The sequence below is a fragment of the Pseudomonas entomophila genome (assembly GCF_029478665.1).
GTDB lineage: Bacteria > Pseudomonadota > Gammaproteobacteria > Pseudomonadales > Pseudomonadaceae > Aquipseudomonas > Aquipseudomonas entomophila_F.
On the sequence record NZ_JARPQB010000025.1, the window covers coordinates 1 to 105935 of the forward strand.

Below are 105935 nucleotides of genomic sequence, written 5' to 3' on the forward strand. Positions count from 1 at the left end.
TCAAGTGGGGGGGCAGGTGGGGTGGGTGCTGGCAACGGAAAGTTCAGGGGCAAGGTCGAGGCTGCTACTCATTCCGGCGGCTCCTGATGCGTTTGACTGCGATGAGCGGGCGCTGGCGCACGGGCTCGCCATCTCGTCGGTGCAGGCGTTGGCATCACTGGGTTCTGGGCGCGGCGGTCGCGGTTCGGGGCGACGCTGCGGATTCTTGTGTATTTATGTTTTGTCTTGTTTGTATACAAAACACGAGCACACAAAAGCCAGTTTCATGCCATATGGAATCCAACTTTTAGTTTGCCATTACTTTGAATCTCTTGAATTGTTTTATAACTAGCTGAAATATAGAAATTATAAATTGACCGAATGAACAGTTTTTATTTTTTGAAAGTCTTTTAGTTGATCGAGTGGTCAGATTTATGGGCGCAGAGTGTGTAACCTAATGGGGCATGGATTGGAAAAAGTGCACACAAAAATGGCACCTAAGGTGACATTTGTGTGTACAAGGCGATTTGACGAGGACTCTGTAGGAGCGGCTTTAGCCGCGATCACCCGCGTAGCGGGTGCCAGACACCCTGTTGCCTGCATCGCGGCTAAAGCCGCTCCTACAGGTTCGCGCCGGTCGTGCGGCGCCTCATTCCATCGGCGGCAGGCGCCGTTTCACCGGGGTCTTCTTGATGATCGCGGTATTGGTTTCGGCCAGCACGTTGAGGCGGTCGAGGAGGGTATCCAGCTGCTCCATCGAGCGCACATGCAAGCGGGCAATGAAGCAATCCTCGCCGGTGACCTTGTCGCACTCGGTGAACTCGGGGATGGCCACGATCTGCCGCTCCACCTCCTGCAACTGCCCGGGTAGCGGACGGATGTGCACGATGGCCTGTAGCTGGTAACCGAAACTGCGAGGGTCGACTTCCACGGTGTAGCCGCGCAGCACGCCGCGCTCTTCCAGGCGGCGCAAGCGCTCGCTGACGCTGGGCGCGGACAACCCGCTGATCTGCGCCAAGGCCTTCAGCGAGCGGCGCGAGTCCTGCATCAGGGCGTTGATCAGCAGTTGGTCGATTGCGTCGGTCATGGTTACCTCGTTAGGTGATTTTCATTATTTGCCTTGATAGTAAAGGTGATGTCTGGATGACACCTTCGCTATCCGCTGGATGGCAGCCGGTGATCCTCCGCATACTGTGCCCATCGTCGACAGGAGGTGTGAGATGGACAATTCGCTGCGCCGCGGCGCCCTGGAAATGGTCGCCGCCATGCTGATCTCCGGGACCATCGGCTGGTTCGTGCTGGTGTCCGGGCTACCAGTGCTGGAAGTGGTGTTCTGGCGTTGCGTGTTCGGTGCCGGCACCTTGCTGCTGATCTGCGCGGCCATGGGTTTTCTCAAGCCCGGTGTGCTGACCCGCGCAACCTTTCTGCTGGCGGTGGCCAGCGGGGTGGCCATCGTCGGCAACTGGGTGCTGTTGTTCGCCTCCTACTCGCGGGCCTCCATCGCTATCGGTACGGCGGTGTACAACGTCCAGCCATTCTTGCTGGTGGGGCTGGCGGCGCTGTTCCTCGGCGAGAAGATCACCCTGCCCAAGCTGACCTGGCTGAGTGTGGCCTTCCTCGGCATGCTGGCCATCGTCAGTGCCCATGGCGCCGGGCAGGGTAGCGGTGGCGAGTACCTGCTGGGTATCGCCCTGGCCCTGGGCGCGGCGTTCCTGTATGCCGTGGCGGCGCTGATCATCAAGCGCCTGACCGGCACGCCACCGCACTTGATCGCCTTGGTCCAGGTGAGCACCGGTGTATTGTTGCTGGCGCCCTGGGTGAAGCTTGGCGGGCTGCCGGGTGAACTGCCGGGACTGGGAAGCCTGGTGACGCTGGGGATCGTGCACACCGGTTTGATGTACGTGTTGTTGTATAGCGCCATCCAGCGGTTGCCCACGGCACTGACCGGTGCGCTGTCGTTCATCTACCCGATCGCGGCGATCCTGGTCGACTGGGTTGCCTTCGGCCATCGCCTGGCGCCGCTGCAATGGCTGGGCGTGGCGCTGATCCTGCTGGCGGCAGCGGGCATGCAGCAGGGCTGGTGGTTCCGCTCGTTCACGGGGGCGGCGCAGCAACGGTGAAGGTCAGATGCGGCGCAAGCGGTTAGAATGCCGCTTTTGCCCAACCAAAGCCGAACATGACGCCAGCCATTGCCACCCTTGAGCAGCACCTGCTCGCCGCCCTCGATCCCGCTCCCCAGGAGACCCGTCGCCTGTTCCATGGCCGTGGCCGTTGCTGGCCGGGGCTGGAACAGATCACCGTCGACTGGCTGGATGGCGTGCTGCTGGTGGCGCTGTTCCGCGAGCCGCCCGAGGGCCAGCTGGCTGAGCTGGAGGAAATGCTCAAGGCGCTGGCGCAACGCCCGCAGTGGACAGGCCAGGCCATTCTCCTGCAGCACCGTTACCTGCCCGACAGCCCCGGCCAATGGCTGCTGGGCGAGCCCTGCCAACAGCGCGAGGTGGTCGAGGATGGGCTTACATACCTGCTCAACCTCGGCGTGCGGCAGAACAACGGCCTGTTCCTCGACATGCGTTATGGCCGTCGCTGGGTGCGCGAGCAGGCGGCGGGCAAGCGGGTGCTCAACCTGTTCGCCTACACCTGTGGTTTCTCCGTGGCGGCGATTGCCGGCGGCGCCGAGCAGGTGGTCAACCTGGACATGGCCAAGTCGGCGTTGTCCCGTGGCCGCGACAACCACAGGCTCAACGGCCATGACGCCTCGCGGGTCGCCTACCTGGGGCATGAGCTGTTCAAGTCGTGGGGCAAGGTGCGCAAATTCGGGCCGTACGACCTGATCATCATCGACCCGCCGACCTTCCAGCGCGGCAGCTTCGTGCTGACCCAGGACTACGGCAAGATCCTGCGACGGTTGCCGGAGTTGTTGAGCGAGGGCGGGACGGTGCTGGCCTGTGTCAACGACCCGGGGATCGGGCCGCAGTTCCTGATCGATGGCATGGCCGAGCAGGCGCCGGGGTTGGCGTTCGTCGAGCGGTTGGAGAATCCGCCGGAGTTTCCGGATGCCGACCCCGAGGGTGGGTTGAAGGCATTGGTGTTCCGTTCACAGGCCTGAAATGCAGTTCGCCAGCGAGCTGGCTCCTACAGGGTGTTGCGCAATCCGTAGGGGCCAGCTTGCTGGCGAAGGCGTTTACTTGTTGGTGTAGATCTGGTCGAACACGCCACCGTCGTTGAAGTGGGTCTTCTGCACGGTGCGCCAGTCACCGAAGGTTTTCTCCACCGACAGGAAGTCGACTTTCGGGAAGCGGTCGGTGTACTTGGCCAGCACGGTGGCGTCACGTGGGCGCAGGTAGTTGTTGGCGGCGATTTCCTGGGCCTCCGGCGACCACAGGTACTTCAGGTATTCCTCGGCCACGGCCTGGGTGCCTTTTTTCGCCACCACCTTGTCGACCACGCTCACCGGCGGCTCGGCTTCGGCCGACACGCTGGGGTAGATCACTTCGAACTGGTCGCGGCCGAACTCGCGGGCGATCATCTCGGCTTCGTTCTCGAAGGTCACCAGCACGTCGCCGATCTGGTTGGTCATGAAGGTGGTGGTGGCGGCGCGGCCGCCAGTGTCCAGCACCGGCGCCTGCTTGAACAGCTTGCCGACGAAGTCGCGGGCCTTGCTTTCGTCACCGCCCTGCTTGAGCACGTAGCCCCAGGCCGAGAGGTAGGTGTAGCGGCCGTTACCCGAGGTCTTGGGGTTGGGCACGATCACCTGCACGCCGTCCTTGAGCAGGTCGGGCCAGTCCTTCAGCGCCTTGGGGTTGCCCTTGCGCACGATGAACACGGTGGCCGAGGTGAACGGCGCGCTGTTGTTCGGCAGGCGGGTCACCCAGTTGTCCGGCACCAGCTTGCCGTTGTCGGCCAGGGCGTTGATGTCGGTGGCCATGTTCATGGTGATCACGTCGGCCGGCAGGCCATCGATCACTGCGCGCGCCTGCTTGCTCGAGCCGCCGAAGGACATCTGCAGATTGACCTTCTCGTTGTGCTCTTTTTCCCAGTGCTTCTGGAACGCCGGGTTGTAGTCCTTGTAGAAGTCGCGCATCACATCGTAGGAGACGTTGAGCAGGGTGGGGGCGGCCTGGGCGAGGTTGCCCAGGGCCAGGCCCGCGGCGAGCAGCGAGGCGCTGAAAAGTTTTTTCACTGGGGCATTCCTTGTTCTGGTTCAAAGGGTTGGCGATTTGCCAGCGACTATAACGGGTGGCTTTGCGCGGGTTAAAGAACAAAACGGTCTTTGGTTATGTCGTTGTCAGCGCTGGCCCTGTCGCGGCTGAAGCCGCTCCTACACATTTGTGCAGAACCTGTAGGAGCGGCTTCAGCCGCGATGGCGTCAGCACCGTCACCTTCACTGCTTGGGGAACAACGCATTGCCACACCGCGAACAGAACGCCGCGCCATGCTCATGGTGATGCTTGGCGCATGTCGGGCAGTCGTGCTGCAGCTGTTCGCCGCGCAGGGCATTGGCCAGTTCGGCGGTAAAGATGCCGGTCGGCACCGCAATGATCGAATAACCGGTGATCATCACCAGCGACGACAGCACCTGCCCCAGCGGCGTCTTCGGCACGATATCGCCAAAGCCCACGGTGGTCAGGGTGACGATCGCCCAGTAGATGCCCTTGGGGATACTGGTGAAGCCATGCTCCGGCCCTTCGATCACATACATCAGCGTGCCGAACACGGTGACCAGGGTCGACACACTGACCAGGAACACGATGATCTTCTGCTTGCTGCCCTGCAGCGCCGCCAGCAGGTAATGCGCCTGCTTCAGGTAGGGGCTGAGCTTGAGCACGCGGAAGATCCGCAGCATGCGGATCACTCGGATCATCAGCAGGTACTGGGCGTCGCTGTAGTACAAGGCGATGATGCCCGGCACGATCGCCAGCAGGTCGACCAGCCCATAGAAGCTGAAGGCGTAGCGCAGCGGCTTGGGCGAGCAGTACAGGCGGGTGATGTACTCGGCAAGGAAGATCGCCGTGAAGCCCCACTCGATGGCGGCCAGCAGCCCGGCGTAGTTCTGGTGCACGTCGTCGATGCTGTCGAGGATCACCGTGACCAGGCTGGCCAGGATGATCAGCAGAAGCATCTTGTCGAAGCGTCTTCCAGCGACCGTGTCGGTCTGGAAGACGATGACGTAGAGCCGCTCGCGCAGGCTCGAAGGGTTGTCCATGGGCGCGTTCCATTATGCGAATGGGCAGAGCCTAGGGGCTGTGTTTCAGCTGTGCAAGCGAGGCGCGTTGCGGCGCTGGTTGAGGTGCAGCAGGTGGTTGCCCAGGTGCATCAACCAACAGGCGGTCACGAACGGCGCGGTCAGCCCGGCGATCGGCAGCAAGCTGAACAGCGCTTGCAGCAGGAGCGCGCAGGCGATCGCCAGCAGGGTCACCCAAGGTTTCTCGCCCTGGCGGCTGAAGGCCAGCGCGGCCAGGGCCGCATTGAAGCCGTACAGGCCCAGCCAGGCGCCCTGTGCTTCACCGGCCAGCAGCGCGACGCCACCGCCGATCGCCGAGCCGATCACCGCCCAGGTGGCGGCATACGGGTTGGCGAAGTACATGCCAATGACGATCAGCAGGCCGGCCATGGGCTTGTCCAGCAGGAAGATCTGGCCCACGCCACGCAACAGGGCATACACCGGGTCGGCCTCGACATAGCCGTTGGCCGAGGGTGTCGCCATCAGCAGGGTGGCCCAACCCAGCAGCACGAAGGGCGCGGTGTAGGCGACCAGCAGCTTGCCGCCGCGCTTGCGCCATTGGTGGGTGAGCATGCTCGACAGGCCGCCGGCGGCGATGATCAGTGGCGGCAGGATCGCCGACCAGGGCAACACGGCGCTGATCAGCAGGCCGATCAGCACGCCGTTGTAGCAGTACAGCCCGGCCTGGCGGTCGGCACGGTCGTAGCCACGGCGCTGGGCGGTGAGCAGGCCGGCGAGGGCGCCGAGCAGGGCGCCGCCGACCAGGTCGGGGGCGGTCAGCAGGATGGCCAGCAGGCAGCACAGGCCGCACAACGGGTTGCGCAGCAGCAGCACCTGGCTGAAGCCGTTGAGCAGCGCCGTGGCCCAGTCGGGGCACGGGTTGACGAAATTCTTGGTGTACATGGGCAGTCGATGAAGTTGATGGGGAAGCGGTGGGCCTCTTCGGGCCTCGGTTTTCCGCAAGTTCGGTGCATCGGGAGGGCTTTGCCCTCCTTTCGCGGCACAAGGCCGCTCCTACAAGGGATCGCGGTCTCCTGTAGGAGCGGCCTTGTGCCGCGAAAGGGGCGCAGAGCGCCCCCGGCGATCTCAGACCAGCGTCTCGATCCGCAGCGTATTAGTCGAGCCCGGCTTGCCGAAAGGCACACCGGCGGTGATCAGCAGGGTGTCGCCGCGGCTGGCCATGCCTTGTGCCTGGGCGATTTCCAATGCGGTGGAGACCACCTCGTCAACCTGGCGCAGGCGGTCGTTGACTACCGAATGCACACCCCAGGTCACGCTCAGGCGACGTGCGGTGTTCAGGTTTGGCGTCAGGTTGAGGATCGGCGCCCGTGGCCGCTCGCGGGCGGCGCGCAGGGTCGAGGCCCCCGACTCGCTGTAGTTGACCAGCACCGCCACCGGCAGGATGCCGCTGATACGACGGATCGCGCAGCTGATGGCGTCGGACACGGTCGCCTCGGCCTTGGGCCGGCCGACGTCGAGCTGGGCCTGGTAGTCCGGGCCGTTCTCCACCTGGCGGATGATCTTGCTCATCATCTGCACCGCTTCCAGCGGGTAGTCGCCCGAAGCCGTTTCGGCCGACAGCATCACCGCGTCCGCGCCTTCGGCCACGGCGTTGGCCACGTCGGTGACCTCGGCGCGGGTCGGGGCCGGGGAGAAACGCATCGATTCGAGCATCTGGGTGGCCACCACCACGGGTTTGCCCAGCTGGCGGCAGGTGCCGATGATGCGCTTCTGGATCTGCGGCACGCTTTCGGCCGGCACTTCCACGCCCAGGTCGCCACGGGCGACCATGATCGCGTCGGACAGCTCGGCGATGGCTTGCAGTTGCTCGACCGCCGAGGGCTTCTCGATCTTGGCCATCAGGTAGGCACGGTCACCGATCAGTTGGCGGGCCTCGAGGATATCTTCGGGGCGCTGCACGAACGACAGGGCTACCCAGTCAACGCCCAGTTCCAGGCCGAAGGCCAGGTCGCGGCGGTCTTTCTCGGTGAGCGGGGAGAGGTCCAGCACCGCCTGGGGCACGTTGACCCCCTTGCGGTCGGACAGTTCGCCCCCCGCCAGCACTTCGGTGTCGATGGCGTCGCTGTGCTTGGCGGTCACCCGCAGGCGCAGCTTGCCGTCGTCCAGCAGCAGGTCCATGCCGGGTTCCAGCGCGGCGATGATTTCCGGGTGCGGCAGGTTGACCCGGCGGCTGTCGCCCGGGGTCTTGTCCAGGTCCAGGCGCAGGGCCTGGCCGCGTTGCAGCTGCACCTTGCCTTCGGCGAAGCGGCCGACCCGCAGTTTCGGGCCCTGCAGGTCCATGAGGATGCCCAGCGGGTAGTTGAGCTGCTGCTCGACTTCGCGGATCCACTGGTAGCGCAGGGCGTGGTCGGCGTGTTCGCCGTGGCTGAAGTTGAGGCGGAAGATGTTCACCCCGGCTTCGACCAGCTGGCGGATGTCATCGATGCCTTTGATCGCAGGCCCGAGGGTGGCGAGGATTTTGACTTTTTTATCAGGCGTCATGATTGCGGGGTCTCGAGGATCAGGATGGCGCGGAAGTCGTTGACGTTGGTGCGGGTCGGCTCGGTGACGATCAGCGCCTCGAGCGCCTCGAAGTAGCCGTAGCCGTTGTTGTTGTCCAGCTCGTCGCTGGCCGACAGGCCCAGGGCCTCGGCGCGGGCGTAGCTGGCCGGGGTCATGAAGGCGCCGGCGTTGTCTTCCGAGCCATCGATGCCGTCGGTATCGCCGGCCAGGGCATACACGCCCGGCAGGCCCTTGAGGCTTTCGGTGAGGCTGAGCAGGAACTCGGCGTTGCGCCCGCCACGGCCGTTGCCGCGCACAGTGACGGTGGTCTCGCCACCGGACAGGATCACGCAGGGCGCCTTCAGCGGCTGGCCGTGCAGGACGATCTGCCGGGCGATGCCGGCGTGCACCTTCGCCACCTCGCGGGACTCGCCTTCCAGGTCGCCGAGGATCAGCGGGCTGAAGCCGGCCTGGCGGGCTTTCACCGCGGCGGCCTCCAGCGACTGCTGGGGCTTGGCGATGAGCTGGAAGTGGCTGCGGGCGAGGGCAGGGTCGTCGGCCTTGACGGTTTCGGAGACCGGGTTGTTCAGCCAGTCGATGACCGCTTTCGGCGCTTCGATGTTGTAGCGCTTGAGGATCGCCAGGGCCTCGGCCGAAGTGCTCGGGTCGGCCACGGTGGGGCCGGAGGCGATGACGGTGGCGAGGTCGCCGGGCACATCGGAAATCGCATAGGTGTAGACCGTGGCCGGCCAGCAGGCCTTGGCCAGGCGGCCGCCCTTGATCGCCGAGAGGTGCTTGCGCACGCAGTTCATCTCGCCAATGGTGGCGCCAGACTTGAGCAGGGCCTTGTTGATCTGCTGCTTGTCGGCCAGGGTCAGGCCTTCGGCGGGCAGCGCCAGCAGCGCGGAGCCACCGCCGGAGAGCAGGAAGATGACGCGGTCGTCTTCGCTCAGGTTGCTGACCAGTGCCAGCACGCGCTTGGCCACGGCGAGGCCTGCGGCATCGGGGACCGGGTGGGCGGCTTCGACCACCTCGATCTTCTGGCAGCTGGCGCCATGGCCGTAGCGGGTGACCACCAGGCCGGAGACTTCGCCTTGCCAGCATTTCTCGACCACTTCGGCCATGGCGGCGGCGGCCTTGCCGGCGCCGATGACGATGACCCGGCCGCTGCGGTCGGCGGGCAGGCAGGGTTCCAGGACCTGGCGGGGGTGGGCGGCGGCGATGGCTGTGTCGAACAGTTCGCGCAGGAGTTCTTGTGGATCGACCGACATGGCAGGCTCCCAAAATTCTTGTTGTTTTGCAGAATCGAAAACGCCCCTGGAACTGCCTCCGTGCAGGCCGAACCAGGGGCGGGTGTTGCTCGGTGCCACCTCATGGACCTGTGGTTGCAGGTTCATCGGTGTTGGCCGCATCGCGGATGAATCCGCTCCTACAGGCCGTTCATTTTGATCGGATCAACCTGTAGGAGCGGATTCATCCGCGAAGGGCCGGTACAGGTTTACTTGTCGTCGCGGATCGAGAAGTTGGCCATGTGCTCCAGGCCCTTGATCAGCGCCGAGTGGTCCCAGTTGCCGCCACCCAGCGCCACGCAGGTGCTGAACACTTGCTGGGCGTTGGAGGTGTTGGGCAGGTTGATGCCCAGCTCCTTGGCACCCTGCAGGGCCAGGTTCAGGTCCTTCTGGTGCAGGTTGATGCGGAAGCCCGGGTCGAAGGTGCCCTTGATCATACGCTCGGCGTGCACTTCGAGGATCTTCGACGAGGCGAAGCCGCCCATCAGCGCTTCACGCACCTTGGCCGGGTCGGCGCCGTTCTTGGCGGCGAACAGCAGGGCTTCGCCGACGGCCTGGATGTTCAGGGCGACGATGATCTGGTTGGCGACCTTGGCGGTCTGGCCATCGCCGTTGCCACCGACGCGGGTGATGTTCTTGCCCATGGCTTCGAACAGCGGCAGGGCACGCTCGAAGGCTTTCGGGCAGCCACCGACCATGATGCTCAGGGTCGCGGCCTTGGCACCGACTTCGCCACCGGACACCGGTGCGTCCAGGTAGGCGGCGCCGGTGGCCTTGATCTTCTCGGCGAAGGCCTTGGTGGCAGTCGGGGAGATCGAGCTCATGTCGATCACTACCTTGTTCGGGCCGACGCCCTCGACGACACCGTTCTCACCGAACAGGACGCTTTCGACCTGCGGGGTGTCCGGCACCATGACGATGATGAATTCAGCTTCCTGGGCCACTTCCTTCGGGTTGGCCAGGGCGACGGCGCCAGCGGCGATCAGGTCGGCCGGGGCGGCGTCGTGGTGGGTGGAAACGAAGATGCTGTGACCTGCTTTTTGCAGGTTCTGGGCCATGGGCTTGCCCATGATGCCGGTGCCGAGGAAACCGATTTTAGCCATGAGAGTTCTGCCTCTTTGTATTTGTATGAACAGGCGACCTGGCCCCTGTAGGAGCGGCCTTGTGTCGCGAAAGGGGCGCGCAGAGGCCCCACGATCTCAATCACGTCGGAAGATTGTCGGGGCTGCTGCGCAGCCCTTTCGCGGCGCAAGGCCGCTCCTACAAGGGTCCTGCGTGTGCCTCAAATTGCGTTGTGCGTCTTCAACCAGCCCAGGCCGGCTTCAGTGGTGGTCTTGGGCTTGTATTCCGCGCCCACCCAGCCCTGGTAGCCGATGCGGTCCAGGTGCTCGAACAGGAAGCGGTAGTTGATCTCGCCGGTGCCCGGCTCGTGGCGGCCCGGGTTGTCGGCCAGCTGCACGTGGTTGATCAGCTTCAGGTTGGATTCCAGGGTGCGGGCCAGGTCACCTTCCATGATCTGCATGTGGTAGATGTCGTACTGCAGGAACAGGTTGTCGCTGCCCACCTCGGCCTGGATTTCCAGGGCCTGTTTCGTGGTGTTCAGGTAGAAGCCGGGGATGTCGCGGGTGTTGATCATTTCCATGACCAGGCGGATCCCGGCGGCCTTGAGCTTGTCGGCGGCGTAGCGCAGGTTGTCGACGAAGGTCTTGCGCACGGTGGCGCAGTCCAGGCCTTCGGGACGGATGCCGGCCAGGGCGTTGACCTGGGTGTTGCCCAGCACCTTGGCGTACTCGATGGCCTTGTCGACGCCGGCGCGGAACTCTTCGACGCGATCCGGGTGGCAGGTGATGCCGCGCTCACCTTTCGACCAGTCGCCCGCAGGCAGGTTGAACAGCACTTGCGTCAGGCCGTGGGCATCGAGCTGCTGCTTGATTTCGGTGGCGCTGAAATCGTACGGGAAGAGGTATTCGACACCGCTGAAGCCAGCGTCGGCGGCGGCCTTGAAGCGGGCCAGGAAGTCCTGTTCGGTGAACAGCATGGACAGGTTGGCGGCGAAGCGAGGCATAGGTCGTCTCCTTGCGTTGAAGACCCCCGCGCAAGGCGCGGGGGCGTCAGGCGATCAGTCCAGCAGCGAGATGGCGGTTGGCGCGTCGTTACCCACCAGGGCGAGGTCTTCGAACTCGTTGACCGCGTTGATCTCGGTGCCCATGGAAATGTTGGTCACGCGCTCGAGAATCACTTCGACCACCACCGGTACGCGGAACTCCTCGGCCATCTTCTGCGCCTTGAGCAGGGCAGGGGCGATGTCGGCCGGTTCGAACACGCGGAGGGCCTTGCAGCCCAGGCCCTCGACCACGGCGACGTGGTCGACACCGTAGGTGGCGGCGTCGGTAGCGTTGATGTTCTCGAAGGCCAGTTGTACACAGTAATCCATGTCGAAGCCACGCTGGGCCTGGCGGATCAGGCCGAGGTAGGCGTTGTTCACCAGCACGTGGACATACGGCAGGTTGAACTGCGCGCCCACCGCCAGCTCTTCGATCATGAACTGGAAGTCGTAGTCACCCGACAGCGCGACCACCTTGCGCTTCGGATCGGCCTTGACCACGCCCAGCGCGGCCGGGATGGTCCAGCCCAGCGGGCCGGCCTGGCCGCAGTTGATCCAGTGGCGTGGCTTGTACACGTGCAGGAACTGCGCGCCGGCGATCTGCGACAGGCCGATGGTGCTGACGTAGCAGGTGTCCTTGCCGAACACCTGGTTCATCTCTTCGTACACGCGCTGCGGCTTGACCGGCACGTTGTCGAAGTGGGTCTTGCGCTGCAGGGTGGCCTTGCGCTGCTGGCAGTCTTCCAGCCAGGCCTTGCGGCACTTGAGCTTGCCGGCGGCTTTCCACTCGCGGGCCACTTCGAGGAATACGTCCAGCGCCTTGCCGGCATCGGAAACGATACCCAGGTCGGGGGTGAACACGCGGCCGATCTGGGTCGGTTCGATGTCCACGTGCACGAACTTGCGGCCTTCGGTGTAGACGTCGACGGAGCCGGTGTGACGGTTGGCCCAGCGGTTGCCGATACCGAACACCAGGTCCGACTTGAGCAGGGTGGCGTTGCCGTAGCGGTGCGAGGTTTGCAGGCCGACCATGCCGACCATCAGTTCGTGATCGTCCGGGATGGTGCCCCAGCCCATCAGGGTCGGGATCACCGGCACGCCGGTCAGTTCGGCGAATTCGACCAGCTTGTCGCTGGCGTCGGCGTTGATGATGCCGCCACCGGCCACCAGCAATGGGCGCTCGGCGTCATTGAGCAGGGCCAGGGCTTTTTCGGCCTGCACGCGGGTGGCGGACGGCTTGTGCACCGGCAGCGGTTCGTAGGCGTCGATGTCGAATTCGATCTCGGCCATCTGCACGTCGAACGGCAGGTCGATCAGCACCGGGCCTGGGCGGCCGGTGCGCATTTCGTAGAAGGCCTTCTGGAAGGCGTAGGGCACCTGGCCTGGTTCCAGGACGGTGGTGGCCCACTTGGTGACCGGCTTGACGATGCTGGTGATGTCGACGGCCTGGAAGTCTTCCTTGTGCAGGCGCGCACGCGGCGCCTGGCCGGTGATGCAGAGGATCGGGATGGAATCGGCGGAGGCGCTGTACAGGCCGGTGACCATGTCGGTGCCGGCAGGGCCGGAGGTGCCGATGCACACACCGATATTGCCCGGGTTGGCGCGGGTGTAGCCCTCGGCCATGTGCGAGGCGCCTTCGACGTGGCGAGCGAGGACGTGATCGATGCCACCGACTTTCTTCAGGGCCGAGTACAGCGGGTTGATGGCAGCCCCTGGAATGCCGAACGCGGTATCTACACCTTCACGGCGCATGACCAGAACGGCTGCATCGATTGCTCTCATTTTGCTCATGGGTTGTGCCTCATCGATTTTGTAATTGTATACAACTTGCGTTGCGGCAGAGTGTATTCATGCTCGGCGCAAAAGGTCAATCCATTTTCGTCGGCGGGTTTGACTCACCGGTCATGCCCGATAAAGGCGGCATTTCGTCGCAGTCATCATCATTGCGCCAAAAAATTGTATACAAAGCGTGCCTTTGTTGTGTTCTATGCTGTCTATCGGTTTTCAACTGCCCCTCAGGGCTCTCACAACAAGAAGAGGACCTTTCCATGAACGCATTGACCCTGAAAGTCGCCGTTGGCGTGGTGAATGCCGCGCTGGCCGCAGGCCGCAAGATCAACGCCGCGCCGTTGACGGTGGCGGTGCTGGACGCTGGCGGGCACCTGCTGGCGTTGCAACGGGAGGACGGCGCCAGCCTGCTGAGGCCGGAAGTCGCCATCGGCAAGGCCTGGGGCGCGGTGGCCCTGGGCAAGGGTTCACGCCTGCTGGCGCTGGACTCGCAGCAGCGGCCGGCGTTCTACGCCGCGCTGAACGGATTGGGCGAGCGGCCGGTGGTGCCGGTGCCGGGCGGGGTGCTGATTCGTGATCAGGACGGCAAGGTGCTGGGGGCGGTGGGGATCAGCGGGGATACGTCGGATATCGACGAGCAGTGCGCGATCAATGCGATCGAGGAAGTGGGGCTGACGGCGGATGCCGGGGTGGCGGCTTAAGGTTCAAGGTGTCGGGGCCGCTTTGCGGCCCATTCGCGGCACAAGGCCGCTCCTACAAGAGGGTCGCGGTTTTCTGTAGGAGCGGCCTTGTGCCGCGAAAGGGCTGCAAAGCAGCCCCGCCGGATCAATCAGGCGGCCTCGGGCTCGCAGCCTTTCAACACCAGGCGGATGATGGTTTCCGCCGCTGCGTCGTAATCACTGTCGGCCAGCTTCGCCTTGCCGGTGACCACGGCGATCTGCCAGTCGAAATCGGCGTATGTTTGCGTCGCCGCCCAGATACTGAACATCAGGTGGTGCGGGTCGACATTGGCGATCTGCCCACGCTCGATCCAGCGCTGGATGCACTCGATGTTGTGCCGGGCCTGCTCGTTGAGCTGCTCGACCTGGCTGGGCGAGAGGTGCGGCGCGCCGTGCATGATCTCGCTGGCGAACACTTTCGAGGCGTGGGGCAGGTCGCGGGAGATGCGGATCTTCGAGCGAATATACGAACTCAGCACTTCTTTCGGATCACCGTCGGCGTTGAACGGCGTCGAGGCCTGCATGATCGGCGCGATGATGCTCTCGAGCACCTCGCGGTAGAGGTTTTCCTTCGACTTGAAGTAGTAGTACACGTTCGGCTTGGGCAGGCCGGCCTTGGCCGCGATATCGCTGGTCTTGGTGGCGGCGAAGCCCTTGTCGGCGAATTCTTCACTGGCCGCGCGCAGGATCAGTTCCTTGTTGCGCTCGCGAATGGTGCTCATTGTCGGGGATCTTCCTCGTGTCTGGCCGCCCTCCAAGAGGGATCGCGCATGGTAGCACCGCCCCGGACAGGCGCTCAAGGCAGCGACTTTGCGCTAGAATCCCGGCCTTTCACCCCACTGGATACAGGCAAACATGGCAGGAAGCAGTCTACTGGTACTGATCGACGATATCGCCACGGTACTGGACGATGTCTCGGTAATGACCAAGGTCGCGGCAAAGAAGACCGCGGGGGTGCTGGGCGACGACCTGGCGCTCAATGCCCAGCAGGTCACCGGCGTGCGCGCCGACCGGGAAATTCCGGTGGTCTGGGCGGTGGCCAAGGGCTCGCTGGTGAACAAGGCGATCCTGGTGCCGGCGGCGCTGCTGATCAGTGCCTTTATCCCCTGGGCGGTCATTCCCCTGCTGATGGTCGGTGGCGCCTACCTGTGCTTCGAAGGTTTCGAGAAGCTGGCGCACAAGTTCCTGCACAGCAAGGAAGAGGACGAGGCGCAGCACGAGGCGCGCAAGGAGGCCCTGGCCGACGCCAATGTCGACCTGGTGGCGTATGAGAAGAGCAAGATCAAGGGCGCGGTGCGCACTGACTTCATTCTTTCCGCCGAGATCATCGCCATTACCCTGGGCATCGTGGCCGACGCGCCATTGAGCCAGCAGATCGTCGTGCTGTCGGGCATCGCCGTCGTCATGACCATCGGTGTCTATGGCCTGGTGGGCGGTATCGTCAAGCTCGACGACCTTGGGTTGTGGATGACCCGGAAATCCTCGGGCCTGGTCCGCGCCATCGGTGGCGGCATCCTGCGCGCCGCGCCCTACATGATGAAGGGCCTGTCGGTGGTCGGTACCGCCGCCATGTTCCTGGTCGGTGGCGGCATCCTGGTGCATGGCATCGCGCCGTTGCACCATGCCATCGAGGCGTTTGCCGATGGGCGTGGTGGCGCGCTGACCGGGGCCCTGCTTAATGGTGTGGCCGGCGTGGTGGCCGGAGGCGTGGTGCTGGCAGTGGTCGCTGTGCTGGGCAAGCTGTGGCGGGTCGTGCGACCTGCTCGCTGAGGCGGGTAGAGCGGTTCGCCGGCAAGCCGGCTCCTACGAGGATTGTGCAACTCCTGTAGGAGCCGGCTTGCCGGCGAACCGCCCTTGAATCAAGCCCTCAAGGGCTGACAGCAACACCTTTCTCTTCTGGCTTCCACGCCAGCAAACCCTGACTGAACCCGTAAGCGGCGCTCTGGTAATAAGCGATCGCCCGGCGAATCAGCGGGTTGTCCTCATTCACGTTGGTCTCGCGGCTGTTGCCCAGCGCATCTTCATGCACGCGCAAGCCGCCACGTGGGCTGAGGATCGCCAGGTCCTTGCCGTCGAACAGCCCCAGGTGCTGGTAGTTGCCGATCAACACCCGTGGTGGCAACACGTCGTCACGCAGCAGGTCGCGACCGAAGAACGTCGAGGTGTAGCTCAGGTTGAGCAGGCCGAGCAGAGTGGGTGCCAGGTCGATCTGGCTGGCCAGCTTGGGGTTTTCCTGCGGCGCGATCATTTTCGGTGCGTAGATCCACAGCGGAATCTGGTAGTTGTTGACCGGCAGGTCTTCCTTGCCGGCACTGCCTGCGGTGTGGTCGGCGACAAACACGAACAGGGTGTTGTCGAACCAAGGCTTTTCTTTAGCCTGGCGCAGGAATTGGGCGATGGCGTAGTCGGTGTATTTCACCGCGCCCTCGCGCCCATCGCCCGAAGGGATGTCGATACGACCGTCGGGGTAGGTATACGGGCGGTGGTTGGAGGTGGTCATCAGTTGCAGGAAGAACGGCTTCTGCGCGGCGTGGTCGGTATCGGCCAGCTTGATCGCCTGGCGATACAAATCCTCGTCAGCCATGCCCCAGGCATTCTTGAAGCTGATTTCGCTCTCGTCGACGCTGCTCTGGTCGACGATGCGGTAGCCGTTGCCGCTGAAGAAAGCGTTCATGTTGTCGAAGTAGCCGCGCCCGCCATAGACGTACACCGCGTCATAGCCGACCGCCGTCAACTGTTGGCCCAGGCTGGCATAGCCGCTTTCGCGGCCGATGCGCTTGACGATCGAGCGGCCGGGGGTGGGCGGGATCGACAGGGTGATGGCTTCCAGGCCGCGGTCGGTGCGGGTGCCGGTGGCATAGAAGTTGTTGAAGTACAGGCTCTGGGTGCGCAGTGCATCGAGGTTGGGCGTGAGGTTTTCCGGGTGGCCGTTGCTGCCCATGTACTTGGCGCTGAAGCTCTCGATGGTCACCAGGATGATGTTTGGTTTGCGCAATTCACCGCTGGCGCTGATGTGGCGGCGGATGTCCTGGGCCTCGCGGGCCTCGAAGCGGGCATTGGCGGCGGCCAGTTCCTGGTGCATCTGCGTACCCACCGCGTCCGCGCCAAGGCTGGCGTAGAACTGGGTGTAGTCCAGTTCGTTGTTGCGGAAGGCGGCGAAGAACTGGTACGGGCCGTTGCTGGCCAGTTCGCGCTGGTAGGCGTTACCGCCCTGGCCGCGGGGGAACTGCTGGTCGATCACCAGCACCGCCATCATGCTCAAGCCCGCCAGCACGCAGAGGCCCACCAGGCGCTGGCGGCCGGTGATCGCCGGGGCGGCGAGGGCACGGCTCAGCGGCCTGCGCAGCAGCAGGGTGAGCAGCAGCGCCACTACCGCCAGGCTGCCCAGCAGCGTGGGCAGGGGATAGGACTCGCGAATGTTGTCCAGGACTTCCTTGGAGTACACCAGGTAGTCCACGGCGATGAAGTTGAAGCGCACGCCGAACTCGTCCCAGAACAGCCACTCGGCCACCGCGACGAACAGCATGAGGAACAGGCTTGCCGCCAGCGCGCCTTGTAGCAGCCAGCGGTGGGTACGGGTGCGCCACAGGGGTGTCGGGCACAGAGCCAGGTACAACCCCAGCGGGAGCGCGGCATAGATCAGGAAGCTCAGGTCATACAGCGCGCCGCTGAAGAACACCGACAGGTAGCTGCCGCTGAACTCGTCGGCATGGGCCGCCAGCAGGACCACACGGGTCAACAGGAAGATGCCGAACCAGGTCGAGCAGAGTAACAGCAGGAAACGCCAGGGGGCGGCGAGCGGGGTACGCATGAAGTTGGCCTATGTCCATATGGGGTGCAGGAAGACAAGCAGACTAACCGGCCAGTTGCAAAAAAAATGTCAAAAATATGCAAGTCGAGTATGGATATCGACTTTAATGGTGCGGACTTTTTAAGTGCGATCCGTATCGAGGAGGTCATCATGTTCGGTCAAGTTCTGACCTACGACGTTTATCATCTTGCGTTGTATCTGCTCACGGCGCTGGCCTGGGGGCTGCTGGGCATGCGTTTTCTGCTTCGCGACACGACTGCCACGGGGCTGCTCAAGTGCTGCGCGATGTTTGGGGTAGCCGTGGCGATCAAGGCGGTGATGCTGGTGCTCGATATCTGGCGAGTGCTGGAACACCATCAGGTGGAGAGGCTGTTGATGGTGTTGGGCGGGTTGTTGCCTGGTGCATTGCTGTTGATCTGGAAGACAAGTTCTACGCTAAGTAGGAAGTTTCCTATTTAGTTGTAGGTTGAATCTTACAATTTTGAAAGAAACAGCGCCTTTCCGAAAGGCGCTGTTTCGTTTCACGATCAGAAGTGAACTTTGACCAGCAAGCTCGCGGTGTTCTGGTCGGTGGTGAAACCGTCGCTGTCCTTGATGCCGTACTTGTTCTTCCAGTAGTCGTACTCGATACCCACGTACAGCTGCTTCTCACCCAGGTGCAGGGCCTTGCCCAGGTCGTACTTGATCTGCGGGTTGAAGTGCAGGTTGGCCTGGTAGGTGCCGCGACGGTTCTCGTCGTTGTCCACCACCCAGTCCATGAAGCCGTCGATCAGCACGTCGGACGAACCCACGGGGATGGTGTAGGACCAGACCGGGGTGATCTGCCAGACATTGTCGCCCGGGCGGCTGCCGTCGGTGGTGCGCTGGTAGAAGTTCAGCTGGAAGTAGTCGAAGCCCGGGATGGCCAGGTCGAAGCCAGGGCCGATCAGGTAGGACTCGGTGTCACCCTCGCCGAACTCGTAGGTCATCGCCAGCAAAACGTCCTTCACCGGGCCGAACTCGAGCTTCTGGTCGAAGATCTTGCCGAACGACAGGCGCGGGCTGATCTCGCCGTAGTAGGTGTTGGGGCCGTTGTTGGCGTCCTTCTTGCCTTGGTAGAAGATCTTGTCGACGAAGATGAAGTTGTCGCCATACTTCCACGCGTCGGCGTGCTCGAAGGTGAAGGTCTGCTGGGTCTCGGGGTTGACCTTGAAGTTCTTGCCCCACAGGTAGGTCAGGCTGTTGTTCTGCCATTGCAGCAGGTCACCGGCTTGGCTGGCGCCGCAGGCCAGCAGGCCACCGGCGAGGATCAGGCTATTGATGGTACGCATTGCGTGTGTCGCTCCCTTGATTTGGATCTGTTGTCAGCGCTCGGGCGCTGTTCTTGTCTTTTGGGTCAGCTTTTTTCGATTGGCCACAGCTGTTTGGCAAGAGCTGCGCCAACTTTTCCGCGTTGGGCACAACCATCCTGCTCGACGTCTTTCTGAACGGATGAAAAGGGTGTCTCAGGCTGGCAACACGTTGGCCAACCGCCCGAATTCATTGACTGAGCGGTCAGTAAACGCAGGCAGGATCCGTCCTGCCCTGATCGAGGGGGCGCGCAGATTACTGGCTTGCGCGCCGCACCTCAAGTGCTCCGTCCTGGAGCACTGTGCTGCAAAGTTGGGCATTTGGTCAGGTTATCAGAAGTGCACCTTGATCAGTGCACTGGCGACGCTCTGATTGCTGTCCAGGTTGCCGCGGCTGTCGATGCCGTACTTGTCCTTCCAGTAGCTGTACTCGAAGCCCACATAGAGTTGCTTGGCGCCCAGGTTCAGGGCCTTGCCCAGGTCGTACTTGACCTGTGGGTTGAAGTGCAGGTTGGCGTGGTAGGTGCCGCGGCGGGTCTGGTCGTTGTCGGTCACCCAATCCATGTAGCCGTCGATCAGGATGTCCGACCGGCCCACGGGAAGGGTGTACGACCAGCCGGGGGTGATCTGCCAGACGTTGTCGCCCGGGCGGCTGCCCTCGGTGTTGCGTACATAGAAGTTCAGGGTGAAGTAGTTGAAGCCGGGGATGTCCAGGTCGAAGCCGGGGCCGATCAGGTAGGCCTCGTTGTCGCCTTCGCCACGCTCGTAGGTCATGGCCAGCAGCACGTCCTTGATCGGGCCGAAGGCCAGTTTGCGTTCGAAGATCTTGCCGAACGACAGGCGCGGGCTGAACTCGCCGTAGTAGGTGGTGACGCCTTTGCCGGGGTCGGCCTTGCCGTTGTAGAAGATCTTGTCGACGAACAGGAAGGTGTCGCCGTACTTCCACTTGTTGGCATGCTCGAAGGTGACGGTCTGCTGGATGTCAGGGTTGATCTTGAAATCCTTGCCGTACAGGTAGGTCAGGCTTTCGCCGTGCCATTGCAGCCATTCGCCGGCGTGGGCGGGGAGGGTGGCCAGCAGGCTGCTGCCCAGCAGAACGGACGTGGTGATGCGCTTCATGTTGTGGTTCCCGGACTTATTGTTTTTGTTTGGGGCTTTTTCGGCGCGCAGGCGCCCCGGGCGGCCCATTCCGGCGGGCCGACGGTAAAACGGTTGCAGCGTGTCGGAAGTGGGGCGGCACGTGAGTGCCGCCCCGGTCACTCAATGCGGGTGACAGGCCTCGTTGTGCGCGGCGCGCTCGGCGCCACCGAGGATGTTGAACAGCAGGTTCAGCACCAGGGCGCTGAGGGTGGCCATGGCGATGCCACTGTGGGTGATGGGTTCCATCCACTGCGGCATCTGCGCGAAGAATTCCGGACGGACCACGGGGATCAGGCCGAAGCCGACGCTGACGGCGACCAGCAGCTGGTTGCGACGGTCGGAGATGTCCGCCTCCTGGAGGATCTTGATCCCGGTGGCGGTGACCATGCCGAACATGGCGATGGACGCGCCGCCCAGTACCGCAGGCGGGATCGAGGCGATCAGGAAGGCCGCCTTGGGCAGCAGGCTGAGCAGGATCAGCAGCGCGCCGGCCATCACCGTGACGTAGCGGCAGCGAACCCCGGTCATCTGCACCAGGCCAATGTTCTGGGCGAACGAGGAGTGGGTGAAGGTGTTGAAGAAGCCGGCGATGAACGACGCGCCGGCGTCGCACAGCAGGCCGCGACGCAGCATCCCAGGTGTTACTTCACGGTCGGTCACCTTGCCCAGTGCGAGGAACATGCCGGTGGACTCGACAAAGATGATCACCACCACCAGGCACATCGACAGGATCGGCGCCAGGCTGAAGGTCGGCATGCCAAAGTGCAGCGGGGTGACCACCTGCAACCACGGCGCCTCGCTCAGGCCCGACAGGTCGACCATGCCGATGGAACCGGCGAGCACATAGCCCAGGCCCATGCCCACCAGTACCGACACATTGACCCAGAAACCGCGCATGAAACGGTTGATCAGCAGGATCACCGCCAGCACCAGGCCGGCCACCATCAGGTAGATCGGCGCGCCGAAGGCCTGCGCTTCATGGCCGCCACCGGCCCAGTTGACCGCCACCGGGAACAGCGACAAGCCAATGGAGGTGATGACCGTGCCGGTCACCAGCGGCGGGAAGAAACGCACGACCTTGGACATGAACGGCGCGATCAGCATGCCGAAGAAGCCGGCTGCGATGGTCGCGCCGAAGATCCCCTGCAGACCGACACCTGGCATGCCGGCCATGGCCACCATGCTGCCGACCGCCGCGAAGCTGGCGCCCATCATGACCGGCATGCGGATGCCCACGGGGCCGATGCCGAAGGATTGGATGATGGTGGCAACGCCGGCGACCAGCAGGTCGGCGTTGATCAGGAAGGCGACTTCTTCGCGGGACAGGCCCGCCGCCTGGCCGATGATCAGGGGGACCGCGATGGCGCCACCGTACATCAGCAGAACGTGTTGCAAACCCACCAGGATCAGCTGGAACAAGGGCAGGGGCTGTCGCGGCGGCGCAACGGGGATGTGCGCCTTGCGTGACTCGGACATGCAGCACCTCGAGTTTTGTTTTTATTCTCGGATCCAAGCGCCCGATACCACGCGGCAGGTCCCCGGGTGATATCGAACGCTCGATGCTTGCTTGTTGCTTGGAGCTTGAAACAGAGGCCGGGGTTGCCGGCCTCATCGCGGCACAAGGCCGCTCCTACAGTTTGAAACAGGGTGTCGCGATCAGTTGACCCGCGCGCCAGCGGCGATCCAGTCGCCGACCAGCTTGCGTTCTTCAACGGTCATCTGGGTGATGTTGCCCAGCGGCATGATCTGGCTGGCGACAGCCTGCGCCTGGATGCGCGCGGCCTGGGCCTGGATCTGCTGCGGGGTGTCGAACATCACGCCGGCCGGGGCGGCGCTGAACAGTGGGCTGGTCGGTTTGGCCGAGTGGCACACGGTGCAGCGTTCCTGAATGACGTCGTGGATCTTGTCGAAGCTGCCGGTGGCCGCTTGGGCCGTGGCCTGGGCGGGTTGCGCGGCAGGTGCCTCGGCAGGCTTGGCGGCTTCCTCGGCGCGCAGTTCGGCAGCGGTCTTGCCACCCACGGCGGTAGCCGGCAGCGGTTGGTACTCGACCTTCGCGGCGGCTTGTTCAGGGGCGGTCGGTAGCGGCTTCGGGCCGGTCACGTAGGCCAGGCAGATCATCGCCAGGGCGCCGACAGGCAGGGTCCAGGCGTACTTGTTGCTGTCGTGGCGGGTGTTGAAGTAGTGGCGGATCAGCACCGCGGCCACCGCGATCCCGGCCAGGATCAGCCAGTTGTACTGGCTGCCGTAGGTGCTCGGGAAGTGGTTGCTGATCATGATGAACAGCACTGGCAGGGTGAAGTAGTTGTTGTGGCGCGAACGCAGCAGGCCCTTGGCCGGCAGTACCGGGTCCGGGGTCTGGTTGTTCTCGATGGCCGCCACCAGCTGGCGCTGGGCCGGCATGATGATGCGGAACACGTTACCCACCATGATGGTGCCGATGATCGCGCCGGTGTGCAGGTACGCGCCGCGGCCGCTGAACACCAGGCTGAAACCCCAGCACGCGGCGATGATCAGCACGAACAGCACGCCACCCAGCAGGGCTGGTTTCTTGCCCAGGGGCGAGTCGCAGAGGAAGTCGTAGACGAACCAGCCGGCGATCAGCGAACCGATACCGATGGCCACGCCTTCGGCACCGCTCAGGGTGCTGCCGGGTGCCAGCAGGTACAGGGCCGGATTCCAGTAGAACACCACGCACAGCAGGGCGATGCCGGACATCCAGGTGAAGTAGGCTTCCCATTTGAACCAGTGCAGGTTCTCGGGCATTTTCGGGGGCGCCAGCTTGTATTTTTCCAGGTGGTAGATGCCGCCACCGTGGATGGCCCAAAGGTCACCCGACAACCCATCGCGCGGGTTGCTTCGGTTCAGGTGGTTCTCCAGCCAGACGAAGTAGAACGATGCACCGATCCAGGCGACGCCGGTGATCATGTGAACCCAGCGAATGCTCAGGTTCAGCCATTCGTGAAGGTGTGCTTCCACAGTATTTACCTCTCGCCGGTCACCCCATCGATGACCGACCCTTTCTTATTGGTGGGGATTGAGGATCAACATCTGTTCCTCGGGGAAGTAATGCTCATCGCAGTTGTTGCCGGAACCACTGCGATCAACCACCAGGAAATCATCCCGCTTTTCGATCGTCAGCACCGGGTGGTGCCAGACGCCGCGATGGTAATTGATGCCCTGCCTGCCATTACTGCGGAAGGCTCGGACCAAGCCTGATACAGGTGCATCGCCAACGGGCGCGACCACGATCAGAAAGGGGTTGCCGAGCAGCGGGATGAAAGCCTGGCTGCCCAGCGCATGGCGTTCCAGCATGCGCACGGTCAATGGCATCTCCAGTGCGTCGGCGCGGAAGATGCTGATGATCGCCTTGTCTTCAGGCTCGGCGGTCTCGACCGTGGCGAGCTTGTGGAAGCGCATGGTCGAGCCGTTGTTGATCATGAAGTGGTCGCTGCCATCGGTTTCGATCACGTCACCGAACGGGGCGAAGGCTTCTTTGGTCAGGGGCTCGATCATCAGGGTGCGCATGCGGTTATCTCTTCTATGTTCGTTGTTCTTGAAATAGGGTGGGCCGTCTTGCCTCGGCAGGCCCTGGGTGTCAGGCACTCGGGCCAGGCCGGGCGACAACCCTCAAAGCTGCAGCAGGCGGAACAGGGCAATCAGGTTGATCTGCGCCAGGGCTTCCTTGAATTCGGCATCCTTGTCGTTGTGGATGCGCTTTTCGAAGGCGGCGAGGATCTGGTGCCGGTTGCTGCCCTTGACCGCCATGATGAACGGGAACTGGAACTTGGCCTTGTAGGCATCGTTCAGTTCGGTGAAACGGGCGAACTCTTCGGCGGTGCACTGGTGGATGCCGGCACCGGCTTGCTCATTGGTGCTCGACTCGGTCAGCTCGCCCTGGATGGCGGCCTTGCCGGCGAGGTCCGGGTGCGCGTTGATCAGTGCCAGCTGGTCCGCCTGGCTGGCGCTGAGCAGGATGTCGCTCATGCGCTGGTGCAGCGCCTCGATCTCGTCCAGCTCGGCCAGTTGCCCCAGGTCATGGGCTTTTTCGGCGACCCACGGCGAGTGCTCGTAGATGTCGGCGAAGGCCTCGACGAAGGCGGCGCGGTCCAGGGTGGAGGGCTTGAGGGTGTTGAAGGCGGTCATCAGGCGTTCTCTTTCTTGTACGGATGGGTGGCGTGCCAGTGGCGGGCGATATCCACGCGACGGGCGAACCAGACCTGCTCGTGGCTCTTGGCGTAATCGACGAAGCGCTTGAGCGCGGCCAGGCGCGCCGGGCGGCCGACCAGGCGGCAGTGCAGGCCGATCGACAGCATTTTCGGGGCGTCGGCACCTTCGGCGTAGAGCACGTCGAAGGCGTCTTTGAGGTATTGGTAGAACTGCTCGCCGCAGTTGAAGCCCTGTACCTGGGTGAAGCGCATGTCGTTGGTGTCCAGGGTGTAGGGGATCACCAGGTGCGGCTTGCCGGTCGGGTTGTTCGGTTCCCAGTAGGGCAGGTCGTCGTCGTAGGTGTCGCTGTCGTAGAGGAAGCCGCCTTCCTCCATCACCAGGCGTCGAGTGTTCGGGCCGGTACGGCCGGTGTACCAGCCCAGCGGGCGTTCGCCGGTGATCTCGGTGAGGACCCGGATGGCTTCGAGCATGTGCTCGCGCTCCTGCGCCTCGTCCATGTTCTGGTAGTCGATCCAGCGGTAGCCGTGGCTGCAGATCTCGTGGCCGGCCTGGGCCATGGCACGGATCACGTCGGGGTGGCGCTGGGCGGCCATGGCCACGGCGAAGATGGTCAGCGGCACGCCGCTGTCCTTGAACAGCTTGAGCAGGCGCCAGACGCCGGCGCGGCTGCCATATTCGTAGAGCGACTCCATGCTCATGTTGCGCTGGCCCTGGAGCGGCTGGGCGGCGACCATTTCGGAAAGGAAGGCTTCGGATTCCTTGTCGCCGTGCAGGATGTTGCGCTCGCCACCTTCTTCGTAGTTGAGCACGAAGGACAACGCAATGCGGGCATTCCCCGGCCATTGCGGATGAGGTGGGTTGTTGCCGTAACCGATCAGGTCGCGAGGGTAGTCAGCGCTCACTGCAGTCTTCCTTCTTGTACGTTAATGCGGGTGGTGGGCGGGCCGCGTCGGGATGTCGCACCACCGGATGGGCTGATTGTATACAACTTCTCAATTCTTTTGTAAGCCTGTTTTTCCGCATTTCTTCCCATTTGTCGCCTTGGAATGGCTTGCAAGAAACTTGCCCGATTGGTCAGTTAATGACAGTGGCGTCTGTACCTGGCCTGAGTTTGCGAATGGTGGGCTTTATATAAGAGGGTGGGTGCAGGAAGGTGGGCGGTCAGGCAGGATGGCTCAAAAAATTGTGTACAATTTATCGCTAAACTGTCTTAATGGCGCCATTCCCGCACACCGTTGGCCTTGCTGCCCGGTAAGTGCCGTGTATTTTTTGCCCACGCATACGACAAGAGGCGACTAGCAAATGGGACGTTTGACCACACACGTACTGGATGCCGCTCACGGCTGCCCGGGCAGTTCGATCAAGGTCGAGCTGTACCGTGTCGAAGGCCAGCAACTGGAGCTGGTGAACTCCGCCCTGACCAACAGCGATGGCCGCGTCGACGCGCCGCTGCTGCAGGGTGACGATTATCGTACCGGCGTGTACCAGCTGCAGTTCAGTGCTGGCGACTACTACCGGGCGCGCGGAGTGAAGCTGCCGGATACCGCGTTCCTCGATGTCGTCGTGCTGCGTTTTGGCATTGACCAGAACCAGGAGCACTACCACGTGCCGCTGTTGATCTCGCCGTACAGTTACTCGACCTATCGTGGAAGCTAGTTGGTCGCTAGATGAATCTTCGTAGGTCCTTGCCCGCTCTCACACTGGCGGGCTTTTTTTTGCCTGTACTTTTCCCTTTTTGCCATCGCCTTCAAGGTCTTCGACGGAGGATCGCGTATTGGCATGCAGGCGCTTGTCGTTAGCCTTGCAGTGTTCTCGAGATCGAGCGCCGCCCGCGCGGCGCTTCGCCGGCAAAGCCGGCTCCTACCGTTTGTTTCGGGCCAGTCATGCCTGTGCCAGAGGCAGTGCCCGCCTTGGTGCCTGTCTCCAGTCATGCGGGGCGGCTGCAGTGCCAGCCGATGAACCGCGTCGTACCCACAAGGCGGTCCCCGGTACTCTCCCAGACAAAAATGGCCCGAAATAAACGGTAGGAGCCGGCTTTGCCGGCGAAGCGCCGCGCGGGCGGCGCTCGATCTCAAGAGCGCTGCTACTCTCCCGACGAACACTTTGAAAGCGCCGCGCTTCACCAGAAACCGCTCCCGGGTACCCAGCGCCCTACAATCCAAGTAAAGTGCCGCCCCCGCCGTACCTGCAGAAGGATCCGAAGCCATGACCACCCCCCTAGACATCGCCGTTGTCGGCGCCACTGGCGCCGTCGGTGAAACCCTCGTGCAGATCCTTGAGGAACTGGCATTCCCGGTGGCCACCCTGCACCTGCTGGCCAGCATGGAATCGGCCGGCAGCAACGTCATGTTCGCCGGCAAGAAACTGCGGGTGCGCGAAGTGGACAGTTTCGATTTCACCCAGGTGAAACTGGTGTTCTTCGCCGCCAGCCCGGCCGTTAGCCGCAGCTTCGCGCCAAAGGCGCAAGCTGCCGGTTGCGCTGTCATCGATCTGTCGGGTGCCCTGGACGGTGCGCAGGCCGTGGTTCCCGAAGCGAATGGCGAGCGGGTGGCGGACCTGGCGCTGCCTGCGCTGATCACCAGCCCCAGCTCGGGTGCCGTGGCCCTGGCTGTGGCGTTGGCACCGCTGAAGGCGCTGCTGGATATCGAGCGGGTGCAGGTCAACGCTTGCCTGGCCGTGTCGGCGCAGGGCCGGGAGGCGGTCAGCGAACTGGCGCGCCAGACTGCCGAACTGCTTAACGCACGACCATTGGAGCCACGTTTCTTCGACCGCCAGGTCGCATTCAACGTGTTGCCGCAGGTGGGGGCGCCGGACGATCAGGGCCACACGGCTGTCGAGCGACGCCTGGTCACGGAGCTGCGCCAACTGCTGGACATGCCGCAACTGAAGATTTCCGTGACCTGCATTCAAGTCCCGGTGTTTTTCGGCGATAGCTTCAGTGTGGCGGTGCAGAGCCGTCGTCCGGTCGACCTGGACGCAGTTAATGCGGCGCTGGAGACGGCCGACGGCCTCGAACTGGTCGAGCCAGGCGATTATCCGACCCCGGTGGGTGACGCAGTGGGCCAGGACGTGGTCTATGTTGGTCGTGTACGCCGTGGCATCGATGAGGATGAGCAGCTCAACCTCTGGCTGACCACCGACAATGTGCGCAAGGGCGCGGCGCTGAACGCCGTGCAGGTGGCGCAATTGTTGATTAAACACATGGCGTAAAAGATACTGCGAGCAATTTTGTCCTACACCGCGACTGGGTTTTCGGGACCGTTCATACAAGGGAAGAGTTCATGCTTCGAATTCGCAAACTGGTTCTGGCCATCGCGGCAGCCTCGGCGCTGTCGTCCGGCGTGGCGAATGCCCTGGGGTTGGGGGAGCTGACCCTCAAGTCGGCGCAGAACCAGCCGCTGGATGCCGAGATCGAACTGCTCGATGTGCGCGACCTTACCGCCGCGGAAATGGCGCCCAGCCTGGCCTCGCCGGAAGATTTCGCCAAGGCCGGGGTGCCGCTGCCGGCCTACCTCGAAGACCTCACCTTCACGCCGGTACTGACTCCCAACGGCAAGAGTGTACTGCGAGTCACCTCGAGCAAGCCGCTGCCGGAGCCTGTGGTCAAGTTCCTGGTCCAGGTCATGTGGCCGCAGGGGCGCTTGCTGCGCGACTACAGCGTGCTGCTCGACCAGGCGCAGGCCCAGGGTAGCCAGCCAACCCAGGCCAACATCAACCCGGCCGTGAGCGCGGGTAGCTACACCACCAAGCGCCGCGACACGCTCTGGCAGATCGCCGCGCGCAACACCCATGGCGGTTCGGTCCAGCAGACCATGCTGGCGATCCAGGCGTTGAACCCCGACGCTTTCATTGGCAACAACATCAACCAGCTCAAGATCGGTCAGGTCCTGCGCCTGCCCGACCAGCAGCAGATCCAGAACATTCCCCGGCCCGAGGCCAACCGCGAAGTCGCCGAGCAGTACGCCGCCTGGCGCGAAGGGCGGCGCCTGGGGCCGCGTGCCCGCCAGCTGGATGCCACCCGTCGTGGCGAGGCTGGCGCGGCGCCCGCGCGTATCGCCCAGGGCGATAACCTGCGTCTGGTCTCCCCGGGCGGCAAGGGTGCCGCTGGTGACGCCAAGGCGATCAACGACAAGCTGGCCGTTGCCCAGGAAAGCCTCGACACCAGCCGTCGCGATAACGACGAGCTGAAGAGCCGGATGGTCGACCTGCAGAGCCAGCTGGACAAGCTGCAGCGTCTGATCCAGCTGAAGAACGACCAGTTGGCACGCCTCGAGGCGCAGGGCGCGGCGCAGCCTGAAGCACCCGCCGCCTTGCCCGGCGAGCCAGCCCCGGCCCCGGCCCAGCCGGCGGTGAACGCCCAGTTGACCCCTGCCGAGCCTGTAGTCGCCCCGGCACCTGCCGCGGTCGATACCGCGCCGGCGCCAGAGCCCGCCACCGAGGCCCCTGTCGCAGAAGAGCCAGGCATGCTCGAGCAGTTGCTGGGCAACCCGCTGTTGCTGGGGCTGGTTGCCGGTTCCGCGTTCCTGGCCCTGCTGCTGTTGCTGCTGCTCCTGGCGCGCAAGCGCAAGGCCCAGCAGGAAGCCGAGAAGCACCTGCGCATGGCCCGGGCGCTGTCCGAGGAGGGCGAGCGTGGCCCGGACCTGGACCTGCCGCCAAGCAGTTTCGAAGGGCTGGACGTTTCGGCGCCCAGCGTCACCCTGTCGCCTGCCGTCGTGGCCGCCTCGGCCGCTGCCGCCACCGCTGCGGAGAAACCGCTGCCGGTGGTCGCCGCCGAGCCGGTCCAGGATCCGCGTGCCGCGTTGTTCGCCGAGGTCGATGAAAGCATCGCCCGTGGCCGCCTCAACCATGCCGCCGATCTGCTCGAGGCTGCCGTGGCGTCCGAGCCGCAGCGCAGCGACCTGCGCCTGAAATTGATGGAAGTCTATGCCCGCCAGGGTGACCAGACCGCGTTCGCCGATCAGGAGCGCAAGCTGGCGCCCGGCGACGCCAGCCAGGCCGAGGTCGCCTCGCTCAAGGAGCGTTACCCCGGCATGCTCGGGGTTGCGGCCGTGGCCGCAGGCGCCGCTGGCGCGGCAGCCCTGGCCGCGGAGCTGGACGAGCAATATGTCCAGGAACTGCTGCAGGATCAGGAACCGGCAGCGCCCGTGGCGGAGGTCGAGCCAGAGCCGCTGGTTGAGCCGGCTTCGGAGCCTGAGCCCGCTGCGTCGCTCGAGCCCGAGTTGGAATCCGAACTGTCCCAGGCGCCCGAACAGGATGATCTTGATAGCGCCTTCGACCTGAGCCTGGGCGACGACCTGCCGGTCGACGAGCCGCTCGACCTGCCGGTGCTTGACGACACCGCCCCGCTGGAGGCCATGCTCGAGCCTGAGGCGGCGCCGGTCGCCGAGACCGATGCCGACGATGACTTCGAGGTGTTGCTGGCACAGGCGCAGGCTCAGCCGGAGCCGCAGAGCGTCGACGACCTCGCCGAATTCGACCTCGACGTCGGCGAGCCTGCTGCCCCGGCCAGCACCGAGGAAGCACCGGTGGACGTGGCGGCCGAACTCGCGGCCTTCGATGCGATTCCGGAATTCGACCCGATCTCCGAGCTGGAACTGCCGGACGACTTCGACCTGTCGCTGTCCCTGGACGACGACTCGCCGGCGGCGAAGAATTTCGCTTCGGAGCTGGATGACGTCAACGCCGAGCTCGACAAGCTGTCGCAGAACCTCGAGTCGCCGTCGCTGGAGCCGCAGTTCACTGCCGAGGACGCCGCCCAGGAGCCCGAGCCGCTGGATGACCTGGACTTCGACTTCTTCTCTGGTGCCGACGAAGTGGCCACCAAGCTCGACCTGGCCCGCGCCTACATCGACATGGGTGACCACCAGGGCGCCCGCGACATCCTCGACGAGGTGGTCAAGGATGGCGATGACAGCCAGCGCCAGGAAGCCAACGAGATGCTCTCGCGCCTGGTCTGACGGTTGCCTCGTCGCCCGTAGGCGCCGGCTTGCCGGCGAAAGGGGTCGGTCAGGTGTCGCGTTCCACCCGTAACGGCAGCCCACCCGGGCTGCCGTTGCCTTTATAATCCCGCCACTTTGTCTTACTCCACAGGTTTCAAGCGCTTGGACATCATCGACAACGCCGCCGCCGAATCGGCGGCCGAAGGCTACACTCGCATCGCCCTGGGCGTGGAATACAAGGGCTCGCGCTATCGCGGCTGGCAGCGCCAGGCCAGCGGCGTGCCCAGTGTCCAGCAGGCCCTGGAGCAGGCGCTGTCGACGGTGGCCAACGAACCGATCACGGTGGTGTGCGCAGGGCGTACCGACGCTGGCGTGCACGGTTGCGGGCAAATCGTGCATTTCGACACCCGCGCGGTGCGCGACGAGCGCGCCTGGACCCTGGGCACCAACTTCAATCTCCCCCACGACATCAGCGTGGTCTGGTCCGCGCCCATGCCGGCGCATTTCCATGCCCGCTTCAAGGCCACGGCGCGGCGCTACCGCTATGTGATCTACAACGATCCGATCCGCCCGGCGCATCTGGCTGAAGAAGTGACCTGGAACCACCGGCCACTGGATGTGGCACGCATGGCCGAGGCCGCGCAGTATTTGCTCGGCACCCACGATTTCAGCGCCTTCCGCGCCAGCCAGTGCCAGGCCAAGTCGCCGATCAAGCATATCCACCACCTGCGCGTCACTCGCCATGGCCGGATGATCGTGCTGGATGTGCGCGCCACCGCCTTCCTGCATCACATGGTGCGCAACATCGCCGGCGTGCTGATGACCATCGGTGCCGGCGAGCGGCCGGTGGAGTGGGCTCGCGAGGTGCTGGAGGGGCGAAACCGTCGCGAAGGCGGGGTGACGGCCCACCCGTACGGCCTGTACCTGGTCCAGGTGGAATACCCACAAGAGTACGCGTTGCCGCAGCGTTACATCGGCCCACACTTTCTTACCGGCTACGAGGCCCTGGCAGACTGACGGGCCAAAGGTCTTTTGGTAACATCGGGCCTTTCACCGATCACTCAAGGTTCGCCCTCCATGAGCAACGTGCGCAGCAAGATCTGCGGGATTACCCGCTTAGAGGACGCCCTGGCGGCTGTCGAGGCCGGTGCCGATGCCATCGGCTTCGTCTTCTATGCCAAGAGCCCGCGCGCGGTGGATGTGCGCCAGGCCCGGGCAATCATCTCGCAGCTGCCACCGTTCGTGACCACCGTGGGCTTGTTCGTCAATGCCAGCCGTTGCGAGCTCAACGAGATCCTCGAAGTGGTTCCGCTGGACCTGCTACAGTTCCACGGCGATGAAACCCCGGCCGACTGCGAGGGGTATCACCGCCCCTGGATCAAGGCCCTGCGCGTGCGACCCGGTGACGATCTGCAGGCCGCCTGCAAGCACTACGCCGCTGCCAGCGGCATCCTGCTGGACGCCTATGTGCCGGGTGTGCCGGGAGGAACCGGAGAGTCCTTCGACTGGTCTTTGATTCCGCGGCACCTGAGCAAACCGATCATCCTTGCAGGTGGCCTGTCGGCCGACAATGTCGCCGAGGCCATCCGCCAGGTGCGCCCGTATGCGGTGGATGTCAGTGGCGGTGTCGAGCAGCAAAAGGGCATTAAGGACGCCGCGAAGATCGACGCCTTCATGCGTGCTGTGCGGCAGGCGTGAGGGCGGATGTGACGGCTGGCCGCGCGCCATCGTCCATAGCTTTCGCAGCCCGATGCTGCCAGGCCATGAGGCCGGCCCAGGCATCGGCGTAAAAATTGGAGATGGGGCGGTGCGTGGCGAACCCAAGGCCGGCCTATCGTCGTTTCACAGCAGAATTTGAGCTCAAGGGCAGGGGTGGGGCCGGCAAGTCCAGGCCCGCCGCCCGCCGATACTGGAGAGAGAAAGCATGAGCAACTGGTTGGTAGACAAACTGATCCCTTCGATCATGCGTTCCGAGGTGAAGAAGAGCTCGGTGCCCGAAGGCCTGTGGCACAAGTGCCCGTCCTGCGAAGCCGTGCTGTACCGCCCGGAGCTGGAAAAGACCCTCGACGTCTGCCCCAAGTGCAACCACCACATGCGCATCGGCGCACGTGCGCGTATCGACATCTTCCTCGACAAGGACGGTCGCTCTGAACTGGGCGCCGACCTGGAGCCAGTCGACCGCCTGAAGTTCCGTGACGGCAAGAAGTACAAGGACCGCCTGACCGCCGCCCAGAAGCAGACCGGCGAGAAAGACGCGCTGATCTCCATGAGCGGCAACCTGATGGGCCTGCCGGTCGTGGTCAGCGCCTTCGAGTTCTCCTTCATGGGCGGCTCGATGGGCGCCATCGTCGGTGAGCGCTTCGTGCGCGCCGCCAACTACGCCCTGGAAAACCGTTGCCCGATGATCTGCTTCTCCGCCTCTGGCGGTGCGCGCATGCAGGAAGCACTGATCTCGCTGATGCAGATGGCCAAGACCTCGGCCGTGCTGGCGCGCCTGCGCGAAGAAGGCATTCCGTTCATCTCGGTGCTGACCGACCCGGTCTACGGCGGTGTTTCCGCCAGCCTGGCGATGCTCGGCGACGTGATCGTCGGTGAGCCCAAGGCGCTGATCGGCTTCGCCGGCCCGCGCGTGATCGAGCAGACCGTGCGCGAGAAACTGCCGGAAGGCTTCCAGCGCAGCGAGTTCCTGCTGGAGCACGGCGCCATCGACCTGATCATCTCCCGCGATGAGCTGCGTCCGCGCCTGGCTCGCCTGTTGGCGCAGATGACCGGCCAGCCCACGCCGGAAGCAGCCAAAGAAGTCGCTGCGGTCGCGTGATGAACCAGCGCTCCCTGGGCGACTGGCTCGCCTACCTCGAACAGTTGCACCCTTCGGCCATCGACATGGGGCTGGAGCGCTCGCAGCAGGTGTTGGCGCGCTTGGGCCTGGGCAGGCTGGCGCCTCGCGTGGCGACGGTCACCGGCACCAATGGCAAGGGTTCCACCTGCGCCTTCGTGGCTACGCTGCTGCGCGCCCAGGGGCTCAAGGTGGGGGTGTACAGCTCGCCACATCTGCTGCGCTACAACGAGCGCGTGCTCATCGACGGTGTCGAGGCCGGCGATGAGCAGTTGTGCGAAGCCTTCACCGCTGTCGAGGCGGCGCGTGGCGATATTTCCCTGACCTATTTCGAGATGGGCACCCTCGCGGCGTTCTGGCTGTTCAAGCAGTCCGAGCTGGATGCCGTGGTGCTCGAAGTCGGCCTGGGTGGCCGGCTGGATGCGGTCAACCTGGTGGATGCCGACGTTTCGCTGGTCACCAGCATCGGTGTCGATCATGCCGACTACCTGGGTGATACCCGTGAGTCGGTCGCCTTCGAAAAGGCCGGCATTTTCCGTCAGGGCAAGCCTGCCTTATGCGGTGATCTCGACCCGCCGCAACCCTTGCTCGACAAGGTGCGTGAGCTGGCCTGCCCGTTCTTCCTGAGGGGGCGTGATTTCGACCTGGCCAGCAGCGACAGCCACTGGCAGTGGCGAGGCAGCAGGCTGGACGGCTCCGTCGTCGAGCTGCGCGATCTGCCGCTGCTCGACCTGCCCATGGAAAACGCGGCGCTCGCCTTGCAGGCCTTCCTCTTCATGGATGCGCACTGGGATGAGGCGCGGGTGCGCCAGGCGTTGCTGGATACCCACATTACCGGGCGTCTCGACAGGCGAGCGTTGCACTTCGCCGGCAAGCGTGTAGAGCTGTTGCTGGATGTCGGCCATAACCCGCATGCTGCCGAGTACCTGGCGCGCCGCCTGGCGACGCGGCCGCTCAAAGGTCGGCGCCTGGCGGTGTTTGGCTTGCTTGCCGACAAGGACCTGGACGGCGTGCTTGCGCCGTTGCGTGGGCTGGTCGATGAATGGGCGGTCGCTCCGCTGGCCACTCCCCGCAGCCGTCCGGCTGCGGAACTGGCCGGCGCCTTGACGAACCTCGGTGCGCCAGTGAAGTCTTACGCCAGCGTCGATGCTGCCCTGGAGGGGCAGTGCGCCCAGGCGACGGCGGATGATCAGATCCTGCTGTTCGGTTCGTTTTTCTGCGTCGGCGAGGCCCTGGCCTGGCTCGAGCGGCAGGCCCTCGAGGATGGAGTAGATGGCAGTGCTGGATAAAGGGATGAAGCAGCGCATGGTGGGTGCGCTGGTGCTGGTGGCGCTGGCGGTGATCTTCCTGCCGATGTTGTTCACCCGTGAGGACGAGATGCGCCAGGTGCGTGTCGAGGCGCCGGAGGCGCCGGCCATGCCAAGCCTGCCCCAGGTGCAGGTCGAGCCTGTGGCGGTGCCGGAGCCGCAACCGTTGCCGGACCCAGGCGAGCAACCGCCTGTGGTGGTCAATGAGTCCACGGCGCCGGGGACTGCGCCAAGCCAGCCGATTGCGCCCGCGCCCGCCGTGCAGGCCAGTTCTGCCCCAGGTGCAGTGCAGGTCGAGCCTGTGGCGGTGCCGGAGCCGCAACCGTTGCCGGACCCAGGCGAGCAACCGCCTGTGGTGGTCAATGAGTCCACGGCGCCGGTGACTGCGCCAAGCCAGCCGATTGCGCCCGCGCCCGCCGTGCAGCCAGTTCAGCCCAAGCCGCAGACACCTGTGCCGACCCCCGCGGCGCCGAAGGTCGAGTCCCGTCCGGCGCCGGCACCTACAGTGGCGCCTGCCGCACCGGTAGCCAAGCCTGCCGCGCCATCGAAGATCGATGCCAACGGCCTGCCGGTAAGCTGGTCGATCCAGCTGGCCAGCCTGTCGAATCGGGCAGGGGCTGAAAACCTGCAGAAGACCCTTCGCAGCCAGGGCTACAACGCCTACATCCGTTCGGCGGATGGCATGAACCGGGTATTCGTCGGGCCGTTGATCGAGCGTGCCGAGGCCGAGCGCCTGCGCGATGTGATCAATCGCCAGCAAAACCTCAAGGGCATCGTGGTGCGCTTCCAGCCAGAGCGAGGTTAGCCGCTGTCGCGGGGTAACCCATTGATCTGATGCGACCTCTGTAGGAGCGGCTTTAGCCGCGATCACCCGCGCAGCGGGTGCCTGGCACCGCGCTGTCTGCTTCGCGGCTAAAGCCGCTCCTACAGAGAATGCTGCATTTTCAAGCCTGCAAAGCTGTCCCCGGAGTCAGCCCGCAGCCCTTCAAACTCCTGACATTCCGCTTACCCCCAAGCCCTTCGCTCTGGTAAAATGCGCCGCCTCAAACGTCGGCAGGCAGCACCGTGGCATTTACCTGGGTTGATTGGGCGATCATCGCGATCGTCGCCATTTCCTCACTGATCAGTCTCAAGCGCGGCTTCGTCAAGGAGGCCTTGTCCCTGCTCATCTGGATTGTCGCCGGCGCGGTGGCCTGGATGTTCGGCGGCTCGCTCTCGCAGTATCTGGAAAGCTACATCCAGACCCCCTCCGCGCGGGTCATTGCCGGCTGTGCCATTCTTTTCGTCGCCACGCTGCTGGTCGGGGCGATGCTCAACTTCCTCATCGGCGAGCTGATTCGCGTGACCGGTTTGTCCGGCACCGATCGCTTCCTCGGCATGGCCTTTGGCGCCGCGCGCGGGGGCTTGCTGGTGGTGGTGGCCGTCGGGCTGCTCAGCCTGGGGCCGGTGCAACAGGATCCGTGGTGGCAGGAATCACGCCTGATACCACAATTTCTATTGGTAGCCGACTGGTCGAAGAACCTCATACTCGGGTTTGGCGGCCAGTGGATGTCCAGTGGGGTCAGCGCACCCGTTGACCTTCCGTTCAAGGAGCAGCTGCTCGGGCCGAGCAAGCCCTGAGCGCTCTTCACTCAAGTTTCATCAAAGTAGGGGTTGCGTCGCATGTGTGGCATCGTCGGTATCGTCGGTAAGTCGAACGTCAATCAGGCGCTGTATGACGCGCTTACGGTCCTCCAGCACCGCGGCCAGGACGCTGCCGGTATCGTGACCAGCCATGACGGCCGGTTGTTCCTGCGCAAGGATAACGGCCTGGTGCGCGACGTCTTCCAGCAGCGCCACATGCAGCGCCTGGTCGGCAGCATCGGCATCGGCCACGTGCGTTACCCGACCGCCGGTAGCTCCACCTCGGCCGAGGCCCAGCCGTTCTACGTCAACTCGCCCTATGGCATCACCCTGGCGCATAACGGCAACCTGACCAACGTCGAGCAGTTGGCCAAGGAGATCTACGAGTCCGACCTGCGCCACGTCAACACCAACTCCGACTCCGAAGTGCTGCTGAACGTGTTCGCCCACGAGCTGGCCGTGCGCGGCAAGCTGCAACCGACCGAAGACGACGTGTTCGCCGCGGTCTCCCACGTGCACAGCCGTTGTGTGGGTGGTTATGCCGTGGTCGCGATGATCACCGGCTATGGCATCGTCGGCTTCCGCGACCCCAACGGCATCCGCCCGGTGGTCTTCGGCCAGCGTCACACCGACGAAGGCGTCGAGTACATGATCGCCTCCGAAAGCGTCGCCCTGGACGTGCTCGGCTTCACCCTGATCCGTGACCTGGCGCCGGGCGAAGCGGTGTACATCACCGAAGAAGGCCAGATGTTCACCAAACAGTGCGCCGAGAACCCGAAGCTTCAGCCGTGCATCTTCGAGCATGTGTACCTGGCTCGCCCGGACTCGATCATCGACGGCGTTTCGGTGTACAAGGCGCGCCTGCGCATGGGCGAAAAGCTGGCCGAGAAGATCCAGCGCGAACGCCCGGAGCATGACATCGACGTGGTCATCCCGATCCCCGACACCAGCCGCACCGCCGCACTGGAGCTGGCCAACCACCTGGGCGTCAAGTTCCGCGAAGGCTTCGTCAAGAACCGCTACATCGGCCGCACCTTCATCATGCCCGGCCAGGCCGCGCGCAAGAAATCGGTACGCCAGAAGCTCAACGCCATCGAGCTGGAATTCCGCGGCAAGAACGTGATGCTGGTGGACGACTCGATCGTGCGCGGCACCACCTGCAAGCAGATCATCCAGATGGCCCGTGAAGCCGGCGCCAAGAACGTCTACTTCTGCTCCGCGGCACCCGCGGTGCGCTACCCCAACGTCTACGGCATCGACATGCCGAGCGCTCACGAACTGATCGCCCACAACCGTACCACCGAACAGGTGGCCGAGTTGATCGGCGCCGACTGGCTGATCTATCAGGACCTGCCGGACCTGATCGAATCGGTCGGTGGCGGCAAGATCAAGATCGAGCACTTCGATTGCGCGGTGTTCAACGGTGAGTACGTCACCGGCGACATCGACGAAGCCTACCTCGATCGCATCGAGCAGGCCCGTAACGACCTGGCCAAGGTGAAGACCCAGGCCGTCAGCGCGATCATCGACCTCTACAACAACTGATTTGGGAGCGACGGCATGACCGAACAATGGGATGCCGGTCGACTGGACAGTGACCTCGAGGGTGTCGGTTTCGACACCCTGGCGGTGCGCGCCGGTCAGAACCGCACGCCGGAGGGCGAGCACAGCGAAGCGCTGTTCCTGACCTCCAGCTATGTCTTCCGCACGGCTGCCGATGCCGCTGCGCGCTTTGCCGGCGAGACGCCGGGCAACGTCTATTCGCGCTACACCAACCCAACCGTGCGCGCCTTCGAGGAGCGCCTGGCTGCGATGGAGGGGGCCGAGCAGGCCGTGGCCACCTCCACTGGCATGTCGGCGCTGCTCGCCGTGGTGATGTCGCTGTGCAGTGCCGGTGACCATGTGCTGGTGTCGCAAAGTGTATTCGGCTCGACCATCAGCCTGTTCGAGAAGTACTTCAAGCGTTTCGGTGTGCAGGTGGACTATGTGCCGCTGGCCGACCTGAACGGCTGGGAGCAGGCCATCAAGACCAACACCAAGCTGCTGGTCGTCGAGTCGCCGTCCAACCCGCTGGCCGAGCTGGTGGATATCCCGGCACTGGCTGAAATTGCCCATGCCCGTGGCGCCATGCTGGTGGTGGATAACTGCTTCAGCACCCCGGCGCTGCAACAGCCGCTCAAGCTCGGCGCCGATATCGTGTTCCACTCGGCGACCAAGTTCATCGACGGCCAGGGCCGTTGCATGGGCGGTGTGGTGGCAGGGCGCAGCGAGCAGATGAAGGAAGTGGTGGGTTTCCTGCGCACCGCTGGCCCGACCCTGAGCCCGTTCAATGCCTGGATCTTCACCAAGGGCCTGGAAACCCTCAAGCTGCGCATGCGTGCGCATTGCGAGAGTGCCCAGGCGCTGGCTGAGTGGCTGGAGCGCCAGGACGGTGTGGAGAAGGTTCATTACGCGGGCTTGCCAAGCCATCCGCAGCACGAGCTGGCCAAGCGCCAGATGAGTGGCTTCGGTGCGGTGGTCAGCTTCGAGGTCAAGGGGGGCAAGGAGGGCGCCTGGCGCGTGATCGACGCCACTCGGGTCATCTCGATCACCACCAACCTGGGTGACAGCAAGACCACCATCGCCCACCCCGCGACAACTTCCCACGGTCGCCTGACGCCGCAGGAGCGTGAAGCGGCGGGGATCCGTGACAGCCTGATCCGTGTCGCTGTCGGCCTGGAAGACCTGGCCGACCTGCAAGCGGACCTGGCACGCGGCCTGGCGGCGCTGTGATCGACTGGAAGGCTGGCGAACCCGACCATAATGGTCGGGTGGCCCTGGTGACTGGTGCCGCGCGCGGCATTGGCCTGGGCATCGCCGCCTGGCTGATCTGTGAAGGCTGGCAGGTGGTGCTCAGCGACCTGGACCGCCAGCGTGGCGCCAAGGTTGCCAAGGCGCTGGGCGACAACGCCTGGTTCATCTGCATGGATGTGGCCGACGAAGCCCAGGTCAGTGCCGGGGTTTCCGAAGTGCTGGGGCAATTTGGCCGGCTCGACGCGCTGGTCAGCAACGCGGCCATCGCCAACCCGCATAACCAGACGCTGGAAAGCCTGTCGCTGGCCCAGTGGAACCGTGTGCTGGCGGTCAACCTCAATGGTCCGATGCTGCTGGCCAAGCACTGTGCGCCTTACCTGCGTGCCCACGGCGGCGCCATCGTCAACCTGACCTCCACCCGGGCCCGGCAATCCGAGCCGGACACCGAGGCTTATGCGGCCAGCAAGGGTGGCCTGATGGCCTTGACCCATGCCCTGGCCATGAGCCTGGGGCCGGAGATTCGCGTCAATGCCGTCAGCCCGGGCTGGATCGATGCTCGTGACCCATCGCAGCGACGGGCGGAACCGTTGAGCGAAGCCGACCACGCCCAGCATCCGGCAGGCAGGGTAGGGACGGTGGAGGATGTCGCGGCGTTGGTGGCGTGGTTGCTGTCGCGTCAGGCGGGGTTCGTCACTGGCCAGGAGTTCGTGGTCGATGGTGGCATGACCCGCAAGATGATCTACACCTAGCCGGTGTGTTTGATACCAATGAAAGGGACCGTGAGGTCCCTTTCTTGTTTTCACTGTGTAGCCCTGTTCGCCGGCAAGCCGGCTCCTACGCATATGCGCCGTAAGATTCGTAGGAGCCGGCTTGCCGGCGAACAGGGTCATGGGGGCGTCTGTATCGGTAAACCGTTTTTTTACCTTTTTTGAAAAAAACTTCAATGGGGGTATTGACTTAGCATCGGTACCTGCGTAAATTTCGCGGCCTCAGCGAAGCAAACGCAACAAGCAACATCGCGGGGGTGATTAGCTCAGCCGGGAGAGCATCTGCCTTACAAGCAGAGGGTCGGCGGTTCGATCCCGTCATCACCCACCACTTCCTGAGAACGTTTCTAGTCCAGAGTGCTTTGCAAAAAGTACGCTGGCAGAGAGAAACAGGACGCAAGTCCAGCTATGCGCGGCGGTAGTTCAGTCGGTTAGAATACCGGCCTGTCACGCCGGGGGTCGCGGGTTCGAGTCCCGTCCGCCGCGCCATTTTTCTCCAGATGGGTGTTCGCACCGGTCTGAGGCCGCAAGGCCAGATCCCAGTTTCAATCAGGCGCAAGCCTGAACGATACGCAGCGGTAGTTCAGTCGGTTAGAATACCGGCCTGTCACGCCGGGGGTCGCGGGTTCGAGTCCCGTCCGCTGCGCCATCTTCGCGTCGAGTCCCTAGAACAGCTCGAAGCAAAACGGAAAGAGGCAATGCTCTTTTTTCGTTCCTGGTTTTCGCGCCATGAGCGCTTGAAAGCCTGGATCCCAGTTTCAATCGGGTGCAAGCCCGAATGATACGCAGCGGTAGTTCAGTCGGTTAGAATACCGGCCTGTCACGCCGGGGGTCGCGGGTTCGAGTCCCGTCCGCTGCGCCATCTTCGCCTCGAGGTCCTTTGAACACCTCGAGGCAACGAGAAAGCGACCTTAGGGTCGCTTTTTTCGTTTCTGCCTCATGAGAGGCTGCGGGTCATCAAATACACCCAACTGACACACTCTTCACCGATCAATGGTTTCAGCAGGTGAGCGATGTGATGCACAATACGCCCCATTCGTTTCTTCCCGGAATTGGCAATGTCTAGATCAACCGTCTATGGCGCGCTCGGGCTGGCCCTTGTGCTGGCGGGCGTTTCCGGCTGCTCCTCGAAAAAAGCCGCTGTCTACGAGCATGAGAACTTCGATGACTCCGGCACCTTTTCGCGCAGCTTCCCGGTCAGTGAGGCAAGTACCTGCGAAGCTGCCAGGCGCGCGCTGCTCAGCCAGGGCTACATCATCACCAGCAGTGATGCCAACCAGGTAGCCGGCAACAAGAGCTTCCAGCAGAACGCCGAAAACCACATGCAGATCAGCTTCAACATCACCTGCGTGCCCGACATGGGCGACAAGCAGCGTTCGACCATGTTCGCCAACGCCCTGCAGGACCGCTATACCCTGAAGAAATCCAACACCTCCGCCAGCCTGGGTGTGGGTGTGCTGGGCTCGGTGTCGATGCCGATCGGCTCCACCGATGACTCGATGGTCAAGGTCGCCAGCGAAACGGTGACCGCGTCGCAGTTCTACGACCGCTACTTTGCGTTGGTGGAAAGCTACTTGCCCAAACCCAAGGCTGCGAAGAAGGCCGAGGCCGCGGTCGAGCCGGCCAAGGTGGAAAAACCAGCTGCCGAGCTGGGCTTGCCGGAGCCAGCGCCGACTGCGCTGGCGCCCGCAGCGGCACCTGAGCCGGCAGCACCTGCCCAGCCGGCTGCGCCAGCGACAGCCAGCGAAACCCCGGTGACCCCCGTGGCGGACAGCCAAGGCTCCCAGCCGGTCGCGCCACCGGTGGAGGCTGCTCCTATCCAGGTGCAGCAAGCACCGGGCGCCGAACAGGCGCCAGCACCGTTGTGACAGTGGTCATGCACTGATACAGCTTGCGTGGGTAATGTTCCGGGCGCCTGCTACGTTTACTTGTCACGGGGATGTAACCATTCCTTCATTTGGCCGGCCTAGATTGACGGCAGACCCGCGAATGATGAGTGAAGAGGAAGCAGGCTGATGGACGACTACCAGGAAGAACTTCTCGAACTCCAGGCATACGAACTGGATACTCCTGAGCCGGTGGACGACGCCACGGAGCTCTAGCCCACCTGCCGCTGAAGGCGGCGAAACTCTCCCGGTGTCAGGCCCGTCCAGCGCTTGAACGCGCGCTGGAAGGCCTCCGCCGAAGCAAACCCCAACAGATAGGCGATTTCGCCAAAGGCCAGCTCCGTGTCGCGGATGTAGGTCTCGGCCAGGTCCTGGCGTGTGTCATTGAGCAGGTTGCGAAAGCGCGTGCCTTCCTCGGCCAACTTGCGCCGCAAGGTCCAGGTGGGCAGTTGCAGGTGTCGCGCCACTTCCTCCAGGTCTGGTTCGCGTCCACCGTTGAGCAAAGGGCCCAGCAGGTGGGTGATGCGCTCGCCCAGGCTGCGTACCCGGGTGCGCAGGGCCAGTTCCGCTTCGCACAGTTGCAACAGGTGCTGCCAGGTGCTCGGGCAATGGTGCGGGTTGGCCAGGGCAAGCGTGGCCTGGCCCAGGCGCAACTGATTGGCCGGGGCGCCGAACACTACCGTGCCACTGCACAAGCTTTGGTATTGCGCGGCGTAAGTGGGCGACTCGAATTCGATCTCCAGCCGCTCGGCCTGCACCGGGCGCTGTGCAAGGGCACTTAATTGCGCCAGCCAGCCGGCCAGCAACGAGTCGACCACGAAGCGGTTGTAGGTGTTGTAGGGGCTGATGGAATAGAAGCGCAGCCAGGCGCCCTGATTGTCTTCATGAAAGCTCGACTGGCCACGGTAGTTGGCGGCATACAGCGGCTCGAAGCGCAGCAGCGTGCGGGCGGCTTCGCCGAGGGTGGGGGCCTGGGCGGCGGTCACTCCCGCGAGCCCGGCCTGGGCCAGCTGGCTCAGGCGGCCCATGCGCAGGCCCAGTGCCGGTTCGCCGCTGATCGTGATGGCGGCATGGCCCAGATGCATGTAGCGCGGGATCGACAATCGCGCGCCTGGTTCGGCCAGGCGCTGGGTATCGAGCCCATAGCGCAGCAGGAGGGGCTGTGGATCATGGCCGAGTTGCGTCAGTGCCTGAGCCAGCGGTTGGACGAACCCTACCGACAGCTCACCCAGGCGCACGCGGGGACGAGGCATGTTGTCACAACCACAGGTTCAGCAGGCGCGCACCCTGGCTGGCGCTGCCCGCCCAGAGGATGCCGGCCTGGTTGGCGAAGCCCTGACCATCGGCACTGAGCTCCCAGAACTGGCCGCGCAGGAACACGCTCATGCTGGTGATGCCATTGCTGGCGGCTTGGGTCAGTTGATGCCACGCGGCCTGTTCGCTGACCTGGCCGCGCTGCAGCGGCAACTGCGCCGCCGCAGGCTGGTGGCGGTTGCCACGCCAGGGGGCTTGCCACTGTTGCTGGCCACTGAGGAAAACCGGGTTGGCGATCAGTTGCACCGACTGTTCGGCCAGTTGCTGGTGGTTGGCAGGGTACCAGCTGTCGCTGCCCACCAGCACGCCCAGGCGGCCGGCGGGGGTCTGCACGACGTGCAGCGGATGCTGGCGACCATCATGGATATAGCGTCGGGTTTCGCTATCAGGGTACTGCTGGTGCTGTGGTTGCCCCAGCACGCCGCCATCGCTGCCGAAGACCACGCTGGTGTTGAACAATGGGCCGTCCCCCGTGCGCAAACGGCCGTTTTCGACATAGGGGGCAGGGAGAACGATCGAGCCGGCCACCAGGGTGACGCCGAATTCCCGCGCCAGGCCGCCGAACAGTTGTTGGTAGTCGTTGGCCATCTGCGCCGCCTTCATGCGCAGGTGTGCATCGCCGCGGCGGTCGTTGCCGCTGGCTGAGAGCAGCGCCAGGCCGTAGCGCAGCGGGTTGCTCAGCTCGAGCCATTGCCAGGCTTCGCGGCGGTGGGTGACCTGGTACAGCTCGTTCTTTTCGCCTCGTGCCCAGAGCCAGGTGCCGATGTGCTCAGGCAGTACCACCACGGTCCGTGCATTGACCAGCCCCTTGTCACGGGCCTGGTCCAGGTAGGCGGACAGTTTGCGGTGCAGGCGCTCGAGGTTCTGGTAGTCGCTCGGGTACAACAGGGGCTCGACACCCAGCAGGTTGCCCTGGTCCCCGGGCGCGCCCTGGTCGAGCGCCAGTTCGATGCGCAGGTCGGAAAGGTAGTGGCCTTCCGGACGCTGCGAGGTCCAGAAGCCGTAGCCGAACAGCGTGGCGATGACGACCAGTGCCAGGGCGCTGGCAAGCAGTTTTCCCATGGAGCGGTTCTGCGCAATGAGGAATGAGGTGCCCTAGGGTAAGCCTGCTGTGCAGCAGGATCAATAAGTTGTCAGTTTCGATCATTGAGCGCGTTCAAACGCCTGTTTAATGTCGGCCTCAGACAAACGACGGGCCCCGCCGGACTGGAAGAGGCGCCCGCATTCCGTGATCACGCCAACTGTGGAGCCCCTCCATGGCAAACGCCCGTTACCCGCACCTGCTGGCCCCCCTCGACCTGGGGTTCACCACTTTGCGCAACCGCACCCTGATGGGTTCGATGCACACCGGCCTGGAGGAACGCCCTGGCGGCTTCGAGCGCATGGCGGCGTATTTCGCCGAGCGTGCCCGCGGTGGTGTCGGCCTGATGGTCACAGGGGGGATCGCGCCGAACGATGAAGGCGGCGTTTACTCCGGCGCGGCCAAGCTCAGTACCGAGGAAGAGTCTGACAAGCACCGTATCGTCACCGAGGCGGTGCATGCGGTCGGTGGCAAGATCTGCCTGCAGATCCTCCACGCCGGGCGTTATGCCTACAGCCCGAAACAGGTGGCGCCGAGCGCCATCCAGGCGCCGATCAACCCGTTCAAGCCCAAGGAACTGGACGAGGAGGGCATCGAGAAGCAGATCCGTGACTTCGTCACCTGCGCCAGCCTTGCCCAGCGTGCCGGCTACGACGGCGTCGAGATCATGGGCTCGGAAGGCTACTTCATCAACCAGTTCCTCGCCGCCCACACCAACCACCGCACCGACCGCTGGGGCGGCAGCTACGAGAACCGCATGCGCCTGGCGGTGGAGATCGTGCGCCGGGTGCGCGAAGCGGTGGGGCCGAACTTCATCATCATCTTCCGCCTGTCCATGCTCGACCTGGTCGAGGGTGGTAGCACCTGGGACGAGATCGTGGTGCTGGCCAAGGCCATCGAGCAGGCCGGCGCGACACTGATCAACACCGGTATCGGCTGGCATGAGGCGCGCATCCCGACCATCGCCACCAAGGTGCCGCGGGCGGCGTTCAGCAAGGTCACCGCCAAGCTGCGTGGCGCGGTGAAGATCCCGCTGATCACCACCAACCGCATCAACACGCCGGAAGTGGCCGAGGCGGTGCTGGCCGAGGGCGATGCCGACATGGTGTCCATGGCGCGGCCGTTCCTGGCCGACCCGGACTTCGTCAACAAGGCGGCCGAAGGCCGCGCCGATGAGATCAATACCTGCATCGGCTGCAACCAGGCCTGCCTGGACCACACCTTCGGTGGCAAGCTGACCAGTTGCCTGGTCAACCCGCGTGCCTGCCATGAAACCGAGCTCAACTATGTGCCGGTGCGCGCCGTGAAGCGTATCGCCGTGGTCGGCGCCGGCCCGGCGGGCCTGGCGGCTGCCACGGTGGCCGCCGAGCGCGGTCATGAGGTGACCCTGTTCGACGCGGGCAGCGAGATCGGCGGGCAGTTCAACGTGGCCAAGCGTGTGCCGGGCAAGGAAGAGTTCTTCGAGACCCTGCGCTACTTCCGCAACAAGGTGAAGAGCACCGGTGTCGACCTGCGCCTGAACACCCGGGTCGACGTGGCTGCGCTGGTGGCGGGTGAATACGACGAGATCATCCTGGCCACCGGCATCGCCCCGCGCACCCCGGCGATCCCGGGCATCGACAACGCCAAGGTGCTCAGCTACCTGGACGTGCTGCTGGAGCGCAAGCCGGTGGGTGAGCGGGTGGCGGTGATCGGTGCCGGCGGCATCGGCTTCGATGTGTCCGAGTACCTCGTGCACAAGGGCGTGGCCACCAGCCAGGACCGCGAGGCGTTCTGGAAGGAGTGGGGTATAGATACGCAGCTGGAGGCCCGTGGTGGCGTCGCTGGCATCAAGCCTGAGCCCCATGCCCCGGCGCGCCAGGTGTACCTGCTGCAGCGCAAGAAGTCGAAGGTGGGTGACGGCCTGGGCAAGACCACCGGCTGGATCCACCGTACCGGCCTGAAGAACAAGCACGTGCAGATGCTCAACAGCGTCGAGTACCTGAGCGTGGACGATGCCGGGCTGCATGTGCGCATCAATGAAGGCGAGCCGCAGTTGCTGGCGGTGGACAACATTGTCGTCTGCGCCGGCCAGGAGCCGCTGCGCGAGCTGCAGGAAGGGCTGGTGGCGGCCGGGCAGTCGGTGCACCTGATCGGCGGCGCCGACGTGGCGGCCGAGCTGGATGCCAAGCGGGCGATCAACCAGGGTTCGCGGTTGGCCGCTGAGTTGTGATCAGCAAACCGTAATCCTTTGATAGGGCAAAACCTCTGTAGGAGCGGCTTCAGCCGCGATCACCCGCAAAGCGGGTGCCAGGCACCGTGTTGCCTGCATCGCGGCTAAAGCCGCTCCTACAGAGCCTGTGTCATCCTTTTCGGGGCACCTGATAGACTCGCGCCATGCCCGAGTTCTCCCTTCCCCAAGCCCCTTTGCAGCGCCTCGACCTGCCCTGGCTCCAGCACGCCCAGGTCGAGCTCGCCGTCCTGCGCCTGGACCTGATCGACCCGCTGATCAGCGGCAACAAATGGTTCAAGCTGCGCCACCACCTGGCTGAAGCCCGTGAGGCTGGAGCACCCGGCTTGATCAGCCTGGGCGGCAACCATTCCAATCACCTCCATGCCCTGGCAGCGGCCGGCAAGCGTTTCGGCTTCGCCACCGTCGGCCTGCTACGTGGGCATCCGCAGCAGACGCCGACAGTAACGGACCTGCGGGCACTGGGCATGGAGCTGCACTGGCTGGGTTTCGGAGGCTACCGCGCCCGTCATGAGCCCGGTTTCTGGCAGCCCTGGCAAGCCCGCTATCCGGGCTGGCATTGCATTCCCGAAGGCGGTGGCGGGCTGGCGGGCGCTCAGGGTTGCGGGCTGATCGTCGAGCAGTGCAAGGCACAATTGGCCACGCTGGGCTGGACGGACTACGACGCCTGGTGGCTGGCGGCCGGTACCGGCACCACCCTGGCGGGCCTGGTGCTGGCGGAGGCCGGCGGGCATGAGGTCCACGGCGCTCTTGCGGTGCCACTGGATCATGGGGTGCCTGAGACCGTCATGGCATTGGCTGGCCGCGAGGGCTATCTGTTGCATGAGGCTTGCCGGGGCGGTTTTGCGCGTCTCGATGACGCGCTGCTGGCATTCATCGACGAAACCGAAAGTCTGGCCGGCATGCCATTGGAAGCCCTCTACACCGGCAAGGCACTATTGGCCCTGCGTGACCAGGTCGAGGCCGGGCGTTTTCGCCCGGGCACCCGCCTGGTCTTCCTGCACACCGGTGGCCTGCAGGGGCGCCGGGGTTACTTGTAGGGCAGCATGCGCAGCAGCGTGTTGTCGCGCCGCACGTAGTGGTGGTACAGCCCTGCCACGGCATGCAGCCCGATCAGCCAGTAGCCCCAGCTGCCGATGCGTTCGTGCCAACCCTTGATGAACTTGGCCAGGTCCGGATCAGGCGCGACGATGGCCGGCAGATCCAGGCCATAAAAGGGGATCGGTTTGTCAGCGGCGCTGAGGATCGCCCAGCCGGCCAGCGGCAGGCCGATCATCATCAGGTACAGCAGCAGGTGCACCAGGTGCGACAGGCCGGTCTGCCAGGCCGGTGGCCTGGGCACGATCGGTGGCGTGGGGCGCGACAGGCGCACGGCCAGGCGCAGCCAGACCAGCACGAACACGGTCAGGCCAAGCATGAAGTGCAGGTCTTTCATCAGGTCGCGCTCGGCGCTGCCCTTGGGGAACAGGCCGCGCAACTCGATGCAGGCGTACACGGCGGCCAGTAGCACCAGCATCAGCCAGTGCAGGGCGATCGACAGCCGCGCGTAGTGGGCCGCGGGGGTGGATGAAACCATGGTGGGTCCTCGTCTTCAGGTCGGAAAGGGCGCTCTTGCTGGCGCCTGTTTCCCACTCTAATCGCTGGGATGAAAATTTGTTTGCTTCAGATCTATCCAGCGTGGCCGACACAGCGGGCTGGGTGGTGGCTTTGGGCCTGCACCCGATTTCCATCGCACAAGGATCCTGTGTCAATGAAACACCTCATCTCCACCCCTCGGGTCGCGCTGTTCGGCGCCCTGTCCCTGCTGCTCGCCGGCTGCGAGCAAGCCCCGGCGGTCAAGACGCCACCGATTGCCGCCCTGACCATTCCGCTGTGCGTGAACGACGAATGCGCGGTACTGGACCAGAACGGCGCCTTCCGTGTCGCGCCGGGCAGCGAGTTCACCCAGCTCTACACCCAGCCCTTCAGCAACGCCTTCATCTTCGGTCGTGGCGATTACTGGCACCTGGCCAGTGGCGACGGCAAGCAGGTGATCCGCGCCGACCTCACCGATTCGCTGTACACCCTGACCCCGGGCCTGTTCGGCTATGACCACAATGGCAAGGTCGGGGTGATGGACGAGCAGGGCAAGGACGTCCAGCCGGCCATCTTCGACACCGTCTATGTCGGCGGCGACAACGATTTCATCGTCTACGAGATCGGCGAACTGCGTGGCATCCTCACGCCCCAGGGCGAGAAAGTCAGCGAGGCGGTGTTCGACTCGATGTATGTGCGCGAGGACTTCGCCAAGCGCGGCAACTGGGTGCTGGCCGAGCGCCAGGGCGAGAACTGGGGCTACAACCTGCAGACCAAGGTGCTGCGCAAGCTCGACTTCGACACCATCGTCAGCGCGGCCGACGGTCACCTGGTGGTTTCCCGCGAGGGCGCTGCCGGCAAGGGCCTGGCGGACGCCGCCGGCAACCTGGTGATCCCGCTCGAGAAGGGCTGGCTGGGTACGCCGGGCGGTGGCTTGGTGGCCTTCCGCGACAGCTACGACAAACCGTGCGGTTACCTGGACTACCAGGGCAAGGTGGTGATCGAGGCGCAGTACCAGAGCTGCGAGACCTTCGGCAAGGTGGGCGGCATGGTGCAGTTGCCGCGCACCGAGGACGACCGTGGCAAGGCCGGCATGATCGGCCATGACGGCAAATGGCTGATCCAGCCCGAGTACGATTCGATCGGCGACGCCGGCATGGGCCAGCTCGGCATGAGTGGCCATCGCCCGGGCTTCAACCATATCGGCAAGTTGCAGAACATGTTCCTGGCCACCTACGGGACCATCGACCTGGACCAGGGCAAGGTGGTGTTCCAGCCCACCTACCAGCAGATCGGCCTGGTCGCGCCCAATCGCTATGCCTTCTCCGAGCTGAAATCGCCGAAGAAGACCGTGATGTTCATGGGGATGCCGAACGAGACCGCCACCGTGGGCCTGATGGACGAGAAGGGCAAGGTGCTGGTCAAGCCGGAGCAGTTCGTGTCGTTCAAGCTGCTTGCTGACGGCCATCACCTGCTGGCGGCCGAGGGCAGCAAGTCGGATGCCGTGCGCGCGCTCTACGATCTGGATGGCAAGTTGCTGGTGCCCGCCAAATGGCAGGACGTGGTGGTCGACGAAGCGCGTGGCGCGATCTTCGCCTATCGGGTCGAGGGCAATGGCGACGACGCGGTGCGCACGCTGCGCGCCCTGTATCGCCTGGATGGCAGCGTGGTGTTCGACACCAACCGCCTGCCTTGCGGCGCGGAGCAGGTGGTCGACGGCAAGGGCCAGGTGCTGTGGCCGAAGGATGCCCAGGCCCATTGCCCGGCGCCTGAGCCGGTAGCCGAAGCGTCCTGATGCGTGAACGCCCCGCCGTCAGCAAGGCGGCGGGGCTGTTTCAGCGTGGGGGGAGGTCAGGCCAGCCATCGGCCACCAGGAACATCCGTTCGACCTCTTCCCAGTGCCCCTGCGCCTGCTGCTCCAGTCGGGTCAGCAGGTGTGCATGGGCATCGGGCTCCAGCCCTTCGCGCCAGGCAGCGAAGCGTTCCGTGCTCCAGCATGCCGATGTTTCAATTCGCGCCGGCGCCAGCCATGCCTGGCGGGACAGGGGCTGCCAGCAACTGTTGTCGGCGACGTTCCATTCGCCATGGCGCATCCAGCCACCGCGCAGGTGGCCGGGATTGGCCCCGCTCGGCTCTTGTGTTCGTCCCGTGTGTGGGTAGAACAGATAACCGCCAAGCCAGAGGTGAGCCTGCACCTGGTCCAGGCCCAGCCCGGCCAGCACGGCGTGACTCTGTGGCCCGCTCGACATGGGTAACTGATGTTGCGTCAGGTGTGCCAGCTTTCTTCCCAGTCGATCATGGCAACCCGGGCCAAGCCATTGGTCCGGATCGCTGCCATCACCGCTGGGTGGCCCCAGGTAGAGTTTGATCGCCAGCTCCAGGTGATGAGCGCCTTCACGGTCGCGCAGCACGATGTCCAGCTCGCCCAGGGTTCGCCCGCCATCGCGGATCGCCAGGTTGGCCGCCAGCAGCTCGACGCCCGGGGCCTGGAGCAGGGCAAACTGCCACAACGCCTCGTAGTAGAGCCCCAGGCGTCGGCTGGTCAGGCGCGACAGCCAGTCCAGCAGCACCGTGGGGTCATGATCGAGCGCGCGCAGCCAGTCGGCCAGTTGTCCAGGGTCGTCGGCCCAGGCGCTGGCGCTCAGCGGGTGGCGTTGCGGGGCGCAGGCGTCGTCCAGCAGCGGCGGCGACAGGACCGCCCACGCCAGGTCGCGCACGGCAGGCTGGCGCAGCTGGCGGAGCACGGGCTGCAGATCGGCGAAGGGCATCATCCTGCGAGCATAGCCGGTTTGCCGCTGGCCGGTCCTTTCGCCCATAATCGCGGCATTGTCACCCCGCCGCAGAGCCTCGCAGGAGCACCATGGAGCAATTTCGCAATATCGGTATCATCGGACGCCTTGGCAGCTCCCAGGTGCTCGACACCATCCGCCGACTGAAAAAATTCCTCCTCGAGCGCCACCTGCACGTGATCCTCGAGGACACCATCGCCGAAGTGCTGCCCGGCCATGGCTTGCAGACCTCCACCCGCAAGCTGCTGGGCGAGGTGTGCGACCTGGTCATCGTGGTCGGTGGCGATGGCAGCCTGCTGGGTGCCGCCCGGGCCTTGGCCCGGCACAACATCCCGGTGCTGGGGATCAACCGCGGCAACCTGGGTTTTCTCACCGACATCCGCCCCGACGAGCTGGAAGAGAAGGTCGCCGAGGTGCTCGACGGTCACTACCTGGTCGAGAACCGTTTCCTGCTGCAAGCCGAAGTGCGCCGCCACAACGAGGCCATCGGCCAGGGCGACGCGCTCAACGACGTGGTGCTGCACCCCGGCAAGTCGACGCGGATGATCGAGTTCGAGATCTACATCGACGGCCAGTTCGTCTGCAGCCAGAAGGCCGACGGCCTGATCGTCGCCACCCCCACTGGCTCCACCGCCTACGCGCTGTCCGCCGGTGGCCCGATCATGCACCCCAAGCTCGATGCCATCGTCATCGTGCCCATGTACCCGCACACGCTGTCGGGCCGGCCGATCGTGGTGGACGGCAATAGCGAGCTGAAGATCGTGGTGTCGAAGGACCTGCAGATCTACCCGCAGGTCTCCTGTGACGGCCAGAACCACTTCACCTGCGCCCCCGGCGACACCATCACGGTGAGCAAGAAACCGCAGAAACTGCGCCTGATCCATCCGCTGGACCACAATTACTACGAGGTCTGCCGCACCAAGCTCGGCTGGGGCAGCCGCCTGGGAGGCAGGGACGACTGATGCTCGATCCGGCGCGCAGTTTCGATATCATCGGCGACGTGCACGGTTGTGCGCTCACCCTCGAACGCCTGCTCGATGCGCTCGGCTACAAGCGGGTGGGCGGGGTCTGGCGCCATCCGCGGCGCCAGGCGCTGTTCCTCGGCGACATCGTCGACCGCGGCCCGCGTATCCGTGAGGCGCTGCACATCGTCCACGACATGGTCGAGGCCGGCCAGGCCTTCTGCATCATGGGCAACCATGAATACAACGCCCTGGGCTGGGTCACCCCGGCGCTGCCCGGCAGCGGCAAGGCGTTCGTCCGCGAGCACACGCCGCGCCATGCGCGCCTGATCGATGAAACCCTCACCCAGTTCGCCCAGCACCCCGGCGACTGGCACGACTTCATCCAGTGGTTCTACGAGCTGCCGCTGTTCGTCGACGCCGGCCGGTTCCGCCTGGTGCACGCCTGCTGGGACCACCAGCTGATCGAGCCGCTGCGCCAGCAGTATCACGACGGGCGTATCGACGAGCATTTCGTCCAGGCTTCGGCGGTGGCAGGCAGTTTCGCCGCCACGGTGTGCAACCGCCTGCTGCGCGGCACCGACATGCGCCTGCCGGATGGCCTGACGCTCACCGGTGGCGATGGTCTGACCCGCGCCTTCTTCCGCACCAAGTTCTGGGAAGAAGACCCGCAAACCTACGGTGACATCGTGTTCCAGCCCGATGCGCTGCCGGACGAGGTGGCCCGCACGCCGCTCAGCCACAGCCAGAAGAATGCCCTGCTGCGCTATGCCGAAGACGAGCCGTTGCTGTTCGTCGGCCATTACTGGCGCAGCGGCCGGCCGGCGCCGATTCGTGCCAACCTGGCCTGCCTCGACTACAGCGCGGTGCTGTACGGCAAGCTGGCGGCCTACCGGCTGGATGACGAAACCCGCATCGACCCGCACAAGTTCGTCTGGGTCGATGTCGAACGCCCGCAGGCCAGTCAATGAACGTTATCGAAGTACTGCGCCTGCCGCTGACGGTCGACCTCGGCGGCTTCGTCGCCCTGCTGCGTCGCCTGCAAGTGCCGCACCGGGTGGTGGAGGAGGGCGAGGAGCAAGTGCTCTGGGCGCCCCCCGCCATGGCCGACGACGTGCGCCAGCTGTACCAGCGCTTCCCCGACGGCAACGCCGATGTGGAACTCCCCGTGGCAACCGACTTGCCGGCAGACACCCCCACGGTGCCCTCCCTCAAGGAGCAGGCCCGTGCCTGCAAGGTCACCGCCACGGTCCTGTTCCTGAGCCTGGTGGTGGCCGGCCTGACCAGCCTGGGCGACAACCTCACGACCATCGCCTGGTTCACTTTCCTGCCATTCCAGGTGCAGGGGGACTACATCTACTTCACCTCATTGCCCCAGGCGCTTGCCGAAGGCCAGTGGTGGCGCCTGGTGTCGCCGATGCTGCTGCACTTCGGCGTGCTGCACCTGGCGATGAACGGCCTGTGGTACTGGGAGCTGGGTAAGCGCATCGAATTGCGCCAAGGGCCGTGGATGCTGCTGATGCTGACCCTGCTGTTCAGCCTGGTGTCCAACCTGGCCCAGCACTTCAGCAGCGGCCCAAGTCTGTTTGGTGGCCTGTCCGGCGTACTCTATGGCTTGCTCGGGCATGTCTGGCTGTACCAGTGGCTGGCGCCCAATCCGCAGTTCAGCCTGCCCAAGGGCGTGCTGGTGATGATGCTGGTCTGGCTGCTGATCTGCCTGAGCGGCGTGGTCGGCCAGCTCGGCTTTGGCCAGATTGCCAACGCCGCCCATGTTGGCGGGTTGCTCATCGGATGCCTGACCGGGCTCTTGGGTGGATGGCTCGCCAGGCGTAGACTGTCGGCCTGACTGAGGAGACCCCATGTCCACATTCGCGCAAATGATCGAAAACATCACCCCCGAGATCTACGAGAGCCTGAAAACGGCCGTGGAAATCGGCAAATGGTCCGACGGCCGCAAACTGACGGCTGAACAGAAAGAGTTGTCGCTGCAGGCGGTGATCGCCTGGGAGATGAAGAACCTTCCCGAAGAGCAGCGCACCGGCTACATGGGCCCGCAGGAATGCGCCTCGAAGTCCGCGCCAATCGCCAACATCCTGTTCAAGTCGGACTCGGTACATTGATCGAACTCGCTCGTGGCTCTTTGAGCAAGATGGCGGTGCGCCTGGAAGCACCGGTCGTTCAATACAGTTTCCGCCTGGATGACACCGAGGTGCCGGTCAACCCGTTGATCGGTCAGTCGATCCGCCTGGAATACCTCGGCGCCATTCACTGCACCCATTGCGGCAAGCGCACCAAGACCAGCTTCAGCCAGGGCTACTGTTATCCGTGCATGACCAAGCTGGCCCAGTGCGACGTGTGCATCATGGCCCCGGAGCGCTGCCACTACGACGCCGGCACCTGCCGCGAGCCGTCGTGGGGCGAGCAGTTCTGCATGACCGACCATGTGGTGTACCTGGCCAACTCGTCGGGTATCAAGGTCGGCATCACCCGCGCCACCCAGTTGCCCACCCGCTGGCTCGACCAGGGCGCCAGCCAGGCGCTGCCGATCATGCGCGTGGCCACCCGCCAGCAATCCGGGCTGGTCGAGGATGTGCTGCGCAGCCAGGTGCCGGACCGCACCAACTGGCGCGCGCTGCTCAAGGGCGACGCCGAAGTGCTCGACCTGCCCGTCATCCGCGAACAGATCTTCGACGCCTGCGCCGACGGTATCCGTGGCCTGCAGGAGCGTTTCGGGTTGCAGGCCATCCAGCCGCTGCCCGACGCCGAGGTGGTGCAGATGCGCTACCCGGTCGAGGCCTACCCGAAAAAGATCGTCAGCTTCAACCTCGACAAGGACCCGGTCGTGGAGGGTACGCTGCTGGGCATCAAGGGCCAGTACCTGATCTTCGATACCGGCGTGATCAACATTCGCAAGTACACGGCCTATCAACTGGCCGTGCTCCAGTAAAGGATCGTCACCATGCGCACTGAACAACCGCAAGTGATCTACCTCAAGGACTATCAGGCTCCCGAGTACCTGATCGACGAGACCCACCTGACCTTCGAGCTGTTCGAGGACCACACCCTGGTTCATGCGCAGCTGGTCATGCGCCGCAACCCCGAGCGCGGCGCCGGCCTGCCGCCGCTGGTACTCGACGGTCAGCAGTTGGAGCTGCTGCGGGCGTCGCTGGATGATGTCGAGCTGAACGCGGGCGACTACCAGCTCAGCGACGACAACCTGACCGTGCAGCCGAAAACCGAGCACTTCACCCTCGACACCAGCGTGAAGATCCATCCGGAGAGCAACACCGCGCTGGAAGGCCTGTACAAGTCCGGCAAGATGTTCTGCACCCAGTGCGAGGCCGAGGGCTTCCGCAAGATCACCTACTACCTCGACCGCCCGGACGTGATGAGCACCTTCACCACCACGGTGATCGCCGAGCAGCATCGCTACCCGGTGCTGCTGTCGAACGGCAACCCGGTGGGTGACGGCCCGGCTGAAGACGGCCGCCACTGGGCGACCTGGGAAGACCCGTTCAAGAAGCCGGCCTACCTGTTCGCCCTGGTGGCGGGTGACCTATGGTGCGTCGAGGACACGTTTACCCGTCAGTCTGGCCGTGATGTGGCGCTGCGCATCTATGTCGAGCCGGAAAACCTCGACAAGTGCGACCACGCCATGGTCAGCCTGAAGAAGTCCATGCGCTGGGACGAGGAAGTCTATGGTCGCGAGTACGACCTGGATATCTTCATGATCGTCGCGGTCAACGACTTCAACATGGGCGCCATGGAAAACAAGGGCCTGAACATCTTCAACTCCAGTTGCGTGCTGGCCCGCGCCGAAACCGCCACCGACGCCGCCCACCAGCGGGTCGAGGGCGTGGTCGCCCACGAGTACTTCCACAACTGGTCGGGCAACCGCGTGACCTGCCGCGACTGGTTCCAGCTGTCGCTCAAGGAAGGCTTCACGGTGTACCGCGACGCCGAGTTCAGCGCTGACATGAACTCGCGCACGGTCAAGCGCATCGAGGACGTCGCCTACCTGCGCACCCACCAGTTCGCCGAGGATGCTGGCCCCATGGCCCACCCGGTGCGCCCGGACAGCTTCATCGAGATCTCCAACTTCTACACCCTGACCGTGTACGAGAAGGGCGCGGAAGTGGTGGGCATGGTCCACACCCTGCTGGGCGCCGAAGGTTTCCGCAAGGGCAGCGACCTGTACTTCGAGCGCCACGATGGCCAGGCGGTGACCACCGACGACTTCATCAAGGCCATGGAAGACGCCAACGGCGTCGACCTCACCCAGTTCAAGCGCTGGTACAGCCAGGCCGGCACGCCGCGCCTGGAGGTCAGCGAGCAGTTTGACGCCGCCGCGCAGACCTACAGCCTGACCTTCCGCCAGAGCTGCCCAGCGACCCCGGACAAGGTCGAGAAGCTGCCGTTCGTGATCCCGGTGGCCCTGGGCCTGCTGGACGCCCGGGGCAATGACCTGCCGCTGCGCATGGCCGGTGAAGCGCAGGCCGTCGGCACTTCGCGCGTGTTGTCGGTGACCGAGGCCGAGCAGACCTTCACCTTCGAAGGCATCACTGCCAAGCCGCTGCCATCGCTGCTGCGCGGGTTCAGCGCGCCGGTCAAGCTGAGCTTCCCGTACGACCGCGACCAGTTGATGTTCCTGATGCAGCACGACAGCGACGGCTTCAACCGCTGGGAAGCGGGGCAGCAGTTGTCGGTGCAGGTGTTGCAGGAACTGATCGGCCAGCACCAGCGGGGTGAAGCGCTCAAGCTCGACCCGCGCCTGATCACCGCCCTGGGCACCGTGCTGGGCAACGAAGCGCTGGACCCAGCCATGGTCGCCGAGATGCTCTCGCTGCCGGGCGAGGCTTATCTCACCGAGATCAGCCAGGTGGCCGATGTCGATGCGATCCACGCCGCCCGCGAATTCGCCCGCCAGCAGATCGCCGAGCAGCTGTTCGATGCCCTGTGGCTGCGCTACCAGGACAACCGCGAGGCCTCGCGCAAGACCCCGTACGTGGCCTCGGCCGAGCACTTCGCCCGCCGCAGCCTGCAGAACATCGCCCTGTCGTACCTGATGCTGGGTGGCAAGCCGCAGGTGCTGGAAGCGACCCTGGAGCAGTTCGAGCAGTGCGACAACATGACCGAGCGCCTGACCGCGCTGGCGGTGCTGGTCAATTCGCCGTTCGAAGCCGAGCGGGGCAAGGCGCTGGAAGCCTTCGCCGAGCACTTCAAGGACAACCCGCTGGTCATGGACCAATGGTTCAGCGTGCAGGCGGCCAGCGCGCTGCCAGGCGGGCTGGCGCGGGTCAAGGCGCTGATGCAGCACCCGGCCTTCACCTTGAAGAACCCGAACAAGGTGCGGGCACTGGTCGGCGCCTTCGCCGGGCAGAACCTGGTCAACTTCCACGCCGTCGATGGTTCGGGGTACGGCTTCCTGGCGGACCTGGTGATTGAACTCAATGCGCTCAACCCGCAGATTGCTTCGCGTCAACTGGCGCCGCTGACTCGCTGGCGCAAGTACGACGACAAGCGCCAGGCGCTGATGAAGGGCGAGCTGGAGCGGATTCTCGCGTCCGGGGCGCTGTCCAGCGATGTGTATGAAGTGGTGAGCAAGAGCCTGGCGTAAGCCTGGTCGACATTGGGGCTGCTGCGCAGCCCTTTCGCGGCACAAGGCCGCTCCTACAGGGGACCGCGATCTTCTGTAGGAGCGGCCTTGTGCCGCGAAAGGGCCGCAAGGCGGCCCCGGTTTTTTGTGGTTAACAAAACATAACGTCCCGCTCGTTGTGTTCTGTCGGACAATCCCGATAGCATGGCCCGAAGCTATTCCAGGGCTCTGGAACAGGGTTTTCGCAGTACCTGGCAATAGATTGACCCACCACAAGAACACAACAGGGGGCAGTCATGAGAGAGCGGACAACGGTTCGCCACACGCTGGCAGCCAGCGCGATGCTGGCACTGGCGCTGGGTATCGGGGCAGGCAACGCCCTGGCGGCGGTGGCCGCCGAGCAATACTCGACCGAGTCGCCCAAGGCCAGCCAGAGCCTGCTGATCGGCGCCACCCATGCAGGCAAGCGTCTGGTGGTGGTCGGTGACCGCGGCCATATCCTGTTCTCCGACGACCAGGGCAAGACCTGGACGCAAGCCCGGGTGCCCACCCGGCAACTGCTTACCGCGGTGTTCTTCCTCGACGACAAGCGCGGCTGGGCCGTCGGCCATGATGCGCAAATTCTTGCCAGCAGCGATGGCGGCGCGACCTGGAGCAAACAGTTCGAAGACCTCTCCCGCGAAGCCCCCTTGCTCGACGTTCGCTTCCTCGACCCGCAGCACGGCTTCGCTGTCGGCGCCTATGGCGCCCTGCTGGAAACCCTCGACGGTGGCCTGCACTGGCAGGACGTCGCCGAACGCCTGGACAACCCCGACCAACTGCACCTCAACGCCATCACCACGGTGAAGGACGCCGGCCTGTTCATCGTTGGCGAGCAGGGCAGCATGTTCCGCTCCAGCGACAACGGCCAGGTCTGGTCGAAGGTCGAAGGCCCCTACCAGGGCTCGCTGTTTGGTGTGATCGGCACCGCACAACCCAACACGCTTCTGGCCTACGGCCTGCGCGGCAACCTGTTCCGTTCGACCGATTTCGGCGACACCTGGCAACCGATCGAACTGCAGGCCGAACGCGGCCCGCTCGAATTCGGCCTGGCAAGCGCTACGCTTCTCGATGACGGCAGCCTGGTGCTGGTCGGCAATGGCGGCAGCGTGCTGCGCAGCCATGACGACGGGCAAACGTTCAGTGTGCGCAACCGCACCGATCGCATCGCCCTGGCCGGGGTCAGCGGCCTGGCCGGCGGTGGCCTGCTGCTGGTCGGGCAGGGCGGCGTGCACCTGGCCTCGGCCGATGGCACCGGGGAGGTGCGTCCATGACTAGCCGGGAGAGCTTCGACATGCACCAGCAGCACCACAAGGACAAGGCCACGCTGCTCGAGCGCCTGATCTTCAACAACCGCCCCGTGGTCATCGCCCTCTGTGTACTGGTGAGCATCTTCCTGTTCTGGCAGGCCACGCAGATTCGCCCCTCCACCAGCTTCGAGAAGATGATCCCGCTGCAGCACCCGTTCATCGAACAGATGCTCGAGCACCGCAACGACCTGGCCAACCTCGGCAACACCGTGCGGGTGTCGGTGGAGGCGGTCAACGGCGACATCTTCGACAAGGACTACATGGAGACGCTGCGCCAGATCCACGACGAGGTGTTCTACATTCCCGGCGTCGACCGTGCTGCCCTCAAGTCGCTGTGGAGCCCCAGCGTGCGCTGGAGCGAGGTCACCGAAGAGGGCTTCTCCGGCGGCGAGGTCATCCCCAACACCTACAACGGCTCGCAGGACAGCCTCGACACCCTGCGCGACAACGTGCTCAAGTCGGGCCAGGTCGGGCGCCTGGTGGCCAACAACTTCAAGTCGAGCATCGTCGACATCCCGCTGCTGGAAAGCTTCCCCGACCCGCAAGACCCGGGCAGGCAGGTCAAGCTCGACTACCAGCAGTTCTCCCATCAGCTGGAAGAAAAGATCCGCGACAAGTTCCAGGCGCAGAACCCGAACGTGAAGATCCACATCGTCGGCTTCGCGAAAAAGGTCGGCGACCTGATCGACGGCCTGGTGATGGTGGCGATGTTCTTCGGCGTCGCGCTGGTGATCACCTGGGCGCTGCTGTACTGGTTCACCTGGTGCATCCGCAGCACCATCGCCGTGCTCATCACCACCCTGGTGGCGGTGGTCTGGCAGCTGGGGCTGATGCATGCGGTGGGCTTCGGGCTCGACCCGTACTCGATGCTGGTGCCATTCCTGATCTTCGCCATCGGCATCTCCCACGGGGTGCAGAAGATCAACGGCATCGCCCTGCAATCGAGTGACGCCGACAACGCCCTGACCGCCGCGCGGCGCACCTTCCGCCAGCTGTTCCTGCCGGGGATGATCGCCATCCTCGCCGACGCCGTCGGCTTCATCACCCTGTTGATCATCGACATCGGGGTGATCCGCGAGCTGGCCATCGGCGCCTCGATCGGCGTGGCGGTGATCGTCTTTACCAACCTCATTCTCCTGCCGGTGGCGATCAGCTATGTCGGCATCAGCCAGAAGGCCATCGCCCGCAGTAAGAAGGACGCCACCCGCGAGCATCCGTTCTGGCGCCTGCTGGCCAATTTCGCCAGCCCGAAAGTGGCGCCGGTGTCCGTGGTGTTGGCCCTGCTGGCCTTCGCCGGTGGCCTCTGGTACAGCCAGAACCTGAAGATCGGCGATCTCGACCAGGGCGCGCCGGAGCTGCGCCCGGACTCGCGCTACAACCAGGACAACAGCTTCATCATCAGCAACTATTCCACCAGTTCCGATGTGCTGGTGATCATGGTCAAGACCCCGGCCGAGCAGTGCTCGATCCACTCGACCATGGCACCGATCGACGAGTTGATGTGGACCATGGACAACACCCCCGGGGTGCAGTCGACCATCTCCCTGGTGACCGTGTCGAAGCAGGTCATCAAGGGCATGAACGAGGGCAGCCTGAAATGGGAGACGCTGTCGCGCAACCCGGACATCCTCAACAACTCCATCGCCCGCGCCGATGGCCTGTACAACGCCGACTGCTCGCTGGCGCCGGTGCTGGTGTTCCTCAACGACCACAAGGCCGAAACGCTGGAGCGGGTCACCGCGGCCGCCAAGACCTTTGCCGACAGCCACAACAAGGAAGGGCTGCAGTTCCTCCTGGCGGCGGGTAACGCCGGCATCGAGGCGGCCACCAACGAGGTGATCAAGTCGGCCGAGCTGACCATTCTCATCCTCGTCTACATCTGCGTGGCGGTGATGTGCATGATCACCTTCCGCTCCTTCGCCGCGACCTTGTGCATCGTCCTGCCGCTGGTGCTGACCTCGGTGCTGGGCAACGCGCTGATGGCGTTCATGGGCATCGGCGTCAAGGTCGCCACCTTGCCGGTGGTGGCGCTGGGCGTGGGCATCGGCGTGGACTACGGCATCTACATCTACAGCCGCCTGGAGAGCTTCCTGCGCGCCGGCCTGCCGTTGCAGGAGGCCTACTACGAGACCTTGCGCTCCACCGGCAAGGCGGTACTGTTCACCGGTCTGTGCCTGGCAATCGGCGTGTGCACCTGGATCTTCTCGGCCATCAAGTTCCAGGCCGACATGGGCCTGATGCTGACCTTCATGCTGCTGTGGAACATGTTCGGCGCCCTGTGGCTGCTGCCGGCGCTGGCGCGGTTCCTGATCAAGCCAGGCAAGCTGGCGGGCAAGGAGGGCGGGTCGATCTTCGCCCACTGATGTCGTGGCCAGTTCGCCGGCAAGCCGGCTCCTACGGGTCATTGTAGGAGCCGGCTTGTCGACGAACCCGGCTATAATGGCCACCTTTTGCTCCCCAGGTGCCCTCATGACCCTCGCCACTGCCCTCGAATCCTGCGACATGCTCCTGATCGACGGCCTGCACGCCTTCGACTTCACCTTCGACGAAACCGGCCTGACCATCGAATGCATGGACGGTCGCCAGTTGCGCCGCTGGGCCTTCACCCCCGACCAGATCGCTGCCGCCACGGGCTCGGGCGATGACTGGAGCCTGAGCAGTGCCGACGGCGAGCATCGTCTAGTCTGTATGAGTGCATTCCGCGCCCCGGATGAAGAAGACGATGAACAGGAAATGGACACGCCTGCTGACCGCTAGCCTGATGACCCTGATGATCGACGCCCATGCAGCGACTTTGCTGGTGGGCAGCTATACCGATGGCGGCAGCCAGGGCATCTATCGCTACGACTTCGATGAGCGCGCTGGCCAGATCGCCGCTCAGCCACGGCAAGTGGTCAAGAGCGTCAGCCCCTCATGGCTGGTGCTGTCAGCCGACCAGCGCCTGCTGTTCGCGGTCAACGAAACGCTGCAGGGCCATGTCAGCAGCTTCTCGTTGGGCAGGAAAGGCGAGATCAAGCCGCTGAACCAGGTGCCCAGCCAGGGCGACGAGCCGACCCACGCCAGCCTCAGTCACGACCAGCGCTACCTGTTCGTCGCCAATTACGCCGTCGCCCCAGACCCGGGTGGCAGCCTGGTGGTCATTCCGGTGGCCAGGGATGGCAAGCTCAAGCCAGTGGTGCAGCAGGCGCGGCACGCGCCGAGCAAGGTAAACCTCGAACGTCAGGCGGGGGGCCATGTGCATGCGCTTGTGCCGTCACCCGATGGGCGTCACCTCTATGCCTGCGACCTGGGCGCAGACAAGGTATTCATCTATCGCTACGACGGCGCCAGCCCCGAGCATCCACTGAGCCCGGCGATCCCGGCCTCGGTCAGCCTGCCGCCCGGCAGCGGGCCTCGACACCTGCTGTTCGACGCCAAGGGCCGGCATGCCTACCTGACCCTGGAAATGAGTGCCGAAGTGGTGGTGTTCGATGTACAGGACGGCGCCCTGGTCGAGCGCCAGCGCCTGGCGCTGACCGAAAGCAAGGATGTTGCGGCGAAGGCCGCTGGCGGCCTGCACCTCTCTGCCGATGACCGTTTTCTCTATGTGAGCAACCGCGGTACTGCCAATGAGATCGTGGTATTTGCCGTGGGCAAGGACGATGGCCAGCTCAGTGTGCTGCAGCATCGTTCGGTGGAGGGTGACCACCCCCGGGAGTTCGCCCTGGACCCCAGTGGCAACTACCTGTTGGTGGCCAATCAGAAGAGCGACCAGATCGTCGTCATTCATCGCGATCCGCGTAGCGGCAAGCTCGGAGACACCGTGCAGAAGTTCGCCCAACCAGCACCCTCGGACCTCAAATTCCTGTAGGAGCGGCTTCAGCCGCGAAGCAACCGACGCGGTGTCAGGCACCGGCTTCGCCGGTGTTCGCGGCTAAAGCCGTTCCTACAGAGGCCGCCAGCGCTGCACCTTCCAATTATCGATTGCCGTGATATTCGCTACTGCCGCAATGAATTTCTGTGGGCGGGCCCATCGGCGTAAGTTTTGACCCAAGGCCCCGACGGGCCACTGTCAAACCACCCGATGTCGAGGTCCGCCCCCATGAACTTCAATCTCTTCCCGGTCATTGCCGCCTCCGCCATTTCCGCTTCCGTCGTGCTGCCAGCCCACGCCCAGTTGGAGTCGAGTGGCAAGGCGTCGAGCACCCACAGCTACACCCAGAAATACCTGCAGCAGAGCGCGCACTTCCACGCCGCCCTGAGCAAGCACTCCAATTGAGTGTGTAAAGGCATTGGTAATGGCACAAAGCCATGTGATTTAATTTGACGCTATATTTTTGACTCGCCAAAGGGGCAGATCATGATGTGGCGTATCACGGCGGTAGTGCTGTTGTTGATGTCCGCGCCAATCTTGGCGCTTTGAGCAGCAAGCTTTATCACTTGGCCATAACGGCCTTGAACAGGTCTGACGCCAACCAGCCCTGCAACCAGCTCCGCAGCCGCGGATAAGCCGCCTCGGCGAACCACTCGGGTTCGACCCCGGCAAACTGGCGCATCAGGGGCAACAGGGCGGCATCGGCCAGGCTCGGGTGGTCGGCGAGCAGGTAGGGGCGGCCATCGAGCAGGCCCTCCAGCTCCGCCAGCCACGGTTCGGCCTGCTGGCGGTAATGCGCCCGCGTGTGCTCGGGGTAGCGCTCGGCATACTTGTACAGATTCACCTGCGCCTTGAACGTGCTGTCGTTGCGTGCAATCAGCGTATCGGCCTGGCGCGCCGCCGCAGGATCGGCCTGCAGGCGCCAGTCCTCGGGGTCATGCCGGTCGAGTGCCCAGCGCATGATGTCCAGGCTTTCCTCCAGCACGCCATCCCCGGTGTCGAGCACCGGCACCGTGCCCTTGGGCGACAACGCCAGCAGTTCGGCCGGCTTCTCTTTCATCTTCACTTCCCGAACCTGCACGTCGCACCCGGCATAGCGCAGGGCCAGGCGCGCGCGCATGGCCCAGGGGCAGCGGCGGAACGAGTAGAGAATCACCCGCACACCTCCACGTCGCTCAGGCCGTTGCCCTGGCGGCGCACCTGGATCTGCACCGGGATGCGCTCGTGCATTTCCTGCACGTGGGAGATCACCGCCACCTTGCGCCCCTGGGCCTGCAGGCCGTCGAGGGTGTCCATGGCCAGTTGCAGCGACTCGGGGTCGAGGCTGCCGAAGCCTTCGTCGATGAACAGCGACTCGATACGCAGGGTGCTCGAGGCCATCGACGCCAGGCCCAGGGCCAGGGCGAGCGAGACCAGGAAGGTTTCGCCGCCCGACAGCGAGTGCACCGAGCGCAGTTCGTCGCCCATTTCGGTGTCCAGTACCAGCAGGCCCAGGGCGCTGCCGCCGCGCTTGAGGCGATAACGTTTCGCCAGTTGGCGCAGCTGGCTGTTGGCGTGGTGCAGCAGCAGGTCGAGGTTGTAGCCCTGGGCGATCTTGCGGAACACATCGCCGGAGGCCGAGCCGATCAGTGCGTTCAGGCGTGCCCAGCGTTGCCAGTGGCGATAGGCCTGGTCGATCTGCTCGGAAAGCGTCTGGTGCGCTTGTTGTCGGCGTTGGTCGTCGGCCTGCCGGGCACGCAGTTCGGCGCAGTGTTGTTCCTGGGCCGCCAGTTGCTGCTGGAGCTCGGCGAACGTCTGCTCCAGCGTTTCAACCGGCATGTCGGCCTGCGCTTGGGTGGCGTGCTGCTGCAGGCGTTGTTCACGTTCCTGCAACAGCACGCGGCCTTGCTCGATGGCTCTTTCCGTGGCTTGCAAGCGCTGGCGCAGCTCGCCCAGTTGAGCGTCGTCGATGGCCAGCAGGCGATCAAGGCCTGCGTCGTCGAGCTCGGGGTGCTCGCTGCGCCATTGGGCGATTTCACCCTGCAGCTGCTGGTGCTCTTGCTCCAGTGCTTGCTGGCGCTGGTGGTTGGCCTTCAATTCACCGGTCAGTTCCAGGGCTTCGGTGCGCAGCGCCTGGAGGCGCTGCGCAGTATCTGCTTCGACGGCACGGGCCTGCTCCAGCTGCGTGTCCATGTGCTGCTGCCAGGCTTCGGCAGTGGGTTGCTCGCCAAGCAGCTCGCCCAGCGTGGTGCGTGCCTGTTGGTGCTGTCCGCCCAAGGCGGTGAGCTTGTGTTGCAGCTGTTGCAGGCTGTGCTGACGGTTCTGCTGCTGATCGCGCAGCTTGTCCAGCTGGCCCTGACGGCCTTGCTGTTCTTCCTGTTCGTCCTTGCGTTGGTCGAGCTGTTGCCGGCGCAGGGCGATCTGCTGGTCCAGGCCGAGGAAGGCATTGGCCGGGTCGTCGCGCAGGGCCTGGAGGATGTCCTGGGGCAGCACGCTGGCGAGATCGTTCAGCCCTTGCTCGAGCTGCTGCTCGTCGGTGGCCAGGGCCTGGTGCTGCTGTTCGAGGTGGCGCTGCGCTTGCTGCTGGGCGTCACTGGCGGCCTGCAACTGCTGGTTGAGGCGCGCCGCGTCCTTTTGCAGGGCGAGCAATGCGCCCTGGCGTTTCTCGTCGCGGCTGATCTCTTCGTCCAGGCGCCGCAACTGGCCATCGAGCCAGGCGCTGCGGGCCTTGTCATCCTGCGGGGCGAGGGCGGGCCACAGGGCGTGGGCCTGGACCTGCTCGACCACGGGTTGCAGTTGTTCGGCGAACTGTACCTGTTGCTGCTGGTAGTCCTTGAGCTGGGCGTTGACCACGCCCAGCTGGGTGCGCAGTTCCACCAGCGTGGCGCCCAGCTGTTCAACGCGCTTCTGCGCGGCGTCCTCTTCGGCCTGGTCATGGCGGCCAAGGCTGTGCAACAGGGCTTCGGGCTGATGGAACGGGTGCTCGGCGCTGCCACACACCGGGCAGGGCTCGCCATCGCGCAATTGCGCGCGCAGTTCCTCGACGCTGGTGTTGCGTGCCAGGCGCTGGCGCTCCAGCAACTGGCGGGTGAGGGTCAGGGCCTGTTCGGCCGCTTCCAGTTCGGCCTTGGCGGCGGTGCCTTCGGTGATCAGTTGCTGGCGCTGCTGCATGGCTTGCTGCTGGCGTTCACGCAGCGCTGCGATGCCCTGGCGCAGTTCCAGCTCGCGACCGTGCAGGCGTGCGACTTCCTCAACGGTGCGTTGTTGCTTGCGGTTTTCCTGGAGCATGCCGCCGAGCAAGTCGATCTGCTCGGCCAGGGCCTGGGGCTCGGCCCCGGCTTCATGGAACAACAGTTCGAACGCATCGCGCTGGGTTTGCAACTGGGCGTTGGCCTGGCTGGCCAGCGCTTGCAGGCCGGGCAATTCTTCACGGCCCTGGGCCAGGCGTCCGCCGATCAGCATCACCTGCTTCAACTGCGGCAGGTAGGCCTGCCAGGCGTCGGCGAGGCTGCCCAGGTGTTGGCTTGCGGCCAGGGCGGCGTCGATCTGCGCCAGTTGTTGCTGGCTGCGCAACTGATGCTCTTCAAGCTGTTGCAGCTGTTGCTGGCTTTCACCTGCGGCTTGTTCGGCGTGCTGACACGCATCACCTTGCTCGGCCAGTTCATTGTCGAGACGAGCCACGTCGCCTTGGACGGTGAAGGCCTGGCGCAGGCGCGGAGCGTTCTCGCTGTGCTGGGCCTGGTGCTGGGCCAGGGCCTGGCGTGCTGCTTCCAGTGCCTGCTCAAGTTCGCTGGCGCGGGCTTGCAGTGTATTTTGCTGGTGCTGCTGCTGATCGATCTCCGTCAGCAGGGGCGTCAGTTGCGCGGCGAGGGTCTGCTGGCGATGGAACTGGTGGCGCTGTGGGGCCAGGCGCTCCAGCCGTTGCAGGTCCAGGCGCTGCTCGGCCAGCTGCTGCCAGTCGTGTTCGGCGGCTAGCAGCGCGTCGCCGGCCTCGGAGTGCTGGGCCTGCAAGCGGCGCTGCTCGTCGAGCCAGGTACGTTGTTGTTCCAGTTGACGCTGGCGTGCCTGGTCAGCCTTGAACTGTTGCAGCGATTGCTCCAGCTGCTGGTCGAGGGCGGCGCGGGCTTCACCTTCCATCGGCAGCAGGTGCTCGGCCTGCTTCTTCAGGTCGTTATGCACTTCGCCGGATTCCCGGGCCTTGCTGAATGCGCGTTGGCCGAGGCGGGTGTAGATCGCAGTGTTGGTGAGCTTTTCCAGCAGCTCGCTGCGTTCCTTGTCATCTGCTTTGAGGAACGCGCCGAACTCGCTCTGGGCCAGCATCACCGCACGGGTGAACTGTTCGAAGTTCAGGCCCAGGCGCGCTTCGACCAGTTGCTTGTATTCGTTCTTGCCGCTGCCCAGCAGCTGTTCGCTGTCCAGGTCATAGAGGCTCTGGCGGCTGTTCTGCAGCTTGCCATTGGCTTTCTCGCGGGCGCGGTTGGTTTCCCAGCGGGCGCGGTAGCGGCAGCCATCGATGCCAACGAAGTCCACCTCGGCGAAACCGCTGCCGGCGCCGCGACGCAGCAGATTGCGCGGATCGGAGGTGGGAATTTCGCCGTCGGCGTCGGGCACCTTGGCTTCCCGGGCGATGTCATTGAGCCGAGGCACGGTGCCGAACAGCGCCAGGCACAGGGCGTCGAGCAGGGTGCTCTTGCCGGCGCCGGTAGGGCCGGTGATGGCGAACAGCCCGGCACTGGCCAGGGGTTCGGCGGTGAAGTCGATTTCGACCGGGCCGGCCAGCGAGGCCAGGTTCTTCAGGCGGATGGCGAGAATCTTCATGGCTGCTCCTCCTCGTGCAGGACGTCTTGCAGCAGTTCGGCGAAATCGGCCAGGGCCTGTTCGTCGGCGGTGCTGCCGTAGGCCTGCTCCCAGGCGCGGCCGAACAGGTCTTGCGGGGTCATCTGGGCCAGTTCGACGAAGGCTTGCTCGTCATCTTCATCACGGCCGCTGCCGGCGTATTCGGCGCTGATGCGCACCAGGCGCACGGCCTTGCCCTGCAGGGCGCCTTCGATCTGCTGGCGCAGGTCCGGTTGCGGCTCATCCAGACGCACGCGCACCTCCAGCCAGGGCTGGCGGTTAGGGTCTTCGAGCAGGTCGATCACCGGCAGCTCGGCCAATTGTTCCAGCAGTTCACTCAAGGGTGCCGGGCCGACCCGGCGCAGCGCCACGGCGCGTGGCACTGGCCGCGCCTCGACGCTGACCAGTTCGCTGCCGTCCAGCTCCACTTCGAGCACCTGGTGTGGGTAGTTGATCTCGGCGAACGACAGCGGGATCGGCGCGCCGCTGTAGCGGATGCGCTCCTCGCGATTGACCTTCTGCGGCTTGTGCAGGTGGCCGAGGGCGACATAGCTGATGGCCTTGTCGAACAGGCGCGCCGGCAGGGCTTCGGCGTTGCCGATGATCAGGCTGCGTTCGGAGTCTTCCGAGATGCTGCCGCCGGCCATGTGCGCGTGGCTGATGGCGACCAGCGCCTGGTCCTTCTTGCGTTTAACCTGCGCGGCGGCGATCAGTTGCTCGTGCACCTGGGTGATGCCTTGCAGGTAATCGTCGCCCAGCGCGGGGCCGGTGACTTCGGCGGGGCGCAGGAAGGGCAGGGCCAGGCACCAGGCGCCGACCTTGCCGCGGGCGTTGGTCAGCGGGATCAGCAGGCGTTCGGTGTCCAGTTGGCCTTCGTCGAGCCAGTGCACCCGGCCCAGGGCGTGGGTGCGCAAGCGCCGCATCAGGGGCGCCGGCAGTTCGATGCGCGAGCCGGAGTCGTGGTTGCCGGCGATCATCACGATATCCAGCTTGGGCTGTTGCTCGTGGGCCTGGACGATGAAGTCGTACAGCCGTTCCTGGGCTTTGACCGGCGGGTTGACGGTGTCGAAGATGTCGCCGGCGATCAGCAGCGCGTCGGGCTGGCGCAGGCGCAGTTGGCCAAGCAGCCAGTCGAGGAAACAGGCGTGTTCGAAGTCGCGTTCCTGGCCGTGCAGGCTCTGGCCCAGGTGCCAGTCGGAGGTGTGAAACAGACGCATGGGTGACCTGTTGGGTGAGCGGCGGGGGGCTTTGAAATGAGGCGGTATGGTAACTCATTGGCGGGCGAGGTCGCTGCCGTGATGTGCCTGCCGAGAACCTTGCAGCGCTCTTGAGATCGAGCGCCGCCCGCGCGGCGCATCGCGGATGAATCCGCTCCTACAGCTATTGCAACGTGCCGCACCTTTGGACCCTCCCAGGCATGATTGGCCTGAAACAATCGTGTAGGAGCGGATTCATCCGCGATGCGCCGTGCGGGTGGCGCGCGATCTCGACATCCCTGCAAGGCAATCGCCCAGCACCTGGTTGCCCCTGCACGGTCGCCAGCCGGTCGATGCCGGGGCCTACTTGGGATACAACGGCGGCAAGCTGCCCGACTCCGCCGAAGGCACCAGCACCTGCTCGGCGGGCGGGATGGTCCCGATCGCCCGCCACAGTTCATCCCCGTGCCAGTATTGGCCGCTCTCGCTGTACAACGCCCCGTTCAAGCCATCCAGCGCATCCGACAACGGCACGAACCGCGCCGCCATCTCGGCCAGGGTCTCCGGCTGCTGGCGCGCCCAGGCGTCCAGGGCCTGGCGCGTGGCCTGGGGGTCGTTGGCCTGGCAGGCGCGCTTGAGGTCGTCGAGCAGGGTGCGCGGGCTGGGGCCGGTTTGCGTCGCGCGCAGCACCGCCGGTTGCGAGCGGGCTCGCCACCACAGGGCAAAGCCGAGCAGGGTGGTCAGGGCCAGGACCAGCGTGGCCAGCTGCCACGGCCAGAGCAGGGCCATGCGGCCACTACTGTCGCTGGCCGGTGTGTCGGCACTCAGTGCCGGGTTGTCCTGGACCTCCAGGGTGCGTGCCGGCAGGCTGCTGTGTTCCAGGTGGTCCTCGCGGGTATTCCACCAGGTCACTTCCAGCGCTGGCAGGGCGAGCTGGCCACTGTGGGTCGGCACCAGGGCCTCGCGCTCCTCGCGATTGGCGACCATGCCGCGTTCGTCGATTTCGTTGCGCAGCAGCGGCTGGTCCGGGTAGCGGCGCAGGCCGACGGTCTCGGTGGCGGGCAGCGGTGGCAGCTGGGTGCTCGACAGCCCCTCGGCGCGCAGGGTGATGTTGCGGGTCAGTGAATCGCCAATCTGTGTGGGTTGGCTGGCCGGGTCTGGGTTCCAGTGCTCTTCCAGGGTCAGGCTGCGCGCCGGTAGCCAGGGGCGGTCGCTTGGGTAGCTGCCGGGGATCGGCTTGACCGTCAGGCGCATTGGTAGCGAGCTGACCTGGACCTGGCGCCCCACCCGCGGCGTACCGGCCGGCTGCTCGCCGTTGTCGGCCGCGGTGGCGGTGAAGCTCAGTGGCGGGATCTCGACGATGCCGCTTTGCTGCGGGTAGATCGCATAGCGGGTCTCGATGACGCCGTGGCGCAGGCCGTTGATTTCTTTCTCGTAGGTGCGCGACTCGCCCAGCGGGTCGACCTTGGCGTTGTCCAGCTGCAACGGGCTGAGGCTGCTGTCGTCGTACAGCGCCACCGAATGGTAGATGCGCAGGGTGAGCACGGCCTGGGCCTGGACGTAGACGGTGTCGCTGTCCAGGGTCGCTTCGACGAATACCTGCGAGGCCACGTCCGGGCGCTGACTGTCGGCCTGCTGCACTTGCAGGTCGATGGGCTGGCTGTACGACTGCCCCAGTTGCAGTTCAGGAATGCGCAGGCTGCCGCTGCGTCTTGGCAGCAGGGTGATGATCCAGCGCGTGCTGGCGCGGGTCTCGCCGTCGAGGCTGTGCAGGCTGTTGAGCTGGCGGGTGCCGCGCACCTCGAAGTCGGCGTCCAGGGCGTGCAGGTCGGGTTTGCCGAACTGGGTGACGTCCTGGCTTTCGAGGGTCAGCTCGAAGGTTTCGCCGGCTTCCAGGCGCGTGCGATCGACGCTGGCTTGCAGCATGGGGGCGGCCTGGGCCAGGAGGCTCCAGAGCAGGCTTGCGAGAAGGACGCCGAAGCGACTCATCGTGTGGTTTCCTGATGCAATTGCTGTTCGTACCAGAATTTGCGCCGCAGCAGCTCCGCCGGGTTGTCGGGGATCTCTCGCAGCCATTGCTCCAGGGCCTGGCGCTGTTCGGCATCGAGGCTGCTGGACTGCGGCCGTTGGGGCGGCTGCGTGATGCTGTCGTCGTCGCCACCGGCTGTGGCGGGGGGCGCCTGGGTGTTGCTGTTGTTCTCACCGGACTGCTGGGCCTGCTCGTCGCTGCCCGGCGTGCCCTGGGCCGGGTTGCTGGTGGAACTGCTGTTGCCTTCGCTGTCGGCGTCCGGGGTGCCTTGTTCATCGGCGTTGGCCGGTTGTTCCTCGGCTTTGGCTTGTTGTTGCTGCACCAGTTGCTGGACCAGCGCCTGGTTATCCAGGGCTGGCTTGAAGTCGGGCTGGCGTTCGAGCGCCTGTTCGTAGGCGTCCAGCGCCGCTTCCAGTTCACCGGCGCGGGCGAGGGCATTGCCTCGATTGTAGTGGGCGGCGGCCGTGTTGCCCTGGGCGAACGCGGCGGCGGCGCCCTCGAAGTCACCCGCCTGGTACAGGGCCATGCCGCGCCATTGCGAATCCTCGAAGTGACGAGCGGCCTCGGCGGGTTGCTGGCGCTGCAGCAGGCGCTGGCCTTGTTGGTCGGGGCGCAGCCACAGGTCGTTGAACTCGAACGCCTGGCTCGGTTGCGGCAAGGCCAGCAACAGCGGCAGGCAGAACAGCCAGCCGCGGCGGCCGGCGCAGGCGGCGAGCAGCAACAGTGGCAGGAGCAGCCAAAAGCCCTGGTCGGCCCAGCTGTCCAGTTGCACGGTCTGGCCGTCGTTGCGCAGCAGCCGTGGGTTGTCGAACAGACCCAGGCCGCGCAGGTCGAGGTCGTCGATGCGCGCGTGGCGATAGCGCCCGCCGGTGCCGTTGATGAAACCCTTGAGCGAGGCGCTGTCCAGGCGCGGCAGGAGGATGCCGCCCTGGTCATCCTTGAGGTATTCGCCGTTGGCCTGGCGTACCGGCGCACCCTCGGCGCTGCCCACGCCGAGCATCAGCAGGCTCGGGCCTTGACGCCCGAGCACCTGGAGGATGCCTTCGCGCTCGGGGTTGCTCAGGGAGGAACCAACCAGCAGCAGGCGGCCCTGGCCCAGGCCGCTCTGGGCCAGCAGCGCCAGGCCTTTCTGCACGGCCAGGTCAGCGCGCTGGCCTGGCTGCGGCATGATCGACGGGTCGATCGCCTCCAGCAGGTTGCGCGTGGTGCCCAGGTCGTCGGACAGCGGCACCAGGGTGTGGGCGGAGCCGGCGTAGACGATCAGCGCGGTCTGGCTGTCCTGGCGGTGCTCGAGCAGGTCGAGGATCTTGCGCCGGGCCTGCTCCAGGCGGTTGGGCGCGCTGTCTTCGGCGAGCATCTGTGGGGTCAGCTCGAGCAGGATCACCAGTGGGTCGGCCGGGCGCTGGCGGGTTTCCTCAAGGCGCTGCCAGCTCGGCCCGAGCAGGGCCAGCACGATCAGCAGCCAGGCCAGGCCCAGGGCGATCCACGGCAGCTTGCTGGTGCTGCCGCTGCCGCTGCCGCCCCCGAGCAACACGGCGTGAAACTGCGGCGGCAGGATCATCTGCCAGCGCCCGGCGCGCTTGCGCCGGTGCCAGAGCTTGAACAGCAGCCAGCCGAGCAGCGGGATCACCAGCAACCAGAGCGGGCGTAGCCATTGCGGCCAGAGGTCGATCATCGCCGCCTCCTCAGGCGCAGGCGCTTTAGGCGCTGGCGCCATTCCGGGTGGGGTTGCAGGAAGCTGGGTTTGCGCAACTGGCGCAGCAGCAGGTTGTCGGGCCATTGCACCGCTACCACCAGCAGCACGCTGAGCAGCAATGCCAGCCCCAGTGGCCAGGCATACAGCTCGGTGGCGGTGCGCGCCTGGGTGGGTTGCTGGGCCACCGGTTCCAATTGGTCGAGGGTGTCGCCGATGGCGTTGAGCTCGGCGCCGTCATGGGCGCGGAAGTAGGCGCCGTGGGTGATGCCGGCGATCTCCTTGAGCGAGGCTTCGTCCAGGTCCAGGCTCGGGTTCAGGCCGAGCAGGCCGGGGGTGCCGCTGGCTTCCGGGTTGGCGCCGATGCCGATGGCGTAGATGCGCACGCCTTCCTGGGCGGCCAGGCGCGCAGCGGTCAGCGGGTGGATCTGCCCGCCGTTGTTGGCGCCATCGGTGATCAGGATCAGCACTCGGCTCTGCGCCGGGCGCAGGCGCAGGCGCTTGACCGCCAGGCCAATGGCGTCGCCGATGGCAGTGTTCTTGCCGGCGATGCCGATCTGCGCCTCGTCGAGGAAGGTGCGCACGGTGCGCCGGTCGAAGGTCAGCGGCGCCTGCAGGTAGGCCTGGCTGCCGAACAGGATCAGCCCGACCCGGTCGCCCTGGCGGTCCTGCAGGAAGTCGCCCATCAGCGCCTTGACCAGGTCCAGGCGGCTGATCTCGTCGCCCTGCCACTGCATGTCGGGGAAGTCCATGGAGCCGGACACGTCCACCGCCACCAGCAGGTCGCGGCCGCTGGCCGACACCGGCACCGGGTCGCCCAGCCATTGCGGGCGGGCGGCGGCCAGCAGCAGGAGCAACCAGATCAGCACGAACGGCGCCTGCTGGCGCCAGGTCGGCAGGTTCAGGCGCGCGCGGCGCCCGGCCAGGCCTTCGAGCTCGTCGAGGAAGCCCACCTTGAGCACCGGTTCGCCGCTGTCGGCGGCCGGCAGCAGCAGGCGCATCAGCCAGGGCAGCGGCAGCAGCGCGAAGATCCACGGCCAGGCCAGTTCAAACATGCTTGCGGATCCAGGTTTCGACCGCCTGGGCGAGCCCGGCGATGGCTTTGTCGTCGAGCTTGCACTCGGGTTTGTAGGCGCCTTCGACCAGCACCATCCAGCGGGTCAGGCCGGCGGCCGGGCAGCGGTTGTCGAGAAACGCCAGCCACTGGCGGCCGTTCAGCGTATGGCTGTTGGCGCCGGGGTAGTGGGTGCGGCACAGGCGCTTGAGCAGGGCGTTGATCTGCTGCAGCCAGGCGCCGGCCGGGGCACCGTCGTAGGGGCGCGGCAGGCGCGCCAGCTCGGCGAGGGCTTCGACGCGCAGCGGGTCCAGCGGTTGCTCGGCGCGCACCACCTTGCGTTTGCCCGGGCGCCAGCGGCGCAGGCGCCATGCTCCCCAGGCCAGCAATGGCAGCAGGGCGAGCAGCAACCACCAGCCGGGCGCCGGGGGCCAGAAGCCGACGGCGGGCGGGGCGACCAGCGGTTGCAACTGATCCAGCGGGTTCATTTGGTGTTCCCCGGGCGCTGGGCGTTCAGGTACTCGCGCAGTTGCTCGATCATCTCGCTCTGCGTGCTCAGCGGCATCAGCACCACGCGAAGCTTCTGCGCCAGTAGCTCCCAGCGCTCGATACGCGCCTCTGCCTGCTGACGGTAGGCCTGGCGCAGGTTGGCGTCCAGGGTGTCGAGCTCCAGCTGTGCACTGCGCTGGGCGAAACGCAGCAGGCCGGCGGCGGGCAGGGCGTGGTCGAGCGGGTCGCTGACCGGCATCAGCAGCACGTCGCAGTGGCGCGACAGCATCGCCAGGTGCTGCTCGACGCTGGCGCTCAGGGCGCGCTCGTCGCAGATGACGATGGCCAGGCTGCCCGGGCGCAGCACCTCGCGCGCCCGGCGCAGGGCCAGGCCGAGGCTGTCAGGGTGCGGCAGCGCTTCGGTATGCAGTGCCTGGTTGACCTTGGCCAGGCGGTTGAGCAGCTGCAGCAGGCTCTGCTTGCTGCGTCGCGGCTTGACCTCATGGTGCTCGTTGTCGCCGAACACCAGCCCGCCGATGCGGTCGTTGTGGCCCAGCGCGGCCCAGCCGAACAGTGCCGCGGCCTGGGCCGCGAGCACCGATTTGAACAATAGCCCCGAGCCGAAGAACAGCCGCTGGCTCTGTTCGACCATGATGAAGATCGGCCGCTCGCGCTCTTCGTGGAACAGCTTGGTGTGGGGCTCTTGAGTGCGTGCGGTGACGCGCCAGTCGATGTTGCGCACATCGTCGCCGGCCTGGTAGACCCGCACCTGGTCGAAGTCCACCCCGCGCCCGCGCAGCTTGGAGTGGTGCAGGCCCACCAGCGGGCTGCGCTGGCCGGGGCGCGAGAACAGCTGGATCTCGCGCACGCGGTGACGCATGTCGATCAGCTCGGACAGGCCGATGCGGATGCCGTGCTCGGCCAGGTGCGTGGTGGGCATGTCGGTCAGGCGACGGCCACGACGTCGAGGATGCGCTGGACCACCCGGTCCTGGTCGACCCCTGCGGCTTCGGCCTCGAACGAGAGGATGATGCGGTGGCGCAGCACGTCGAACAGCACCGCCTGGATATCCTCCGGGCTGACGAAGTCGCGCCCGGCCAGCCAGGCGTGGGCGCGCGCGCAGCGGTCCAGGGCAATCGAGCCGCGTGGGCTGGCGCCGTAGGCGATCCAGTCGGCCAGCTCGCTGTCGAACTTGGCCGGGGTGCGGGTGGCCATTACCAGTTGCACCAGGTACTCCTCCACGGCATCGGCCATGTACAGGCCGAGGATCTCTTTGCGCGCGGCGAAGATCGCCTGCTGGCTGACCCGGCGCTCGGGCTTCACCTCGCCACCCAGGGCCTCGCCCCGGGCCTGCAGCAGGATACGCCGCTCCACCGCGGCGTCGGGGAAGCCGATCTTCACGTGCATGAGGAAGCGGTCGAGCTGGGCCTCGGGCAGCGGGTAGGTGCCTTCCTGTTCGATCGGGTTCTGCGTGGCCATCACCAGGAACAGCGGCGACAGTTCGTAGGTGCTGCGCCCGACGCTGACCTGGCGCTCGGCCATGGCTTCGAGCAACGCCGATTGCACCTTGGCCGGTGCGCGGTTGATTTCGTCGGCCAGCACCAGGTTGTGGAAGATCGGCCCCTGCTGGAATACGAAGCTGCCGGTTTCCGGGCGGTAGATCTCGGTGCCGGTGATGTCGGCGGGCAGCAGGTCGGGGGTGAACTGGATGCGATGGAACTGCGCCTCGATGCCTTCGGCGAGCTCCTTGATGGCCTTGGTCTTGGCCAGGCCCGGGGCGCCTTCGACCAGCATGTGGCCGTCGGCCAGGAGCACGATCAGCAGGCGCTCGACCAGTTTCTCCTGGCCGAGGATCTGGGAAGAGAGAAAGGTGCGCAGCGCGATCAGCGCCTCACGGTGTTCCATCGTCGACGGTTCCTGGGAATGAGCCGGCGCAAACGGGTGGAAGCGACTGCCGGGCAAGGGCTGATACTTTAATCCATCCGGGGGGGTGGGGACCAATGGAGGTTTGCAAAAATCGTGTAAAGCAGGGGCTGGCGGGTGTTCGGCGAGAGCCTTGCTGCGCCCTTGGGATCAAGCGCCGCCCGTGCGGCGCATTGCGGATGAATCCGCTCCTACAGGGGGCGCGCCGGGCTCTGTAGGAGCCAGCTTTGCTGGCGAACCGGGTCCGACGCGGGACCGTGGTGTGGCCTTCGCCAGCAAGGCTGGCTCCTACGGGGTGCGGGGTTTCTGTAACGGGGGCTCAGTTCTTCGACTTCGAATGCCGCCACCCTTGGTCAAAGCATGCGAACACCACTACCAGCACGCCGGCCACCGCCAGGATCAATGCCACGCCATCGGTGGAATGGGTCGCCGACCCCGCCACCAGCGCCAGCCCACCCAGCGGTGCCAGGCCGCCGGCCACGGCGGTGCCGACCTCACGCCCGGTACCAAAGCCGGACGAACGCGTCTGGGTCGGGAACTGCCGGCTGAGGAACGATCCCTGCGGGGCGAACATCATCGGCGCCAGGATCCCGGTGCCCACGGCGATGGCCAGGTAGATCATCATCGGCTCGCCGGTCGACAGCAGTCGCAGGAACGGGAACGCGAACAGCGCCGACAGCACCCCGCCCAGCATCAGCACGGTCTTGCTGCTCCACTTGTCGCACAGCCAGCCGAAGAACGGCACGGCGAAGATCGCCACCAGGCTGGCCAGGGTCACCGACAGCGAGGTGACATGGGCCTCGACGCCCTTGAACTGGGTCAGGTACGCCAACGAGAAGGTCTTGAAGATGTAGCTCAGGGCGTTGTAGCCCACGGCCACGAAGAACACCACGGCCAGGCCCTTGACGTCGTTCTTGAACAGCAGCTTGAGCGGCGACACCTGCGGCTTGTCGTCGGCCTTGTCCAACTGCTTGAAGTCCGGGGTCTCGGGAATGCTCTTGCGCACCCACAACCCCACGGCCACCAGGACGATGCTGGCGATGAACGGGATGCGCCAGCCACCGGCGAGCAGGAACTCGTTGCCGTTCATGGTCAGCAGGTACACGGTCAGCGACGACAGCAGCAGGCCCAGGTTCAGCCCCAGCGCCGGCCAGGCGCCCTGGCTGCCGCGCTTGCCTTCGCTGGCGTGCTCGTAGGAGGTCACCGCCGCGCCGGACAGCTCGGCGCCGGCGCCCAGGCCCTGGATGATGCGGATGACCACCAGCAGGATCGGCGCCCAGATACCAATGGTGGCGTAGCCCGGGATCAGCCCGATCAGCGCGGTGCACACCCCCATCATGCAGAAGGTGATCACCAGCACCTGCTTGCGCCCGAAGCGGTCGCCCAGGTAGCCGAACAGCACGCCGCCGAAGGGGCGGGCGATGAAGCCGATGGCGAAGGTGGAGAACGCCAGCAGCGAGGCCACCGCCGGGTTGCTCGGGTCGAAGAAGATCTTCGAGAAGACGATCGCCGCCATGGTGGCGTAGAGGTAGAAGTCGTACCACTCCAGCATCGAGCCGAAGATGGTCGCCGCCGCCACCTTGCGCAGGCGCTTGCGTTGTTGTTCGGGCGTTTCGGTCGCGGCCAGGGCCGCCTCGTGTACCGACATCGAAGGTTTCCTTATTGTCTTTGTAGTTGTGGGTGCAGCGGATGTTCAGCGGGCCTTGAGGATCTTCTCGGCGATCATCTGGCCGATGGGGATGGCCGAGGTGGCGGCCGGCGACGGGGCGTTGCAGACGTGGACCATGCGCGGGGTCTCGGCGAACAGGAAGTCGTGCACCAGGGAGCCGTCGCGCATCACTGCCTGGGCGCGGATGCCGGCCTCATAGGGCAGCAGGTCCTCGACCTCGAGCGACGGGCAGTACTTGCGGCATTGCTCCAGGTAGCCGCGCTTGAACAGCGAGTTCTTCATCTCGGTGGTGCCGGAGCCCAGGTTGTTCCAGAGGGTTTTCCAGAAGCCGGGGAAGCGCGCGTACTCGGCGACATCGCGCCAGTTCACCGAGAACTTGCGGTAGTTCTCCCGGCCGAAACCCAGTACTGCGTTGGGGCCGACGGTGACGCTGCCGTCGATCATCCGTGTCAGGTGCACGCCGAGGAACGGCAGTTCGGGGTCGGGGATCGGGTAGATCAGGTGGTTGACGATCTGGTTCTTGCTCGCCGGCAGGCGGTAGTACTCGCCGCGGAAGGGGATGATCTGGTGGTCGATCCTGACCCCGGCCAGGCGCGCCAGGCGGTCGGACTGCAAGCCGGCGCAGGCCACCAGCTGGCGGGCGCGCCAGGTGTGGCTGTCGCTGGTGACGGTGACATGGTCGGCGTGCTCCTGGATGGCGCGCACCGTGGTGGACAGGCGCAGCTCGCCACCGGCCTGCTGGATCACCTTGGCCATGGCGTCGCACACCTGCGTGTAGTCGACGATGCCGGTGGCATCGAGGAACAGCGCACCCTTGCCGACGATGTTCGGCTCCCGCTCGCGCAGCGTGCCGGCATCCAGGCGCTCGACCTTCAGGCCGTTCTGCTGCGAGCGTTCATACAGCGCCTGCATGCGCTGCACTTCCAGGTCGTTGGAGGCCACCAGCAGCTTGCCGCACACCTCGAAGGCGATGCCATGCTCGCTGCAGAAGTCCTTGGTGGCCTGGGCGCCGCGCTTGCACAGGTCGGCCTTGAGGCTGCCGGGGGCATAGTAGATGCCGGCGTGGATCACGCCGCTGTTGTGGCCGGTCTGGTGGCGGCCGAGGCTGGCCTCTTTCTCAAGGAGCAGCAGCGAGGCGCCGGGGCGCTGTTCGAGCAGGGCCATGGCAGTGGCGAGGCCGACGATGCCGCCGCCGATGATGCAGTAGTCGTAGGTCATGCAGGGTTACCTTGGTGTTCTTGTCGGTGGATCTGCTTATCAGGTTGTCAGACTAACTAGTGCGCGTGAAAACCTCGCCAGGTCGCGATGAGGTTCTCCGGGGTCAGTCGAGGGCGGGGAGGTCGAGTTTCAGGCGTTTGGCCGAGGCGCGCAGGTGGGCTTCGGCGCAGGCTGCCGCTGCCTGCCGGTCGCCGTCGGCGATGGCCAGGTACAGGGCCCGGTGCTCGCGCAGGGCGTCGGCCGAACCCCCTACCGCTGGGGTGGCGGAGTTTTCCCAGGCGGTACGGCGCGCGGCGGCCAGCTGGCCGCCGAGGAAGTCGTGGAAGGCGACGAAGTAGTCGTTCTTGCTGGCTTCGGCGATGGCGCGGTGGAAGGCCACGTCGGCGGCCGAGGCGCTGGCGAAGTCGCTGCGCGGGTCTTCCATGGTCTCCAGGGCGGCGGCCATGCGCTTGAGGTCACCGTCATCGCGGCGGCGGGCGGCGATGGCGGCGGCCTGGGTCTCGATCCACAGGCGCATTTCGAACATCTGCACCAGGTCCGGCGTGCGCCCCTGGCTGCCGGGGAAGCGGAACACGGTGCCACTGGGCGTCTGCGAGATGTACGAGCCGAGCCCGCGGCGGGCGATCAGCACGCCATCGGCCTTGAGCTGCGCCACCGCTTCACGCACCACCGAGCGGCTGACGTTCAGCTGTTCGGCCAGTTGCTGTTCGGTGGGCAGGCGCGATTCGGCGGCCAGGCGGCCGGCATCGATTTCGCCGCGGATGGCGCTGACGACCCGTTCGACGAGAGTGTCGGGGCGCTGAAGCTCGAGCATGGACAGTGGTTTCTTGTTGGTCAGGTTGTCAGACAATGCCTGTGCCGGTGTTTGTCTGTCAATGTTCTGGTGAGCTGCACGCTGTTTGTAGGAGCGGCCTTGTGCCGCGAAAGGGCCGCAGCGCGGCCCCAGGATCTCGGCATTTACCCACATATTGTTGGGGCTGCTTCGCAGCCCTTTCGCGGCACAAGGCCGCTCCTACACAGGCGATGTATTGGTTCAGAGCTCGGACACGAACGTCCCGGTCCCGTCGAGGATATTGCGCAAGGTCAGCGCCACTTCCTCCAGGTCGCTGCCGGCAGACGTGAGGATGATTTCCAGCGACTCATCCCCCTTCAGCGCATCACGGTCCCCCGGCGCCACCTCGATCAGCAACCGTTCGGCGCTCAGGGTCACCTTCAACCCATCCAGCGTCGAAGGCTCGTCGTCCAGGGTGAGGTCGACGGTGTCCTCGTCCGGGTAACGGGTCAGCAGGAACATCTGGCCCTTGTCGCTGTGGCAGCACAGGGTCGCCATGTTGTCTTCCTCGTCATCGCAGGGGGTGGCGAAGAGCAGGGCGGTTTTCAGTTGCATGGGCGGCTCGGGTCAATGGAAATGAACGGGAATTCTGACAGCCTTGACCGTCGCGATAAACGTAAAGTTACCGCCCCTTGACCGAATATGTCGCAGCGCTGCAAGCCGCGGTGACCGTTCAGTCGTTAAGCTCCCCAGTCGGTGGACATGACGCTCATGTCCAACGCCTGGTTTTACCGTCCGGCTTGCCGCGGGTTGGCTATCGTTGATCCGTACGTGGCGGACGCATGCGACGCTTCACCTATAACAAAGCCCAAGCGGAGTACCACAGATGGCGTTTTTCACCGCAGCCAGCAAAGCCGACTTCCAGCATCAACTGCAGGTGGCCCTGGCGCAGCACATCAGCGAGCAGTCCCTGCCACAAGTGGCGCTGTTCGCCGAACAGTTCTTCGGCATCATCTCTCTGGACGAACTTACCCAGCGCAGGCTGTCGGACCTGGCCGGCTGCACGCTGTCCGCCTGGCGCATCATCGAGCGCTTCGACCCCCAGCACCCGCAGGTGCGGGTCTACAACCCTGATTACGAACGCCACGGCTGGCAGTCCACGCACACCGTGGTCGAGGTGCTGCACCACGACCTGCCATTCCTGGTCGACTCGGTGCGCACCGAACTCAACCGCCGCGGCTACAGCATCCACACGCTACAGACCACCGTGCTCAGCGTGCGCCGTGGCGCCAAGGGCGAACTGGTCGAGCTGCTGCCCAAGGGCACCTCGGGCGAAGGCGTCAGCCATGAGTCGCTGATGTACCTGGAAATCGACCGCTGCGCCAACGCCGCCGAGCTCACCACGCTCACAAAAGAGCTGGAGCAGGTGCTGGCCGAGGTGCGCGGCGTGGTCGCCGACTTCGAGCCGATGAAGGCCAAGATCCGCGAATTGCTCGAGCTGGTCGAGCAGAACGCCTTCGGCCCGGCGCAGAACGACAAGGCCGAGGTGAAGAGCTTCCTGTCGTGGTTGCTGGACAACCATTTCACCTTCCTCGGCTATGAAGAATTCACCGTCGCCTCCGACGCCACCGGCGGCCACCTGGTTTACGACGAGGGCTCGTTCCTCGGCCTGACGCGCCTGCTGCGGGCCGGTCTGGGCGCCGATGACCTGCGCATCGAGGAATACGCCGTCGCCTACCTGCGCGAGCCACGCCTGCTGTCGTTCGCCAAGGCCTCGCAACCGAGCCGCGTGCATCGCCCGGCCTACCCGGACTACGTGTCGATCCGCCAGATCGACAAAGACGGCAACGTTGTCAAGGAGTGCCGTTTCATGGGCCTGTACACCTCGTCGGTGTACGGCGAGAGCGTGCACACCATCCCCTACATCCGTGGCAAGGTCGCCGAAGTCGAGCGCCGCTCGCACTTCGACCCGAAAGCCCACCTGGGCAAGGAACTGGCCCAGGTACTCGAGGTGCTGCCGCGCGACGACCTGTTCCAGACCCCGGTCGACGAACTGTTCAGCACCGCGATGTCGATCGTGCAGATCCAGGAGCGCAACAAGATCCGCGTGTTCCTGCGCAAGGACCCGTACGGCCGCTTCTGCTACTGCCTGGCCTATGTGCCGCGCGAGATCTACTCCACCGAAGTGCGGCAGAAGATCCAGCAGGTGCTGATGGAGCGCCTGAAGGCCACCGACTGCGAGTTCTGGACCTTCTTCTCCGAGTCGGTGCTGGCCCGCGTGCAACTGATCCTGCGCGTCGACCCGAAGAACCGCATCGACATCGACCTGCAGCAGCTGGAAAACGAAGTGATCCAGGCCTGCCGCTCGTGGCAGGACGACTTCTCCACGCTGGTGGTGGAGAACTTCGGCGAAGCCCACGGCACCAACATCCTCGCCGACTTCCCCAAAGGCTTCCCGGCCGGCTACCGCGAGCGCTTCGCCGCGCATTCGGCGGTGGTCGACATGCAGCACGTGCTCAACCTGTCGGAAACCAAGCCGCTGGCCATGAGCTTCTACCAGCCGCTCACGCAGCTGGGCGAGCGCCAGTTGCACTGCAAGCTGTACCACGCCGACACGCCGCTGGCGCTGTCGGACGTGTTGCCGATCCTGGAAAACCTCGGCCTGCGCGTGCTCGGTGAGTTCCCGTACCGCCTGCGCCACGCCAGCGGCCGCGAGTTCTGGATCCACGACTTCGCCTTCACCTACAGCGAAGGCCTGAACCTCGACATCCAGCAGCTCAACGACACCTTCCAGGACGCCTTCGTCCATATCGTCAAGGGCGACGCCGAGAACGACGCCTTCAACCGCCTGGTGCTCACCGCCGGCCTGCCATGGCGCGACGTGGCGCTGCTGCGCGCCTACGCCCGCTACCTCAAGCAGATCCGCCTGGGCTTCGACCTGGGCTACATCGCCAGCACCCTGAACAACCACACCGACATCGCCCGCGAACTGACCCGGTTGTTCAAGACCCGCTTCTACCTGGCGCGCAAGCTGACCCAGGATGACCTGGACGACAAGCAGCAGCGCCTGGAGCAGGCGATCCTCACGGCCCTGGACGAGGTCCAGGTGCTCAACGAGGACCGCATCCTGCGCCGCTACCTGGACCTGATCAAGGCGACGTTGCGCACCAACTTCTACCAGCCGGACGCCAACGGCCAGAACAAGTCCTACTTCAGCTTCAAGTTCAACCCGAAACTGATCCCCGAACTGCCGAAGCCGGTGCCCAAGTTCGAGATCTTCGTCTATTCGCCACGGGTCGAGGGCGTGCACCTGCGCTTCGGCAATGTCGCCCGCGGCGGCCTGCGCTGGTCGGACCGCGAAGAGGACTTCCGCACCGAAGTGCTCGGCCTGGTCAAGGCCCAGCAGGTGAAGAACTCGGTGATCGTGCCGGTGGGCGCCAAGGGCGGCTTCCTGCCGCGCCGCCTGCCGTTGGGCGGCAGCCGCGACGAGATCGCCGCCGAAGGCGTGGCGTGCTACCGCATCTTCATCTCCGGCCTGCTCGACATCACCGACAACCTCAAGGACGGTGGCGTGGTGCCGCCATTGAACGTTGTCCGTCACGATGACGACGACCCGTACCTGGTGGTGGCGGCGGACAAAGGCACCGCGACCTTCTCCGACATCGCCAACGGCATCGCCATCGACTACGGCTTCTGGCTGGGCGACGCCTTCGCCTCGGGCGGCTCGGCCGGTTACGACCACAAGAAGATGGGCATCACCGCCCGTGGCGCCTGGGTGGGCGTGCAGCGCCACTTCCGCGAGCGCGGCATCAACGTGCAGGAAGACCCGATCACCGTGGTCGGTGTCGGCGACATGGCCGGCGACGTGTTCGGCAACGGCCTGCTGATGTCCGACAAGCTGCAACTGGTGGCGGCGTTCAACCACCTGCACATCTTCATCGACCCGAACCCGGACCCGGCCACCAGCTTCGTCGAGCGCAAGCGCCTGTTCGACCTGCCGCGCTCGGCTTGGAGCGACTACGACACCAGCATCATGTCCGAAGGCGGCGGGATCTTCCCGCGCAGCGCCAAGAGCATCGCCATCAGCCCGCAGATGAAGGAACGCTTCGCCATCGAAGCCGACCGCCTGACGCCGACCGAGCTGCTGCACGCGCTGCTGCAGGCGCCGGTCGACCTGCTGTGGAACGGCGGTATCGGCACCTACGTCAAGGCCAGCAGCGAAAGCCACGCCGATGTCGGCGACAAGGCCAACGACGCCCTGCGCGTCAATGGCAACGAGCTGCGCTGCAAGGTGGTGGGCGAGGGCGGCAACCTGGGCATGACCCAGCTCGGCCGTGTCGAGTTCGGCCTGAACGGCGGCGCCACCAACACCGACTTCATCGACAACGCCGGTGGCGTGGACTGCTCCGACCACGAGGTCAACATCAAGATCCTGCTCAACGAGGTTGTGCAGGGTGGCGACATGACCGAGAAGCAGCGCAACCAGCTGCTGGGCAGCATGACCGACGAAGTGGCCGGCCTGGTGCTGGGCAACAACTACAAGCAGACGCAAGCGCTGTCGCTGGCGGCCCGCCGTGCCCGCGAACGGATCGCCGAGTACAAGCGCCTGATGGCTGATCTCGAGGCCCGCGGCAAGCTGGACCGCGCCATCGAGTTCCTGCCCACCGAGGAGCAGCTGGCCGAGCGCCTGGCCGCCGGCCAGGGCCTGACCCGCGCCGAGCTGTCGGTGCTGATCTCGTACAGCAAGATCGACCTCAAGGAGCAGTTGCTCAAGTCGCTGGTGCCGGACGACGACTATCTCACCCGTGACATGGAGACGGCCTTCCCGCCGTCGCTGGTGAGCAAGTTCGCCGATTCGATGCGCCGTCACCGCCTGAAGCGCGAGATCGTCAGCACCCAGATCGCCAACGACCTGGTCAACAACATGGGCATCACCTTCGTGCAGCGCCTGAAGGAGTCCACCGGCATGAGCCCGGCGAACGTTGCCGGCGCCTATGTGATCGTGCGCGACATCTTCCACCTGCCGCACTGGTTCCGCCAGATCGAGGCGCTGGACTACCAGGTCCCGGCCGAGATCCAGTTGACGCTGATGGACGAACTGATGCGCCTGGGCCGTCGCGCCACCCGTTGGTTCCTGCGCAGCCGCCGCAACGAGCAGGACGCGGGTCGTGACGTCGCCCACTTCGGGCCGGTGCTCGCGCAGCTGGGGCTCAAGCTCGATGAACTGCTGGAAGGGCCGACCCGCGAGCGCTGGATGGTCCGCTACCAGGGCTTCGTCGAAGCCGGCGTGCCGGAGCTGCTGGCGCGCATGGTCGCGGGTACCACCCACTTGTACACCCTGCTGCCGATCATCGAGGCCTCGGACGTCACCGGCCACGACCCGGCACAGGTGGCCAAGGCGTTCTTCGCCGTGGGCAGTTCGCTGGACCTGACCTGGTACCTGCAGGAAATCAGCAACCTGCCGGTGGACAACAACTGGCAGGCCCTGGCCCGCGAGGCGTTCCGCGACGATATCGACCTGCAGCAGCGGGCGATCACCATCTCCGTGTTGCAGATGGCCGACGCGCCGGACGACATGGACGCCCGCGTCGCGCTGTGGTGCGAGCAGCACCGGGTGATGGTCGAGCGCTGGCGGGCCATGCTCGATGACCTGCGCAACGCCACCGGCACCGACTATGCGATGTACGCGGTGGCCAACCGCGAGCTGGTCGACCTGGCGATGAGCGGGCAGGCGGTGGTGATTCCGTCCTGAGCCTTGCGTTGAAGTGAAAAAAGAAGCCCCGGCAGCGATGCCGGGGCTTTTTATTTGGAGTTGCACAATTTGTGTAGGAGCGGCCTTGTGCCGCGAAAGGGCTGCACAGCAGCCCCAGGATCTCGCCTTTGGCGCGGGAATTGCCGGGGCCGCGTTGCGGCCCTTTCGCGGCACAAGGCCGCTCCTACAGGGGGGCGGTGTGTTATTTGAATCTGCGTTCCACGCCTTTCTCCACGAGGATCTTCGCCGAAATCTCTTCCACCGAGAAATGCGTGGAGTTGATGTTGGGGATGTTCTCCTTGCGGAACAGGTTCTCCACCTCGCGCACCTCGAACTCGCACTGGGCGAAGCTCGAATAGCGGCTGTTGGGCTTGCGCTCGTGGCGGATGGCGGTCAGGCGGTCGGGGTCGATGGTCAGGCCGAACAGCTTGCTGTGGTGCTTCTTCAGCACCGCCGGCAGCTGCAGGCGCTCCATGTCGTCCTCGGTCAACGGGTAGTTGGCGGCGCGGATACCAAACTGCATGGCCATGTACAGGCAGGTCGGGGTCTTGCCGCAACGCGACACGCCCACCAGGATCAGGTCGGCCTTGTCGTAGTAGTGGGTGCGCGCGCCGTCGTCGTTGTCGAGGGCGAAGTTGACCGCCTCGATGCGCTCCATGTAGTTCGAGTTGCCGCCGATCGAGTGGGATTTGCCCACGGAATAAGACGAATGGGCGGTCAATTCCTGCTCGAGCGGGGATAAAAACGTCGAGAAGATGTCGATCATGAAGCCATTGGATGTGGCCATGACCTCACGGATGTCCTGGTTGACGATGGTGTCGAAGATGATCGGACGCACCCCGTCGCGCTCGGCAGCGGCATTGATCTGCTGGACCATGGCGCGAGCCTTGTCCAGCGTATCGATGTAGGGGCGCGTGAATTTGTTGAACGGAATGCTCTCGAATTGTGCGAGCAGGCTCTGGCCCAGCGTTTCTGCGGTGATGCCGGTACCGTCGGAGATGAAGAACGCAGTTCGTTTCATTTGCACCTGGGGCCTTAAGCTGCCGAATATTTCTGGATATGATAGGTTCGGTTTGCCGAACAGGGTCGTTTGGCATTCTCACTTATTTTCCAGGTCCAGGCCACAAGCGTCCCGGCCCAGTCGCAAAACCGGCAGGCGGGCGCCCTTGAGCTTTTCCAATACAGTTAGTGGAGAGATCACCTTGGTAGAGTACGTAGTTTCCCTCGATAAGCTCGGCGTCCATGATGTGGAGCATGTGGGGGGCAAGAACGCATCCCTCGGCGAGATGATCAGCAACCTCGCCGGTGCCGGCGTGTCGGTGCCGGGCGGCTTTGCCACTACGGCCCAGGCGTACCGCGACTTTCTCGAGCAGAGTGGCCTGAACGACCGCATCCATGCGGCGCTCGACGCCCTGGATGTGGACGACATCAACGCCCTGGCCAAGACCGGCGCGCAGATCCGCCAGTGGGTGATGGAAGCCGAATTCCCGGCGCGCCTGGATTCGGAAATCCGTACGGCCTTCGCGCAGATGTCCAAGGGCAACGACAACATGGCCGTGGCCGTGCGTTCCTCGGCCACCGCCGAAGACCTGCCGGACGCTTCCTTTGCCGGCCAGCAGGAGACCTTCCTCAATATCCGCGGCGTCGACAACGTGATCCGCGCCGCCAAGGAAGTATTCGCCTCGTTGTTCAACGACCGCGCCATCGCCTACCGCGTGCACCAGGGCTTCGACCACAAGCTGGTCGCCCTGTCCGCTGGCGTGCAGCGCATGGTCCGCTCCGAAACCGGCACCGCCGGTGTGATGTTCACCCTCGATACCGAATCGGGCTTCCGCGACGTGGTGTTCATCACCGGCGCCTACGGCCTGGGTGAAACCGTCGTGCAGGGCGCGGTCAACCCTGACGAATTCTATGTCCACAAGCAGACGCTGCAGGCCGGTCGCCCGGCTATCCTGCGCCGCAACCTGGGCAGCAAGGCGATCAAGATGGTCTACGGCGACGAAGCCAAGGCCGGCCGTTCGGTCAAGACCGTCGAAGTCGACCGTGCCGATCGCGCGCGCTTCTGCCTGAGCGACGCCGAAGTCAACGAACTGGCCAAGCAGGCCATGATCATCGAGCAGCACTACCAGCGCCCGATGGACATCGAGTGGGCCAAGGACGGTGACGACGGCAAACTGTACATCGTCCAGGCCCGCCCCGAGACCGTGAAGAGCCGCTCCAGCGCCAATGTCATGGAGCGCTACCTGCTGAAAGAGAAGGGCACCGTGCTGGTCGAAGGCCGGGCCATCGGCCAGCGCATCGGCGCCGGCAAGGTCCGCGTCATCCACGACGTCTCGGAAATGGACAAGGTCCAGCCGGGCGACGTGCTGGTCTCGGACATGACCGACCCGGACTGGGAACCGGTGATGAAACGCGCCAGCGCCATCGTCACCAACCGCGGCGGCCGCACCTGCCACGCGGCGATCATCGCGCGTGAACTGGGCATCCCGGCGGTCGTCGGTTGCGGCAACGCCACCCAGGTGCTGAAAGATGGCCAGGGTGTCACCGTCTCCTGCGCCGAAGGCGACACCGGCTTCATCTTCGAAGGCGAGCTGGGCTTCGACATCAAGCAGAACTCGGTGGATGCCATGCCCGAGCTGCCGTTCAAGATCATGATGAACGTCGGCAACCCGGACCGCGCCTTCGACTTCGCCCAGCTGCCCAACGCTGGTGTCGGCCTGGCACGCCTGGAGTTCATCATCAACCGCATGATCGGCGTGCACCCCAAGGCGCTGCTCAACTACGCCGGCCTGCCGCCTGAGCTGAAGGACAGCGTCGACAAGCGCATCGCCGGCTACGACGATCCGGTTGGCTTCTATGTCGAGAAACTGGTCGAGGGCATCAGCACCCTGGCTGCGGCCTTCTACCCGAAAAAGGTCATCGTGCGCCTGTCGGACTTCAAGTCCAACGAGTACGCCAACCTGATCGGCGGCAAGCTGTACGAGCCGGAAGAAGAGAACCCGATGCTGGGCTTCCGTGGCGCCTCGCGCTACATCAGCGAATCGTTCCGTGACTGCTTCGAACTCGAGTGCCGCGCGCTCAAGCGCGTGCGTAACGACATGGGCCTGACCAACGTCGAGATCATGGTGCCGTTCGTGCGCACCCTGGGCGAGGCCAGCCAGGTCGTCGACCTGCTCGCCGAGAACGGCCTGGCCCGCGGCGACAACGGTCTGCGCGTGATCATGATGTGCGAGCTGCCGTCCAACGCGCTGCTGGCCGACGAGTTCCTCGAATACTTCGACGGCTTCTCCATCGGCTCCAACGACCTCACTCAGCTGACGCTGGGCCTGGACCGCGACTCCGGTATCATCGCCCACCTGTTCGACGAGCGTAACCCGGCCGTGAAGAAGCTGCTGGCCAACGCCATTCAGGCGTGCAACAAGGCCGGCAAGTACATCGGCATTTGCGGCCAGGGCCCGTCGGACCACCCTGACCTCGCCAAATGGCTGATGGAGCAGGGTATCGAGAGCGTGTCGCTGAACCCGGACTCGGTGCTCGAAACCTGGTTCTTCCTGGCCGAAGGCCAGGGCGCGGCCTGATGTGATCGGCGGGAGCGCTGCTGCGTTCCCGCTTCGGACCTTGTAGGAGCGGGCTTGCCCCGCGATAGCGCCAGTGCGGACGCCTTGGTCGTCTGGTCTGGCCCGATCGCGGGTCAAGCCCGCTCCTGCATTTCGTTTCCCTTGTATGTTTGTGAACCCATGCAAAGCAGCAGCACCCTTTTCCCCGTCGCGTTGCTCAGTGCCGAGCGCCGCGGCGACCTCAGCGAAGACGTCTATCGGATCAAGGCCGGCAACAGCCCGGACCCGAGCGTCGAGCTGGCAGTCACCCGTCTGGGGCTGGCTGATCAACGGCGCGCCCAGGGCGTGCCGGTCATTCTGCTGCACGGCAGCTTTTCCAACCGACGGTTCTGGTTCTCGCCCAAGGGCATCGGCCTGGGCGCCTTCCTCGCGCGCGCGGGTTTCGATGTGTGGGTTCCGGAAATGCGTGGCCACGGCTTGTCGCCACGCAACCGTGACTGGCGCCACAACCGGGTGGCGGACTACGCCCGCTACGACTTGCCGGTGATCGGCGCGTTCGTTCGCGAGCAGACCGGGCAGGCGCCGCACTGGGTCGGGCACTCGCTGGGTGGTACCACCCTGGCCGCGGCTCTGGGTAGTGGATACCTGGAGGCCGGGCTGGTGGCCAGCGCAGCGTTGTTCGGTACTCAGGTCAGCCGGATCTACTGGCCTTTGAAAGTACCTCCGGTGGAGTGGGGCGCGCGTCTGCTGATCAAGCGTTTCTCGCAGATTTCCGGCTCGCGCCTCAAGCGCGGTCCGGAAGACGAGCCCATCGGCCTGGCCCTGGAAAGCCTGCACTGGAATGGCCTGTTCGGGCGCTTTGGTGACAAGGAACAGGACTGGTGGGCGGGGCTGGCGGACGTCGAGGTGCCGCTGCTGGCAGTAGCCGGCGCGGCGGACTTCCAGGACCCGGTGTGGGCCTGCCGCAAGCTGTTCGAGCAGTTCGGCGGCGACAGCAAGCAGTTCCTGCGCCTGGGGCGCGAGGAGGGCTTCGAGGCCTTCGGGCATGTCGACATGCTGGTCAGCAAGGCGGCGCAGGCACAGGTGTGGCCACTGGTGGAGCGCTGGTTGAGGGATCCGCTGGTAGCGGTGCATGCCTCGACGGTGGCAGTGGAACCTGTAGCGGTCAGCTAGCCGCTTGCGCCTGTGCTGAACGCTGCGCGGTACCTGTAGGAGCCGGCCTTGCCGGCGAATGGGCCAGAGCAGTCAACACAAGGCAGTTGCTCCCCTGCCTGGCCCGGCTTTGCCGGGCATCGCCAGCAAGGCTGGTTCCTACAGGTTCCGGTACTGCGGTAGGTGCGGGCTCGCCCGCGAAGAGGCCGGTACCGGCTGCAGCAAACTGACTGACCGGTCCCGGATGACTGCCATGCCATCCAAGGTGTAGCCTTGAGGCCACCTTCGCTTTCGTTGTGACTGACAGGAGTTTCCCATGCAGCATTACGTAACGCCCGACCTGTGCGACGCCTACCCGGACCTGGTCCAGGTGCTCGAACCCATGTTCAGCAACTTCGGTGGCCGCGATTCGTTCGGTGGCCAGATCGTCACCATCAAATGCTTCGAGGACAACTCGCTGGTCAAGGAGCAAGTCGATCTCGACGGCAAGGGCAAGGTCCTGGTGGTCGATGGCGGCGGTTCGCTGCGCCGCGCGTTGCTGGGCGACATGCTCGCCGAGAAGGCCGCGAAGAACGGCTGGGAAGGCCTGGTGATCTACGGCTGCGTGCGTGACGTTGATGTGCTGGTACAGACCGATGTCGGCGTGCAGGCCCTGGCCAGCCACCCGATGAAGACCGACAAGCGCGGCATCGGTGACCTCAACGTCGCGGTCACGTTTGCCGGCGTGACCTTCCGTCCGGGCGAGTATGTGTACGCCGACAACAATGGCGTGATCGTCTCGCCAAGCCCGCTGAAGATGCCGGAGTGACGCGCCGCGGGCGCTGATGGAGCTTTGATGTTCGAGGAAGACAACGCGCAGTGGGGCCTGGTGCATGCCCTGGTGCTCGATGGCAAGGGTGGCGCGCGTTCGATCGCGCGGACCGAGCTGGACGATCTGCAGTTGGATGCCCATGAGAGCCTGTGGCTGCATTGGGATCGCAGCCACCCGCAGACCCGCACCTGGCTGCTGCAGGACAGTGGCCTGAGCGAGTTCGCCTGCGACCTGCTGCTGGAAGAAAACACCCGTCCACGCCTGCTGCAACTGGCCAACGAGCAGATGCTGCTGTTCCTGCGCGGTGTCAACCTCAACCCGGGCGCGGAGCCTGAGGACATGGTGTCGGTGCGCATCTTCGCCGAGGCGCGCCGGGTCATCTCGTTGCGCCTGCGCCCTTTGCGCGCCAGTGACGAAATGCTGCAACAGCTGGACGAGGGCAGGGGGCCGAAATCGGCCTCCGAACTGCTCCTGCTGATGGGCGAACTGCTCACGGAAAAGGTCCAGGCACTGGTCAGCGACCTGTCGGAAGCCGTCGATTTCGAGGAAGAGAAGGTGGAATCCGACGAACGGTATGCGCCGGAGCAGGGCAGCCTGCAGCAGATCCGCCGTCGCGCCGCCGGCCTGCGCCGCTTTCTTGCCCCGCAACGGGATATCTACGCCCAGTTGTCGCGCAACAAGTGCAGCTGGTTCGCCGACCCCGACGCGGACTACTGGAACGAGCTGAACAACAGTCTGATCCGCTACCTGGAAGAGCTGGAGCTGGCCCGCGAGCGCGCCGCCCTGGTGCTGGAGAGCGAGGACCGGCGGCGCAGCGAGCGGATGAACCGGACCATGTACCGCTTCGGCATCATCACCTGCATCTTCCTGCCCATGAGCTTCGTCACCGGGCTGCTGGGCATCAACGTCGGCGGTATTCCGGGTTCCGGCAGCCCCTACGGCTTCCTGTTCGCCAGCCTGATCGTGCTGGGGTTGGCGGTGGGGCAGTGGCTGTTGTTCCGGCGGCTGAGGTGGGTGTGATGCGTTTCAACGCGGGGCAAGGCGAGTGTAAATCTCATTTTGAAACATCCGTCCCACATTCATGTGTGACCCATCGGGCGGCGCCCTCGTCTTTGACTCACATTGCGCGAGGTGCCCATGCACGATCCGTTTGAAGAATCCCTGCGCGACCTGCTCAAGGCGTCGCCGTCCGGCCAGGACCGTGACGACGCCGCCTGCCTGGGTCGCGTGCTCAAGACCGCCAACCGCCAGGTCGGCGCGGGCGATCTGTTCAGCCTGCTTGGCCGTTGGAGCCAGGCGCTGCTGATCGCCGTGAACAATGGCTCGGCGCATGTCGCGCCGGTCCGTCGCAACTCTACCCGCAACGCTGCCGCTGGCAGGCACGCAGATAAGGCCGATTGAATATGGAACTCGATCTCTGGACCCAGAGCCTGGTCACCGCCATGACCGCCCTTTGGACCAAGGTGGCGAACTTCATCCCCAACCTGTTCGGCGCACTGGTCGTGGTGCTGCTTGGTTTCGTCGTGGCCAAACTGCTCGACACCTTGCTCTCCAAGGTGCTCGCCAAGTTTGGCCTTGACCGCCTGATGAGCGGCACCGGGCTGACCAAGATGCTGGCCCGGGTCGGCATCCAGGTGCCGATCTCGACACTGATCGGCAAGATCGTCTACTGGTTCGTGTTGCTGATCTTCCTGGTCTCGGCCGCAGAATCGCTTGGGCTCGAGCGGGTCTCGGCCACCCTCGACATGCTCGCCCTGTACCTGCCCAAAGTGTTCGGCGCGGCGCTGGTGCTGCTGGCCGGCGTGCTGCTGGCGCAACTGGCCAATGGCCTGGTGCGCGGCGCCGCCGAGGGTATCGGCCTGGAGTACGCCGCAGGCGTCGGGCGTATCGTCCAGGGCCTGGTGATCATCATCAGCATCTCGGTGGCCATCAGCCAGCTCGAGGTCAAGACCGACCTGCTGAACCACGTGATCGTCATCGGTTTGATTACCGTTGGTCTGGCAGTTGCACTGGCGATGGGCCTGGGCAGCCGTGAAATCGCCGGGCAGATCCTGGCCGGAATCTATGTGCGTGAGCTGTATCAAGTAGGCCAGCAGGTGCGTATTGGCGAGGTCGAAGGGCATATCGAGGAGATCGGCACGGTCAAGACGACGCTGCTCACTGATGATGGCGAATTAGTGTCGTTTTCCAATCGCGTGCTGCTTGAGCAGCGCGTGAATAGCCGCTAACCGCACAAAAGCTGTTAATGTATGCCGCCGCGAAATCGGCCCAAGGGGGCCGAGCGGCGACATTGACCTGACTGTCGGCCAGATCCGTTTTGAATAAAGTTCATTCGCCGCCCATGCGCTATGACCCCCGAGAGCTCACCGACGAGGAGTTGGTGGCGCGTTCGCATGAGGAGCTGTTTCACGTTACCCGCGCCTATGAGGAACTCATGCGGCGCTACCAGCGGACGCTGTTCAACGTCTGCGCGCGCTACCTGGGGAACGATCGGGATGCCGACGATGTCTGTCAGGAGGTGATGTTGAAGGTGCTGTACGGGCTGAAGAACTTCGAGGGCAAATCGAAGTTCAAGACCTGGCTCTACAGCATCACCTACAACGAATGCATCACCCAGTACCGCAAGGAGCGGCGCAAGCGAAGGCTGATGGATGCCCTGAGCCTGGACCCTGTCGAAGAGGCGTCCGAGGACACGGCACCGAAGCCTGAAGAAAAGGGCGGGCTGGATAAATGGCTGGTGCATGTGAACCCGATCGACCGGGAAATCCTGGTGCTGCGATTTGTCGCAGAGCTGGAATTCCAGGAGATCGCGGACATCATGCACATGGGCCTGAGCGCCACGAAAATGCGCTACAAGCGCGCGCTCGACAAGCTTAGAGAGAAATTTGCAGGCCTGGCTGAAACTTAGTCGGTTGCAAATACCTCTAACCAACCGGCAAGTTCTGCTAGACTAGCCGTCGAGTTGTCCCCCGGATGTTGGTGGGACTGCTTAACTATCACCAGATGGGGATTTAACGGATGAAATTGAAAAACACCTTGGGCTTGGCCATTGGTACTCTCGTAGCCGCTACTTCGCTCGGTGCTCTGGCACAAGGCCAAGGCGCGGTCGAAATCGAAGGCAACGTCACCAAGCAGTTCTACGATAGCGAGCGCAACTTCAAGAACGACGGCACCAACCCTGGTGTTCGCCTCGGTTACTTCCTGACCGACGACGTCTCCCTTGACCTGGGCTACAACGAGACTCACAACGCTCGTGGCGAAGTCTTCAACAAAGACATCAAAGGCTCGAAAACCAAGCTGGACGCCACCTACCACTTCGGTACCGTCGGCGATGCCCTGCGTCCGTACGTTTCCGCTGGTTTCGCTCACGAGAGCCTGGGCCAGGCCACTCGTGGCGGCCGTGACCACTCCACCTTCGCCAACGTTGGCGCTGGCGCCAAGTGGTACATCACCGACATGTTCTTCGCCCGTGCCGGCGTCGAAGCCATGTACAACATCGACAACGGCAACACCGAGTGGGGTCCGACCGTTGGTCTGGGTCTGAACTTCGGTGGCAGCGGTGGCCAGAAAGCCGCTCCTGCGCCGGCTCCAGTTGCCGAAGTCTGCTCCGACAGCGACAACGACGGCGTCTGCGACAACGTCGACAAGTGCCCAGACACCCCAGCCAACGTTACCGTTGACGCTGATGGCTGCCCGGCTGTTGCCGAAGTCGTTCGCGTTGAGCTGGACGTCAAGTTCGACTTCGACAAGTCGGTCGTCAAGCCAAACAGCTACGGCGACATCAAGAACCTGGCTGACTTCATGAAGCAGTACCCACAGACCACCACCACCGTGGAAGGTCACACTGACTCCGTCGGCCCAGACGCTTACAACCAGAAGCTGTCCGAGCGTCGTGCCAACGCTGTCAAGCAGGTCCTGACCCAGCAGTACGGCGTAGAATCGAGCCGTGTTAGCTCGGTTGGCTACGGTGAGACCCGTCCGGTCGCCGACAACGCCACCGATGCTGGCCGCGCCGTCAACCGTCGCGTAGAAGCTCAGGTAGAAGCCCAGGCCAAGTAATTGGTTTGATGCTTCACGAAAAACCCGGCCTCGGCCGGGTTTTTCTTTGCCTGGCGTTCAAGGGCGCCAGATCGCTCGGCCCTTCTACGCTGTCGCACGGGAAACGGGGTTATCTGTAGGAGCGGCTTCAGCCGCGAAGCAGGCAACGCGGTTTCTGGTACCCGCTTCGCGGGTGATCGCGGCTAAAGCCGCTCCTACAGGTGTTATGTGTTGCGCCAAATCAATGGGCTATGGGAGCTCATCCCTTGAGCAGGGCGAGCAGTAGTACCAGGTTGAATAGCAGGGAAAGTAGCGCCACCGTTCGCCACACTTTAAGTGGCTCACGCTCCAGCAGCGGGCGTGGTCGGTCGGGCAGTTCCTGTCGATCCCCGCGCTCAAGCAGCAACAACCACTGTTCAGCCGTCTCGAAGCGGTGTGCCGGATTGGCCGCCACCGCCTGTTCCAGATTGCGCTGCAACCACTCAGGCAAGTCGGGGCGATAACGGGCGGCACTGACTGGAGCGCCGAAACGCGGCCGCTGGAAGGCTTCGATCTCACCGTAGGGATAGTGCCCAGTCAGCAAGTGGTACAACGTCACAGCCACTGCATAGAGGTCCTGGCGTGGGCTGGGTGGCTGGCCATCGAAGGCTTCCGGAGCGATGTACGACGGCGTGCCGGGCAAGGTGTGGGGCAAGTCCTCGGACAGGCCCTGGCAGTAGGCCAGGCCGAAGTCCAGCACACGCAACTGACCGTCGCTGCCCAGATGCAGGTTTTCCGGCTTGATGTCGCGATGCAGCAGATTGCGCCGATGCAGTATGCCGACCGCCTGCAACAGCTGGCGAGCGACCTCCAGCCACTGTGGCAGGGGCAATGGGCCGTGGCTGGCGAGCAGGGAGGCGAGGGTGGTACCTGGATACTCGCGCATCAGGTAGTACAGGTGTTGGCGCTGGCTGGCCGGGTGCGTCTCGGGGAAGTGCCGGCCGGCGACCCGGCGCAGGAACCACTCTTCCAGCAGCAGGCTCTGGGTCGCCTTGAGCGCCACCTCGCGGGTCTCGGGCAGCGTCTTGAGCAACCAGGCCTGGCCGTGGTCATCCCGCACACGATAGAGCAGTGACTGACGGCTTTGGCTGAGCATTCCTTCGACCGTCCAGCCATCGACCATCTGCCCGCTGCGCAAGGCGCCTGGCAGGGGCCATTGTTGCGACTGCGCCAGTGTATCGGCGAGGTTGGCCGAGCCCAGCGCATCGACGCGGACCAACAAGGCGCTGGCGTTGTCCTGGCTACCGCAAAGATGAGCGCAGGCCACCAATGTATCGGCGGCTTCCTGCAGATCTGGCTGTTCACGCAGGATCGCCTGGATATGCGTGTCTCCCAGACTGGCCCAGACGCCATCGCTGAGCAGCAGGAAGCACTCGCCTTCATGCAGATCACCCTCCAGGTAGTCCACCAGCAAGTGCTGATCCAGCCCCAGGGCGCGCTTGAGCACGTGCTGCATGCCCGGCTGATCCCAGACATGGTCCTCGCTCAGGCATTGCAGGCGGTCGCCATGCCAGCGGTACAGGCGGCAATCGCCGACATGGGCGAGGGTGAAGCGTCGCCCGCGCAATACCAGGGCGCTGAGGGTGGTCAGCAGGGGTTGGCCATTGCCTTGGGCGCGTAGCCAGCGGTTCTGTGCCAGCAGCAGGCGATCCAGGGCCTGGGGCACGCTCCAGGTGGCGGGCGTGGCGTAGTAGTCCAGCGCCAGTGCCTGGAGGCTGGCCCGCGCCGCCAGGCCGCCGTCGGCGCACTGGCTGACGCCGTCGGCGAGGGCGAACAGGTAGCCCTTGCTGGCGGCCAGCTCCGGCGCGGGGGTGACCAGGCGCAGGGCGTCCTGGTTTTCCGCCCGCGGCCCGGTGGCGCTGGCCTGGGCGAAACTCAGGCGCAGGCTCATACCCGTGCCGCGGTGACCGCCGCCGAGCCCCAGGTGGTGCGCCAGCGCAGCTTGACGCCATGCAGGCCGAACCAGGCCAGCACGCCGAGGCTGGCGAACAACCACAAGCCCAGCTGGTAGTCGCCGGTATGCTGCTTGATGGCACCCAATCCGGCCGCGAGGAGGAAGCCGCCGATACCACCGGCCATGCCGATCAGCCCGGTCATCACCCCGATCTCCTGGCGGAAGCGTTGCGGCACCAGTTGGAACACTGCGCCATTGCCGGCGCCCAACCCCAGCATGGCGCTGACGAACAGTGCCAGCGCGGCGGCCGCGCTGGGCAGGTTGAAGCCGACCGCGGCAATGCACACGGCCGCCACGCCGTACATGCCCAGCAAGGTGCGGATGCCGCCGAAGCGATCGGCCAGGGCCCCGCCCAGCGGGCGCATCAGGCTGCCGGCGAACACGCAGGCGGCGGTGTAGTAGCCAGCGGTGACCGGGCTCAGGGCGTACTGGTCGCTGAAGTAGCCGGGCAGGGCGCTGGCCAGGCCGATGAAGCCGCCGAAGGTGACGCTGTAGAAGAACATGAACCACCAGCTGTCGCGGTCGCCCAGGGCCTTGAGGTAGTCGGCCATGGCCTTCGGCTTGGGTCGCTCTGGGGCATTGCGCGCCAGCAGGGCGAACAGCGCCAGGGTCAGCAGCAGCGGCAGCAGGGCAAAGCCGAAGACATTGTTCCAGCCAAAGCCAGCCGCCAGGGCGGGCGCCAGCAGGGCGGCGAACACCGTGCCAGAGTTACCGGCGCCGGCGATGCCCATGGCTTTGCCCTGGTGCTGCGGTGGATACCACTGCGAGGCCAGTGGCAAGGAAACAGCGAACGAGGCTCCGGCGAAGCCGAGGAACACGCCGAGCAACAGTGCCTGCTCATAGCTGTGCACGCCCAGGTGCCAGGCGCAGGCCAGGGCGACGATCACCACCACCTGGCCGATGAGGCCGGCGGTCTTCGGTGACAGGCGGTCGACCAGCAGGCCCATGGCGAAGCGCAGCAGCGCGCCGGCCAGGATCGGCGTGGCCACCATCAGGCCCCGTTGCTGGGCGCTGAGTTGCAGGTCGGCGGCGATTTGCACCGCCAGGGGGCCGAGCAGGTACCAGACCATGAAACTCAGGTCGAAGTAGAGGAAGGCGGCAAACAGGGTGGGCAGATGCCCGGATTTCCAGAAGCTCGTATTCATCGAACACCTCGTTGGACGCACAACACAGGGGCGGAAACGCAAAGACGCCGCTGCCCGGTCCACGGTTGTGGAGAGGGGAGCGACGTCTTTGTCGGGGGTTTGGGGGCAACCGCCGTTGGCTACCTGGCCTGTAGTTCAGCAAGAGCCGGGCCAAGTTCTCGTAGGAGCCAGCCTTGCTGGCGAATGGCGTTGCCTGCTTCGCCAGCAAGGCTGGCTCCTGCAGAGGCGTTGGTGTTCAGCCGAGCATTTCGGACAGGGCGATGATCTGTTCCGCCACCTGGATCAGCTTCTGCTGGCGGCTCATGGCCTGGCGGCGCATCAGGGTGTAGGCCTGCTCTTCGTTGCAGTCCTTCATCTTCATCAGCAGCCCCTTGGCCTGCTCGATGCGCTTGCGTTCAGCCAGCTGCTGGTCGCGGGCCTGCAGTTGGGCGCGCAATGCCTGGTCGCTCTCGAAACGCGCCATGGCTACATCGAGGATGGGTTGCAGGCGTGCCGCGTGGATGCCTTCGATGATGTAGGCGCTGACTCCGGCCTGGATCGCCTGGCGCATCACCCCGGGATCGTGCTCGTCGGTGAACAGCACGATGGGCCGTGGGTGGTCGCGGCTGACCAGCACCATCTGCTCCAGTACATCCCGGCCGGGTGACTCGGTATCGATCAGCACCACGTCCGGGCGCACCGTTTCGACGCAGCCGGGCAGGTCGATGGTCAGGCCGCCGGCCTCGATCACCTCGAAGCCCGCCTCGCTCAACGCGGCCTTCAGGCGGCCAACCTTCTTTTCGGTGTCGTCGATCAGCAGGATGCGCAACATGATCGTCCCTCAGCGTCCGACGCGCGCGCCGGGCGCCGCGTCCAGGGCGTGCAGGCTGAAGCTGCGCGCGTAACCATGGGGGTCGCTGCCGTCCCAGCGGCCGCCGTCGATCAGCTGGCTGCTGCGCATCGGTAGCTCGGCGCAGGGTACGTGCAAGGCTTCGGCGGCCTCACGGTACAAGGCCAGTTGCTGGACCTGGCGTGCCACCGCGAGGTAATCCGGGTCTTCACGCAGGATGCCCCAGCGGCGGAACTGGGTCATGAACCACATGCCGTCGGAGAGGTAGGGCAGGTTGGCGCGCCCCTGGTCGAACAGGCGCAGTGCGTGGCGGTCCTGCCAGCGGTTGCCCAGGCCATCCTGGTAATCGCCAAGCAGGCGCGGTTCGATGCTGCTCACCGGGATGCCCAGGTAGCTGTCGCCACTGAGCAACTGCGCGGCGCCACGGCGATTCTCGAGGTTCTGCTCGATGAACCGGCTGGCGGCGAGGAGCGCCTTGATCAGTGCCCGGGTGCTGTTGGGGTATTGCTCGACGAAGCTGCGGGCGCAGGCCAGCACCTTCTCCGGGTGGTCCGGCCACACCGCCTGGCTGGTGGCCAGGGTGAAGCCCTGGCCTTTGGCGATGGCGTCGGCCGACCAGGGCTCGCCGGCACAGAAGCCGTCGATGCGCCCGGCCTGCAAGTGGGCGACCATCTGCGCGGGGGGCACCACCACGCTGTCGACGTCGCGCAGCGGGTGGATGCCCTGGCTGGCCAGCCAGTAGTACAGCCACATGGCATGAGTGCCAGTGGGGAAGGTCTGGGCGAAGGTCAGCCGTGCGCCATGCTGGTGCACCAACCGGGCCAGTGCCTCCGGGCTGGTCACGCCCTTGCGCTGCAGTGCCGGGGAGAGGTTGATGGCCTGGGCGTTCTGGTTCAGGCCCATGAGCACCGCCATGTCCCTGGCCGGGCCGCCGCCCACGCCCAGCTGCACGGCATAGACCAGCCCATACAGGCAGTGGGCGGCGTCCAGCTCGCCCCGGGTCAGCTTGTCGCGCAGGCCGGCCCATGAGGCCTGGCGGTGCAGGTTGAGGGTCAGGCCCTGCTGCTGGGCGAAGCCCTGGGTGGCGGCCACGATCACCGAGGCGCAGTCGGTCAGGGCCATGAAACCGATGTCCAGGCAGGTCTTCTCGGGGGCATCGCTGCCGTTGACCCAGGCCAGGGGCATTCTCGGGGGGGCTGTATTCACGGGGATCCTCGGGGGTTTCGGCGCAACTGCATGGGGCAGAATAAGCAACCCATGTGCCAGGGCCCTGTCGCCACGGCGGCGCGCTGGCTATAATCGCCCCCTCACACACCGCGAGTCCGCCCGCCCATGTATACCCTGGCCCGCCAGCTGCTGTTCAAGCTTTCCCCGGAAACCTCCCACGACCTCTCGCTGGACCTGATCGGCGCCGGTGGCCGCCTTGGGCTCAATGGCCTGCTGTGCAAGCAGCCAGCAGCGTTGCCGGTGAGTGTCATGGGCTTGAACTTCGCCAACCCGGTCGGCTTGGCCGCGGGCCTGGACAAGAACGGCGCGGCCATCGATGGCTTCGCGCAGTTGGGTTTCGGTTTCGTCGAGATCGGTACCGTGACGCCGCGCCCGCAACCGGGCAACCCCAAGCCGCGCCTGTTCCGTATTCCCGAGGCCACCGCGATCATCAACCGCATGGGCTTCAACAACCTGGGTGTCGACAACCTGCTGGCGCGGGTGCGGGCCTCGAAGTACAGCGGCGTGCTGGGTATCAACATCGGCAAGAACTTCGACACCCCGGTCGAGCGCGCCCAGGATGACTACCTGATCTGCCTGGAGAAGGTCTACAACGACGCCAGCTACATCACCGTCAACGTCAGCTCGCCCAACACGCCGGGCCTGCGCAGCCTGCAGTTCGGCGACTCGCTCAAGCAACTGCTCGATGCCCTGGCCGAGCGTCGGGAGCAACTGGCGGTGAGCAACGGCAAGCGCGTGCCGCTGGCGATCAAGATCGCCCCGGACATGAGCGACGAGGAAACCGCCCTGGTGGCGGCGGCGCTGATGGCGTCGGGGATGGACGCGGTGATCGCCACCAACACCACCCTTGGCCGCGAAGGTGTCGAGGGTCTGCCGTTCGGTGGCGAGGCGGGTGGGCTTTCGGGGGCGCCGGTGCTGGAGAAGAGCACGCACACGGTGAAGGTGCTGGCGGGCGAACTGGGTGGCAAGCTGCCGATCATTGCCGCCGGTGGTATCACCGAGGGCCGTCATGCGGCTGAGAAGATCGCCGCGGGTGCGAGCCTGGTGCAGATCTATTCGGGCTTCATCTACAAGGGGCCTGCGCTGATTCGCGAGGCGGTGGACGCGATTGCCGCGATGCCGAGGTGAGCCCATCGCGGATGAATCCGCAAATACAGGGGCGTGCGTCGTTCCCGGTAGGAGCGGATTCATCCGCGAAGCAGCCGGCACCGATTCAAGGCCATAAAAAAGGGCCCCTCAAAAGGGGCCCCTGGGCCGCAGCCCGCCGCCCGGATAGGGCGCGCATGGGTAACTCGAATTCAGTGTCCTCGTTCAGCCAACGGCGTGATTTTCGTTGAGTCTATGAATGCCAGCGGTACCGGTCATGCCGTCCCAATTGTCGCCGCGACCTTCGCGCCAGCCGTTGATCCAGGCCTGGCGAACGGATGGCAGGTTGAAGGGGCAAAGTTCGCGGGATTTGCCGGTGACCCCATACTGGTAGCCACGTGAATATGCTCTTTCCAACGGATCACGCTTAAGTCTTCTCATAGGGTGTTGCCCTCACTTGTTGACTGTAATGTCCCGTCGGCCTCTCCGAGGCCGGGCAGAATCGTTCTGCCGGTGTGCGCCCGCTGCCGGCGTGGCGGGCTGAAAGTGCCGTCCCGTTGCGAGACGACCTAAGGCCAGTTCTAACGAATGCAGGTCACAGTGTGAATGATCGATTTGTCATAAGGACGTAACGTTTTTGAGGGTGAGGGGATAAGTAAATAAATGCGACTGAACCTTGTTTGCCGTTGAGCCCGCTATGATCAGGGTTTAACGAACATTGGCGTCAATTGGCCAGCGTTGCTGGAGGATGAGCGTCATACTTGTTGATGCGACGAAGGGTCGCCCCTTGCGCCCACCGTCCTGGAATTTTTCATTCTGCCTGACGATCAAAGCTGCTTTCGCCAATGGCGCGGCGGCGATGTGTCGGGCGGCCCGGTCTTGCGGTGGGTCCGCAAGGCCACCCGGGCGCCTGCTGGAAGGCGTGCGGGCAAACAGCGGCAGGTCGCGCGTCGGCCTGTCATCTACCTAGCCAAAGGCTCTGGAATACTCATGTCGGACCGTTTCGAACTCTACCTCACCTGCCCCAAGGGCCTCGAAGGCCTGCTCGCCGAAGAGGCCAACCACCTGGGCCTGACCGAAGTGCGTGAACACACTTCGGCCATCCGCGGCTCGGCCGACATGGAAACCGCCTACCGCCTGTGCCTCTGGTCGCGCCTGGCCAACCGGGTGCTGCTGGTGCTCAAGCGTTTCTCGATGAAGAACGCCGACGACCTGTACGATGGCGTGCATGCCGTCGACTGGGCCGAACACCTGGAAGCCGATGGCACCCTGGCGGTGGAATTCAGCGGCCACGGCTCGGGCATCGACAACACCCACTTCGGCGCCCTGAAAGTGAAGGACGCCATCGTCGACAAGCTGCGCAACCGCGAGGGCCTGCGTCCGTCGGTGGACAAGCTCGACCCCGACCTGCGCGTGCACCTGCGCCTGGACCGTGGCGAGGCGATCCTGTCCCTCGACCTGTCCGGCCACAGCTTGCACCAGCGCGGCTACCGCTTGCAGCAAGGCGCCGCGCCACTGAAGGAAAACCTGGCGGCGGCGGTGCTGATCCGTGCCGGCTGGCCACGTATCGCCGCCGAAGGCGGCGCCCTGGCCGACCCGATGTGCGGCGTGGGCACCTTCCTGGTCGAGGCGGCGATGATCGCCGCCGATATCGCGCCCAACCTCAAGCGCGAGCGCTGGGGCTTCAGCGCCTGGCTTGGCCATGTGCCGGCGCTGTGGCGCAAGCTGCACGACGAGGCCCAGGCCCGTGCCCAGGCCGGCCTGGCCAAGCCACCACTGTGGATTCGCGGCTACGAGGCCGACCCACGCCTGATCCAGCCGGGGCGCAACAACGTCGAGCGCGCAGGCCTGGGTGACTGGGTGAAGATCTACCAGGGCGAGGTGGCCAGTTTCGAGCCGCGCCCTGACCAGAACCAGAAGGGCCTGGTGATCAGCAACCCACCCTACGGCGAGCGTCTGGGTGACGAAGCCAGCCTGCTGTACCTCTACCAGAACCTGGGCGAGCGTCTGCGCCAGGCCTGCATGGGCTGGGAGGCCGCGGTGTTCACCGGCGCGCCCGAGCTGGGCAAGCGCATGGGCATCCGCAGCCACAAGCAGTACGCATTCTGGAACGGCGCGTTGCCGTGCAAGCTGCTGCTGTTCAAGGTGCAGCCTGACCAGTTCGTCACGGGTGAACGTCGCCAGGCCGCAGTTGAAGAGGGCGAGCCCCGTCGCCAGGCCCCGGTGGCCAGCGAACCGGCACGCCTGTCCGAGGGTGCGCAGATGTTCGCCAATCGCCTGCAGAAGAACTTCAAGCAGCTGGGCAAGTGGGCCCGTCGCGAGCAGGTCGATTGCTATCGCGTCTACGATGCCGACATGCCCGAGTACGCCCTGGCGGTGGACCTGTACCAGGACTGGGTACACGTCCAGGAATACGCCGCGCCCCGTTCGGTCGATCCGGACAAGGCCCAGGTACGTCTGCTCGATGCCCTGGCGGCAATCCCCCAGGCACTGGGCATCGACCCGCAGCGCGTGGTGCTCAAGCGTCGCGAACGCCAGAGCGGCACCCGCCAGTACGAGCGCCAGGCCACCGAAGGCCGCTTCCAGGAAGTGACCGAGGGCGGCGTCAAGCTGCTGGTCAACCTCACCGACTACCTGGACACCGGCCTGTTCCTCGACCATCGCCCGATGCGCATGCGCATCCAGCGCGAGGCCGCCGGCAAACGCTTCCTCAACCTGTTCTGCTATACCGCCACGGCCAGCGTGCACGCGGCCAAGGGCGGTGCGCGCAGCACCACCAGCGTCGACCTGTCCAAGACCTACCTGGACTGGGCCCGTCGCAACCTGTCGCTCAATGGTTTCTCCGAGCGCAACCGCCTGGAACAGAGTGACGTGATGGCCTGGCTGCAGAATGCCCAGGACAGCTTCGACCTGATCTTCATCGACCCGCCGACCTTCTCCAACTCCAAGCGCATGGAAGGTGTGTTCGATGTGCAGCGCGACCACGTGGAACTGCTTGACCTGGCCATGGCGCGCCTGGCCCCCGGCGGGGTGTTGTATTTCTCCAACAACTTCCGCAAGTTCCAGCTCGATGAGCACCTGAGCGCGCGGTATGCCGTGGAGGAGATCAGCGCCCAGACCCTGGACCCGGACTTCGCCCGCAACAACCGCATCCACCGGGCCTGGCAACTGCGCCTGCGCTGAGTCGCGGGACTGCTGGCATGGCCTCTTGCTATTAGCTATAAAGTAGTAGGAGTGGGACCATTCGCAGGACGCTGACGTTGACGAGAGTTATCCATGTCGAACCCAAGCGTGCCTGCGAAGCTGCCCGGCCGGCTCGGCGCCGAGCTGTCCGCCTGGGGCGTGGCCCTGGCGGCGCTGGCCGTCGGCTGTCTGCTTACGGCTGCGCTGGCCACCGCCACCCATGCCTTCTACAAGCAGCAGTTGCGCCAGCGCTTCGAGCTGCTGGCCAGCGAGCGCCATAGCCGCATCGCCGAACGTTTCGAGGAGCAGGAGCGGCGCCTGGATGGGTTGCGCCGTTTCGTCGGCTACTCCCGCGAAATCACCCCCCGCGAATTTGACGGCTATGCCGGGCCGCTGCTGCACCGCACCCAGGCCTACTCCTGGGCGCCACGGGTGGCGGCCGACCAGCGTGAAGCGTTCGAGCAGCGTGCCGGTGCCTTGCTGGTGCGACCCTATCGCATCCGTGACCGGGATGCCCTGGGGGGCTGGCAGGATGCTCCGCCGCGCGCGTTCTACTACCCCGTGCTGTATACCCAGGCCGCGAGCCAGCAGGATCAACCCTATGGCTTCGACCTGCGCGGCCAGCCCCAGCGCGAGGCCACCCTGGCCCGGGCCTCTCGCCCGGGAAGCATGGCGGTGTCCGCGCCGCTGGACATGCTCAACGTGGAACCTGCCTATACCCGTGGCCTGCTGATGGTCGCGCCGGTGTTCAACGATGTGGCGCCGCAGGATGGCCCGCCCGGCGGCTATGTCATGGCCTTGCTGAGCCTGCACCAGTTGATCGCCGAAAGCCTGCCGACGGCCGTTGATGACAGCCTGGTGGTACGCATCCTCGACCTGTCGACCGAAGACAGTCATGAAGTGCTGTTCGACTCGGGCAACAGGCCCGCGCAGATCGGGCTGGCCAGCAGCTTCCTGTTGCGCCTGGCCGATCATCGGTACCAGCTCGATATCCGGCCGAGCCTGGGCTTTCTGCTTGCCAACCGTTCCTCTGCCGTCCTGGTGGTCAGCCTGTTGGGTGGCTTGCTCAGCGTGTTGCTGGCGACGTTGTTGTTCAGCCTGTTCAGCCAGCGTCAACGTGCCCTCGGGTTGGTCGCCCGGCGCACCGCCGAGCTGCGGGTCAGCGAACAGTCGCTCAGGGAAACCCACAACCAGCTGCGCAGTGTGCTGGATGCCGCGACCCAGGTCGCGATCATCGCCACCAGCCTGCGCGGGGTGATCGGCACCTTCAATGCCGGTGCCGAGCGCATGTTGGGTTACTCGGCGGATGAGGCGCTGGGGCACCTCACCCTCGAGGACCTGGTCCAGCCTGAGGAACTGCATCGCCGCGCCCACGCCTTGAGCGTGCGCTATGGCCGCGAGGTGGGCGCGGGCCAGGCGATGTTCGCCGAAACCGTGCAGGAAGCGGGAGGCGAGCCGGTCGAATGGACGCTGGTGCGCAAGGATGGCAGTCATTTGCTGGCCAACATGCTGGTGACTGCCGTGCTCGACGAACAGGGGCTGTGGGTCGGTTACCTGGCGATCTGCATCGATGTCACCGAGCGGCGGCGGGTCCATGAGGCATTGGCAGCCCGTGACCGGCTGCTGGAAAAGCTCAGTGCCGAGGTGCCGGGAGGGATCTATCAATATCGCCTGGATGCCGACGGCCACTCGTGTTTCCCCTACGCCAGCGCGGGGTTGCAGGACATCTACGAGGTCGACCTGGCCGAGTTGCGCCGCGACGCCAGCGCCGTGTTCGAGCGTATTCACCCCGACGATCTGGAGCAGGTGCGGCGCTCGGTGCTGTATTCGGCCGAGCACCTCACACCCTGGCGCGAAGAGTACCGGGTGTGCCTGCCACGGGCGGGGTTGCGCTGGGTCCGGGGGGAAGCGACGCCGGAGATCGGTGACCATGGCTGCACGTTGTGGCATGGCTACCTGACGGATATTTCCGACCTCAAGCGGGTGGAGGAGGAGCTGCGCGCGCTGTCTATCACTGATTCTCTTACCGGGATCCATAACCGGCGCTATTTCCAGGAGCGCCTGCGCATCGAGCTGGACCGTGCCCAGCGGGATGGGCAGGGACTGGCGGTGATCATGCTCGACATCGACCACTTCAAGCGGATCAACGATCAGTTCGGGCATGCGATGGGCGATCGGGTGTTGCGTAGCCTGTGCCAGCGGATCGGCCAGCGGTTGCGGCGTACCGATGTGTTTTGCCGGCTGGGTGGCGAGGAGTTCATGGTGCTGTGCCCAGGGAACAACGCCGAACAGGCGCGGTTGCTGGCGCTGGAGTTGTGGCAGGGGGTGCGAAACGCGCCAATAGAGGGGGTAGGGC

86 protein-coding genes and 4 tRNA genes are annotated in these 105935 nt (G+C 64.9%); 49 read left to right on the top strand and 41 right to left on the bottom strand.

The genetic code is table 11. From position 1 onward, the window contains the following. The coding region (locus tag P5705_RS14235; protein WP_277461459.1) for a hypothetical protein at window positions 1-331 on the top strand (331 nt) is incomplete at its 5' end. Between the two features lie 297 nt (window positions 332-628). On the opposite strand, the gene P5705_RS14240 is transcribed toward P5705_RS14235, so the two are convergent. Further along, window positions 629-1066 (bottom strand): Lrp/AsnC family transcriptional regulator, encoded by a 438-nt coding sequence (locus P5705_RS14240; protein WP_277461460.1) that lies wholly within the window; start codon window positions 1064-1066, stop codon window positions 629-631. A gap of 133 nt (window positions 1067-1199) precedes the next feature. Between P5705_RS14240 and P5705_RS14245 the strand changes: the two genes are divergently transcribed. Further along, entirely contained in the window at window positions 1200-2099 is a 900-nt protein-coding gene (locus tag P5705_RS14245) for a DMT family transporter (protein ID WP_277461461.1), read from the top strand. Window positions 2100-2155: 56 nt separating this feature from the next. Then, a complete protein-coding gene (locus P5705_RS14250; protein ID WP_277461462.1) occupies window positions 2156-3085 on the top strand; it encodes a class I SAM-dependent methyltransferase in 930 nt (309 codons plus the stop codon). A 75-nt stretch (window positions 3086-3160) separates the two neighbouring features. Here the strand turns inward: P5705_RS14250 and P5705_RS14255 are convergent, their stop codons facing one another. From P5705_RS14255 to gcl, 8 genes are all read right to left on the bottom strand, one after another. Further along, on the bottom strand, window positions 3161-4159 hold the full coding sequence (locus P5705_RS14255) for a sulfate ABC transporter substrate-binding protein (protein WP_277461463.1): 999 nt from the start codon (window positions 4157-4159) through the stop codon (window positions 3161-3163). Between the two features lie 201 nt (window positions 4160-4360). Then, a complete protein-coding gene (locus tag P5705_RS14260) occupies window positions 4361-5182 on the bottom strand; it encodes an ion transporter (RefSeq protein WP_277461464.1) in 822 nt (273 codons plus the stop codon). A gap of 45 nt (window positions 5183-5227) precedes the next feature. Next, window positions 5228-6103, bottom strand: a complete 876-nt coding sequence (locus tag P5705_RS14265) for an urea transporter (protein WP_277461465.1) — start codon at window positions 6101-6103, stop codon at window positions 5228-5230. A gap of 183 nt (window positions 6104-6286) precedes the next feature. Beyond that, the gene (gene pyk, locus P5705_RS14270; protein WP_277461466.1) at window positions 6287-7702 is read right to left on the bottom strand and encodes a pyruvate kinase; all 1416 of its coding nucleotides are present in this window, start codon (window positions 7700-7702) and stop codon (window positions 6287-6289) included. Beyond that, window positions 7699-8973: a glycerate kinase type-2 family protein gene (locus P5705_RS14275; protein WP_277461467.1), complete on the bottom strand. Its 1275-nt coding sequence runs from the start codon at window positions 8971-8973 to the stop codon at window positions 7699-7701. Before P5705_RS14275 ends, pyk begins: the two co-directional genes overlap by 4 nt. Before the next feature lie 227 nt (window positions 8974-9200). Beyond that, window positions 9201-10094 (bottom strand): 2-hydroxy-3-oxopropionate reductase, encoded by an 894-nt coding sequence (locus tag P5705_RS14280; RefSeq protein WP_011532931.1) that lies wholly within the window; start codon window positions 10092-10094, stop codon window positions 9201-9203. Between the two features lie 179 nt (window positions 10095-10273). After that, the gene (hyi, locus tag P5705_RS14285) at window positions 10274-11056 is read right to left on the bottom strand and encodes a hydroxypyruvate isomerase (protein WP_277461468.1); all 783 of its coding nucleotides are present in this window, start codon (window positions 11054-11056) and stop codon (window positions 10274-10276) included. Between the two features lie 54 nt (window positions 11057-11110). Continuing rightward, window positions 11111-12886, bottom strand: a complete 1776-nt coding sequence (gcl, locus tag P5705_RS14290) for a glyoxylate carboligase (RefSeq protein ID WP_277461471.1) — start codon at window positions 12884-12886, stop codon at window positions 11111-11113. 257 nt (window positions 12887-13143) lie between these two features. Here gcl and P5705_RS14295 point away from each other — a divergent pair, with 257 nt between their 5' ends. After that, the gene (locus P5705_RS14295; RefSeq protein WP_240065152.1) at window positions 13144-13584 is read left to right on the top strand and encodes a GlcG/HbpS family heme-binding protein; all 441 of its coding nucleotides are present in this window, start codon (window positions 13144-13146) and stop codon (window positions 13582-13584) included. 128 nt (window positions 13585-13712) lie between these two features. Here the strand turns inward: P5705_RS14295 and P5705_RS14300 are convergent, their stop codons facing one another. Next, entirely contained in the window at window positions 13713-14324 is a 612-nt protein-coding gene (locus tag P5705_RS14300) for a TetR/AcrR family transcriptional regulator (protein ID WP_011532935.1), read from the bottom strand. A gap of 133 nt (window positions 14325-14457) precedes the next feature. Between P5705_RS14300 and P5705_RS14305 the strand changes: the two genes are divergently transcribed. Next, entirely contained in the window at window positions 14458-15372 is a 915-nt protein-coding gene (locus tag P5705_RS14305) for a DUF808 domain-containing protein (protein WP_277461472.1), read from the top strand. Window positions 15373-15469: 97 nt separating this feature from the next. On the opposite strand, the gene P5705_RS14310 is transcribed toward P5705_RS14305, so the two are convergent. Then, complete coding sequence (locus tag P5705_RS14310) at window positions 15470-17413, bottom strand: LTA synthase family protein (protein WP_277461473.1); 1944 nt, start codon at window positions 17411-17413, stop codon at window positions 15470-15472. A 90-nt stretch (window positions 17414-17503) separates the two neighbouring features. On the opposite strand from P5705_RS14310, the gene P5705_RS14315 reads away from it, so the two are divergent. Beyond that, the gene (locus tag P5705_RS14315) at window positions 17504-17872 is read left to right on the top strand and encodes a hypothetical protein (protein WP_277461475.1); all 369 of its coding nucleotides are present in this window, start codon (window positions 17504-17506) and stop codon (window positions 17870-17872) included. A 68-nt stretch (window positions 17873-17940) separates the two neighbouring features. Here P5705_RS14315 and P5705_RS14320 read toward each other — a convergent pair whose 3' ends face one another. The 7 genes from P5705_RS14320 to puuE all read right to left on the bottom strand — a co-directional run bounded on the left by P5705_RS14320 (window position 17941) and on the right by puuE (window position 24950). Next, window positions 17941-18723, bottom strand: a complete 783-nt coding sequence (locus tag P5705_RS14320) for an outer membrane protein OmpK (RefSeq protein WP_011532939.1) — start codon at window positions 18721-18723, stop codon at window positions 17941-17943. 351 nt (window positions 18724-19074) lie between these two features. Then, complete coding sequence (locus tag P5705_RS14325; RefSeq protein ID WP_277461481.1) at window positions 19075-19860, bottom strand: outer membrane protein OmpK; 786 nt, start codon at window positions 19858-19860, stop codon at window positions 19075-19077. 141 nt (window positions 19861-20001) lie between these two features. After that, entirely contained in the window at window positions 20002-21357 is a 1356-nt protein-coding gene (locus tag P5705_RS14330; RefSeq protein WP_277461483.1) for a nucleobase:cation symporter-2 family protein, read from the bottom strand. Window positions 21358-21537: 180 nt separating this feature from the next. Next, a complete protein-coding gene (locus tag P5705_RS14335) occupies window positions 21538-22857 on the bottom strand; it encodes a urate hydroxylase PuuD (RefSeq protein WP_277461485.1) in 1320 nt (439 codons plus the stop codon). A 45-nt stretch (window positions 22858-22902) separates the two neighbouring features. Beyond that, window positions 22903-23406 (bottom strand): ureidoglycolate lyase, encoded by a 504-nt coding sequence (locus tag P5705_RS14340; protein WP_277461488.1) that lies wholly within the window; start codon window positions 23404-23406, stop codon window positions 22903-22905. Window positions 23407-23508: 102 nt separating this feature from the next. After that, window positions 23509-24024, bottom strand: coding sequence for a 2-oxo-4-hydroxy-4-carboxy-5-ureidoimidazoline decarboxylase (gene uraD / locus P5705_RS14345; RefSeq protein WP_277461489.1), 516 nt, complete (start codon window positions 24022-24024; stop codon window positions 23509-23511). Then, window positions 24024-24950: an allantoinase PuuE gene (gene puuE / locus P5705_RS14350; RefSeq protein ID WP_277461491.1), complete on the bottom strand. Its 927-nt coding sequence runs from the start codon at window positions 24948-24950 to the stop codon at window positions 24024-24026. The genes uraD and puuE overlap by 1 nt, the downstream gene beginning before the upstream one ends. 400 nt (window positions 24951-25350) lie before the next feature. On the opposite strand from puuE, the gene uraH reads away from it, so the two are divergent. From uraH to P5705_RS14435, 17 genes are all read left to right on the top strand, one after another. Next, entirely contained in the window at window positions 25351-25704 is a 354-nt protein-coding gene (gene uraH, locus P5705_RS14355) for a hydroxyisourate hydrolase (protein WP_277461493.1), read from the top strand. A gap of 549 nt (window positions 25705-26253) precedes the next feature. Continuing rightward, window positions 26254-27258, top strand: a complete 1005-nt coding sequence (locus P5705_RS14360; RefSeq protein ID WP_277461494.1) for an aspartate-semialdehyde dehydrogenase — start codon at window positions 26254-26256, stop codon at window positions 27256-27258. A 71-nt stretch (window positions 27259-27329) separates the two neighbouring features. Further along, window positions 27330-30005 (top strand): FimV/HubP family polar landmark protein, encoded by a 2676-nt coding sequence (locus tag P5705_RS14365; RefSeq protein ID WP_277461495.1) that lies wholly within the window; start codon window positions 27330-27332, stop codon window positions 30003-30005. Window positions 30006-30149: 144 nt separating this feature from the next. Beyond that, window positions 30150-31004: a tRNA pseudouridine(38-40) synthase TruA gene (truA, locus tag P5705_RS14370; protein ID WP_277461497.1), complete on the top strand. Its 855-nt coding sequence runs from the start codon at window positions 30150-30152 to the stop codon at window positions 31002-31004. Window positions 31005-31064: 60 nt separating this feature from the next. After that, window positions 31065-31685: a phosphoribosylanthranilate isomerase gene (locus P5705_RS14375; protein ID WP_277461499.1), complete on the top strand. Its 621-nt coding sequence runs from the start codon at window positions 31065-31067 to the stop codon at window positions 31683-31685. 226 nt (window positions 31686-31911) lie between these two features. Continuing rightward, window positions 31912-32805 carry an acetyl-CoA carboxylase, carboxyltransferase subunit beta gene (accD, locus tag P5705_RS14380; RefSeq protein WP_277461501.1) on the top strand — a complete coding sequence of 298 codons (894 nt, stop codon included), beginning with the start codon at window positions 31912-31914 and terminating at the stop codon, window positions 32803-32805. Beyond that, window positions 32805-34112, top strand: coding sequence for a bifunctional tetrahydrofolate synthase/dihydrofolate synthase (folC, locus tag P5705_RS14385; protein WP_277461503.1), 1308 nt, complete (start codon window positions 32805-32807; stop codon window positions 34110-34112). The genes accD and folC overlap by 1 nt, the downstream gene beginning before the upstream one ends. Continuing rightward, window positions 34096-34935, top strand: coding sequence for an SPOR domain-containing protein (locus P5705_RS14390; RefSeq protein ID WP_277461505.1), 840 nt, complete (start codon window positions 34096-34098; stop codon window positions 34933-34935). Before folC ends, P5705_RS14390 begins: the two co-directional genes overlap by 17 nt. 260 nt (window positions 34936-35195) lie before the next feature. Next, window positions 35196-35750 carry a CvpA family protein gene (locus P5705_RS14395; protein ID WP_011532954.1) on the top strand — a complete coding sequence of 185 codons (555 nt, stop codon included), beginning with the start codon at window positions 35196-35198 and terminating at the stop codon, window positions 35748-35750. Between the two features lie 42 nt (window positions 35751-35792). Continuing rightward, window positions 35793-37298, top strand: coding sequence for an amidophosphoribosyltransferase (purF, locus tag P5705_RS14400; protein WP_277461506.1), 1506 nt, complete (start codon window positions 35793-35795; stop codon window positions 37296-37298). Between the two features lie 15 nt (window positions 37299-37313). After that, window positions 37314-38525 carry an O-succinylhomoserine sulfhydrylase gene (locus P5705_RS14405; protein ID WP_277461507.1) on the top strand — a complete coding sequence of 404 codons (1212 nt, stop codon included), beginning with the start codon at window positions 37314-37316 and terminating at the stop codon, window positions 38523-38525. Further along, entirely contained in the window at window positions 38522-39295 is a 774-nt protein-coding gene (locus tag P5705_RS14410; protein WP_213660226.1) for an SDR family oxidoreductase, read from the top strand. Before P5705_RS14405 ends, P5705_RS14410 begins: the two co-directional genes overlap by 4 nt. A gap of 273 nt (window positions 39296-39568) precedes the next feature. Further along, window positions 39569-39644 (top strand) — tRNA-Val (locus P5705_RS14415). Between the two features lie 81 nt (window positions 39645-39725). Next, window positions 39726-39802 (top strand) — tRNA-Asp (locus P5705_RS14420). Between the two features lie 83 nt (window positions 39803-39885). Beyond that, window positions 39886-39962 (top strand) — tRNA-Asp (locus P5705_RS14425). 136 nt (window positions 39963-40098) lie between these two features. After that, window positions 40099-40175, top strand: a tRNA-Asp gene (locus P5705_RS14430). A 196-nt stretch (window positions 40176-40371) separates the two neighbouring features. After that, on the top strand, window positions 40372-41181 hold the full coding sequence (locus P5705_RS14435; RefSeq protein ID WP_277461508.1) for a DUF2242 domain-containing protein: 810 nt from the start codon (window positions 40372-40374) through the stop codon (window positions 41179-41181). A 230-nt stretch (window positions 41182-41411) separates the two neighbouring features. Here P5705_RS14435 and P5705_RS14440 read toward each other — a convergent pair whose 3' ends face one another. Then, window positions 41412-42452 (bottom strand): AraC family transcriptional regulator, encoded by a 1041-nt coding sequence (locus P5705_RS14440; protein WP_277461510.1) that lies wholly within the window; start codon window positions 42450-42452, stop codon window positions 41412-41414. 4 nt (window positions 42453-42456) lie between these two features. After that, entirely contained in the window at window positions 42457-43575 is a 1119-nt protein-coding gene (locus P5705_RS14445) for a nitrilase-related carbon-nitrogen hydrolase (protein WP_277461511.1), read from the bottom strand. 194 nt (window positions 43576-43769) lie between these two features. Between P5705_RS14445 and P5705_RS14450 the strand changes: the two genes are divergently transcribed. Then, window positions 43770-45806: an NADPH-dependent 2,4-dienoyl-CoA reductase gene (locus tag P5705_RS14450; protein ID WP_277461512.1), complete on the top strand. Its 2037-nt coding sequence runs from the start codon at window positions 43770-43772 to the stop codon at window positions 45804-45806. A 164-nt stretch (window positions 45807-45970) separates the two neighbouring features. Next, window positions 45971-46864 carry a 1-aminocyclopropane-1-carboxylate deaminase/D-cysteine desulfhydrase gene (locus P5705_RS14455; protein ID WP_277461513.1) on the top strand — a complete coding sequence of 298 codons (894 nt, stop codon included), beginning with the start codon at window positions 45971-45973 and terminating at the stop codon, window positions 46862-46864. Here P5705_RS14455 and P5705_RS14460 read toward each other — a convergent pair. After that, window positions 46855-47400, bottom strand: coding sequence for a cytochrome b (locus P5705_RS14460; protein WP_011532964.1), 546 nt, complete (start codon window positions 47398-47400; stop codon window positions 46855-46857). The genes P5705_RS14455 and P5705_RS14460 overlap by 10 nt on opposite strands. Before the next feature lie 174 nt (window positions 47401-47574). Between P5705_RS14460 and P5705_RS14465 the strand changes: the two genes are divergently transcribed. Further along, the gene (locus P5705_RS14465) at window positions 47575-49194 is read left to right on the top strand and encodes a WG repeat-containing protein (RefSeq protein WP_277461514.1); all 1620 of its coding nucleotides are present in this window, start codon (window positions 47575-47577) and stop codon (window positions 49192-49194) included. Between the two features lie 40 nt (window positions 49195-49234). On the opposite strand, the gene P5705_RS14470 is transcribed toward P5705_RS14465, so the two are convergent. Next, window positions 49235-50215 (bottom strand): DUF1853 family protein, encoded by a 981-nt coding sequence (locus tag P5705_RS14470; RefSeq protein WP_277461515.1) that lies wholly within the window; start codon window positions 50213-50215, stop codon window positions 49235-49237. Between the two features lie 44 nt (window positions 50216-50259). On the opposite strand from P5705_RS14470, the gene P5705_RS14475 reads away from it, so the two are divergent. From P5705_RS14475 to P5705_RS14525, 11 genes are all read left to right on the top strand, one after another. Next, a complete protein-coding gene (locus P5705_RS14475; protein ID WP_011532967.1) occupies window positions 50260-51150 on the top strand; it encodes an NAD(+) kinase in 891 nt (296 codons plus the stop codon). Next, the gene (locus P5705_RS14480; RefSeq protein WP_277461518.1) at window positions 51150-52121 is read left to right on the top strand and encodes a metallophosphoesterase; all 972 of its coding nucleotides are present in this window, start codon (window positions 51150-51152) and stop codon (window positions 52119-52121) included. The genes P5705_RS14475 and P5705_RS14480 overlap by 1 nt, the downstream gene beginning before the upstream one ends. After that, the gene (locus P5705_RS14485) at window positions 52118-52996 is read left to right on the top strand and encodes a rhomboid family intramembrane serine protease (protein WP_277461520.1); all 879 of its coding nucleotides are present in this window, start codon (window positions 52118-52120) and stop codon (window positions 52994-52996) included. The genes P5705_RS14480 and P5705_RS14485 overlap by 4 nt, the downstream gene beginning before the upstream one ends. Window positions 52997-53009: 13 nt before the next feature. Then, on the top strand, window positions 53010-53270 hold the full coding sequence (locus P5705_RS14490; RefSeq protein ID WP_011532970.1) for a YeaC family protein: 261 nt from the start codon (window positions 53010-53012) through the stop codon (window positions 53268-53270). Beyond that, complete coding sequence (locus tag P5705_RS14495) at window positions 53267-54097, top strand: DUF2797 domain-containing protein (protein WP_277461522.1); 831 nt, start codon at window positions 53267-53269, stop codon at window positions 54095-54097. Before P5705_RS14490 ends, P5705_RS14495 begins: the two co-directional genes overlap by 4 nt. A gap of 12 nt (window positions 54098-54109) precedes the next feature. Next, window positions 54110-56767 carry an aminopeptidase N gene (gene pepN, locus P5705_RS14500; protein WP_277461523.1) on the top strand — a complete coding sequence of 886 codons (2658 nt, stop codon included), beginning with the start codon at window positions 54110-54112 and terminating at the stop codon, window positions 56765-56767. Window positions 56768-57042: 275 nt separating this feature from the next. After that, window positions 57043-58059, top strand: a complete 1017-nt coding sequence (locus P5705_RS14505; protein WP_277461525.1) for a WD40/YVTN/BNR-like repeat-containing protein — start codon at window positions 57043-57045, stop codon at window positions 58057-58059. Beyond that, complete coding sequence (locus tag P5705_RS14510; RefSeq protein WP_277461526.1) at window positions 58056-60458, top strand: efflux RND transporter permease subunit; 2403 nt, start codon at window positions 58056-58058, stop codon at window positions 60456-60458. Before P5705_RS14505 ends, P5705_RS14510 begins: the two co-directional genes overlap by 4 nt. Before the next feature lie 106 nt (window positions 60459-60564). Then, window positions 60565-60852: a DUF5629 family protein gene (locus P5705_RS14515; RefSeq protein WP_277461527.1), complete on the top strand. Its 288-nt coding sequence runs from the start codon at window positions 60565-60567 to the stop codon at window positions 60850-60852. Beyond that, window positions 60818-61945 (top strand): lactonase family protein, encoded by a 1128-nt coding sequence (locus P5705_RS14520; protein ID WP_277461528.1) that lies wholly within the window; start codon window positions 60818-60820, stop codon window positions 61943-61945. The genes P5705_RS14515 and P5705_RS14520 overlap by 35 nt, the downstream gene beginning before the upstream one ends. A gap of 231 nt (window positions 61946-62176) precedes the next feature. Further along, window positions 62177-62353: a hypothetical protein gene (locus tag P5705_RS14525; RefSeq protein WP_277461529.1), complete on the top strand. Its 177-nt coding sequence runs from the start codon at window positions 62177-62179 to the stop codon at window positions 62351-62353. Between the two features lie 157 nt (window positions 62354-62510). Here P5705_RS14525 and P5705_RS14530 read toward each other — a convergent pair whose 3' ends face one another. The 13 genes from P5705_RS14530 to P5705_RS14590 form a co-directional block, all read right to left on the bottom strand. After that, complete coding sequence (locus tag P5705_RS14530; protein ID WP_277461530.1) at window positions 62511-63104, bottom strand: glutathione S-transferase; 594 nt, start codon at window positions 63102-63104, stop codon at window positions 62511-62513. Further along, on the bottom strand, window positions 63101-66745 hold the full coding sequence (locus tag P5705_RS14535; RefSeq protein ID WP_277461531.1) for an AAA family ATPase: 3645 nt from the start codon (window positions 66743-66745) through the stop codon (window positions 63101-63103). The genes P5705_RS14530 and P5705_RS14535 overlap by 4 nt, the downstream gene beginning before the upstream one ends. After that, a complete protein-coding gene (locus tag P5705_RS14540; RefSeq protein WP_277461532.1) occupies window positions 66742-67980 on the bottom strand; it encodes an exonuclease SbcCD subunit D C-terminal domain-containing protein in 1239 nt (412 codons plus the stop codon). Before P5705_RS14540 ends, P5705_RS14535 begins: the two co-directional genes overlap by 4 nt. Before the next feature lie 342 nt (window positions 67981-68322). Continuing rightward, window positions 68323-69948 (bottom strand): BatD family protein, encoded by a 1626-nt coding sequence (locus P5705_RS14545; RefSeq protein ID WP_277461533.1) that lies wholly within the window; start codon window positions 69946-69948, stop codon window positions 68323-68325. Then, window positions 69945-71663 carry a tetratricopeptide repeat protein gene (locus tag P5705_RS14550; protein ID WP_277461534.1) on the bottom strand — a complete coding sequence of 573 codons (1719 nt, stop codon included), beginning with the start codon at window positions 71661-71663 and terminating at the stop codon, window positions 69945-69947. The genes P5705_RS14545 and P5705_RS14550 overlap by 4 nt, the downstream gene beginning before the upstream one ends. Next, on the bottom strand, window positions 71660-72736 hold the full coding sequence (locus P5705_RS14555) for a vWA domain-containing protein (RefSeq protein WP_277461535.1): 1077 nt from the start codon (window positions 72734-72736) through the stop codon (window positions 71660-71662). The genes P5705_RS14550 and P5705_RS14555 overlap by 4 nt, the downstream gene beginning before the upstream one ends. Continuing rightward, the gene (locus P5705_RS14560) at window positions 72729-73223 is read right to left on the bottom strand and encodes a DUF4381 domain-containing protein (RefSeq protein WP_277461536.1); all 495 of its coding nucleotides are present in this window, start codon (window positions 73221-73223) and stop codon (window positions 72729-72731) included. The genes P5705_RS14555 and P5705_RS14560 overlap by 8 nt, the downstream gene beginning before the upstream one ends. Continuing rightward, window positions 73220-74164 (bottom strand): DUF58 domain-containing protein, encoded by a 945-nt coding sequence (locus P5705_RS14565; protein ID WP_277461537.1) that lies wholly within the window; start codon window positions 74162-74164, stop codon window positions 73220-73222. The genes P5705_RS14560 and P5705_RS14565 overlap by 4 nt, the downstream gene beginning before the upstream one ends. 5 nt (window positions 74165-74169) lie before the next feature. After that, a complete protein-coding gene (locus P5705_RS14570) occupies window positions 74170-75129 on the bottom strand; it encodes an AAA family ATPase (RefSeq protein ID WP_011532987.1) in 960 nt (319 codons plus the stop codon). A 337-nt stretch (window positions 75130-75466) separates the two neighbouring features. Next, window positions 75467-76795: an MFS transporter gene (locus P5705_RS14575; protein ID WP_277461538.1), complete on the bottom strand. Its 1329-nt coding sequence runs from the start codon at window positions 76793-76795 to the stop codon at window positions 75467-75469. Between the two features lie 45 nt (window positions 76796-76840). Next, window positions 76841-78034 carry an L-2-hydroxyglutarate oxidase gene (gene lhgO / locus P5705_RS14580; protein WP_277461539.1) on the bottom strand — a complete coding sequence of 398 codons (1194 nt, stop codon included), beginning with the start codon at window positions 78032-78034 and terminating at the stop codon, window positions 76841-76843. A gap of 103 nt (window positions 78035-78137) precedes the next feature. Next, entirely contained in the window at window positions 78138-78848 is a 711-nt protein-coding gene (locus P5705_RS14585; RefSeq protein WP_277461568.1) for a FadR/GntR family transcriptional regulator, read from the bottom strand. Window positions 78849-79067: 219 nt separating this feature from the next. Next, window positions 79068-79421: a hypothetical protein gene (locus tag P5705_RS14590; protein WP_277461540.1), complete on the bottom strand. Its 354-nt coding sequence runs from the start codon at window positions 79419-79421 to the stop codon at window positions 79068-79070. Between the two features lie 271 nt (window positions 79422-79692). On the opposite strand from P5705_RS14590, the gene P5705_RS14595 reads away from it, so the two are divergent. Then, window positions 79693-84558: an NAD-glutamate dehydrogenase gene (locus P5705_RS14595; RefSeq protein ID WP_277461541.1), complete on the top strand. Its 4866-nt coding sequence runs from the start codon at window positions 79693-79695 to the stop codon at window positions 84556-84558. A 202-nt stretch (window positions 84559-84760) separates the two neighbouring features. On the opposite strand, the gene ppsR is transcribed toward P5705_RS14595, so the two are convergent. Further along, on the bottom strand, window positions 84761-85579 hold the full coding sequence (gene ppsR / locus P5705_RS14600; RefSeq protein ID WP_011532996.1) for a posphoenolpyruvate synthetase regulatory kinase/phosphorylase PpsR: 819 nt from the start codon (window positions 85577-85579) through the stop codon (window positions 84761-84763). 181 nt (window positions 85580-85760) lie between these two features. Between ppsR and ppsA the strand changes: the two genes are divergently transcribed. The 8 genes from ppsA (at window position 85761) to P5705_RS14640 (ending at window position 94137) form a co-directional block, all read left to right on the top strand. After that, window positions 85761-88136, top strand: a complete 2376-nt coding sequence (gene ppsA / locus P5705_RS14605) for a phosphoenolpyruvate synthase (protein WP_277461542.1) — start codon at window positions 85761-85763, stop codon at window positions 88134-88136. A 159-nt stretch (window positions 88137-88295) separates the two neighbouring features. Continuing rightward, the gene (locus P5705_RS14610) at window positions 88296-89288 is read left to right on the top strand and encodes an alpha/beta fold hydrolase (protein WP_277461543.1); all 993 of its coding nucleotides are present in this window, start codon (window positions 88296-88298) and stop codon (window positions 89286-89288) included. A gap of 295 nt (window positions 89289-89583) precedes the next feature. Continuing rightward, the gene (rraA, locus tag P5705_RS14615; RefSeq protein ID WP_011532999.1) at window positions 89584-90075 is read left to right on the top strand and encodes a ribonuclease E activity regulator RraA; all 492 of its coding nucleotides are present in this window, start codon (window positions 89584-89586) and stop codon (window positions 90073-90075) included. A 27-nt stretch (window positions 90076-90102) separates the two neighbouring features. Continuing rightward, entirely contained in the window at window positions 90103-91098 is a 996-nt protein-coding gene (locus tag P5705_RS14620; RefSeq protein WP_277461545.1) for a zinc transporter ZntB, read from the top strand. 117 nt (window positions 91099-91215) lie between these two features. Continuing rightward, window positions 91216-91479: a hypothetical protein gene (locus tag P5705_RS14625; RefSeq protein ID WP_011533001.1), complete on the top strand. Its 264-nt coding sequence runs from the start codon at window positions 91216-91218 to the stop codon at window positions 91477-91479. Between the two features lie 2 nt (window positions 91480-91481). Next, window positions 91482-92306 carry a mechanosensitive ion channel family protein gene (locus P5705_RS14630; RefSeq protein ID WP_240065653.1) on the top strand — a complete coding sequence of 275 codons (825 nt, stop codon included), beginning with the start codon at window positions 91482-91484 and terminating at the stop codon, window positions 92304-92306. A 113-nt stretch (window positions 92307-92419) separates the two neighbouring features. Further along, window positions 92420-92986, top strand: coding sequence for an RNA polymerase sigma factor SigX (gene sigX, locus P5705_RS14635; protein WP_044487874.1), 567 nt, complete (start codon window positions 92420-92422; stop codon window positions 92984-92986). A 110-nt stretch (window positions 92987-93096) separates the two neighbouring features. Next, the gene (locus P5705_RS14640; protein ID WP_277461548.1) at window positions 93097-94137 is read left to right on the top strand and encodes an OmpA family protein; all 1041 of its coding nucleotides are present in this window, start codon (window positions 93097-93099) and stop codon (window positions 94135-94137) included. Window positions 94138-94375: 238 nt separating this feature from the next. On the opposite strand, the gene P5705_RS14645 is transcribed toward P5705_RS14640, so the two are convergent. The 4 genes from P5705_RS14645 to P5705_RS14660 all read right to left on the bottom strand — a co-directional run bounded on the left by P5705_RS14645 (window position 94376) and on the right by P5705_RS14660 (window position 99289). Further along, window positions 94376-96046 (bottom strand): bifunctional protein-serine/threonine kinase/phosphatase, encoded by a 1671-nt coding sequence (locus P5705_RS14645; protein WP_277461551.1) that lies wholly within the window; start codon window positions 96044-96046, stop codon window positions 94376-94378. Then, the gene (locus P5705_RS14650; RefSeq protein ID WP_277461552.1) at window positions 96043-97254 is read right to left on the bottom strand and encodes a nitrate/nitrite transporter; all 1212 of its coding nucleotides are present in this window, start codon (window positions 97252-97254) and stop codon (window positions 96043-96045) included. Before P5705_RS14650 ends, P5705_RS14645 begins: the two co-directional genes overlap by 4 nt. Before the next feature lie 235 nt (window positions 97255-97489). Next, a complete protein-coding gene (locus tag P5705_RS14655) occupies window positions 97490-98065 on the bottom strand; it encodes an ANTAR domain-containing response regulator (RefSeq protein ID WP_213660270.1) in 576 nt (191 codons plus the stop codon). Between the two features lie 9 nt (window positions 98066-98074). Beyond that, window positions 98075-99289 (bottom strand): CmpA/NrtA family ABC transporter substrate-binding protein, encoded by a 1215-nt coding sequence (locus P5705_RS14660; protein WP_277461553.1) that lies wholly within the window; start codon window positions 99287-99289, stop codon window positions 98075-98077. 126 nt (window positions 99290-99415) lie between these two features. On the opposite strand from P5705_RS14660, the gene P5705_RS14665 reads away from it, so the two are divergent. Beyond that, window positions 99416-100438 (top strand): quinone-dependent dihydroorotate dehydrogenase, encoded by a 1023-nt coding sequence (locus P5705_RS14665; RefSeq protein ID WP_277461554.1) that lies wholly within the window; start codon window positions 99416-99418, stop codon window positions 100436-100438. A 183-nt stretch (window positions 100439-100621) separates the two neighbouring features. Here the strand turns inward: P5705_RS14665 and rmf are convergent, their stop codons facing one another. After that, a complete protein-coding gene (gene rmf, locus P5705_RS14670; protein WP_003248687.1) occupies window positions 100622-100837 on the bottom strand; it encodes a ribosome modulation factor in 216 nt (71 codons plus the stop codon). A 549-nt stretch (window positions 100838-101386) separates the two neighbouring features. Here rmf and rlmKL point away from each other — a divergent pair. Together rlmKL and P5705_RS14680 are read left to right on the top strand one after the other, a co-directional pair. Further along, window positions 101387-103579 carry a bifunctional 23S rRNA (guanine(2069)-N(7))-methyltransferase RlmK/23S rRNA (guanine(2445)-N(2))-methyltransferase RlmL gene (rlmKL, locus tag P5705_RS14675; protein WP_277461565.1) on the top strand — a complete coding sequence of 731 codons (2193 nt, stop codon included), beginning with the start codon at window positions 101387-101389 and terminating at the stop codon, window positions 103577-103579. Window positions 103580-103672: 93 nt separating this feature from the next. Next, a partial coding sequence (locus P5705_RS14680; RefSeq protein ID WP_277461566.1) for a sensor domain-containing diguanylate cyclase occupies window positions 103673-105935 on the top strand: 2263 nt, incomplete at its 3' end.

Coding starts and splice junctions, on each gene's coding strand:
- P5705_RS14240 (WP_277461460.1), bottom strand. CDS start 1,066: ATGACCGACGCAATCGACCAACTGCTGATCAACGCCCTGATGCAGGAC.
- P5705_RS14245 (WP_277461461.1), top strand. CDS start 1,200: ATGGACAATTCGCTGCGCCGCGGCGCCCTGGAAATGGTCGCCGCCATG.
- P5705_RS14250 (WP_277461462.1), top strand. CDS start 2,156: ATGACGCCAGCCATTGCCACCCTTGAGCAGCACCTGCTCGCCGCCCTC.
- P5705_RS14260 (WP_277461464.1), bottom strand. CDS start 5,182: ATGGACAACCCTTCGAGCCTGCGCGAGCGGCTCTACGTCATCGTCTTC.
- P5705_RS14265 (WP_277461465.1), bottom strand. CDS start 6,103: ATGTACACCAAGAATTTCGTCAACCCGTGCCCCGACTGGGCCACGGCG.
- pyk (WP_277461466.1), bottom strand. CDS start 7,702: ATGACGCCTGATAAAAAAGTCAAAATCCTCGCCACCCTCGGGCCTGCG.
- P5705_RS14275 (WP_277461467.1), bottom strand. CDS start 8,973: ATGTCGGTCGATCCACAAGAACTCCTGCGCGAACTGTTCGACACAGCC.
- P5705_RS14280 (WP_011532931.1), bottom strand. CDS start 10,094: ATGGCTAAAATCGGTTTCCTCGGCACCGGCATCATGGGCAAGCCCATG.
- hyi (WP_277461468.1), bottom strand. CDS start 11,056: ATGCCTCGCTTCGCCGCCAACCTGTCCATGCTGTTCACCGAACAGGAC.
- gcl (WP_277461471.1), bottom strand. CDS start 12,886: ATGAGCAAAATGAGAGCAATCGATGCAGCCGTTCTGGTCATGCGCCGT.
- P5705_RS14295 (WP_240065152.1), top strand. CDS start 13,144: ATGAACGCATTGACCCTGAAAGTCGCCGTTGGCGTGGTGAATGCCGCG.
- P5705_RS14300 (WP_011532935.1), bottom strand. CDS start 14,324: ATGAGCACCATTCGCGAGCGCAACAAGGAACTGATCCTGCGCGCGGCC.
- P5705_RS14305 (WP_277461472.1), top strand. CDS start 14,458: ATGGCAGGAAGCAGTCTACTGGTACTGATCGACGATATCGCCACGGTA.
- P5705_RS14310 (WP_277461473.1), bottom strand. CDS start 17,413: ATGCGTACCCCGCTCGCCGCCCCCTGGCGTTTCCTGCTGTTACTCTGC.
- P5705_RS14315 (WP_277461475.1), top strand. CDS start 17,504: ATGGATATCGACTTTAATGGTGCGGACTTTTTAAGTGCGATCCGTATC.
- P5705_RS14320 (WP_011532939.1), bottom strand. CDS start 18,723: ATGCGTACCATCAATAGCCTGATCCTCGCCGGTGGCCTGCTGGCCTGC.
- P5705_RS14325 (WP_277461481.1), bottom strand. CDS start 19,860: ATGAAGCGCATCACCACGTCCGTTCTGCTGGGCAGCAGCCTGCTGGCC.
- P5705_RS14330 (WP_277461483.1), bottom strand. CDS start 21,357: ATGTCCGAGTCACGCAAGGCGCACATCCCCGTTGCGCCGCCGCGACAG.
- P5705_RS14340 (WP_277461488.1), bottom strand. CDS start 23,406: ATGCGCACCCTGATGATCGAGCCCCTGACCAAAGAAGCCTTCGCCCCG.
- uraD (WP_277461489.1), bottom strand. CDS start 24,024: ATGACCGCCTTCAACACCCTCAAGCCCTCCACCCTGGACCGCGCCGCC.
- uraH (WP_277461493.1), top strand. CDS start 25,351: ATGGGACGTTTGACCACACACGTACTGGATGCCGCTCACGGCTGCCCG.
- P5705_RS14360 (WP_277461494.1), top strand. CDS start 26,254: ATGACCACCCCCCTAGACATCGCCGTTGTCGGCGCCACTGGCGCCGTC.
- P5705_RS14365 (WP_277461495.1), top strand. CDS start 27,330: ATGCTTCGAATTCGCAAACTGGTTCTGGCCATCGCGGCAGCCTCGGCG.
- P5705_RS14375 (WP_277461499.1), top strand. CDS start 31,065: ATGAGCAACGTGCGCAGCAAGATCTGCGGGATTACCCGCTTAGAGGAC.
- accD (WP_277461501.1), top strand. CDS start 31,912: ATGAGCAACTGGTTGGTAGACAAACTGATCCCTTCGATCATGCGTTCC.
- folC (WP_277461503.1), top strand. CDS start 32,805: ATGAACCAGCGCTCCCTGGGCGACTGGCTCGCCTACCTCGAACAGTTG.
- P5705_RS14390 (WP_277461505.1), top strand. CDS start 34,096: ATGGCAGTGCTGGATAAAGGGATGAAGCAGCGCATGGTGGGTGCGCTG.
- purF (WP_277461506.1), top strand. CDS start 35,793: ATGTGTGGCATCGTCGGTATCGTCGGTAAGTCGAACGTCAATCAGGCG.
- P5705_RS14405 (WP_277461507.1), top strand. CDS start 37,314: ATGACCGAACAATGGGATGCCGGTCGACTGGACAGTGACCTCGAGGGT.
- P5705_RS14435 (WP_277461508.1), top strand. CDS start 40,372: ATGTCTAGATCAACCGTCTATGGCGCGCTCGGGCTGGCCCTTGTGCTG.
- P5705_RS14440 (WP_277461510.1), bottom strand. CDS start 42,452: ATGCCTCGTCCCCGCGTGCGCCTGGGTGAGCTGTCGGTAGGGTTCGTC.
- P5705_RS14445 (WP_277461511.1), bottom strand. CDS start 43,575: ATGGGAAAACTGCTTGCCAGCGCCCTGGCACTGGTCGTCATCGCCACG.
- P5705_RS14450 (WP_277461512.1), top strand. CDS start 43,770: ATGGCAAACGCCCGTTACCCGCACCTGCTGGCCCCCCTCGACCTGGGG.
- P5705_RS14455 (WP_277461513.1), top strand. CDS start 45,971: ATGCCCGAGTTCTCCCTTCCCCAAGCCCCTTTGCAGCGCCTCGACCTG.
- P5705_RS14460 (WP_011532964.1), bottom strand. CDS start 47,400: ATGGTTTCATCCACCCCCGCGGCCCACTACGCGCGGCTGTCGATCGCC.
- P5705_RS14465 (WP_277461514.1), top strand. CDS start 47,575: ATGAAACACCTCATCTCCACCCCTCGGGTCGCGCTGTTCGGCGCCCTG.
- P5705_RS14470 (WP_277461515.1), bottom strand. CDS start 50,215: ATGGGCGAAAGGACCGGCCAGCGGCAAACCGGCTATGCTCGCAGGATG.
- P5705_RS14475 (WP_011532967.1), top strand. CDS start 50,260: ATGGAGCAATTTCGCAATATCGGTATCATCGGACGCCTTGGCAGCTCC.
- P5705_RS14480 (WP_277461518.1), top strand. CDS start 51,150: ATGCTCGATCCGGCGCGCAGTTTCGATATCATCGGCGACGTGCACGGT.
- P5705_RS14485 (WP_277461520.1), top strand. CDS start 52,118: ATGAACGTTATCGAAGTACTGCGCCTGCCGCTGACGGTCGACCTCGGC.
- P5705_RS14490 (WP_011532970.1), top strand. CDS start 53,010: ATGTCCACATTCGCGCAAATGATCGAAAACATCACCCCCGAGATCTAC.
- pepN (WP_277461523.1), top strand. CDS start 54,110: ATGCGCACTGAACAACCGCAAGTGATCTACCTCAAGGACTATCAGGCT.
- P5705_RS14505 (WP_277461525.1), top strand. CDS start 57,043: ATGAGAGAGCGGACAACGGTTCGCCACACGCTGGCAGCCAGCGCGATG.
- P5705_RS14510 (WP_277461526.1), top strand. CDS start 58,056: ATGACTAGCCGGGAGAGCTTCGACATGCACCAGCAGCACCACAAGGAC.
- P5705_RS14515 (WP_277461527.1), top strand. CDS start 60,565: ATGACCCTCGCCACTGCCCTCGAATCCTGCGACATGCTCCTGATCGAC.
- P5705_RS14520 (WP_277461528.1), top strand. CDS start 60,818: ATGAACAGGAAATGGACACGCCTGCTGACCGCTAGCCTGATGACCCTG.
- P5705_RS14525 (WP_277461529.1), top strand. CDS start 62,177: ATGAACTTCAATCTCTTCCCGGTCATTGCCGCCTCCGCCATTTCCGCT.
- P5705_RS14535 (WP_277461531.1), bottom strand. CDS start 66,745: ATGAAGATTCTCGCCATCCGCCTGAAGAACCTGGCCTCGCTGGCCGGC.
- P5705_RS14540 (WP_277461532.1), bottom strand. CDS start 67,980: ATGCGTCTGTTTCACACCTCCGACTGGCACCTGGGCCAGAGCCTGCAC.
- P5705_RS14545 (WP_277461533.1), bottom strand. CDS start 69,948: ATGAGTCGCTTCGGCGTCCTTCTCGCAAGCCTGCTCTGGAGCCTCCTG.
- P5705_RS14550 (WP_277461534.1), bottom strand. CDS start 71,663: ATGATCGACCTCTGGCCGCAATGGCTACGCCCGCTCTGGTTGCTGGTG.
- P5705_RS14555 (WP_277461535.1), bottom strand. CDS start 72,736: ATGTTTGAACTGGCCTGGCCGTGGATCTTCGCGCTGCTGCCGCTGCCC.
- P5705_RS14560 (WP_277461536.1), bottom strand. CDS start 73,223: ATGAACCCGCTGGATCAGTTGCAACCGCTGGTCGCCCCGCCCGCCGTC.
- P5705_RS14565 (WP_277461537.1), bottom strand. CDS start 74,164: ATGCCCACCACGCACCTGGCCGAGCACGGCATCCGCATCGGCCTGTCC.
- P5705_RS14570 (WP_011532987.1), bottom strand. CDS start 75,129: ATGGAACACCGTGAGGCGCTGATCGCGCTGCGCACCTTTCTCTCTTCC.
- P5705_RS14575 (WP_277461538.1), bottom strand. CDS start 76,795: ATGTCGGTACACGAGGCGGCCCTGGCCGCGACCGAAACGCCCGAACAA.
- lhgO (WP_277461539.1), bottom strand. CDS start 78,034: ATGACCTACGACTACTGCATCATCGGCGGCGGCATCGTCGGCCTCGCC.
- P5705_RS14585 (WP_277461568.1), bottom strand. CDS start 78,848: ATGCTCGAGCTTCAGCGCCCCGACACTCTCGTCGAACGGGTCGTCAGC.
- P5705_RS14590 (WP_277461540.1), bottom strand. CDS start 79,421: ATGCAACTGAAAACCGCCCTGCTCTTCGCCACCCCCTGCGATGACGAG.
- P5705_RS14595 (WP_277461541.1), top strand. CDS start 79,693: ATGGCGTTTTTCACCGCAGCCAGCAAAGCCGACTTCCAGCATCAACTG.
- ppsR (WP_011532996.1), bottom strand. CDS start 85,579: ATGAAACGAACTGCGTTCTTCATCTCCGACGGTACCGGCATCACCGCA.
- P5705_RS14610 (WP_277461543.1), top strand. CDS start 88,296: ATGCAAAGCAGCAGCACCCTTTTCCCCGTCGCGTTGCTCAGTGCCGAG.
- rraA (WP_011532999.1), top strand. CDS start 89,584: ATGCAGCATTACGTAACGCCCGACCTGTGCGACGCCTACCCGGACCTG.
- P5705_RS14620 (WP_277461545.1), top strand. CDS start 90,103: ATGTTCGAGGAAGACAACGCGCAGTGGGGCCTGGTGCATGCCCTGGTG.
- P5705_RS14625 (WP_011533001.1), top strand. CDS start 91,216: ATGCACGATCCGTTTGAAGAATCCCTGCGCGACCTGCTCAAGGCGTCG.
- P5705_RS14630 (WP_240065653.1), top strand. CDS start 91,482: ATGGAACTCGATCTCTGGACCCAGAGCCTGGTCACCGCCATGACCGCC.
- sigX (WP_044487874.1), top strand. CDS start 92,420: ATGCGCTATGACCCCCGAGAGCTCACCGACGAGGAGTTGGTGGCGCGT.
- P5705_RS14640 (WP_277461548.1), top strand. CDS start 93,097: ATGAAATTGAAAAACACCTTGGGCTTGGCCATTGGTACTCTCGTAGCC.
- P5705_RS14645 (WP_277461551.1), bottom strand. CDS start 96,046: ATGAGCCTGCGCCTGAGTTTCGCCCAGGCCAGCGCCACCGGGCCGCGG.
- P5705_RS14650 (WP_277461552.1), bottom strand. CDS start 97,254: ATGAATACGAGCTTCTGGAAATCCGGGCATCTGCCCACCCTGTTTGCC.
- P5705_RS14655 (WP_213660270.1), bottom strand. CDS start 98,065: ATGTTGCGCATCCTGCTGATCGACGACACCGAAAAGAAGGTTGGCCGC.
- P5705_RS14665 (WP_277461554.1), top strand. CDS start 99,416: ATGTATACCCTGGCCCGCCAGCTGCTGTTCAAGCTTTCCCCGGAAACC.
- rmf (WP_003248687.1), bottom strand. CDS start 100,837: ATGAGAAGACTTAAGCGTGATCCGTTGGAAAGAGCATATTCACGTGGC.
- rlmKL (WP_277461565.1), top strand. CDS start 101,387: ATGTCGGACCGTTTCGAACTCTACCTCACCTGCCCCAAGGGCCTCGAA.